General features: G+C 58.5%; 105 protein-coding genes. 46 read left to right on the plus strand and 59 right to left on the minus strand.

Annotated features, from left to right (window positions below):
- Positions 1-79: 79 nt before the first annotated feature.
- A complete protein-coding gene (locus QP904_RS08965) occupies positions 80-1,393 on the minus strand; it encodes a short-chain fatty acyl-CoA regulator family protein (RefSeq protein ID WP_284835927.1) in 1,314 nt (437 codons plus the stop codon).
- A 167-nt stretch (positions 1,394-1,560) separates the two neighbouring features.
- Here QP904_RS08965 and prpD point away from each other — a divergent pair, with 167 nt between their 5' ends.
- The 3 genes from prpD to QP904_RS08980 are packed head-to-tail and all read left to right on the plus strand — an operon-like array spanning position 1,561 to position 5,176.
- Positions 1,561-3,072, plus strand: coding sequence for a 2-methylcitrate dehydratase PrpD (gene prpD / locus QP904_RS08970; RefSeq protein WP_284835928.1), 1,512 nt, complete (start codon positions 1,561-1,563; stop codon positions 3,070-3,072).
- Positions 3,072-4,004, plus strand: a complete 933-nt coding sequence (prpB, locus tag QP904_RS08975; RefSeq protein ID WP_284835929.1) for a methylisocitrate lyase — start codon at positions 3,072-3,074, stop codon at positions 4,002-4,004. Before prpD ends, prpB begins: the two co-directional genes overlap by 1 nt.
- 14 nt (positions 4,005-4,018) lie before the next feature.
- Entirely contained in the window at positions 4,019-5,176 is a 1,158-nt protein-coding gene (locus tag QP904_RS08980) for a bifunctional 2-methylcitrate synthase/citrate synthase (protein ID WP_284835930.1), read from the plus strand.
- Positions 5,177-5,264: 88 nt separating this feature from the next.
- Here the strand turns inward: QP904_RS08980 and QP904_RS08985 are convergent, their stop codons facing one another.
- Genes QP904_RS08985 through QP904_RS08995 form a run of 3 tightly spaced genes read right to left on the minus strand, consistent with a single transcriptional unit; the run spans position 5,265 to position 7,160 of the window.
- The gene (locus QP904_RS08985) at positions 5,265-5,948 is read right to left on the minus strand and encodes a transglycosylase (RefSeq protein ID WP_284835931.1); all 684 of its coding nucleotides are present in this window, start codon (positions 5,946-5,948) and stop codon (positions 5,265-5,267) included.
- A 2-nt stretch (positions 5,949-5,950) separates the two neighbouring features.
- Positions 5,951-6,805, minus strand: coding sequence for an ATP-binding cassette domain-containing protein (locus tag QP904_RS08990; protein WP_284835932.1), 855 nt, complete (start codon positions 6,803-6,805; stop codon positions 5,951-5,953).
- On the minus strand, positions 6,792-7,160 hold the full coding sequence (locus QP904_RS08995) for a GntR family transcriptional regulator (protein ID WP_200288180.1): 369 nt from the start codon (positions 7,158-7,160) through the stop codon (positions 6,792-6,794). Before QP904_RS08995 ends, QP904_RS08990 begins: the two co-directional genes overlap by 14 nt.
- Positions 7,161-7,537: 377 nt before the next feature.
- Here QP904_RS08995 and QP904_RS09000 point away from each other — a divergent pair, with 377 nt between their 5' ends.
- Complete coding sequence (locus tag QP904_RS09000) at positions 7,538-10,969, plus strand: pyruvate carboxylase (protein ID WP_284835933.1); 3,432 nt, start codon at positions 7,538-7,540, stop codon at positions 10,967-10,969.
- A 170-nt stretch (positions 10,970-11,139) separates the two neighbouring features.
- On the opposite strand, the gene QP904_RS09005 is transcribed toward QP904_RS09000, so the two are convergent.
- From QP904_RS09005 to QP904_RS09035, 7 genes are all read right to left on the minus strand, one after another.
- Entirely contained in the window at positions 11,140-12,246 is a 1,107-nt protein-coding gene (locus tag QP904_RS09005) for a DUF1648 domain-containing protein (RefSeq protein ID WP_284835934.1), read from the minus strand.
- Positions 12,247-12,260: 14 nt separating this feature from the next.
- Positions 12,261-12,638 (minus strand): GntR family transcriptional regulator, encoded by a 378-nt coding sequence (locus tag QP904_RS09010; protein WP_284835935.1) that lies wholly within the window; start codon positions 12,636-12,638, stop codon positions 12,261-12,263.
- Positions 12,639-12,779: 141 nt separating this feature from the next.
- Entirely contained in the window at positions 12,780-13,802 is a 1,023-nt protein-coding gene (locus QP904_RS09015; protein ID WP_284835936.1) for an ABC transporter permease, read from the minus strand.
- Complete coding sequence (locus tag QP904_RS09020; RefSeq protein ID WP_239208601.1) at positions 13,799-14,380, minus strand: ABC transporter ATP-binding protein; 582 nt, start codon at positions 14,378-14,380, stop codon at positions 13,799-13,801. Before QP904_RS09020 ends, QP904_RS09015 begins: the two co-directional genes overlap by 4 nt.
- A 40-nt stretch (positions 14,381-14,420) precedes the next feature.
- On the minus strand, positions 14,421-14,864 hold the full coding sequence (locus tag QP904_RS09025; protein ID WP_239208603.1) for a hypothetical protein: 444 nt from the start codon (positions 14,862-14,864) through the stop codon (positions 14,421-14,423).
- A 23-nt stretch (positions 14,865-14,887) separates the two neighbouring features.
- Complete coding sequence (locus QP904_RS09030) at positions 14,888-16,651, minus strand: acetyl/propionyl/methylcrotonyl-CoA carboxylase subunit alpha (RefSeq protein ID WP_239208605.1); 1,764 nt, start codon at positions 16,649-16,651, stop codon at positions 14,888-14,890.
- A 154-nt stretch (positions 16,652-16,805) separates the two neighbouring features.
- Complete coding sequence (locus tag QP904_RS09035) at positions 16,806-17,669, minus strand: sulfurtransferase (RefSeq protein ID WP_239208607.1); 864 nt, start codon at positions 17,667-17,669, stop codon at positions 16,806-16,808.
- A gap of 247 nt (positions 17,670-17,916) precedes the next feature.
- On the opposite strand from QP904_RS09035, the gene QP904_RS09040 reads away from it, so the two are divergent.
- Positions 17,917-18,978 carry a Cj0069 family protein gene (locus tag QP904_RS09040; RefSeq protein WP_023020693.1) on the plus strand — a complete coding sequence of 354 codons (1,062 nt, stop codon included), beginning with the start codon at positions 17,917-17,919 and terminating at the stop codon, positions 18,976-18,978.
- An 84-nt stretch (positions 18,979-19,062) separates the two neighbouring features.
- Positions 19,063-19,986, plus strand: a complete 924-nt coding sequence (locus QP904_RS09045; protein WP_284835937.1) for a DUF4282 domain-containing protein — start codon at positions 19,063-19,065, stop codon at positions 19,984-19,986.
- A gap of 123 nt (positions 19,987-20,109) precedes the next feature.
- On the opposite strand, the gene QP904_RS09050 is transcribed toward QP904_RS09045, so the two are convergent.
- The 5 genes from QP904_RS09050 to QP904_RS09070 are packed head-to-tail and all read right to left on the minus strand — an operon-like array spanning position 20,110 to position 23,579.
- Complete coding sequence (locus QP904_RS09050; protein ID WP_284835938.1) at positions 20,110-20,850, minus strand: hypothetical protein; 741 nt, start codon at positions 20,848-20,850, stop codon at positions 20,110-20,112.
- Positions 20,851-20,865: 15 nt separating this feature from the next.
- Positions 20,866-21,282 carry a DUF3151 domain-containing protein gene (locus tag QP904_RS09055; RefSeq protein WP_034655777.1) on the minus strand — a complete coding sequence of 139 codons (417 nt, stop codon included), beginning with the start codon at positions 21,280-21,282 and terminating at the stop codon, positions 20,866-20,868.
- A 31-nt stretch (positions 21,283-21,313) separates the two neighbouring features.
- Complete coding sequence (locus QP904_RS09060; protein ID WP_284835939.1) at positions 21,314-21,901, minus strand: Maf family protein; 588 nt, start codon at positions 21,899-21,901, stop codon at positions 21,314-21,316.
- Entirely contained in the window at positions 21,901-22,110 is a 210-nt protein-coding gene (locus tag QP904_RS09065; RefSeq protein WP_023020698.1) for an acyl-CoA carboxylase subunit epsilon, read from the minus strand. The genes QP904_RS09060 and QP904_RS09065 overlap by 1 nt, the downstream gene beginning before the upstream one ends.
- An 8-nt stretch (positions 22,111-22,118) precedes the next feature.
- Positions 22,119-23,579 (minus strand): acyl-CoA carboxylase subunit beta, encoded by a 1,461-nt coding sequence (locus QP904_RS09070; protein WP_023020699.1) that lies wholly within the window; start codon positions 23,577-23,579, stop codon positions 22,119-22,121.
- A 350-nt stretch (positions 23,580-23,929) separates the two neighbouring features.
- On the opposite strand from QP904_RS09070, the gene QP904_RS09075 reads away from it, so the two are divergent.
- The 3 genes from QP904_RS09075 to QP904_RS09085 are packed head-to-tail and all read left to right on the plus strand — an operon-like array spanning position 23,930 to position 26,384.
- Positions 23,930-25,198 (plus strand): hypothetical protein, encoded by a 1,269-nt coding sequence (locus QP904_RS09075; protein ID WP_049383650.1) that lies wholly within the window; start codon positions 23,930-23,932, stop codon positions 25,196-25,198.
- Between the two features lie 32 nt (positions 25,199-25,230).
- Positions 25,231-25,803 carry a hypothetical protein gene (locus tag QP904_RS09080; RefSeq protein WP_049383651.1) on the plus strand — a complete coding sequence of 191 codons (573 nt, stop codon included), beginning with the start codon at positions 25,231-25,233 and terminating at the stop codon, positions 25,801-25,803.
- Positions 25,804-25,805: 2 nt separating this feature from the next.
- A complete protein-coding gene (locus QP904_RS09085; protein ID WP_049383652.1) occupies positions 25,806-26,384 on the plus strand; it encodes a hypothetical protein in 579 nt (192 codons plus the stop codon).
- 98 nt (positions 26,385-26,482) lie between these two features.
- Here the strand turns inward: QP904_RS09085 and QP904_RS09090 are convergent, their stop codons facing one another.
- The 5 genes from QP904_RS09090 to QP904_RS09110 form a co-directional block, all read right to left on the minus strand.
- Complete coding sequence (locus tag QP904_RS09090; RefSeq protein WP_049383653.1) at positions 26,483-27,973, minus strand: alpha-amylase family protein; 1,491 nt, start codon at positions 27,971-27,973, stop codon at positions 26,483-26,485.
- A 181-nt stretch (positions 27,974-28,154) separates the two neighbouring features.
- Complete coding sequence (locus QP904_RS09095; protein WP_023020705.1) at positions 28,155-28,976, minus strand: carbohydrate ABC transporter permease; 822 nt, start codon at positions 28,974-28,976, stop codon at positions 28,155-28,157.
- Positions 28,976-29,980, minus strand: coding sequence for a carbohydrate ABC transporter permease (locus QP904_RS09100; protein ID WP_375545479.1), 1,005 nt, complete (start codon positions 29,978-29,980; stop codon positions 28,976-28,978). Before QP904_RS09100 ends, QP904_RS09095 begins: the two co-directional genes overlap by 1 nt.
- Positions 29,981-30,102: 122 nt before the next feature.
- Positions 30,103-31,353, minus strand: coding sequence for an ABC transporter substrate-binding protein (locus QP904_RS09105; RefSeq protein WP_023020707.1), 1,251 nt, complete (start codon positions 31,351-31,353; stop codon positions 30,103-30,105).
- Positions 31,354-31,514: 161 nt separating this feature from the next.
- A complete protein-coding gene (locus QP904_RS09110; protein WP_259824939.1) occupies positions 31,515-32,507 on the minus strand; it encodes an ABC transporter ATP-binding protein in 993 nt (330 codons plus the stop codon).
- Between the two features lie 44 nt (positions 32,508-32,551).
- Between QP904_RS09110 and QP904_RS09115 the strand changes: the two genes are divergently transcribed.
- Entirely contained in the window at positions 32,552-33,436 is an 885-nt protein-coding gene (locus tag QP904_RS09115; protein ID WP_023020709.1) for a biotin--[acetyl-CoA-carboxylase] ligase, read from the plus strand.
- A 36-nt stretch (positions 33,437-33,472) separates the two neighbouring features.
- Positions 33,473-33,913, plus strand: a complete 441-nt coding sequence (locus tag QP904_RS09120) for a hypothetical protein (RefSeq protein ID WP_023020710.1) — start codon at positions 33,473-33,475, stop codon at positions 33,911-33,913.
- Here QP904_RS09120 and budA read toward each other — a convergent pair.
- Positions 33,891-34,622, minus strand: coding sequence for an acetolactate decarboxylase (budA, locus tag QP904_RS09125; RefSeq protein ID WP_239208615.1), 732 nt, complete (start codon positions 34,620-34,622; stop codon positions 33,891-33,893). The genes QP904_RS09120 and budA overlap by 23 nt on opposite strands.
- Positions 34,623-34,701: 79 nt before the next feature.
- Here budA and QP904_RS09130 point away from each other — a divergent pair, with 79 nt between their 5' ends.
- On the plus strand, positions 34,702-35,817 hold the full coding sequence (locus tag QP904_RS09130) for a 5-(carboxyamino)imidazole ribonucleotide synthase (protein ID WP_259824998.1): 1,116 nt from the start codon (positions 34,702-34,704) through the stop codon (positions 35,815-35,817).
- A gap of 24 nt (positions 35,818-35,841) precedes the next feature.
- Positions 35,842-36,342, plus strand: coding sequence for a 5-(carboxyamino)imidazole ribonucleotide mutase (purE, locus tag QP904_RS09135; RefSeq protein ID WP_259824936.1), 501 nt, complete (start codon positions 35,842-35,844; stop codon positions 36,340-36,342).
- A 99-nt stretch (positions 36,343-36,441) separates the two neighbouring features.
- On the opposite strand, the gene rbsD is transcribed toward purE, so the two are convergent.
- From rbsD to QP904_RS09165, 6 genes are read right to left on the minus strand one after another with little or no spacing between them, the layout of a single operon-like run.
- Entirely contained in the window at positions 36,442-36,816 is a 375-nt protein-coding gene (rbsD, locus tag QP904_RS09140) for a D-ribose pyranase (RefSeq protein ID WP_284835940.1), read from the minus strand.
- Positions 36,809-37,717 (minus strand): ribokinase, encoded by a 909-nt coding sequence (locus QP904_RS09145; protein WP_259824933.1) that lies wholly within the window; start codon positions 37,715-37,717, stop codon positions 36,809-36,811. Before QP904_RS09145 ends, rbsD begins: the two co-directional genes overlap by 8 nt.
- Positions 37,714-38,628, minus strand: coding sequence for a substrate-binding domain-containing protein (locus QP904_RS09150; RefSeq protein WP_284835941.1), 915 nt, complete (start codon positions 38,626-38,628; stop codon positions 37,714-37,716). The genes QP904_RS09145 and QP904_RS09150 overlap by 4 nt, the downstream gene beginning before the upstream one ends.
- Positions 38,629-38,640: 12 nt before the next feature.
- Positions 38,641-39,582 carry an ABC transporter permease gene (locus QP904_RS09155; RefSeq protein ID WP_259824930.1) on the minus strand — a complete coding sequence of 314 codons (942 nt, stop codon included), beginning with the start codon at positions 39,580-39,582 and terminating at the stop codon, positions 38,641-38,643.
- On the minus strand, positions 39,579-41,123 hold the full coding sequence (locus QP904_RS09160; protein WP_284835942.1) for a sugar ABC transporter ATP-binding protein: 1,545 nt from the start codon (positions 41,121-41,123) through the stop codon (positions 39,579-39,581). The genes QP904_RS09155 and QP904_RS09160 overlap by 4 nt, the downstream gene beginning before the upstream one ends.
- On the minus strand, positions 41,120-42,109 hold the full coding sequence (locus tag QP904_RS09165) for a LacI family DNA-binding transcriptional regulator (RefSeq protein WP_284835943.1): 990 nt from the start codon (positions 42,107-42,109) through the stop codon (positions 41,120-41,122). Before QP904_RS09165 ends, QP904_RS09160 begins: the two co-directional genes overlap by 4 nt.
- Positions 42,110-42,242: 133 nt before the next feature.
- On the opposite strand from QP904_RS09165, the gene QP904_RS09170 reads away from it, so the two are divergent.
- The 6 genes from QP904_RS09170 to galK all read left to right on the plus strand — a co-directional run bounded on the left by QP904_RS09170 (position 42,243) and on the right by galK (position 47,982).
- A complete protein-coding gene (locus QP904_RS09170; RefSeq protein ID WP_284835944.1) occupies positions 42,243-42,686 on the plus strand; it encodes a YdcF family protein in 444 nt (147 codons plus the stop codon).
- A gap of 196 nt (positions 42,687-42,882) precedes the next feature.
- Positions 42,883-43,782 (plus strand): aldose 1-epimerase family protein, encoded by a 900-nt coding sequence (locus tag QP904_RS09175; RefSeq protein WP_284835945.1) that lies wholly within the window; start codon positions 42,883-42,885, stop codon positions 43,780-43,782.
- Between the two features lie 11 nt (positions 43,783-43,793).
- Positions 43,794-45,443, plus strand: a complete 1,650-nt coding sequence (locus QP904_RS09180) for a sodium:solute symporter family protein (protein ID WP_284835946.1) — start codon at positions 43,794-43,796, stop codon at positions 45,441-45,443.
- Between the two features lie 10 nt (positions 45,444-45,453).
- Positions 45,454-45,696: a hypothetical protein gene (locus QP904_RS09185; RefSeq protein WP_023020723.1), complete on the plus strand. Its 243-nt coding sequence runs from the start codon at positions 45,454-45,456 to the stop codon at positions 45,694-45,696.
- Positions 45,696-46,790 (plus strand): galactose-1-phosphate uridylyltransferase, encoded by a 1,095-nt coding sequence (gene galT, locus QP904_RS09190; protein WP_284835947.1) that lies wholly within the window; start codon positions 45,696-45,698, stop codon positions 46,788-46,790. The genes QP904_RS09185 and galT overlap by 1 nt, the downstream gene beginning before the upstream one ends.
- The gene (galK, locus tag QP904_RS09195; RefSeq protein ID WP_284835948.1) at positions 46,783-47,982 is read left to right on the plus strand and encodes a galactokinase; all 1,200 of its coding nucleotides are present in this window, start codon (positions 46,783-46,785) and stop codon (positions 47,980-47,982) included. Before galT ends, galK begins: the two co-directional genes overlap by 8 nt.
- A gap of 160 nt (positions 47,983-48,142) precedes the next feature.
- Here galK and QP904_RS09200 read toward each other — a convergent pair whose 3' ends face one another.
- Positions 48,143-49,186, minus strand: a complete 1,044-nt coding sequence (locus tag QP904_RS09200) for an RNase H family protein (protein WP_200288139.1) — start codon at positions 49,184-49,186, stop codon at positions 48,143-48,145.
- Between the two features lie 252 nt (positions 49,187-49,438).
- On the opposite strand from QP904_RS09200, the gene QP904_RS09205 reads away from it, so the two are divergent.
- The 3 genes from QP904_RS09205 to QP904_RS09215 all read left to right on the plus strand — a co-directional run bounded on the left by QP904_RS09205 (position 49,439) and on the right by QP904_RS09215 (position 52,463).
- Positions 49,439-50,341: an endonuclease domain-containing protein gene (locus QP904_RS09205; RefSeq protein ID WP_023020727.1), complete on the plus strand. Its 903-nt coding sequence runs from the start codon at positions 49,439-49,441 to the stop codon at positions 50,339-50,341.
- Between the two features lie 188 nt (positions 50,342-50,529).
- A complete protein-coding gene (locus tag QP904_RS09210) occupies positions 50,530-51,693 on the plus strand; it encodes an NRAMP family divalent metal transporter (protein ID WP_034656254.1) in 1,164 nt (387 codons plus the stop codon).
- Positions 51,684-52,463, plus strand: a complete 780-nt coding sequence (locus QP904_RS09215) for a putative hydro-lyase (RefSeq protein WP_374048524.1) — start codon at positions 51,684-51,686, stop codon at positions 52,461-52,463. The genes QP904_RS09210 and QP904_RS09215 overlap by 10 nt, the downstream gene beginning before the upstream one ends.
- Here the strand turns inward: QP904_RS09215 and QP904_RS09220 are convergent.
- From QP904_RS09220 to QP904_RS09245, 6 genes are all read right to left on the minus strand, one after another.
- The gene (locus tag QP904_RS09220) at positions 52,460-53,080 is read right to left on the minus strand and encodes a GntR family transcriptional regulator (RefSeq protein WP_239206261.1); all 621 of its coding nucleotides are present in this window, start codon (positions 53,078-53,080) and stop codon (positions 52,460-52,462) included. The two genes, QP904_RS09215 and QP904_RS09220, sit on opposite strands and share 4 nt — an antisense overlap.
- Positions 53,081-53,148: 68 nt before the next feature.
- Positions 53,149-54,930, minus strand: a complete 1,782-nt coding sequence (locus QP904_RS09225; RefSeq protein WP_248099724.1) for an acetyl/propionyl/methylcrotonyl-CoA carboxylase subunit alpha — start codon at positions 54,928-54,930, stop codon at positions 53,149-53,151.
- The gene (locus QP904_RS09230; RefSeq protein ID WP_284835949.1) at positions 54,920-56,494 is read right to left on the minus strand and encodes a 5-oxoprolinase subunit B/C family protein; all 1,575 of its coding nucleotides are present in this window, start codon (positions 56,492-56,494) and stop codon (positions 54,920-54,922) included. Before QP904_RS09230 ends, QP904_RS09225 begins: the two co-directional genes overlap by 11 nt.
- The gene (locus QP904_RS09235) at positions 56,494-57,255 is read right to left on the minus strand and encodes a LamB/YcsF family protein (RefSeq protein WP_284835950.1); all 762 of its coding nucleotides are present in this window, start codon (positions 57,253-57,255) and stop codon (positions 56,494-56,496) included. The genes QP904_RS09230 and QP904_RS09235 overlap by 1 nt, the downstream gene beginning before the upstream one ends.
- A gap of 210 nt (positions 57,256-57,465) precedes the next feature.
- On the minus strand, positions 57,466-58,029 hold the full coding sequence (locus QP904_RS09240; protein WP_284835951.1) for a CAP domain-containing protein: 564 nt from the start codon (positions 58,027-58,029) through the stop codon (positions 57,466-57,468).
- A 561-nt stretch (positions 58,030-58,590) separates the two neighbouring features.
- The gene (locus tag QP904_RS09245; protein ID WP_284835952.1) at positions 58,591-60,489 is read right to left on the minus strand and encodes a fructose-specific PTS transporter subunit EIIC; all 1,899 of its coding nucleotides are present in this window, start codon (positions 60,487-60,489) and stop codon (positions 58,591-58,593) included.
- Positions 60,490-60,592: 103 nt separating this feature from the next.
- Here QP904_RS09245 and QP904_RS09250 point away from each other — a divergent pair, with 103 nt between their 5' ends.
- On the plus strand, positions 60,593-61,102 hold the full coding sequence (locus tag QP904_RS09250) for a 2'-5' RNA ligase family protein (protein WP_200288129.1): 510 nt from the start codon (positions 60,593-60,595) through the stop codon (positions 61,100-61,102).
- Here QP904_RS09250 and QP904_RS09255 read toward each other — a convergent pair.
- The 4 genes from QP904_RS09255 to QP904_RS09270 form a co-directional block, all read right to left on the minus strand.
- Positions 61,099-62,292 carry an amidase gene (locus tag QP904_RS09255; protein WP_200288128.1) on the minus strand — a complete coding sequence of 398 codons (1,194 nt, stop codon included), beginning with the start codon at positions 62,290-62,292 and terminating at the stop codon, positions 61,099-61,101. The genes QP904_RS09250 and QP904_RS09255 overlap by 4 nt on opposite strands.
- A 135-nt stretch (positions 62,293-62,427) precedes the next feature.
- On the minus strand, positions 62,428-63,333 hold the full coding sequence (locus QP904_RS09260; RefSeq protein ID WP_200288127.1) for a polysaccharide lyase family protein: 906 nt from the start codon (positions 63,331-63,333) through the stop codon (positions 62,428-62,430).
- A gap of 21 nt (positions 63,334-63,354) precedes the next feature.
- The gene (locus QP904_RS09265; RefSeq protein ID WP_259824916.1) at positions 63,355-64,905 is read right to left on the minus strand and encodes an alkaline phosphatase D family protein; all 1,551 of its coding nucleotides are present in this window, start codon (positions 64,903-64,905) and stop codon (positions 63,355-63,357) included.
- An 81-nt stretch (positions 64,906-64,986) separates the two neighbouring features.
- A complete protein-coding gene (locus QP904_RS09270) occupies positions 64,987-65,595 on the minus strand; it encodes a hypothetical protein (protein ID WP_259824914.1) in 609 nt (202 codons plus the stop codon).
- Positions 65,596-65,661: 66 nt separating this feature from the next.
- Here QP904_RS09270 and uriT point away from each other — a divergent pair, with 66 nt between their 5' ends.
- From uriT to QP904_RS09290, 4 genes are all read left to right on the plus strand, one after another.
- On the plus strand, positions 65,662-67,086 hold the full coding sequence (uriT, locus tag QP904_RS09275) for a uridine transporter UriT (protein WP_259824913.1): 1,425 nt from the start codon (positions 65,662-65,664) through the stop codon (positions 67,084-67,086).
- Between the two features lie 9 nt (positions 67,087-67,095).
- Positions 67,096-68,037 (plus strand): uridine-preferring nucleoside hydrolase UriH, encoded by a 942-nt coding sequence (gene uriH / locus QP904_RS09280; protein ID WP_239205966.1) that lies wholly within the window; start codon positions 67,096-67,098, stop codon positions 68,035-68,037.
- Between the two features lie 307 nt (positions 68,038-68,344).
- Positions 68,345-70,099 carry a GmrSD restriction endonuclease domain-containing protein gene (locus QP904_RS09285; RefSeq protein ID WP_284835953.1) on the plus strand — a complete coding sequence of 585 codons (1,755 nt, stop codon included), beginning with the start codon at positions 68,345-68,347 and terminating at the stop codon, positions 70,097-70,099.
- A 133-nt stretch (positions 70,100-70,232) separates the two neighbouring features.
- Entirely contained in the window at positions 70,233-70,742 is a 510-nt protein-coding gene (locus tag QP904_RS09290) for a gluconokinase (protein ID WP_284835954.1), read from the plus strand.
- An 8-nt stretch (positions 70,743-70,750) separates the two neighbouring features.
- On the opposite strand, the gene QP904_RS09295 is transcribed toward QP904_RS09290, so the two are convergent.
- From QP904_RS09295 to QP904_RS09320, 6 genes are all read right to left on the minus strand, one after another.
- Entirely contained in the window at positions 70,751-72,145 is a 1,395-nt protein-coding gene (locus QP904_RS09295; protein WP_284835955.1) for a GntP family permease, read from the minus strand.
- Positions 72,146-72,317: 172 nt separating this feature from the next.
- Entirely contained in the window at positions 72,318-72,935 is a 618-nt protein-coding gene (locus tag QP904_RS09300; RefSeq protein ID WP_023020746.1) for a zinc metalloprotease, read from the minus strand.
- Between the two features lie 175 nt (positions 72,936-73,110).
- Positions 73,111-74,232 carry an ABC transporter ATP-binding protein gene (locus QP904_RS09305; RefSeq protein ID WP_023027821.1) on the minus strand — a complete coding sequence of 374 codons (1,122 nt, stop codon included), beginning with the start codon at positions 74,230-74,232 and terminating at the stop codon, positions 73,111-73,113.
- A gap of 47 nt (positions 74,233-74,279) precedes the next feature.
- Entirely contained in the window at positions 74,280-75,602 is a 1,323-nt protein-coding gene (locus QP904_RS09310) for an ABC transporter substrate-binding protein (RefSeq protein ID WP_284835956.1), read from the minus strand.
- 81 nt (positions 75,603-75,683) lie between these two features.
- Positions 75,684-76,529 (minus strand): carbohydrate ABC transporter permease, encoded by an 846-nt coding sequence (locus tag QP904_RS09315; protein WP_034656258.1) that lies wholly within the window; start codon positions 76,527-76,529, stop codon positions 75,684-75,686.
- A gap of 27 nt (positions 76,530-76,556) precedes the next feature.
- Positions 76,557-77,537 (minus strand): carbohydrate ABC transporter permease, encoded by a 981-nt coding sequence (locus QP904_RS09320; protein ID WP_239208891.1) that lies wholly within the window; start codon positions 77,535-77,537, stop codon positions 76,557-76,559.
- 262 nt (positions 77,538-77,799) lie between these two features.
- On the opposite strand from QP904_RS09320, the gene QP904_RS09325 reads away from it, so the two are divergent.
- From QP904_RS09325 to QP904_RS09335, 3 genes are all read left to right on the plus strand, one after another.
- Positions 77,800-79,017 carry an amidohydrolase gene (locus QP904_RS09325; RefSeq protein ID WP_239208893.1) on the plus strand — a complete coding sequence of 406 codons (1,218 nt, stop codon included), beginning with the start codon at positions 77,800-77,802 and terminating at the stop codon, positions 79,015-79,017.
- A 548-nt stretch (positions 79,018-79,565) separates the two neighbouring features.
- A complete protein-coding gene (locus QP904_RS09330) occupies positions 79,566-80,840 on the plus strand; it encodes a threonine/serine exporter family protein (protein WP_284835983.1) in 1,275 nt (424 codons plus the stop codon).
- Positions 80,841-81,240: 400 nt separating this feature from the next.
- Positions 81,241-82,560, plus strand: a complete 1,320-nt coding sequence (locus tag QP904_RS09335) for an MFS transporter (RefSeq protein ID WP_284835957.1) — start codon at positions 81,241-81,243, stop codon at positions 82,558-82,560.
- A gap of 260 nt (positions 82,561-82,820) precedes the next feature.
- Here QP904_RS09335 and QP904_RS09340 read toward each other — a convergent pair whose 3' ends face one another.
- The 10 genes from QP904_RS09340 to QP904_RS09385 all read right to left on the minus strand — a co-directional run bounded on the left by QP904_RS09340 (position 82,821) and on the right by QP904_RS09385 (position 93,394).
- Complete coding sequence (locus tag QP904_RS09340) at positions 82,821-83,111, minus strand: YrhK family protein (protein ID WP_234288124.1); 291 nt, start codon at positions 83,109-83,111, stop codon at positions 82,821-82,823.
- 57 nt (positions 83,112-83,168) lie between these two features.
- The gene (locus tag QP904_RS09345) at positions 83,169-84,488 is read right to left on the minus strand and encodes an amino acid permease (protein ID WP_200288108.1); all 1,320 of its coding nucleotides are present in this window, start codon (positions 84,486-84,488) and stop codon (positions 83,169-83,171) included.
- 161 nt (positions 84,489-84,649) lie between these two features.
- Positions 84,650-85,606 (minus strand): glycine betaine ABC transporter substrate-binding protein, encoded by a 957-nt coding sequence (locus tag QP904_RS09350; protein WP_200288106.1) that lies wholly within the window; start codon positions 85,604-85,606, stop codon positions 84,650-84,652.
- On the minus strand, positions 85,603-86,355 hold the full coding sequence (locus QP904_RS09355) for an ABC transporter permease (protein WP_284835958.1): 753 nt from the start codon (positions 86,353-86,355) through the stop codon (positions 85,603-85,605). The genes QP904_RS09350 and QP904_RS09355 overlap by 4 nt, the downstream gene beginning before the upstream one ends.
- The gene (locus QP904_RS09360) at positions 86,342-87,544 is read right to left on the minus strand and encodes an ABC transporter ATP-binding protein (protein WP_284835959.1); all 1,203 of its coding nucleotides are present in this window, start codon (positions 87,542-87,544) and stop codon (positions 86,342-86,344) included. The genes QP904_RS09355 and QP904_RS09360 overlap by 14 nt, the downstream gene beginning before the upstream one ends.
- Positions 87,541-88,182, minus strand: coding sequence for an ABC transporter permease (locus tag QP904_RS09365; protein ID WP_239208495.1), 642 nt, complete (start codon positions 88,180-88,182; stop codon positions 87,541-87,543). The genes QP904_RS09360 and QP904_RS09365 overlap by 4 nt, the downstream gene beginning before the upstream one ends.
- Positions 88,183-88,397: 215 nt before the next feature.
- The gene (locus QP904_RS09370) at positions 88,398-89,789 is read right to left on the minus strand and encodes a hypothetical protein (RefSeq protein ID WP_200288091.1); all 1,392 of its coding nucleotides are present in this window, start codon (positions 89,787-89,789) and stop codon (positions 88,398-88,400) included.
- A gap of 501 nt (positions 89,790-90,290) precedes the next feature.
- Positions 90,291-91,028: a sulfite exporter TauE/SafE family protein gene (locus QP904_RS09375; RefSeq protein WP_284835960.1), complete on the minus strand. Its 738-nt coding sequence runs from the start codon at positions 91,026-91,028 to the stop codon at positions 90,291-90,293.
- Between the two features lie 43 nt (positions 91,029-91,071).
- Positions 91,072-91,737 carry a TIGR03089 family protein gene (locus QP904_RS09380; RefSeq protein ID WP_284835961.1) on the minus strand — a complete coding sequence of 222 codons (666 nt, stop codon included), beginning with the start codon at positions 91,735-91,737 and terminating at the stop codon, positions 91,072-91,074.
- A gap of 25 nt (positions 91,738-91,762) precedes the next feature.
- Complete coding sequence (locus QP904_RS09385; RefSeq protein WP_284835962.1) at positions 91,763-93,394, minus strand: LCP family protein; 1,632 nt, start codon at positions 93,392-93,394, stop codon at positions 91,763-91,765.
- Between the two features lie 124 nt (positions 93,395-93,518).
- Between QP904_RS09385 and QP904_RS09390 the strand changes: the two genes are divergently transcribed.
- The 3 genes from QP904_RS09390 to QP904_RS09400 all read left to right on the plus strand — a co-directional run bounded on the left by QP904_RS09390 (position 93,519) and on the right by QP904_RS09400 (position 96,429).
- Positions 93,519-94,418 (plus strand): glycosyltransferase family 2 protein, encoded by a 900-nt coding sequence (locus QP904_RS09390; RefSeq protein ID WP_023020759.1) that lies wholly within the window; start codon positions 93,519-93,521, stop codon positions 94,416-94,418.
- 100 nt (positions 94,419-94,518) lie between these two features.
- Positions 94,519-95,613, plus strand: a complete 1,095-nt coding sequence (manB, locus tag QP904_RS09395) for a mannose-1-phosphate guanylyltransferase (RefSeq protein ID WP_023020760.1) — start codon at positions 94,519-94,521, stop codon at positions 95,611-95,613.
- A gap of 567 nt (positions 95,614-96,180) precedes the next feature.
- Complete coding sequence (locus QP904_RS09400) at positions 96,181-96,429, plus strand: WhiB family transcriptional regulator (RefSeq protein WP_005528147.1); 249 nt, start codon at positions 96,181-96,183, stop codon at positions 96,427-96,429.
- Between the two features lie 80 nt (positions 96,430-96,509).
- On the opposite strand, the gene QP904_RS09405 is transcribed toward QP904_RS09400, so the two are convergent.
- Complete coding sequence (locus QP904_RS09405; protein ID WP_248099705.1) at positions 96,510-96,980, minus strand: metallopeptidase family protein; 471 nt, start codon at positions 96,978-96,980, stop codon at positions 96,510-96,512.
- A gap of 95 nt (positions 96,981-97,075) precedes the next feature.
- On the opposite strand from QP904_RS09405, the gene QP904_RS09410 reads away from it, so the two are divergent.
- Both QP904_RS09410 and QP904_RS09415 read left to right on the plus strand, forming a co-directional pair.
- Positions 97,076-97,543, plus strand: coding sequence for a DUF3499 domain-containing protein (locus QP904_RS09410; RefSeq protein WP_284835963.1), 468 nt, complete (start codon positions 97,076-97,078; stop codon positions 97,541-97,543).
- Between the two features lie 54 nt (positions 97,544-97,597).
- Entirely contained in the window at positions 97,598-98,965 is a 1,368-nt protein-coding gene (locus QP904_RS09415; RefSeq protein ID WP_239208505.1) for a phosphomannomutase/phosphoglucomutase, read from the plus strand.
- Here the strand turns inward: QP904_RS09415 and QP904_RS09420 are convergent.
- Positions 98,962-100,317 (minus strand): FAD-dependent oxidoreductase, encoded by a 1,356-nt coding sequence (locus QP904_RS09420; protein WP_284835964.1) that lies wholly within the window; start codon positions 100,315-100,317, stop codon positions 98,962-98,964. The two genes, QP904_RS09415 and QP904_RS09420, sit on opposite strands and share 4 nt — an antisense overlap.
- Positions 100,318-100,569: 252 nt before the next feature.
- Here QP904_RS09420 and QP904_RS09425 point away from each other — a divergent pair, with 252 nt between their 5' ends.
- From QP904_RS09425 to QP904_RS09440, 4 genes are read left to right on the plus strand one after another with little or no spacing between them, the layout of a single operon-like run.
- Positions 100,570-102,246, plus strand: a complete 1,677-nt coding sequence (locus QP904_RS09425) for a nitrite/sulfite reductase (protein WP_284835965.1) — start codon at positions 100,570-100,572, stop codon at positions 102,244-102,246.
- Entirely contained in the window at positions 102,243-102,494 is a 252-nt protein-coding gene (locus tag QP904_RS09430) for a hypothetical protein (protein ID WP_023020766.1), read from the plus strand. The genes QP904_RS09425 and QP904_RS09430 overlap by 4 nt, the downstream gene beginning before the upstream one ends.
- 9 nt (positions 102,495-102,503) lie before the next feature.
- A complete protein-coding gene (locus QP904_RS09435; protein ID WP_284835966.1) occupies positions 102,504-103,190 on the plus strand; it encodes a sirohydrochlorin chelatase in 687 nt (228 codons plus the stop codon).
- Complete coding sequence (locus QP904_RS09440; protein WP_284835967.1) at positions 103,184-104,233, plus strand: sulfite exporter TauE/SafE family protein; 1,050 nt, start codon at positions 103,184-103,186, stop codon at positions 104,231-104,233. The genes QP904_RS09435 and QP904_RS09440 overlap by 7 nt, the downstream gene beginning before the upstream one ends.
- A 111-nt stretch (positions 104,234-104,344) precedes the next feature.
- On the opposite strand, the gene cobA is transcribed toward QP904_RS09440, so the two are convergent.
- Complete coding sequence (cobA, locus tag QP904_RS09445; protein WP_023020769.1) at positions 104,345-105,082, minus strand: uroporphyrinogen-III C-methyltransferase; 738 nt, start codon at positions 105,080-105,082, stop codon at positions 104,345-104,347.
- Positions 105,083-105,123: 41 nt separating this feature from the next.
- On the opposite strand from cobA, the gene QP904_RS09450 reads away from it, so the two are divergent.
- Both QP904_RS09450 and manA read left to right on the plus strand, forming a co-directional pair.
- Entirely contained in the window at positions 105,124-106,146 is a 1,023-nt protein-coding gene (locus QP904_RS09450) for an exopolyphosphatase (protein WP_239205936.1), read from the plus strand.
- Positions 106,147-106,152: 6 nt separating this feature from the next.
- Positions 106,153-107,382, plus strand: coding sequence for a mannose-6-phosphate isomerase, class I (manA, locus tag QP904_RS09455; RefSeq protein WP_284835968.1), 1,230 nt, complete (start codon positions 106,153-106,155; stop codon positions 107,380-107,382).
- 252 nt (positions 107,383-107,634) lie between these two features.
- On the opposite strand, the gene QP904_RS09460 is transcribed toward manA, so the two are convergent.
- Positions 107,635-108,432: a hypothetical protein gene (locus QP904_RS09460; protein ID WP_284835969.1), complete on the minus strand. Its 798-nt coding sequence runs from the start codon at positions 108,430-108,432 to the stop codon at positions 107,635-107,637.
- A gap of 248 nt (positions 108,433-108,680) precedes the next feature.
- Between QP904_RS09460 and QP904_RS09465 the strand changes: the two genes are divergently transcribed.
- The 5 genes from QP904_RS09465 to lpqB all read left to right on the plus strand — a co-directional run bounded on the left by QP904_RS09465 (position 108,681) and on the right by lpqB (position 114,007).
- On the plus strand, positions 108,681-109,034 hold the full coding sequence (locus QP904_RS09465; protein WP_023020773.1) for a DUF4259 domain-containing protein: 354 nt from the start codon (positions 108,681-108,683) through the stop codon (positions 109,032-109,034).
- 67 nt (positions 109,035-109,101) lie between these two features.
- Positions 109,102-109,716 (plus strand): dTMP kinase, encoded by a 615-nt coding sequence (locus QP904_RS09470; protein WP_023020774.1) that lies wholly within the window; start codon positions 109,102-109,104, stop codon positions 109,714-109,716.
- A 3-nt stretch (positions 109,717-109,719) separates the two neighbouring features.
- Positions 109,720-110,412, plus strand: a complete 693-nt coding sequence (mtrA, locus tag QP904_RS09475) for an MtrAB system response regulator MtrA (RefSeq protein ID WP_023027822.1) — start codon at positions 109,720-109,722, stop codon at positions 110,410-110,412.
- Positions 110,413-110,480: 68 nt separating this feature from the next.
- Complete coding sequence (gene mtrB, locus QP904_RS09480; RefSeq protein WP_275434412.1) at positions 110,481-112,271, plus strand: MtrAB system histidine kinase MtrB; 1,791 nt, start codon at positions 110,481-110,483, stop codon at positions 112,269-112,271.
- Positions 112,268-114,007 carry an MtrAB system accessory lipoprotein LpqB gene (gene lpqB, locus QP904_RS09485; RefSeq protein ID WP_284835970.1) on the plus strand — a complete coding sequence of 580 codons (1,740 nt, stop codon included), beginning with the start codon at positions 112,268-112,270 and terminating at the stop codon, positions 114,005-114,007. The genes mtrB and lpqB overlap by 4 nt, the downstream gene beginning before the upstream one ends.
- The last annotated feature ends 88 nt before the right edge of the window (positions 114,008-114,095 follow it).

Genomic DNA, 114,095 nt, shown 5'->3' on the forward strand with positions numbered 1-114,095 from the left:
GCATATACTTTCCGGAAACCTACAGGTCAATCCGTGAAAATCCGCGATTCCGGACACACTTTTTGACCCTTAACCCTTGCTAGAAGGTGGAGTAGGAATGCTCGGCGGTGCGATTGAGCGAAACCTGGATGGGGCGATCTGCTTGTGGAAGGGCACGCTGGGGACAATGTTCACGCGGGCACGCGGTGCAACCAGGGCCGATAGGGGTGGCGGCGGATACATCTAGATTAAGAGCATCGGCGTAGACGATGCGGTCGGCCTCAGAGATATCGCAGCCTAAGCCCACGGCGAATTCCTTGCGTGGGGTGCCCCAGGATTTTGCGGTTCCTTGCACAAAGCGGCCTATCCACAGGTAGGCATGGCCATCTGGCATGGCGGCTACCTGGCGAGTGATGCGGTTGGGCGTTTCAAAGGCGCGGTGGACTACCCACAGCGGGCAAGAGCCTCCTGAGCGGGCGAAGTGGAAGGCGGTGGAGGATTGGCGCTTGGAGATATTCCCAGCGCGGTCAGTGCGGATGAAGGAAAAGGGAACGCCGTTAAGGCCTGGGCGCTGGAGAGTAGCCAAGCGTTGCGCGGTGGTTTCGAAACCGGTGCCAAAGTAGTTGCACAAAAGGTCGATATCGTAGCGGGTTTCCTCAGCCATCGAGAGGAACGGTTGATAGGGCATGGTGACCGCAGCAGCGAAGTATTGCGCGAGACCTAAAGTAGCTAATTCTTGGGCTTCGCCTGCCGGAAGTTCGGAGACGAGGTTATCGCAGACATCGCGGTAGGCAAGCAGGCAATATTGGAGCGCCATTTCAAAGACTAGCTGGGCTTCGGAGAGGCCGTCGCGAAGCGCAAGCTCTCGGGTGTCAGGGTTGAAGCTGCGGCGTGGGCCCGGCCGGGAAAAGCGGACGGTAACGCCAAGGTCCTCGTGCATGCGGGAAGCTAGGCGGCCACGGCGTAGCACCCGGTCACCGAGCTGGCCGGCGAGCTCTTCTGCCAGCACATCGAGCTCGTGAATGTAGTTATGGGCGTCGTAGAAAAAATCTCGAACGAGCTCAAAGGGGGAGCGCTCGCGCGCCGGAGCGCGGGTGGCGACATCGACGAAGCGTGGCATGAGCTCCGGAAAGCGCGAGGCGAGGTCGGCCAAGGAGTCTTCGGTGGCCTCGGGGAAGATCCGGCGCAGGTCGGTAATGGTGCGTGCATCGCGGTCGTTCGCAAAATAGCCGGGGTCCAGGTTAAAACGCTGGGCTAATTGCATAAGCACGGTGACGGTAAGCGGGCGCTGGTCGTTTTCGAGCTGGTTGAGGTAGCTGGTGGACAGCCCCAATTGTTTGGCCATCGCTACCTGTGTGAGTCCCCGTTGCTTGCGCAGTGCATGGATTCGTGCCCCCGCATAATGCTTGGTCATCGGTTGCTATGCCGCCTTTCACCGCCATGAGCAGTTGAAACCACAAACTTTGCAGATTTCACTGACTCATTCCGCTAGATTACACACACCATACTTATAGTGCGTACCACATTCAAGCATTTAGTGTGATCTACAACGCATTTACAGAGTGGAGGAGGATCCATCTAGTGAAGAACCACGAGGTAAGAACCCATAAATCCGCTGAGGATTTCCCCTATGAGGAGCACCTGGCGTACAAGGTGGCAGAAGTAGCCGCGGATCCGGTAGAGGTTCCCGCCGAGACCACCGATATGATCATCAACCGCATTATTGATAATGCGGCCGTGGGCATGGCGTCCGTAGCGCGTGGCCCGGTAACCTCTGCCCGCGTCATGGCTCAGGCACACCCAGTAACTAAGGGAGGCTCCACGGTATTTGGTGTGGATGGTACTTACTCGGCCGAATGGGCCGCGCTTGCCAATGGCACTGCAGTCCGCGAGCTGGATTACCACGACACTTTCCTGGCTGCTGAATACTCGCACCCCGGGGATAATATCCCACCGCTGCTTGCTACCGCCCAGCATAAGGGGCTGAGCGGCCGAGACCTTATCCGGGGCATCGCTACCGGCTATGAAATCCAGGTCAACCTCGTGAAAGGCATGTGCCTGCACGAGCACAAGATTGACCACGTGGCACATCTTGGCCCTTCTGTAGCCGCCGGTATCGGCACCATGCTTGGACTAGATAAGGACACCATCTACCAGGCGGTGGGCCAGGCACTGCACACCACTACCGCCACCCGGCAATCCCGTAAGGGCTTGATTTCCTCTTGGAAAGCCTACGCCCCAGCCTTCGCGGGAAAGATGGCTATTGAAGCCGTTGACCGGGCGATGCGCGGAGAAGGTGCGCCGGCGCCCATCTGGGAAGGCGAGGATGGATTCATCGCGTGGATGCTGCATTCGCCGGAGCGCACCTACACGGTCCCCTTGCCAGAACCTGGCGAGGAAAAGCGCGCCATCTTGGATACCTATACCAAGGAACACTCGGCTGAATACCAGGCCCAAGCGCCCATCGATATGGCCTTTGCGCTAAAGAAAACCTTGGCAGAAAAGGGCCTGCAGACTGCGGACATCGAGTCCATTGTTCTGCACACCTCGCACCATACGCACTATGTCATCGGTACCGGTGCCAACGATCCACAAAAGATGGATCCCTCTGCTTCTCGCGAGACGCTGGATCACTCCATCATGTACATCTTTGCCGTAGCCCTCGAGGATGGCGAGTGGGACCACGAGGCTTCCTATGCGCCCGAGCGCGCCAACCGCCCAGAGACCATCGAGCTGTGGCACAAGATTTCCACTGTCGAAGACCCCGAGTGGACCCGCCGCTATCACTCCAACGACCTGTCTGAAAAGGCCTTTGGCGGCAAGGCGGTGATCACCTTCAAAGATGGCACCGTGGTAGAAGATGAGCGCGCAGTTGCTGATGCCCACCCGCTGGGCGCGCGTCCTTTTGCCCGCGAGCAGTACATAGAGAAATTCACCAAGCTGGCGGCCGGCATCGTGGAGGAGGCCGAACAAGAACGTTTCCTGAATGCCGTACAGAACTTGGAAAACCTCACTGACCTGACCGAACTCAACGTTCGGGTGACTGATGCTCATGTGGCCAGCGCGCCTAAGAAACCGGAAGGAATCTTCTAATGGCAGGACTATTTGGCTCTTTAAAAACTGCCGCGGAAAAACGCCAGGATTTCCGCGCTCACCTTGAATCCAGCACCATCACCCGCTTGCCGGGCGCGTTCAATCCGCTGACCGCGCGCCTAATCCAAGATATCGGTGGTTTCGGCGGCGTTTATGTCTCCGGTGCGGTGCTGGCTAATGATTTGGGTCTTCCCGATATTGGCCTGACCACCTTGACCGAGGTAGCGCAGCGCTCCGGGCAGATTTCTCGTGCGACGGATTTGCCCGTGCTTGTCGACGCCGACACTGGCTTCGGCGAACCCATGTCGGCCGCCCGCACCATCGCCGCACTCGAGGACGCTGGCCTTGCCGGCTGCCACCTTGAGGACCAAGTTAACCCGAAGCGCTGCGGGCATCTCGACGGCAAAGAAGTGGTGGACAAAGACATCATGGTCCGCCGCATTAGCGCCGCGGTCAACGAGCGGCGCGACCCGAATTTCATTATCTGCGCCCGCACCGACGCCGCAGGAGTAAACGGCATCGATGATGCCATCGACCGTGCCAAGGCTTACGCCGATGCCGGAGCAGACCTCATTTTCACCGAGGCTTTGTACCGTCCGGAAGACTTTGAGAAATTCCGCGCCGCGGTGGATACCCCACTGCTGGCAAATATGACCGAGTTCGGCAAAACCGAGCTGCTCTCGGCGCAACAGCTAGAAGACCTCGGCTACAACGCGGTTATTTGGCCCGTCTCCTCCTTCCGCGTGGCTATGGGGGCGACCGAAGACTTCCTGCGCGATATGCAAGAAACCGGGATTCAAACCGATTGGCTCGAGCGCATGCAACACCGCTCCCGCCTGTATGAACTGGTGCGCTACGAGGAATACAACGACTTCGATCAATCCGTATTCACCTACTCCAAAGACACCTACCAGCCCACTTTCGAAAGCTAAGGAGATTTCCCACCATGTCTGATAAGAACCACACCCCCGAAATCCGCAAGGGCCTATACGGCGTCGTCGTCGATGAGACTGCCGTTTCTAAGGTCGTTCCCGAAACCAACTCGTTGACCTATCGCGGCTATCCCGTCCAAGAGCTGGCTCGCTACTGCTCCTTTGAGGAAGTGGCCTACCTGCTGTGGAACGGCAAACTACCAGGCCAAGAATCGCTTATCCGATTCTCCGCCCGCGAGAAGGCCCTGCGCCACCTAGAACGCCACGTCATCGACCTCATCATGTCCATGCCGCTCTCGTGTCACCCGATGGATGTACTGCGTACCGCCATTTCCTATATCGGTTCCCAGGACCCAGAGGAATACACCAAGGATTCCGAACATATCCGCCGCACCGCGCTGGAGCTTATGGCCAAGATTCCCACCATCATCGCGCTTGATATCCGGCGCCGCCGCGGCGAAGGCTACATCCAACCCTCCCGCAAGAAGGGCTTTGCGGAGAACTTCCTCTGGATGGTCTTCGGTGATGAGGAAGGCTCCCCAGCTACCAACCGTGCCGATATCGAGGCCTTTGATAAGTCCCTCATCCTCTACGCCGAGCACTCTTTTAACGCTTCTACCTTCGCAGCCCGCGTGGTGACCTCGACGATGTCCGATACTTATTCCGCCATCGTTGCGGCTATCGGCGCGCTCAAGGGACCCCTACATGGCGGTGCCAACGAGGCCGTGATGAAAAACTTCCTGGAGGTTGCCGATCCTGCCAAGGCAGAAGAGTGGACCAAAAACAAGCTGGCTAACAAGGAATTGGTCATGGGATTTGGTCACCGCGTCTACAAAAACGGCGACTCCCGCGTGCCAACAATGGAGGCAGCGTTTAAGGAGCTGGCCGAACAACACGACCAAACTCAGTGGGTTGAGATGTATGACGTCATGGCCAAGACGATGGAGGAAAATACCTCCATCAAGATCAAGCCCAACCTCGACTTCCCGGCTGGACCTGCCTATCACATCCTGGGCTTTGACATTGAATTCTTCACACCAATCTTTGTCATGGCCCGCATTACCGGTTGGACCGCGCACATCGTAGAGCAGAACGAGAATAACTCGCTTATCCGTCCGCTTTCCGCTTATAACGGCGAGGAGCAGCGTTCAGTTCCACCGAAGTCCTTCTAAAACGTGTCAGCTCCCCCAGATTCCGGCACCGTCAAGTTGGCCGGAGCGGGGGAGCCGACATTTCTGTCGTGGTTTTTCTGCAGTCGGGCTATGGCTGGATACGCCGCGCCAGGAGGTGAATTGCTGCGGTGCAGATAAGGACAGCTAAACCAGCGAAGAAAAACATGCCGGGCCATGGGGCGCCGATTTCTACAGCTCCAAATGATTCAGCGAGAGTAATCACGATGCCATCCGCTAGGAATAAGCCGATGATGATGCCGGCGATTAGCAGGAGCCGAACGAATAGGGAGCTTTGGTTTGCGCTACTTACTACCACACCGATGAGTGCGCCAATGTATCCGGTTATGAGGTGACCACAGGCGAAGCTACCGAAGGTTGCCACGTAGCAAAACGGAAGGCTGGCTTCTACTGCGCCGGGGGTGATTGCCCACGAAGAATTCGCGTACGCACCCGATTGCAGCGCGATGTAGTAAGCGGTCCAGGCGACGGCTCCAAAAATGAGCGCGGCTAGCCACAGTGTCGCGTGCATGCTGCTAAGCCATTGCCGGGGTCGCATCCCTAGGCTGCGCAAGGAACGGTATTCGGTTGCGGCGAAGGCACAGTAGAGTCCCCACATAAAGACTGCGAAGATTCCCCAGCCGGTTGGATTGGCGCCGATGGCAGTGGGATCGCTGGGGACGGCATACGGGAGGACCCACAGCAAAATGACGATGATGCTAATAACGATGAGCGCTTTGGTGGCGCTGAGGTTGAAGGTCTTAAGTAGCTTCATGACTAGGACTCCTCTTGTTGGGGGCGGGCGGATTCAAGGGCGTGGGAAACAAGGGAATCAATGAGCTGGCCGTCGTCGAGGTAGGAAACGGTGACGTGGGCGGCAGCTGCGGTATCCACTGGAAATGGTACTGGGGACCAGGCATGAACCTTGGTGGTCGACCCTAGGGAGGATTGGTGGAGGGGGAGGGCGTCGGCAAGTGCGAGGGCTTGCTCAACGTTCTTTGCGCTGCCGGTGAGCACGGGGTAATGCGGCCGCTGAGATTCAAGATCTGTGGGCTTATTGACTGTGCCTTCCTGCACGGTAATGACCTGGTCAACCAAACCTACGAGGTCTTCCGCTCGGTGGGAAGAAAGTACGAGCAGCCAATCCGGGGTGGCCGCGGCATGGGCGATGATGAGCTCTCGCAGGCGCGTCCGCGTCGGTGCGTCTAGGCCATTGAAAGGCTCATCGAGGAGGGCAACCGGAGTGCGCGCTGCCAGGGCAGTGGCACAGGCAACTAGCTGGCGCTGACCGGTGCTTAAAGAACGGTTCTTGTAGCGCTTATCGACGCCCAGACTATCCAAAAGCTCCTCCGCATACCCCACGTCGAATCCCTCTCGTACGTGCGCTGCGGCCCGCAGGTGCTGGACCACAGTAGAACCGGAAAGCAAGATATCGGCGCCGGTGCGCGCGATCGCCACCGACGAGGCGTCGATGTTGCCTTTGACGGGCAGGAACCCCGCTACCGCACGCAAGAGAGTGGTCTTGCCTGCGCCATTGGGGCCGATCAATCCGTACATACCGGAGTTGAGATCGAGGTGCGGTACGTGCAGGCGGTGTTTGCAGGTGACGTTCTGCAACTTAAGGTGCGTCATGATGGTCTCCTTCGGCTTCGATGAGGTCAGCGATGTCGCTGGCGCTTAATCCCAATGCGGCCCCTTCTTTCAGAAGGGGAACGATGAAGTCTTCCCTGAGTGATTCTTGGCGTTGACGGCGAACCTTCTCGCGCGCGCCTTCGCGTACAAACATGCCCAAGCCGCGGCGTTTTTCCAGCAGCCCTTCCTCGAAGAGGACGGTGAGAGCCTTGGCAGAGGTGGTTGGGTTGACGGAATGGAACGCGGAAAGCTCGTTGGTGCTGGGGGCGCGTTCGCCCTCTGGCAGTTCGCCACTGATGATCATGTCCCTAATCCCTCCTGCCAGTTGCTGGTAAATAGGCCGGGTGTCACTCATGCTGCGGCCCCTCTGATTCGTGGCATATGATTCCCTTTCCGGTGTATGGGTTAACCACCTATGTGGGTAACCATATAACGAAAGGTGCCCGCGGTCAACGGTCAGCGTGGTGTGAGGCGGAGCTGCGGTGTAATTGTGGGTGTCCCCGTTGTGTAAGTTGTTGAAACAAAAATTTGCAACATTTACAGAATCGCTAACCTTGTTATTACTGGTCGACCTGTAGAAATATCCGCAAGGCGGCTCCGTGGCTGGTAAGTGTGGCGAATTCGGCGTTAAAAAGGGCAGACATTTGAGGGTTAGCCCTCTAAACTGAGATGCGGATCACCCAACAGGAGGCGTTGCATCGCGGCGTCTTCCGAGCTGAAAGGAACACAGAAGTGGCTAATCCCGCGCTTCCATCGTTCAAAAAGATTCTGGTAGCCAACCGCGGCGAAATCGCCGTGCGTGCATTCCGCGCTGCCTTTGAAACTGGGGCAAAGACCGTCGCGGTCTACCCTCGTGAAGACCGTAACTCCTTCCATCGTGCCTTTGCAGATGAAGCCGTCCGTATTGGTACCGAGGGGCAACCGGTAAAGGCTTATCTCGATATCGATGAAGTTATTCGCGCCGCGAAGAAGGCGGAAGCGGATGCTATTTACCCCGGCTACGGTTTTCTTTCGGAGCGTGCGGATCTCGCTCGTGCCTGTGAGGACAATGGAATTAAGTTCATTGGCCCGACCCCATCCACGCTGGATTTGACTGGTGATAAGGCTGCAGCGGTAAGCGCGGCGAAGGAAGCTGGACTGCCGACGTTGCAGGATTCGGAACCATCGACGGACGTCGATAAGCTGGTGGAATACTCCAAGGATTTCAATTTCCCCGTATTCGTTAAGGCCGTCGCCGGTGGCGGCGGGCGCGGCATGCGCTTCGTTGAAACTGAAGACCAACTGCGCGAGAAGGCAGCCGAGGCCTCCCGTGAGGCGGAGGCCGCGTTCGGCGATGGCAGCGTCTACCTCGAGACCGCGGTAATCAAGCCACAGCACATCGAGGTGCAGATTCTGGCTGATAGCCAAGGCAACGTTATTCACCTCTTTGAGCGTGACTGCTCCGTCCAGCGCCGCCACCAGAAGGTAGTGGAAATCGCCCCAGCGCCGACGTTAGACCCAGAGCTGCGTGACCGCATCTGCCAAGATGCGGTAAAGTTCTGCGAACACATCAACTATGAGGGTGCAGGTACCGTGGAATTCCTCGTGGATGAGCGCGGCAACCACGTCTTTATCGAGATGAACCCGCGTGTGCAGGTGGAGCACACCGTGACCGAGGAAATCACCGGCGTCGACATCGTGAAGGCCCAGATGAATATCGCGGCCGGTGCCTCGCTGGAGGATATTCACCTCGCCCAAGACAAGATTTCCATCACCGGGTCTGCCCTGCAGTGCCGCATTACCACTGAAGATCCGAATAATGGTTTCCGCCCGGATACCGGTACGCTGACCGCGTATCGTTCGCCGGGCGGCGCTGGCGTGCGTTTGGACGGTGCAACCTCTGTGGGTGCAGAGGTATCGCCGAACTTCGATTCCTTGCTGGTAAAGATGACCTGTCGCGGCGTCACTTTCGAGCAGGCCGTGCAGCGCGCCCAGCGCGCGCTCAACGAATTCCACGTCTCCGGTGTGGCCACCAATATCGGCTTTTTGCGCGCCCTGCTGCGCGAGCCGGACTTCACTCAGACCCGTGTGGACACCGGCTTCATCAACGCACACCCGCACCTCCTCAAGGCACCGCCCGCCGTCGATGAGTCTGGTCGAATCCTCGAGTACATTGCGGAGACCACCGTTAATAAACCCAACGGCGAGCGCCCGACGGCACTTCGTCCCTTTGACAAGCTCCCCGAGCTGGACTCTTCTGAGCCGCTACCGCGCGGTTCCCGCGACGATCTGCTCGAGTTTGGGCCACAGAAGTGGGCAGAAAAGATCCGTAAGCAGCACGCACTCATGGTTACGGATACCACCTTCCGCGATGCCCACCAGTCCCTGCTGGCCACCCGCGTGCGTAGTACTGCGCTGGTTTCCGCCGCCGAGGCTGTCGCTCGCATGACCCCGAATCTCTTCTCCGTGGAGGCTTGGGGTGGTGCGACTTATGACGTCGCCATGCGCTTCCTCCACGAGGACCCCTGGGTACGCCTAGACATGCTGCGCGAGGCTATGCCGAACCAAAATATCCAGATGCTCCTGCGCGGCCGCAATACCGTGGGCTATACCCCATACCCGGATTCGGTCTGCCGCGGCTTCGTCCAAGAAGCAGCCAAGTCGGGCGTCGATGTCTTCCGCATTTTCGATGCACTTAACGACGTCTCCCAGATGCGCCCCGCCATTGATGCCGTCCTCGAGACCAATACCACCGTTGCTGAGGTGGCCATGGCGTACTCCGGCGACCTTTCCTCGCCGAAGGAGAACCTGTACACGCTGGATTACTACCTCAAGCTGGCCGAGCAGATTGTGGAGTCCGGCGCCCATATCCTCGCCATCAAGGATATGGCGGGTCTGCTTCGCCCTGAGGCGGCTTCCAAGCTAGTCATGGCGTTGCGCAAGGAATTCGATCTGCCAGTGCACGTGCACACGCACGATACCGCCGGTGGACAGATGGCCACTTACTATGCGGCTGCGCTCTCTGGTGCCGACATCGTCGATGGCGCCTCTGCGCCGCTGGCAGGAACCACCTCGCAGCCATCGCTGTCCGCGCTTATTGCCGCCTTCTCCCAATCCAACCGCGATACCGGCATCGACCTGCAGGCGGTTTCCGATCTCGAACCGTACTGGGAGGCCGTGCGCCAGCTCTACGCTCCGTTTGAGAACGGCATCCCTGGCCCGACCGGTCGCGTGTACAAACACGAGATTCCAGGCGGTCAGCTCTCCAACCTGCGTGCCCAAGCCGTTGCCCTTGGACTGGCGGATCGCTTCGAGATCATCGAGGACACCTATGCAGCAGTTAACGAGATGCTGGGCCGTCCGACCAAGGTCACCCCGTCTTCCAAGGTTGTAGGTGACCTTGCCCTGCACCTTGTTGGCGCGGGCGTAGATCCTGCAGACTTCGCCGCTAACCCGACGAAGTTTGATATTCCGGACTCGGTTAACCAGTTCCTCCGCGGACAGCTCGGTACCCCTCCTGGTGGTTGGCCGGAACTGCGCGATAAGGTGCTCGACGGTCGCGAGGCGACCGGCGCCCAAATCAGCGAAGTTCCTGCTGAGGAGCAGCCGCACCTCGAGTCCGATAATTCGGATGAACGCCGTGCCAGCTTGAACCGCCTGCTCTTTCCCAAGCAGTTCGAGGAGTTCAACGAGTTCCGCCGTAAGTACGGCAATACCGAGGCGCTGACGGATACCACCTTCTTCTACGGTCTGACTGAAGGCGAAGAAAAGGTAGTCCACTACTTCCCAGAAGGCTCCACCGATCGCGCCGATCTCAAGCAGGTCGTGGTGCGTCTCGACGCCGTGGGTGAGCCGGACGAAAAGGGCATGCGTAACGTCGTGCTCAATGTCAATGGCCAGATTCGCCCGATGAAGGTTCGCGATGAGAACGCCGAGTCCACCGTCGCCACCGTAGAAAAGGCCGACCCCTCCAACGAGGGACATGTCGCCGCACCATTCGCGGGCGTGGTCAATCCCACCGCCAAGCCTGGCGACGAGGTGAAGTCCGGCGACCAAATTGCCGTCATTGAGGCAATGAAGATGGAAGCTTCCATCTCCGCCACTAAGGATGGCGTGGTCGAACGCGTGGCCATTGGCCAGGCCACCAAGGTTGAAGGCGGCGACCTCATTGCCGTAATCAACTAATCAGCACACTCAAACGCCCCGCTTCCCTCGAGTAATCTCCAGGGAGCGGGGCGTTGTGGTGTCTAGCTGTGGTGAAAATCAACGATTTCGCCCATCCAAATGACCACAACCGTCGACGAAATCGGTGATTTAGATGGACAAAAATCGTGAGCCGGGGAGAACTAGACCTTTCAGCTGAGTATAAAAGGCAGCGCTATTGAGCCGACCAGAATGACAAACGTAATGACGAGGAAAGCTTTAGCCTGCCATCGAGCGTAGTTGAACGACATTCCCGTACCGAAGCGTTTATCCACTAGTACCGCCGGATCATCAGGGTTGTAGTACATGACGCCCCATTTATAGAGGTGGTCATTGTCCGGTGATTCTTTGTCTTCATCGGAAAAGTGAATGCCGCGCAATTGCTCGGATAACCGGGATTGCTTGTAGAAAATAAATACAACTAGGCCGATGCTGCCACCGATGGTGAGAATCAACATTGTGATGATCGCGGCGCTGTTGAAGCGTTGATAGTGCGGGATAGGGCCGGTTACCTGCATGAAGGCCGTCCCGGCGCTGATGAGCAGAGTGAGGACTCCCATTCCGGTGTTCGTCACGGCGAGGTTTGCTTCGTTACGCAGCCGCGCTTTAACGCTGCGCTCAGAGCGTGGGGATACCTCACTATGCGCGATAAAAGAGCAGATGATGGTGAATAGGCAGAGCATGCCTAGAGCGGCGAAAGAGGAGAAAAACACGCTCCCAATTGATTTGTCGCTCCAATTGTCTGCCTCCATGGATTCATTCCAGTGCACGGGAACGGGGTCAGGAATGGCGGACCAGTGGGAAGCGACGATGATTGCACCGGCCGCGATGCACAAAAGGGAAGCGAGCATGGTTACCCACGGAAAAGTCGGCGTAGGGAAGCCGTCGAAGTTGGGCGTGCCTATGGATTTGCGGGAGACACGGACAGCGATGCTGGTTTCCACCTCATCGAACCAGCCGCCAGCCTTTTTAGCGGCGATGATGCGGCGACGTTGGGAGATGTAGGCCCACATGCCACCGAGTGTCACCACGAGTGAAGGTACGGCGGCTAATAGTGGCAGTTTCCAGACAAAGAGGGACAGGACCGTTGCCGCGATGCCGCAGGTCCACGTGCGTACCTTGAATCCGGCGAGGGCAGAGGTAACTGCAGGATCGGAAAGGTGGGCCTTTGGTACGCGGACGCCGAGCGGGGTGCCAGGTGAGGCTAGGGAGGGGGAGGCGGCCATAATCCAGGTGATAACGAGGGTTGTGGCGGCCATTATAAGTGTGAAAATCATGACGATACTTCCAGGTCATTAAGGGTGGAGCTGAGTCGAGCGTGTAGCTCATCTGGGCTAAAGCCCTGTGCGCGGGCGAGTGCGACTACGCGGCTTAATTGCTCTTCTAGTTGTTTTTCTTGCGCGGCGGTGCGAGCACCAGGCCTGACGATGGATCCGGAGCGGCCGGCGGTTTCTACGAGACCCTCGGAAACCAAGAGGTCGTATGCCTTTTTCACGGTGGCAGGGTTAATGCCTATATCCTTCGCCACACGGCGGACAGGATCGAGCTTGTCGCCATCGGAAAGCTGTCCGCGAGCGATAGACAAAACGATTTCATCGTGAATCTGTTGAAATACGGGGACGTCAGATTCGGGGTTAAGGGTAATGAACATCTGTCACCTCCAATCTTTTTCTGTATTGCCTATAGTAACACAATCTGTGTTGCTAGTTGTAATACAAAATAAGATCCCAAAGAAACCCCAGGTATGTTTGACTTAAAGCAGTGACATACCTGGGGTGTTGAGGCGGGGAGACTAGAGGAAAAGGGCTACTGCGATGGCAGCAATACCGTAGCTCCCGCGCATGAAGTAACCGAAGACCTCGGGAGAGAAGGAGGCGCCGAAGCCGCCGGTATCGATGATATTCATGGTGGTCACGCGTGCGGGACGGGAGCGCTTAAAAGCGGCGTAGCTAAGCCCCAAACAACATGCTGCGAGCGTGAACAGGGACAGCTTCCACACGGTGGCGATGAAGGCGGTGCCAAGAACGGCAGCACCTGCGGTGGCAGCCAGCGGCAGCCCCCAGTCGGGCCAGGCACCATCGATGATGCGGCCGAACGAGGCGGCGCGGCCGGTGGCGGCGCCGACAATGGTCCATGCGGCAGCGAATCCAATGAGCGAAAGGCTGCCGAGCTGTGGTGCTAGCGCTAGGGCCAGCCCTATGACGGCGACCGCACCGAGGGGGATGTACCACCGGCGATACAGGCGCCGAGCAAAGAGGAGACTGAGCGAAGCCGTGGTATGCGAGCGCGGACGCAGGCGCGCGGATTGGGAGGCGATGGCATCGGCAGAAACCTCAGAATCCAGTAGCCCAAAGGAGGACGAGCCGATGGCACGGGTACGGCCCGCGCGGAGGAGCGAGGCGAGTTCGAAGGACCGCCAGCCGATGACAAACCGCAGCAGGGGGAGGGCTATCGCCGCATAGAGCGGAAGGTGCAGTGACGTGCACAGGGCAAGGCCTAGAAGGCTGACTCCGGTGAGCTGGGCAATAGACAGCTTATCGACGCCTCGCATGCGCCCCCGCGGTCTATCCGCATAAACCCAACGCCCGAGCGAAAGGCTGCGCAGCGGGTAGAGCGCCTCGAGGAGAACCATGAGAGCGAGCGAGCCGATTCCGGCGCCAATGATTGCGGTTGCGGGCAGAGCAGCGGCTGGACGCTGTGCTAGCGAAGGTAGAAGTTCTGCAGCATTGTGCCAGGCGTAGACGCTGACGCTCGCGATAAGTGCCGCGATGAAGGCGTAATAGATGGCTGAGGAGGCTGTGGAAAGAAGTTTCATGAGATCTCCACCACCTCGTCGCAGGCATCGAAGATGGCCGGAGAATGGGAAGCGAGCACCACACAGCGGCCATTGGCTGCCAGGTGGCGTAGCTCCTCGGCCAAGAAGGCGGTCCAGGTGCGGTCGAGGTGGCGTTCGGGCTCGTCGATAAGCAGGGCTTTGGCCGGCTGATAGAGCTGGGCCGCGAGGTAGACGCGCTGGCGCTGGCCCGAAGAAAGATCGCTGACCGCAGAACTCAGGATGGCTTGGTCGAGGGCCCAGAGCTCATGGATCTCGGTAAAGTCCACGCCGGTCCGGCGGGATAGCAAACTAAAGTGCTCACCCACGGTGAGATCGGGGAGGAATACTGGGTCCCCGACGGAGATAATGGAACCGGCCGCCTCCGCGCTACCGGGTGCGGCACCGTCGATGAAAACGGTGCCATTTAGTGGGGCAATCTCGCCGCTCAACGTCTGCAGCAGCGTAGATTTACCCGCACCATTCGGGCCTTTTAGGCCGTATACGCGACCGACATCAAAGCTGCGATTTAGGTGCCCCAAGGCGGCGGAATGTCCGTAGTCTGCATCTATTGTCAACATTGTTGCCAGGTTAGCAGACAGGCGGCTGGACCCTGGGGGGCTAAAAGCGGCGGAAGAATTTACCTGGGGCAAGCTCCTCGAAACCAGGCAGGGGCGTGGCCGAAGAGATACCGGGGGCGGTCTGCTCGGCCGCGAGGTCGATGGCGTTGTTAATGAGCAGGGTGCGGGCGGCTGGATCGTCGGTGGCGACGACGAGCTCGGGGATTTCTTCGGGATCGAAGGGGGTGAGCCAGGCGGCATCGTCAAGCGGGTGGGCCGAAGGATCGCCCAAGAAAGCTGGGCCTTTGTCAGCGGCGGGGTAGTAGCGCAAAAGCGCGGCGCCGCGGGGAGCAATGGTGGGATCCTCGTTCGCGGACATGGGCAAGGCGAGGACACCGCCGTCCACGATGGGGGACCACTCAGAGATATAAGAAGGGAAGAGGCCCGCGAGATAGTCGCGGTCCTCTTCTTTGGCCAAGCGCACGCCGAGGGAAGAAGCAGTCATTCTTCCAAGGCTAGCGGGGTAGGCTACTTGATTTCCAGCAGCACGCTGCCCTTGGTGGTAGAAGCGCCTGCTTCTACTGCCAGACCGGTAACGGTGCCGGCCTTATGCGCCTTGACGGGATTTTCCATCTTCATGGCCTCGAGAACGAGGAGGACCTCGCCCTCGGCGATCTCTTGGCCTTCTTCCACGTTGACCTTGATGACCGTGCCCTGCATTGGGGAGGTAACCGCATCGCCGGAAACGGCAGCCTTGGCGCCGGAACCCTTGCGCTTTTTCTTTTTCCGTGGGGCGCCGTTGATACCGAAGGACGCGGGGAGGGCTACCTCGATACGGCGGCCGTCGATTTCTACGGTGTGTACCTGGGAAGGCTCTGCCTCGGCAGCCTCGGCATCAGTGGAATCATCGTGGGCGGGAAGCTGGTTATCCCATTCCTCCTCGATCCACTTGGTGTAGACACCGAAGTTGCCGTCTTCTGCGGTGAAAGCTGGGTCAGCAACGATAGCCTGGTCAAACGGGATAACGGTGGGCAGGCCCTCAACCGTGTACTCGGATAGGGCGCGGGCGGAGCGACGCAGTGCGGTCTCGCGGTCTGGCCCCCAGACGATGAGCTTGGCCAGCATGGAATCGAACTGGCCGCCAATGACGGAGCCCTGGACGACGCCGGAATCCACACGCACACCCGGACCGGCCGGCTCGGAGTATTTCACGATGGTGCCAGGAGCCGGCATGAAGTTTGCCGCGGCATCCTCACCATTGATGCGGAACTCGAAAGCATGGCCGCGCGGGGCGGGGTCTTCCTGCAGGGAAAGCTCGTGGCCCTCGGCGATGCGGAACTGCTCGCGTACGAGGTCGAGGCCGGTGGTTTCCTCGGATACGGGGTGCTCCACCTGCAGGCGAGTATTGACCTCGAGGAAGGAAATGAGGCCATCGGCGCCCACCAGGTACTCAACGGTGCCGGCGCCGTAGTAGCCGGCCTCGCGGCAGATGCGCTTGGCAGACTCGTGGATGGAGGTGCGTTGCTCATCGGTAAGGAAAGGCGCGGGGGCTTCCTCGACTAGCTTTTGGAAGCGGCGCTGCAGGGAGCAATCGCGCGTGCCGACGACGACCACATTGCCGTGCTTATCCGCCAGCACCTGAGCCTCGACGTGGCGGGCGCGGTCCAGATAGCGCTCCACGAAGCACTCGCCGCGACCGAAGGCGGAGGTAGCCTCGCGGGTAGCAGATTCAAAGAGCTCGGGGATTTCCTCTGCAGAGTAGGCCACCTTCATGCCGCGACCGCCGCCGCCAAAGGCCGCCTTGATGGCAACGGGAAGGCCGTATTCCATGGCGAAAGACTGCACCTCATCGGCACCGGCTACCGGATCCTTAGTACCCGGGGCCATGGGGGCCTCGGCGCGCTCGGCGATGTGTCGCGCGGTGACCTTATCGCCCAAGTTGCGGATGGACTCAGGAGAGGGGCCAATCCAGGTCAAACCGGCGTCAATGACGGCTTGGGCAAAGTCGGCGTTTTCGGATAGGAAACCGTAGCCGGGGTGAATGGCATCTGCGCCGGATTTTTCTGCGGCCTCCAGAATCTTGTCAAAGACGAGGTAGGACTCGGCAGAAGTGGTGCCCCCGAGTGCAAAGGCTTCGTCGGCAAGCGAGGCGAAAGGTGCCTGGGCGTCTGGCTCGGCGTAGACGGCGACGGAAGCAATGCCAGCGTCGCGGGCCGCGCGGATCACGCGAACGGCGATCTCACCGCGGTTCGCTACGAGAACCTTTGAGATCTTTTTGGTTTCTACTGCCACGGCAGCAACCTCCTGAACACATTAGGTTGAATACGCAATCTATTCTTGCACACAAAAGCATGAGTTAATTTTCACGCACGCAAGGGGGACATTTTTGAACAAAAATAAACCCACATCCAGTGTGGACATGGGCTTATACGGCTAAACCGAAAAACTAACGCTCAATCGGCATTTTCACCATATTGCCCCACTCAGACCACGAACCATCGTAGACCTGCGCCTTTGTGAATCCCAAAAGATGCGTGAGCACAAACCACGTATGCGCGGCTTGGGCGCCCACGTGGGAATAGAGGATTGTGGCAGATTCAGGCTCCAACATTCCGTAATTGACCTGAAGCTCTTCGGCCGAGCGGAAGCAGGAGTTGGGGTAGGTGGAACGATCCCACTCGAGGTTAATGGCGCCGGGGATATGGCCGTGGCGCATGGTGGTGCCGTAGGCGGAATCGCCATTGGGATCGTGTTCGGTGGCCTCGCCCGCAAACTCTTCTGGGCTGCGGGTGTCTACGAGCGTGCCTTCGGTCTCGCGCACCTGATCTACGAAGGCGCGCAGCATGGAGTCATCGCGGCTTACCTCGGGATATTCGGATGCTGGGAAGTCTGGAACCATGAAAGAGGTATCGCGTTCCTCGGCCATCCACGCATTGCGGCCGCCATCGAGCAGGCGAACGTCCTTGTGCCCGAAGAGGGTAAATACCCACAGGGCGTAGGCAGCCCACCAATTGGACTTGTCGCCGTAAAGAACAATCGTATCGTCGGCGTTAATGCCCTTCTCTCGCATTAGGGAAGTGAATTCTTCTCCGTCGATGAAATCACGGGTAAGTGGGCTAAGTAGTTCCGTGCGGAAGTTAATGCGGGTGGCAGTGGGGATATGGCCAATGTCATAGAGGAGCGAGTCTTCATCCACCTCAATAACGCGCAGGCCTTTGATGCCTAGGCGTGCGGACAGCCACGGTGCAGACACGAGGCGTTCGGGATGTGCGTATTCCTGGAATGGGGGATAGGGATCAACGTCAGCCACTGTCCGCCTGCCTTTCCTATAAGGGTTAATAATTCGCTCCCACCACTTTAACCCGATTTTTCCCGTGATGATCACTCGGGCATTATTCCTGTGGCCTGAGATACAGGTTTTAACCGGTGATTGGGGCTGCCGGCCGGCGGGGTTAAAGGGAGGGGGCAGTTGGGCGCGCGGAGGAAGAAGAGCTGGGATAAACTCGGGATATGGTGCGACAACGTGCTATGAACACCACCTATGAAGGGAACTGCAAGTGCACAAGGCAATTGTTGTATTTGAGGTAGAAGGCGGCTCGGATAAAGGCGCAGATGGCCACCGCAAGGACACCATGCCAATCGTCAATGCGATCAAGGAACAAGGCTGGGAGGCAGAGGTAATCTACTTCCATCCGGACAAGTCTGAAGAGATCTACACTCAGGTTTCTGAAAACTTTGATGCCTATATCTCCCGCGTCAACCCCGGCAATATCCCCGGCGGTGAGAAGGGCTACTTCGAATTGCTGAGCAAGCTGGCAGATGCCGGCCTGGTAGGTATGTCCACTCCGGCGGACATGATGGCCTATGGCGCCAAGGACGCACTGGTCAAGCTCAATGACACCCCGCTAGTGCCGGACGATACTGCGGCGTACTACGAGGTGGAAGAGCTGCATAATACCTTCCCCACCTCCTTGTCCTATGGCGAGCGCGTGCTCAAGCAAAACCGCGGTTCCACGGGTGAAGGCATCTGGCGCGTGCGCCTCGCGGACCAGGATCTTGCCCAGTCCGTTGAACCGGGGACCGCACTTCCGCTCGATACCGCTTTGAAGTGCACTGAGGCAGTGGATAACCAGACCCATGACTACAAGCTGGGCGCTTTCATGGACTTCTGTGACCAGTACATTGTGGGCGATAACGGCATGCTGGTGGATATGCGCTTTATGCCGCGCATTGTAGAGGGCGAAATCCGCATCCTGCTCGTGGGCAATGAGCCGGTATTTATCGTGCACAAGAAGCCGGCGGAGGGCGGCGATAACTTCTCCGCTACGCTCTTCTCCGGTGCCAAGTACACCTACGATAAGCCGGAATCGTGGCCGGAGCTGCTGGAGATGTTCGACAAAGCTCGCCCAGTTATCGCTGAAAAGCTCGGCGATACCAAGGATGTTCCGCTGATTTGGACCGCGGACTTCATGCTTGACGACGCCCCCGATGGCACCGACACCTACGTCCTCGGCGAGATCAACTGCTCCTGCGTTGGCTTCACTTCCGAGCTGGACATGGGAATCCAAGAAAAGGTTGCCGCCGAGGCGATTCGTCGCGTGCAGGACGCGAACGCCTAGCGCACGCTGTATCCTGCCAAGTAGCCCCACGGGAGACCGTGGGGCATTTTCCTACCATCCCTAAAACATTTTGAGGACCGCATAATGGCTGATAATGACTTCAATTCCGACGGTTTCCCGAAGGATTTTTCCCCGCGCGATTTTTCCGAAACTCCGCACCACCGCGCTGGGGATGTTGCGAAAAACGCTGAGGGAGCCAGCGCTGCCGAGGTGAATGAGACCAAGGAGTTTGGCTCTTTCGATGTAAATGAAACGAAGTCATTTGGTCACACTGATAAGTTTGGTGATTCTGGAAACTCGCGGGATCTTTCCTCTCAGAAGCCAGCCGAGGAGGACAGTTCGACTGCTTCTGCGGCATCTCCAAGTACCGGCAACTCCGATTTCTGGGCCATGCAGTCCTCCGCCGCAGGTCAGGGCGCTGCCTCCCGTGCGCATAACCCATTCACGGATTCGGCATCAACGGACGCTGCTGCGAACGGCAACCAATTCGGTTCCGTCCAGTCCACGAACGAGCAACCGGCTTTTGGCGGTTACGCTCAACAGCAGAGCACGGGCCAAGGATTCGGAGAGTTCCCTTCGGTTAGCGCTGCTCCTGCCGATTCTGGCCAAGATCTGGGTAATAAGAACAGTCGCATGAGCGGTGCTCTCAAGGGCTTGGCCAAAAAGGATGGGCTCTTGGGCGGACTTTTTGAATTCGAGTTCAAGCACTTCTTGACCATCACCCACGTGAAGGAGATCTATAAGGTCGCCATGATTCTTGGTGGAATCATGTGGATTCTGCACCTTCTCGGTGCCTTCTTATTCGCTACCGGCATGGGCATTTATGGCATCCAGGAGGACTCCGCGTCCGCCATCTTCGGAAGCATTTTTGCTTTCATCTTCCTAGCGGTCCTGAGCACCATCATCTTCTACGCTTTTATGGTGGCTATCAGGCTGTTTCTAGAAGCCATGGTGGCAAACGTGAGGATCGCCCAAAACACCGGCGATATCCTCGACAAAATGGACTAATCTTTTGTGATGAGTGGCTCGCTGAACAAAGCGAGTGGCAATGCGAGAAATGAGGAACGCCCCAGCAGATTGCGCTGGGGCGTTTGGCGTAGAGTCCTAGGCCTTTTGCGGGCTGGCTAAAGGCTAGTCGTAGGTTCCGAGCTGGTAACTGGGAAGATCAACCCACATCTTGTTGAATTCCTCGACTTCACCAGAAATTGGTTCAACGGTGTCGCCTTGTGCCTGTAGGCGCACGGTGTGGTGCGCGGTAATGCCCTCCGCGGTGGAGCGACTGCGCTCTCCCCAGGTGAAATCGACTTGGTTGTCGGAGACTGGGGTGACGCTTTCTACCCTGTCGAAGACGGACATGTCCTTGGCCGGGGCGCCGTTGACATAGAGGGCTAGCCCATCAGCAATCGAGGCACCGGTGCCTGTTGGGCCCTCCACATCGCCCATTGAGCCGCGGAAAATGATCCAGCTGATCGTGGCGCAGGGGTCGTAGGAGTTGTCGATATCGGCGATCCAGTAGTTGAAATCGCTGCCATCGTCAGCGGGCATGCGCCCAGGTGCGGTGCCAGAGGCATAGACCGTGAGCGGGTCGTTGGGCAGTTCTGTGCATGTGCGGTCTTTGCCTTTTTCCTGTTGCTGCGTGGTGGCCTTTTCACCTTTGTCGGTTGAGTCTGACGGGGATGACGCCTTAGTAGCAGCGGCCTCGTCTCCTGCGGATGCTTCAGTCTCGGCCGGTGCTTGGCTGGAAAAGACTGGCTGTTCGGAGGAAGAAGAATCTTCTTGGGAACTGCAGGCGCTAAGCGCTAGTGGCAGGGAGGTGGCAAGTAGTAGGGCGGCAGAGAATCGCCGTAAGCGGCGAGGAGGCACGGCAGGCATGGCGGCTCTCCAACTCTAGTCGAGGAGGGTGGCGACGCTGTCCGGGTCGGCGTCGGAAAGCATTTGGCGAATGCGGTCGTACTCATCGTCCTCGCCGATGGCCTTAGCGGCATGGCCGAGGGCGGCGATGGCGCGCAGCACGCCCTGGTTCGGTTCGTGGGAGAAGGGGACCGGGCCCCAGCCCTTCCACCCATTCCCGCGCAGGCGGTCCAGGCTACGGTGGTAGCCCGTGCGCGCGTAGGCGTAGGCGGTGATGAAAGCGGCTGGCTCAGCGCCCTCCTGCTGCTTAAGCTCTTGCTCAGCAAGCAAGGCCCACAGCAGCGGAGAATCCGGATGGGCAACGATGCCGGCGGCGAGATCCGAGGTGGAGTCCGCACCGGGATCGGCAGGCAGCTCAATGGGTTTCGGGGCAAGCATGTCTTTCATTTCCATGCCACCCCACTGTAGCGACGCCGGCGCGCAGCTACCAGAAATCGGAGACGTTAAGGTCAAATGAATACAGCGCGCGGCGCACCACCGGCAGGGAAAGCCCAATAACGGAGGAAGGATCGCCTTCGATGCGGTCAATGAACCAGCCGCCCATTGCCTCCAAAGTAAAAGCACCGGCGCACTGGAGTGGCTCACCGGATCGGGCATACGCTGCGATATCGGCTTCGCTGGCGTGGGCAAAGTGAACCGTGGTGGTAGATGTTTCCACATGGCGCCTATCGCCAAAGAGGAGGCAGTGGCCGGTAAGCAGCTCGGCCGTGCGGCCGGCTTGCTGGTGCCAGCGTTCGATGGTGGCTTCCTCGGTGTGCGGTTTGCCTTGTAACTCGCCGCCGAGCAACAGCATAGAATCGCCGCCGATGACGGGCTCGGTGGGGTAGCGCTCGGCCACCCTTTCGGCCTTGGCTGTCGCTAGGGCCGCCACGATATCGGCCGGTGGGCGGCCGGCGAGCGAGGCTTCAAGGGAGCGTTCATCAATGTCGGCCGGTTCCAAGACAGGTTCTACGCCCGCGCCGCGCAAGATGGACGCACGCGAGGGCGATTGGGAGGCGAGGATGAGCCGCATTAGAAGTACCGCACTGTATGGAAAGCGGAGGGATTATAAATGCGCTGCGACCCAAAGCGCTCGAAGCGCTCAGCCGGGTTGCCCCATTCATTGCGCTCGCCGGTAGCACCCGAGTGCTTTGCACTCATCTGCGCCAACACCGTGCGCAGGGCCGCGAGCTCGTCTTCAGTGGGATTGCCCTTTACTACCTTGATTTCAGGCGTAGACATCTCGCCTCCTAAACAGTTCCGTGCTTCTTGGGTACCTGCGCCACGGCCTTGCGCTCTAGCAGACGCAGGCCTTCCACCAGGTAGTGGCGGGTGGCGGAAGGCTCGATGACATTATCGGCCAGCCCGCGCTCCGCAGCGGCATACGGGTGCAAGAAGAGCTCGTCCATCTCTTCTTCCTTTTCCTCAGAGCCATAGATGGCCAGGGAAGCCTGGGAGGCTTGGGTGACGGCAATTTCTGCGGTGGGCCAGGCGTAGACCAGGTCCGCCCCCAGGTCTTTTGCACCCATAAATACGTAGGCCGGGCCAATAGCCTTGCGGGTAATTACAGTGAGCTTGCCGACGCTCGCTTCGGCCTGCGCATAGGCAAACTTCGACGCCCTGCGAAGCAGGCCTGCCTTTTCCTCTTCCGGGGTAGGCACAAAGCCTGGGGAGTCCACGAATTCCACGATGGGAGTATTGAAGGCATCGCACGTGCGCACGAAGCGCGCGGCTTTTTCTGCGGCGGCGGAATCCAGTGCACCGGCCAATGCTAGCGGCTGGTTGGCAACGATGCCGACGGTGCGGCCATCGATGTAGGCAAAGCCAGTGACGATATTTTGGGCCGCTTCTGCAGAGAGTTCGAAGAATGACCCCTCATCGACTACAGCCTTAATGACGTCGTTTATGTCATAGGCCTGCGCGGCGGTATCCGGGATGACGCTATTGAGATCAAAGTCCGCGACGCTACCGGCATCCACACGCGGCGCCTCTGCGCGGTTATTGGCGGGGAAGTAAGCCAAAACGTCTCGCACGAGGGACAAAGCCTGCTTGTCGTCGCTGGCCACCAGGTGAGCGGTGCCGGACTCTGCGTGGGCTGCGGCGCCGCCAAAGGTCTCTGGCTCCGCGCCGGCCACGTGGCTGGCAGCCTGGTGGAGGGCGGTGCCTTGGGTGACTATGAGGACATCAGCAAACGTCGGCGCGAACGCCGCAATGCCGCTGGTATTGCCCGCGATAACGGAGATCTGCGGAATGAGGCCCGAGGCTTGGGAGACACGCGCCATGAGGCGGGCGTATCCAGCCATGGTGACGATGCCTTCTTGTACACGCGGGCCGGTGGATTCATAAATGCCGATAACGGGAACACCGGTCTTGATGGCGAGGTCATAAATCTTGGTGAGCTTTTCGGCATAAACCTCACCCATCGTTCCATCGAAGATTTCTCCGTCCTGGCTAAAGACGCATACGCGGCGGCCATCGATGGTGCCGTAGCCGGTAACCACGCCATCTGTATAGGGGCGGTCATGCTCGCGGCCGAAGTCGGTGGAACGGTGGCGGGCCAGTGCGTCCGTTTCCACAAAGGAGCCCTCATCGAGCAGCTGCGTCACGCGGGTGCGGGCGGCCGGCTCGCCTTCTCCCAGCGGTGCGCGGGACTCGGCAAGCTTGGCGTCCAGGTCCTCGATCTTGCCGGCGGTGGTTTTCAGGTCAGTCATAGGCCCCCACACTACTAGCGCACCCCGGTCAATGCGGAATGAAAGGCAGCAAGAGCGAGGAGTGAAAATCGTTTATGTGGTACTTGCCACCGCACCGTGGACTAAGCATTAAACCTGGGAATTCCTTGAATGGCACCCCGCTCGCTTACCCTATTGTGGGGGTGGTGACCAGTGTAAACATTTTAGGGCGCTGGGCAGGTGAGCGCTAATTGTTGCACCTCAAGGGAGGTAAAAAGATTAGAAAAGTTTTCATTCAACTATTGATGTGAGTCTTGTAATCCCTTATTATTATCTGAGTCTTCATGAATGTTTCCCCTGTTTTTTAACGATCTATTAAGGACGGTCTTCTGGTGATTAAAAAGGGACTGCGCTTGCTCGCACCGCTCGCCGTAGCGGCTCTCTTCACGCCAGTGGCGCACGCGGGAGATATTCCCCCGATGCCGCAGGCATATCCCATTTCCAACCTCTATAAGAGCTGCAGTGCCGCTGGCGACAATGTCGAGCGCGAATGGCGCTTTGCAGAAACCGGCCGCCGCTACATGAGCGATGGCACCCTGCAGTTCAAAAACACCACCAATCAAGAAGTGCCCTACACCGCCGAGGTAGAAACCGGTACCAATCACGAGATTGATGCCAATTCTAAGGCCAAGCTGCCTTCTGGTTGGGACACCACCGCCAAGTCCGATATTGGTCTGAAGATGGCCAATGGTTGGCGCGATAAAGAAACTTTCGGCCCAGTGAAGCTGAAGCCGGGTGAGTCCTTCCGCGTCGAGTACGGGGTCATCGAAAAGGACTTCATCTCCATGTTCGTGGGCTGCAATGATGACCGCTTGGAAAACATCCCGGGTGCCAACGTCATCCGCGGTAAGGGCCCGGCCGAGCGTTACGCCTTTGCCTACATCATTAAGGCAGATGGCTCCGTGTCCGATCTGGCCATGGAAATTCCTTCCCGCTCTCCGGGGGCAAACTCCAAGCCGATCGAGGGTAACTACACCTCCGTATCCGGCCCGAGCCTAGAAAAGATTGCCGATCCTAAAAAGGATGAGATCATGCAGCCGGCCGCGGAACTGCAGCGCGATCCATCCTGGCCAAAGGAAGGCGATAAGTGTGAAGCTGGTGATACCTCCTGGTACCCGCTGGACATCACCGCTGTAAAGCCGACCTACCGCAAGGCCGGCTACTCCACCGACTTCCTCAACTGGTCCAAGGGCGATTATGAATTCGCCCCAGTGACTGACTTCGTCGTTGGCGCCGAGCACGCCCCGTACACCAACTGGCAGGGCAACCGCGGCGATATTCCGAAGGGCTGGCTGGAGTCCGTCGGTGCCGTAAAGCGCGCCTACATGCCGGTCGGCACCGAGCTCAAGCACGTTGACCTCAAGCCAGGCGAGCGCGTGCGCGTGGAGTATGGCACCACCATGACCCGCATCAACTACCGCGAGATTCACTGCGGCAAGAGCGGAAACTACGACCTCACCTCTAACTACAAGCAGACCTCCGCCCCGAGTGGGTTCTGGGCAGAGGCCAAGATCACCGATAAGGCCGGCAATACCCGTACTGAGGACGTCACTCCGGACGAATTCCGCGACCTGCCGGTTCCGACCCAGACCATCTACTAAACCCCACCACACCTACACAAGGAGAAAGTTCCATGTTCAAGTCCAAGATTGCTTCTACCACCGCGGCTCTCGCCGTTGCCTCCGGCCTGATCTTCGCTCCGGCCGCTAACGCCCTACCACAGCGCGACCTAGGCCCAGCTAACCCGACCACCATCGGCGAGCGCTGCTCCAACCCAGGTGACACCGGCCAGACCGTAAAGATCAAGCGCACCTATTTTGATGGCTCCGCCGGTTCCTGGACTGTGTCCAACTACAACGATGAGCCATTGCCTGTCACCCGTTCTATCAAGGAGACCAAGACAAAGACTTGGAACGTGTCTGCTGGCGTCGATTTCAAGCTGTTGGATCTCATTAATTTCACCTTCTCTTCCAGCTACACCGATAGCCAGTCCTACGAGGTAGGCGAGCAGGTTGGTCCGTACAACATTGCTCCGGGCAAGACTGCCGTGCTGCGCGCCGGTTGGGTTGTTTCTGATTTCGAAGGTCAGAAGACCGTGTGTGGCTCCGACCACAAGTGGCAGGCTAATGGCGGCACCTTCACGGCTTCTCTGCCGAAGGAACGCCACGTCGAGGTTTCCACTCGTGACAACAACGATTGGGGCTAATCGTGAGCAAGACGTCCATCGCTAGCGTCCTCGCGGCGCTGAGCCTGGTGGCCGCTCCTGTTGCCCACGCCGCTGATTTCGGTGGGGACTTCGAGCTGCCCCAGCGCTGGAACGAAGATTATAAGCCGGGCACACATTGCTCGACGCCGGGTGAAAACGGCACCTACGTCACGGCAAAGCGCCGCTGGTTCAAGCAGACCGACGCCACGAGCGTGGCTAATCGCAATGCCGAGGAAGTGCCGGTCAAGCACACCGTCACCAAGGCCCGCACCCAGACCATCGAGGTCTCCGGCTCCGTTGAGGGTACCGGTGATCTGGCCAAGGTGTTGACCAAGACCTACGGCTTCAACTACGTCAGTGAGCAGCACTGGAAGCTAAACCAGGTGGTTGGTCCGTACACCCTGCCAGCGAATTCGCAGGGCAAGCTGGTGTGGGGCTTTACCATGCTCGATACTGACGGTCAGGACGTTCGTTGCAACTCTGACCAGCAGTGGGAAGCCCAGGGCAAGCCGTACTCGGCCTCCGTGCCAGAAGCGCGCTACTCTGAGCTGCGCTTGGAAGACGCCCCTGAGTGGAACTAATACCCCATTAAGGAAGCGCCTCGCCAATCTGAAAGGAGTGGCGAGGCGCTTTTCTTTCGGCTAGGCGCTTTCGGAAGCTTGAGTCGAGAGGACAGGGGTTAGGCAGGTAGCCAAGCGTAGCCATAAGGGCCGAGCTCCACTGGGCCGAGATCGATGGAGCGATCGCTGAAATTGTGCAGGCACAGCAGATCGCCGCGTTGGTAACCAAGGACGGCCTCTTCGCCGGTCTCAACCGGCTCACACGGCGCGGTACCGAGATCAGAGTGGGCATGGCGCTCGGCGATCATGGAGCGGACGGTGTTGAGCAACGAGGCGGCGTCCTCAACTTGGGCGGCCACAGACGTTCCGCCTACAACCGGCAGCCGGGATGGTGCGTTGATGCTGAAACCGGAGTGTTCGGAATCGTCCCACTGCATTGGGGTGCGCACCGCATAGCGGTCCGGCAGCGAGGTGTCATCGAGCATGCCAATCTCATCGCCGTAGTAGATAAACGGTGCGCCCGGCAGGGTCATCAATAGGGAGAACATCAGCTCCACCTTGCGGCGGTCGCCGTTCATCAGCGGCATAAGCCTGCGGGCAATACCCACGTGCGCGCGCATACTGTCTTCTGGCAGGTACGCCTGGTACATCAGATCTCGCACGGTATCGTCCACCATTTCCAAGGTGAGCTCATCGTGGTTGCGCAAGAAGGTGCCCCACTGGCAGCCTTCCGGTAGGGAAGGCAGTTCGTCGAGGATGGAGTAGACCGGGGTGGCGTCGCCAAGCGCCAAAGCCTGATACAACCGCGGCATGACCGGGAAGTTGAAGACCATGTGGAAGCGCTCGCCCTGGCCGTAGAATTGCATGGTTTCGGCCGGCGGCTGGTTGGCCTCCGCTATGAGCACGGCTTCCGGGTAGTGCGCGTCCATGAAGGAGCGAATCTTTTCCACAAACTCGATGGTCTCCGGCAGGGATTCTCCGCCTACACCATCGCGCTCAAAGAGATAAGCAATAGCATCGAGGCGCAGGCCGTCTAGGCCCTTATCCATCCAGAAGGACAAGATTTTGAATACTTCCTCCTGCACGGCCGGGTTATCGTAGTTCAAATCCGGCTGGTGGGAGTAAAAGCGGTGGAAGTAGTACTGGCCGCGCTTTTCATCCCAGGTCCAATTGGAGGTTTCCACGTCAGTGAAAATGACGCGGATTTCGGGGTAGCGCTCGGGGTCATCGCCCCAGACGTAGAAATCGCCATAGGGGCCTGTGGGATCCGTGCGGGAGGCCTGGAACCATGGGTGATCGGAGCTGGTGTGGTTGAGCGCCAAGTCCGTCATGATGCGCATGTCACGGCGGTGCAGCTCCGCAATGAGCTCTTCAAAATCCTCCATCGTGCCATAATCTGGGTGGATGGAGTAGTAGTCCGCAATATCGTAGCCATCATCGCGCAAGGGGCTGGCATAAAACGGCGACAGCCACAGGCAGTCCACGCCGAGCCATTGAAGGTAGTCCAGCTTATCGATGACCCCGCGCAGCGTTCCTACCTCCTTATCACCATCGGCCTTAAACGAGCCGACGAGGGCCTGGTAGAAGACTGCATTGTGGTACCAGCTCATGAAAGGTCCTTTCTTTTGGCCCGCCAGGTTAGGTAGGTAAGAAGGCACAGTACTCCGGCCACGAGACCGGGCCAGATGGCGGGGGAGTCGTGAAAGATGTTGATGATGGCCTGAATAACCGCGAGGATGCTGAAGAAACCAAGGAAGCCCAGCGCGGTATCCCACAGCATGGCCCTGCGCATTAGGCCTTGACACCACCTGCGGTCAGGCCAGCGACGATGCGGTGCTGGAAGATGAGCACCATGATGACCAGTGGGATGGTAACCAGCGCGCCAGCGGCCATGGTCGCGGCATAGGGGTACTCAAAGGCCGAGGGGCCGGAGAAGCGTGCAATGGCCACGGTCACCGGCTCAGTATCGGTGGTGGAGAGCTGCTTGGCCAGCATGAACTCATTCCACGTGGTGATAAAGGCGATGATCGCGGTGGTAAACAGCGCTGGCGCTGCCAGTGGCAATAGCACCAAACGGAAAGCTTGAGAACGCGAGGCTCCATCTACCCGGGCTGCTTCTTCCAGTTCCCAGGGAAGTTGGCGGAAGAAGCTCAGCAGCGTATAGACCGTGAGAGGAAGCGCAAAGGAAATATTGGGGATGATCATTGCGCGGTAGGTACCAATCCACTCCAGGTTGCCAAAGAGCTGGAAGAGCGGGGTGACCAAGGCAATCGCCGGGAACATGGAGGCGGCCAGAATAATGCCGGTCACGATTCCCTTGCCAGGAAAGTCATAACGGGAGAGCGCATAGGCGGTAAAGACACCGATGAGCACGGCCACCGCGGTGGTAATCAGTGAGATGAGAAGCGAGTTACCGAGCGCGGCAAGGAAGTCATTTCCCTTATCGGTAGCCAAGGCATCGCGGAAATTATCCAGCGTGACATGGGTAGGCCATGGCGTGGTATCAAAGGTGAATCGCTGATCCCGCAGCGCGGTTACCAGCATCCAGTAGAAGGGAGCGAGGCCCCAGAACATGATGAAAATGATGCCGGCGAAGTGTCCGAATTTACGCATTATTTAGCTGCCTTCCTGCCGGAGACATCCGCACCAAGGAAGCGAATGAGGATAAAAGCGACGACGAAGATAAGAAGGAAAATGAGGGTGGAGAGCGCGGAGGCGGAATTGAAGTTGCCTTGGCGCATATCCTCCACCACCAGCTGCGAGATGGTCGCGGTAGGGGAGTTGGAGGAGCTAGAAATCATGATGACCGGCAGGTCATACATGCGCAGTGCGTCCAGGGTGCGGAAGAGTACGGCCACCATGAGCGCCGGGCGCACCAGCGGGAGGGTGATCCGGAAGAACGTCTGGATACGATTGGCGCCGTCCACGCGGGCGGCGTCGTAGACGTCCTTAGGAATCATCTGCAGGCCCGCCAGGATAAGCAGTGCCATAAACGGGGCGGTCTTCCACACATCCGCGATGATGACGGCCAGGCGGGCGTAGAACGGGTCCGTGGTCCAGGCGATCTGTGCACCAAGCAGCGAGTTGACGACGCCATCCGGGGCAAACATGAACTGCCATAGCTTGGCCGTGACGGCCGTTGGAATGGCCCAGGGGATAAGTACCGCCGCACGAACTAGGCCACGGCCGCGGTAATCACCGTTCATGATGAGCGCCATCAGCATACCCAGGATGGTCTCCAGCAGCACGGTAACGACGGTGAAAAAGAGCGTAATCTTGACTGCGGGCCAAAAATCCGTGGCAATAACGCCCGGTGGGCAGGTGGAAATCTGGCCGGTACCGGAAACGCATCGGTTATTGATCCAGTACAGGTAATTTTCCAGTCCGGCAAAACCGCCTTCCTCAAAAAGTCCCGTCTGCGGGTTGAGGTGCCTATTGCCTTGGAAGGACAGGAAGATGGCGCGGATGATGGGGTAGCCGATGATGACGGCGAGTACGATGAGCGCCGGAGCAATCAGCCCGGCCACGCGCCCGTAATTTTTGCGCTGGGGTTTCGGCGCTCTTGCCGACGCCCCTTTCGGCGTCCCCTTGGACGCAGTCGGCGAAGCTATAGCCACGCTGGTCCGCCTTTCTGTTAAAGAAATGCTGTCTATTGGCTAGATTCTATCCCCAATAGGGGAGTGAAAACCACAAAGGGTGAGGCGGCGGTATGCCCGCCTACCTCACCCGGATTGGGAATTTAACCCTGGGAAGCCGATTCGATGGCCGCCTTCATATCGGCGGTGGCATCATCGACCGACTTGTCATCCGTCAATGCAGCGTAGGCATTGTCCTGGATGGCCTTAGAAATCGCCGAGTAGAACGGGGAAACCGGGCGCGGTGCCGCGTTCTCCAAGGACTCCTTGAGCGCCGGCAGGTATGGGAACTCCTGCTGTAGCTGCGGGTCATCGTAGATGGAGGCCAAGACCGGTGGGAAGGACTGCTCCGCGAAGGACTTCTGGTTGTCTTCGTTGATGATGAACTTCATAAAGTCGAGCGCAGTGCCCTTATTCTTGGAGTTGATATTGATACCGTTGTTGTAGCCACCCAGCGTGGAAACGCCTACGCCGTCCTTGCCCAGTGGGGCCTGGACCTCGACGTCGACGCCGGCATCAACCGCATTGGAGTACATATATGGCCAGTTCACGGCGAAGGCGGTCTTGCCTTCGGTGAAGGCCATATTGGTTTCTTCCTCGGTGGCGGCGGTGGAGTCCTTGGAGATGGTCTCCTCCTTGTACGCATCCACCATGGCCTGCAGGCCGTCCTTGGCTTCCTTGGAATCCACGGTGACATTGCCGTCCTTATCCAAGACAGAGCCGCCCCAGCCTTCCATGAAGTCAGCGGTATTGAGCGCAAGGCCTTCATACTGCTTGAGCTGGGTGGTCAGACAGTTCTTGCCGTCTTCCAGCGCCTTACATGCAGATTTGAGATCTGCGAACTTCTCGGGAGCCTTATCCGCGAGCTTGGTATTGCGGAAAAGCAGCTGACCATTGGTGTTTTGCGGCAGCGCGTAGAGGACGTCGTTATAGGTGGCGGACTCTACGGTGGCCGGCAGTAGCTCATCCGTATTGGTTTCAAAATCACCATTGAGCGGCTGGAGCCACTGGTTGGCAGCGAACTCCGCGGTCCACACGACGTCCAGCGCCATGACATCGTAGTCATCGCTGCCCGCCTGCAGGGACTGCACGAGGGTCTCGCGCTGGGCGTCAGCCTCGCCGGCCAGCTCCTTGAGCGTGACCTTCTCGTCTGGGTGCTGCTCGTTCCACTTTTCGATGATGGGGGTCACCTTGTCCGTGTCATTTTTGCCCATGGCAAAAGTGATGGGGCCGTGCGCATCCGCCCCGCCTTCGGAGGAACCGCCCGCAGCGGAATCGGAGGAGGACGAAGAGCAGCCGGCCAGGGCCAGAACTGCAGTAGTCGCAACGGTGGTGCGAAGCAGGAATCTCTTCATGGAATTCACCTTTCGGAAAACTTTCGGTTCTTTAAACCTAAAATACGGAAATCGAAAGGTGGATAATTTTGACCTATTTAACTCTAAATGGGGGTAGTAAAGGGGCGGCGGGAGGTTGGACTACGTACCTGCGGCACTGTGGCCCAGTGTCCGCCGTGGGGCTAATCCTGTGAGATACGGCGCCCCGTTTCTGGGTCAAAGCGGAGTGCTTCGCGCGGGTTGAATGTCAGTACTACATCTTCGCCGCGCTGTGGTGGGGTACCTTCGGCGCGAGCAACAAAGCGGTTTTCGCCCACGGTGACGTAGACGTAGGACTCGGCGCCCAGCTCTTCCACAATGTCCACCACACCCTGAAAACCCACTGGACCCTTGTTGATAAACATCTTTTCTGGGCGTACACCTACGCGGCCGCCGTTGTAGTCAAAGATATTCATGGCTGGCGATCCGATGAAACCGGCGACGAATTCGTTTGCGGGGGCGTCATAAAGCTCGCGCGGCGGGGCAACTTGCTGCAGCTCGCCGTCCTTGAGCACCGCCACACGGTCACCCATGGTCATCGCCTCTACCTGGTCGTGGGTGACGTATATCGTCGTCGTACCCAGTCGCTGCTGCAGGCTGGCCAACTCGGCGCGGGTCTGGACGCGCAGCTTGGCATCCAGGTTGGATAGTGGCTCATCCATGAGGAAGGCCTTCGGCTCGCGCACAATGGCGCGGCCCATGGCCACGCGCTGGCGCTGGCCACCGGAAAGGTCCTTGGGCTTGCGCTTGAGGTAATCGGTCAGACCGAGTGTCTCCGCAGCTGCGTGTACCTTGGACTTGATGTCGGCCTTGGGCAACTTTGCCAGCTTCAAAGCAAAGCCCATGTTTTGTTCTACTGTCAGGTGTGGGTAAAGCGCATAATTCTGGAAGACCATGGCGATATCGCGATCGCCTGGCTCTAAGTTGGTCACGTCCTTGCCATCAATGGTGATGCGGCCGCTCGATGTCGGCTCTAATCCCGCCAGTGCGCGCAGCGTCGTGGATTTACCGCAGCCCGAAGGACCAACGAGCACCAGAAACTCGCCGTCCGCGATTTCGAGGTCCAAGTCCTTTACCGTGGGCGCGCTCGCGCCAGGGTAGGTGATATTGACCTTTTCAAAAGTGACCTTTGCCATGCGCAACACACTAGCACCATTGGTGGCCGGTATCCTTAAGGCTTATGACTGCACTTGATTTGGAACGCATTCGCACCGCATTGGCCGATGATTTCACCACCATCGATTTCGTGGAAAAGACCGGCTCCACCAATACCGACTTGATGCAGGCCACCAACGTTGCGGATGGCACCGTGCTGCTTGCCGACGAACAACTTTCCGGCAAGGGACGTCTTGGCCGCTCTTGGACCGCGCCGGCCGGTTCGCAAGTCATTTTCTCTGTGCTTTTGCTGCCGGAATCTCTCGATCACTTGGGCACCCTACCTCTGGCCGCGGGCTTGGCGGTCACCGATTCCATCGAGGGCACCGTGCTCAAGTGGCCGAATGATGTGCATATCGATGGCAATAAGCTGTGCGGCATCCTCGCTGAGGCTGGACCCGTGGGCCAGGCTTTCAAAGCCGCGCCAAAGACCGAGCTCACCAAGGTGGAAGTGGGCAAGGCTGAACTTAATAAGGCTGAGGTCAACAAGGCGGAAGTAAATAAAACCGAAGTCAATAAGGCGGAGCTCAATAAAGCCGTAGGCGGTGCCGCGCCCTCTGCGCGCGTCGTCGTAGGAATGGGCATCAATGTCACCTTGACCCGCGAGGACCTGCCGATTGAAAAGGCCACCTCGCTCGCGCTCGAAGGCCGCGATACCGACCGCACCGAGCTCGCCATTAACGTGCTGAAGAACCTGCGCCGTCGTATTGTGCAGTGGGAGAACCACGATCCGCAGCTCCTGCGCGATTACCGTGCGGTGTGTTCCTCACTGGGACAACAGGTGCGCCTAGAAACTCCATCCGGCGATGTTATTGGGCACGTGGATGAAATCGGCGAGGACGGCCGCATCATGGTCGCTGGTGAGTACTATTCCGCGGGCGATGTCACGCATCTGCGCCCACAGCAGTAGACCGCACAAGAGACACGGGAGGTAGCATCCATAGCTATGGGATTAATGAAGATGGGCCAAGGCGAGATCAAGCGCGCAGATGTCTCCGCGCCTTTTCGCGCATTGATTTTCCCTTTTCTCGAGCTCATCCTCATTACCGGTCTACTGTGGATTGCCATCGGTTGGTGCGATGTCCAAGCAGTAGACCCGATGCTGCGCAATGGACTGGTCGCGGTGTGGGCGCTGTTGGGAATCTGGCGCTTTGTCATCCCGCTTTATAAGGCCCGTCGCAAGCGCTTCATAGTGACCAATAGGCGCGTCATCGCGCGCGAGGGGCGCACTATCGATTCGATTCCGCTGCAGGATATTCGCGGTGCTCGAAAACGACGCGGCGGAGTGTCTCTAGCCATCCATGGTTGGGACCGCGCCATGTATTTCCCTAATGTTGCTAAGCCCAAGCGCGTGGCTGAGATTATTAATGATCGCCCTTGGTTTTAACCTCAGTGGTGTGCAGCTGGCTGTCCAAATCCTCGGGGGCCAGGTTGGCGCGGCTAAATTCCTGCGTCAGCGGCAGGCGCAGCTCTAAATCAGAGGCGGGGCAAAGCTCAACCGTTGCCTTATCTACTACGTAGTCCAAAACGTGCCCACCGGAGGTGCGGGCGGCGTCGATAAAGTGCACGTGACAGCCTGGCACCGAAATTCCTTTTTCATAAACGGGGGTGCGGAAGCCGCCGATGACTCCTTCGACGTTCTGAAAGTGCAGCTCTTTATCTCCGCCGACGGCCTCTGACATCGGTGGGTAGGGCTTTTCCTGCTTGACCACCGTGCGGGTGGTGACCTCCTTAAAAGTGCCCACGATGCGCACCGCATACATGTAGTTGGTGGAAGGCTCGAGCCTATCGATGAACTCGGAGAGCTGATCGCGGCGCAGGCCCGCGGGGGCGTCGGCAGTAATGCGCGGGACAAAATTGGTGGCTACCGCATAGGGGGTGCGCTGATCTAGGTCTGCAATTTGCGCGGAGCCGTCGCCCCGCAGTTGGTAGCAGGTGCCGTCCAAAATGATCATCTCACCGTCGAGGCCATCGAAGGTGCCCAAGCCGAAGTTTCCCTTACCTAGCAGCTCTGAAATGGTCATTTCGCCGTCATAAATGCCATCAAGCAAAGCGGTCATGAGTGAATTTTGGAAGATGGTATGACGAGTGAACATAGTATCCAGGCTAGTATTGGGGGACGTGAGTGACTTAAAGCCTATTGTAACTGTTTGTGGCGACGGCCAGCTGGCCCGCATGATGCAGCCGGCCGCCGCGGAGCTCGATATTCACCTGCGGTTTCTAGCCAGCAAGCCGGATTCTTCCGCGGCGCAGGTCACCCCGGACGTGGTGCTGGGGGACTATACCTCCCTGGAGGAGCTGCGCGGCGTGGCCGAGGGCGCGGATGCCATCACTTTCGAGCACGAGCACGTGCCCAATGAACACTCCACCGCGCTTATCGACGCCGGATTTAACGTCCAGCCCCAGCCCACCGCCCTCATTTACGCGCAGGACAAGCTAAAGATGCGCGAAAAGCTCGCCGCATTCGGAGCACCCGTGCCGCGCTTTGCTGCAATCGATTCGGTGGCCGATGCCCGCGCCTTCTTCGACGCCGTCGATGGTCGCGTCTGCCTCAAGGCCCGCCGCGGTGGCTACGACGGCAAGGGCGTGTGGTTCCCCACCGCCGATAATTGCTTTGAGCTGGTTTCCGAGCTGCTCGAGGCCGGTACCCCTCTCATGGCTGAGGAAAAGGTGGATCTGACCCGCGAGCTTTCCATCCTCGTTGCCCGCCGCCCCTCCGGTGAGGCCAAGGTGTGGCCGATTACCCAATCCCGCCAGGAAAACGGCATCTGTGCCGAGGCCATCGCGCCCGCCCCCGGCCTTACCCCGGAACTTTCCCAGCGCGCTTCCGAGCTGGGACTATCTATTGCCGAGTCCTTGGGCGTAACCGGCGTGCTCGCCGTAGAACTCTTCGCCTTTGACGGTCCCGACGGCGAGGATATCTCCGTTAACGAACTGGCCATGCGTCCGCATAACACCGGTCACTGGACTCAGGACGGCTGCGTTACTTCCCAGTTTGAGCAGCACCTGCGCGCCGTGCTTGACCTCCCGCTAGGTGCGGTCGATGCGCTTGCTCCCGTTACCGTCATGGCCAATGTCTTAGGCGCTGATGAGGATCCCACTATGCCAATGCCGGAGCGCGTTCGTGAAGTCATGGAGCGCTACCCACAAGCCAAGATTCACCTCTACGGCAAGGATCACCGTCCCGGCCGCAAGATTGGCCACGTCAACGTCACCGGTGAGGACACCGACGAGACCCTGACCATCGCCCGTCAGGCAGCGCACTTTCTCGTGCACGCCGAATGGGCATAAAACTCTGCTTGTAGAAAGGACAGCATGCAACCACACGTAGGCATCATCATGGGCTCTGATTCTGATTGGCCCACCGTTGAACCCGCCGCCCAGGTCCTCGCAGACTTTGGCATCCCCTTCGAAGTTGGCGTGGTCAGCGCTCACCGCACCCCAGAAAAGATGCTCGCATACGCAAAAGAAGCCCATACCCGCGGCCTGAAAGCGATTATCGCCTGTGCCGGTGGCGCCGCGCACTTGCCCGGCATGGTTGCAGCGGCCACGCCGCTGCCGGTTATCGGCATCCCGCGCGCTTTGAAGGAGCTCGATGGCCTCGATTCCCTTCTTTCCATCGTGCAGATGCCTAGCGGCGTGCCGGTCGCAACCGTTTCTATCGGCGGTGCAAAAAACGCCGGCCTGCTTGCTGCGCGCATTCTCGGCGCAGGTGACCCCGCCATCCAGGACAAGATGATGGATTACCAAAAGCGCATGGCAGAAGAGGTCGAGCAGAAGGATAAGAACCTGCGCGACAAGCTGCTGGGAGAGTAGCTCTTAGGAAAAGAAGTAAATAAAACAAGCACGTTTAGCCACAACCGCGGAGGTTTCGGCAAAGCGTGCTTGTCTTCTGTGAGGTGACGTCGACGAATGCTAGAAGGGCACGCCGGAGCGCAAGATGACATTGGCAAACGGCGTGGTGGAACCGGTGCGCACGACAAAGGAGGCGCGGGCGACTTCGCGTTTGAGGTTGTCATGGGAGACCTCGGTGAGGGGTACTGCGGGAAGCAAGGAACGCACCTCGGGCGGGGTGGAATCGGCGATGGTGGCGGCTTCGACTACGACTTCGTCGAGGAGGGCGGCCAGCGTATCGGCAAAGGTGGAGATGCCGAAGGTAAGCGTGAGGTCGATGACTGGAACATCGTGAGGAATGGGCAGGCCGCAATCAGCGATGACAAAGGTATCAGTGTGGCCAAGGCGCGCAACGGCACCGGCGAGCGCGGGATTAAGAAGACCGGACTTACGCATTGGTGACCTCCGGCAAAGCGGATGCGGTCGTGGGGTAGGAGGGCTGCGCGCCGTTACCGGTGGCGGCGAAGGCGCCGACGCGGGCGGCGAATGTAGCGGCATCGACAAGCGAGGCTCCAGCGAGGAGCTGGGCGCAAAAGGCACCTGCGAAGGCATCGCCGGCGCCGGTGGTATCCACGGCGGTCACGCGCGGGGTGGGGATATCCGCGCCGCTTTCCGGGCTAGCAACGTAGGCGCCGTGGGCGCCAAGGGTCAGCACGACGGAACGGAAACCGGCCTCTACTAGGCGGTGGGCGAGCTCGCGCGGGGCGCCTTCAGCTGGCAGGCCGAGCTGGTCCAAGATGAGCCCCGCTTCGTGTTCGTTGGCCAGCAGGGGATCGGCCTGCAGAAGCGAGTCACGGTCGACCTCGACTACCGGAGCGAGGTTAACCACCACGCGACCTTGCGCAGCGTCGACTGCCGCCTGGAAACCGGAGGCGGGGATTTCGCCCTGCAGGAGCACCACGTCGGCATCGGCGATGGTGGAGGCGCGGGCGGTGACAAAGGGGGCGTCGACAAGCGCATTGGCGCCGGGGGAGATGACGATGGTGTTCTCGCCATCCGCCGAGACGGTAATGACGGCGAGGCCGGTATTGGTATCGGCCTGCTCTACAGCACCCAGATCGATTCCGGAGGTGCGCATATAGTACATGGCGGGCTCAGCATAAGGATCGGAGCCCACCGCGCCCACAAAAGCCACGTTGGCGCCCAGCTGCGCCGCCGCAACTGCCTGATTGGCGCCCTTGCCTCCAGCTAAAATCTCGCCGCCGGAGCCCAGCAGGGTCTCGCCGGGCTGCGGGTGGCGCTCGGCGTGGACGATGAGATCGGCATTGATGGATCCGACGACGGTTAGCTTGCTCATTGGAAATCCTCTACATTGTCGCGGGTGACGGTGATGACCTCGACGGGGACGTTCTTCTCCGCCGTGCCACCGTGCAGGAGCGCTGCGGCTTGTTCGATGGCGCGGGCACCGAGCTCTGCGGGCTGCTGGGCGATGGTAGCTTCCAGCTTGCCATCTTTGACTGCCTTGAGGCCATCGAAGGTGCCGTCAAACGCCACCACCTTGACCTCAGTACCGGCGCGCGAGCCCAGGGCTTCGACCGCGCCGAGTGCCATTTCATCGTTCTCGGCAAAGATAGCCTTAATATTCGGATTGGCCTGCAATAGGTTGGTGGCAACGTTGAGGCCCTCTGTGCGGTCGAAATTCGCCGATTGCTTGCCGACGACCCGAATATCCCCGTACTTCGCAATCTGCTCTGCAAAGCCTTTGCCGCGCTCGCGCGAGGCGGAGGTACCGGCGGTGCCCTGCAAAATGAGGATGTCTCCCTTTTCCCCGATGGAGTGAGCGAGGGTATCTGCCGCCTGTGCGCCGCCGGCAACATTATCGGAGGCCACCATGGAGTCCAGTTCCACGCCGTTGACGTCGCGGTCCACGCCGATAACCGGCACGCCGTCATCCTTGATGCCGCGCACGGTCGGGGCGACGGCATCGGAATCGGTGGGATTGACCACGACGACCTTGGCTCCCATCGAGGTGGCGTTTCCTAATTGATTGACCTGCTGGGCGGGGTCATCGGAGGCGTCCTGGATATCCAGCGGAACGCCGAGCTCCTTGGCCTTATCTTGTGCGCCGTGGCGCAGCTCAACGAAGAAGGGGTTGGTCTGTGTCGACAGCGCTAGCGTGATGCGGTTGCGGTCTTCTTCCGAACGATTGCAGGAGGCAAGGCCAAGCGCAAGCGCAGGAACGAGAAGGGTGGCGATGAGCTTTTTCATGGTGGGTGCTCCTTAGTTGGCCGTCTTATTACGGATAACGTCGAAGCCGACGGCCAGCGCGATGACCAAACCAATGACGATCTGCTGCCAGAACGAGGAGACATTGAGCAGATTCAGACCGTTGCGGATAACGGCCAAAAGAATCGCGCCGATCAGTGTGCCGGTGGCCTTGCCCTGACCGCCGGAAAGCGAGGCCCCGCCGATGACGACGGCCGCGATGGCATCCAGCTCGTAGCCGGTGCCGGCCTGCGGCTGCGCAGATTCCAGGCGGCCGGCCATAACCATGCCGGCCCAGGCGGCAAAGAAACCGGAGAGCGCGAAGACGGCGATCTGGATGCGCTTGACCGGCAGACCCGAGAGACGCGCGGCCTCGAGGTTGCCGCCGATGGCGTACATGGAACGGCCGAGTACCGTGTGCTCTAGGATGAACCAGCACATGAGCCCGGCGATGACCATCATGATGATTGGCACTGGGAAGCCCGCGATATCGCCGCCAAAGGCGTTGACGGCTGGGGCGGTTTCAATGGGCGAGCCTTGAGAGATGACCAGGGTAAGCCCGCGGGCGATGGACATCATGGCCAGCGTTGCGATGAAGGACGGAATCTTGCCCCACGCGGTGGCCATGCCGCAGATGGCACCGGCCAGCGCGCCTACGATAAGGCCGATGAGCAACGTGAGCCAGCCAGGTAGGCCAGCGGTGGAGAACATATAGGCCGAGACCATGGCACCGAGCGCGGCGACCGAACCTACCGAAAGGTCGATGCCAGCGGTGACGATGACAAAGGTCATGCCGAAGGCCAAGATCGCCACCGTGGCGGCCTGGATGCCGATATTGAGCAGGTTCGCCACGGTAAGGAAGTACGGGGTAGCGATAAAAAGCGCGATGCACAGGGCAATGAGGCCAACGAGAGCGCCATTATTCATGGCCCAGTTAACTACTCTATTTTTGGTCATGCTTCATCCTTGGGGTCAGTTCCGGCAGGTGCGACAGCAGCGGCGGAAGTAGCGGAGGTCACATTGGATACGGCGAAGGCCATGACCTCGTCTTGGGTGGAGTCCTTGGGGAGTTGGCCGGCGAGTTGGCCACCGGACATGACGAGGATGCGATCGGACATGCCGAGCACCTCAGGTAAATCGGAGGAGGCCATGAGCACGGCGCCACCGGCTGCGGTGACCTCATTAATAATGTTGTAAATCTCCACCTTGGCGCCGACGTCGACGCCGCGGGTGGGCTCATCGAGCAGGAGGACTTTGGAGCCGGCGAGCACCCAGCGGCCGAAGACAGCCTTTTGTTGGTTGCCACCGGATAAGTTCCGGATGGGCTGCGAGAGATCGGCCATACGGATGCGCAGCTTTTCCGCTACCGCACCGGCGCGGCGGTGCTGGCCGCTGCGGTCTGCAAGCCCCGCCTTGGCGGTGGGATAGAGGGTCGCGAATCCGAGGTTATCGCCCACAGAGGCGTCTAGGACTAGAGCTTGGGACTTGCGGTCTTCAGGGATATGTCCCACACCGGCGCGGATGGCGGCGCGTATATCGCCGCTGCGCAGCTGCGTGCCGCCAACGCGGATGGAGCCGGAATCGTAAGGATCGGCGCCTGCGATGGCGCGAATGACCTCGGTACGGCCAGCACCCACGAGTCCGGCTAGGCCGACGACTTCACCGGCATGGACGGAGAAGGTGACGTCGTGAAAGGCTCCGTCGGAAGTCAGCTCGGAGACTTCTAGTAGGGCCTCGCCGTGTTCAGGGGGAACCTTGCGCGGGTATTGATTTTCAATCTCGCGGCCGACCATGAGCCGGACCAGCTCGTCTTCGTCCGTATCGGCAGGGACTTCGGCAATGAAAGAACCATCGCGCAGCACGCTAATGGTCTCTGCAATTCGCGCTAGTTCCTCCAAGTGATGGCTGATAAAAATCATGGCCACGCCCTTGGCCTTGAGCTCCTCAAGCACGGCAAAGAGGGCATCGACCTCCTTACCGGTGAGCGCGGCCGTGGGCTCATCCAGGATAAGAATTCGCGCGTTCATGGACAGCGCCTTGGCGATTTCTACGAGCTGCTGCTTGGCGACGCCGAGCTCACCCACCGGCATATCCAGGTCCACGTCCAAGCCGATGAGATGCAGCGCGGCTTGGGCCTGTGCCTTGAGGTGTTTGTGGTTGACCAACCCGAAGCGGCGCGGGGTGCGCCCGAGCATGATGTTCTCGGCCACCGACATGGTGGGAACGAGGTTGAGCTCTTGGTGGATGGTGGCGATGCCCAGCGCCTCGGAGGCCTTGGTGTCGGGGATTTTAACCTCTGCGCCATCCACCACAATGCGGCCGGAATCTGATTGGTGGACGCCGGCAATCATCTTGATGAGCGTGGATTTTCCGGCGCCGTTTTCACCCAGCAAGGCTTGAACCTGACCCCGGCGGACGGTGAGATCCACGCCTTTAATGACTTCTACCTGGCCAAAGGATTTGGTTACGCTTTCTAAGCGCAATACGTGGTCACTCATGGCGTGGCATCATTGAGGTGGTGGGCGGTGGACATGCGTGGGATGTAGCGGGTGTCTAGCACTTCGCCTTCTGGCTGGCGCTTTTCGTTAATGGCCGCGATGAGCTTAGCCGTGGCGGTCTCGCCCATCCGTGCAACATCCTGGTCCACTACCGAGATGGGGGAGGGCTGGAAGCGCAGGTAGATAAAATCATCGAAGCCCACGAGCGCGATCTCTTCTCCGATGCGCTTACCCGCATTATGGCAGGCCTCTAGTGCACCGGCAGTCATCATGGAATCGCCGGCAATAAGCGCGGTGACGCCCTCCTGCAGGAGCGCGATGGCTCCCTTATAACCTTCGCGGTGGCGGTAGCTGCCGTGGTGGATGTGGGTAGGCATCCCGCGCGTGGCGGCCTTAAATGCTTCGAGTCGCTGCCGGCCGGTGGAAGTTTCCTGCGGGCCGGACAGGTAGCCGATATGCGTGTGCCCTTTCTCCTTGAGCTGCTGCACGGCTTGTTCGATTCCTTTGCGTGGATCTGATAGTACTGCGGGAATCTGGCCCAGGGTGCGGTCAATGAGCACCAGTGGCCGGTAGGTACGTGCCTGCTCGAGCGCTTCTTCGGCGCCTTCGAGCGGTACGGCGATAATTCCGTCCACCTGGCGTTCCATGAGGGCATCGAGGGCCTTGACTAGCCGCTGTGGTTCCTCGCCGCAACTGGTAATCATTGTGGCTAGACCCTGTTTATCGGCGGCCTCTTCAACGGCTGCCGCCATCGCGGCGAAATAGGCATTATCCAGGCTGGGGATGACTAGACCGATGGCATTCGACCGGGAGCTACGCAAGGCGCGGGCCTGGGCGTTGGGCCTATAGTTCAGCTTGACGGCCGTGTCCTTGACACGTTGGCGCGTGGATTCAGAGATAGCAGGGTTGCCCGAGAGTGAGCGGGACGCGGTAGAAATGGATACTCCAGCAGCAGCGGCCACGTCTTTAAGGGTGGTTCCGGCCATGCTGACCTCCTTGGGTTTTAAGGCGTATGAGCCATCGTCTGGCCTTACGGGGTGCAATCGATTGCATGCTCGAGTTAAACCTAAGGCCTTTTCTATCTTTCTGTCAAGGTGTGGCGAGTCTATGCTGGTATCCATGTCTGACCCGCTCCTCGTGTTGGGTTCCCGCGTAACCCACGGCTATCCCGGCGCTATGTTGCGTTCGCGTCTGGATAAAGCGCTGGCCCTTTATCATGGCCAGCAGATTATTGTCTCTGGTCGCGGCGAGGCAGGTCCGATGGCCACTTATCTTATTGAGCGCGGTGTACCCGCCGAGCGAGTAGTGGTGGAGCCAGACGCCACGAGTACCAATGAGAACCTGGAAAATGCGCACCGCTTGGCCCCGCACGCCGTTGTGCAGGTGGTGACCAATGATTTTCATGTCCTGCGCACAACGCTGTGGGCCCGGCATCTAGGTATTACTGTGCGCGTGCATCCTGCGCGCACCCCGTGGCGGTTAATGCCGCGCAATTACCTGCGCGAAGTTCTAGCTACCCCACACTCCGCAGCGCGAATAGCGTGGCGGCGGATTCGCGGATAGCGCTTCTCTTTATAAGGTAGCCCCCTTTCTGTCCGCGGGCCTCCAGCCCCGAAAGAGGTTAACAAGCGGTTAACTCTAGGTCCGTAACCTGCTGAAACGGTGGGTATTCGCTGGTGGTTATGCAAACGATTGACCGGCGCTTTGCCGTGCTCCTAGGCTAAATCCAACGAAAGTTATAGCCAGAAAGGTCTTTGTTATGACCAGTGGAGGAGCGGCTGGCTCTGACGCTGAATACCCCAGCGTCGCCATTTCTCATGGCGATTACGCGGCCGAGATTGCCCTTTTCGGCGGTGCAGTAAAGGCGCTGACCTATCGCGGCGCACCCTTGGTAGAAAGCTATGAGGGCAAGCCACCACTGATGGCCGGTGTGGTGTTGGCGCCGTGGCCCAATCGCACCGAAGATGGCTGGTTTGAATGGCAGGGGACTGTCCACCAGCTAGAAATTACGGAGCCGGAGCGCAATAACGCCATCCACGGCTTCGCGGTGGACTGGTGGCGAGTAAAAGAGCACACCGAGAGCCGAGTGGTCCTCGCCTTTGACATTGAGCCGCGGCACGGTTGGCCATGGGCCATTCAGCTGGAGGCTACCTATGCTCTCGATGAGCAAGGATTGCACCACCAGCTCACCGCCCGCACCGCGGACCCCGGCGAGGTTCCTTTCGCCTATGGGCTCCACCTCTACCTCTCCCCGCAGGGAGCTGGGGCGGAGGAAGCGGTGCTGAGCGTGGACGTCGGCAAGCGCCACGTGCTAGACGCGCGCAACCTGCCTACGGGCAAGACGGAGCAGGTGCGCATTGTCCACCAACCCATCGCCGAAGTGGATTGGGACGATTGCTTCCACGGTGAGGGGCCGCTGACGGCCATATATACAGCCGGTGGAAAAGGCGTGCGGCTGGAGATGGGCGAGGGCCTGAACTGGGTGCAAATGTTCACCCCGGCCGATTTCCCGCGGGAACAAGGCCCAGGCAAGGCGCTTGCGGTAGAGCCCATGAGCGCGCCGCCGAATGCGCTGCGTAGCGGGGAAGATCTCGCGCGCTTGAGTGCTCAAAATCCACAGACTTATACGCTGCTGCTGGCAGCAGAAAATAATAACTAGAAAGGTCAGCCATGGAGACTGCTGAATCCGTATTGAGGCTCGATGCCTCTTGGGCGGATTACTTATTGGTAGCCATCTACTTCCTCTTCGTTCTAGGTATCGGCTGGGCCGCCAAGGCCAGGGTGTCTAGTTCCATCGACTTCTTCCTCTCCGGTCGAGGATTGCCCGCCTGGGTGACCGGACTGGCCTTCGTCTCGGCCAACCTAGGCGCGGTAGAAATCATCGGTATGTCCGCCAATGGTGTGGAGTATGGCTTCCAAACCATGCACTACTTCTGGATCGGTGCCATCCCCGCCATGGTCTTTTTGGGCATTGTGATGATGCCGTTCTACTACGGCTCCAAGGTCCGCTCGGTGCCGGAATTTATGCGCAAACGTTTTGGCAATGCCGCGCACTTGGTCAACGCGATTTCTTTTGCCGTAGCCCAGCTGCTCATTGCAGGTGTGAACCTGTACCTGCTGGCCACCATCGTAGAGGCCCTGCTGGGCTGGCAGATGTGGGTATCGCTCTTGGTCGCCGGGTTTATTGTGCTGTCCTATATCACCTTGGGTGGCCTTTCGGCCGCCATCTATAACGAGGTGCTGCAGTTCTTCGTTATCATCGCCGCGCTTGCCCCACTAACCATTATTGGGTTGAACCGCGTGGGCGGCTGGAGCGGGTTAAAAGACGCCGTGGCCAATGACTCTCACTTCCACACCTGGCCGGGCACGGACATCTCCGGCTTCGAAAACCCGGTGTGGTCTGTCATCGGCATCGTCCTAGGCCTAGGCTTCGTGCTCTCCTTCGGCTACTGGACCACCAACTTCGTAGAAGTCCAGCGCGCCATGGCCTCGGATTCTATTTCCGCGGCCCGCAAGACCCCGATTATCGGTGCCTTCCCCAAGATGTTCGTACCTTTCCTGGTGGTTATTCCGGGCATGGTTGCTTCCGTGTCCGTGGCTGACTTGATGGAGGAGCGCGCCGAGCCGAACGACGCCATCCTGCTGCTCATGCGCGACCTGCTACCCAATGGCCTATTGGGTGTGGCAATTGCCGGTCTCTTGGCGTCGTTCATGGCCGGCATGGCGGCAAATATCTCGGCTTTTAATACCGTCATTTCCTATGACATCTGGCAGACCTACGTGGTCAAGGACCGCGAGGATGACTACTACTTGAAGTTCGGCCGCATCGCTACGGTTATCGCCACCGCTATTGCCATCTTCACCGCGCTTTTGGCACAGAACTTTGGCAATATCATGGACTACCTGCAGACCCTGTTTGGCTTCTTTAATGCGCCGCTATTTGCCACCTTCATCTTGGGTATGTTCTGGAAGCGCATGACCCCGCACGCTGGTTGGTCCGGACTGGTGGCCGGTACTGGTTCCGCCATCGTTTTCTGGTACGTCGCTTCTTTCACGGACATGATTAACCTTCCAGGCCAGGGCACCGCCTTCGTCGCGGCCGGCGTGGCCTTCGCCGTGGATATCGTGGTCTCCATCGTGGTTACCTTGTTTACCCAGCCCAAGCCGGATGCCGAGCTGGTCGGCTTCGTTTCCTCCGTAACCCCCAAGGACCACTTTGAGGACTACACCGAAAAGTCCTTGCCGTGGTACCAACAGACCGTCCCGCTGGGCATTATCTGTCTAGTTATGGCCGTAGCACTCAACGTCATCTTTGCCTAAGGAGCCCAACATGTCTGAGAAAAAGCGCGCGGGCGCATTCGACCTGCGCAACGTCATCGCCGCACTCCTCGGCCTCTACGGCCTCATCTTGCTCGGCTGCTATTTCTTCCTTGACCCAGGCATTAACCCAGATACCGGGCAGGCTAAAAACGTCAGCGATAACCTATGGGCAAGCCTTGCTTTGCTGGCCGTGGCCGCCGCCTTTGTGCTGTGGGCACGCCTGAAGCCCATCACCATCCCAGGAGAAGACTAATGGTTGAGATTACCTCCGCCACGCTTGCCGACGGCCGCGAGATCCTCTACTTCGACGACCAGCCCCACCCTGACCGCGTGCTCGTTGATTCCCGCGATATCCCTACCGTCGCCCCTGCTTCCGAGATGCGCCGGGATCCCCTGACAGGAGACTGGGTGGCCTTTGCCGCCCACCGAATGAACCGAACCTTCCTGCCACCGGCCAATGAGAACCCGCTAGCGCCCACGCGCGAAGGCCAGCTGCCCACGGAGATCCCCAGCCCTAGCTATGACGTGGTGGTCTTTGAAAACCGCTTCCCGTCTTTTGCTACCGCGGCCGACATCGAGCACCCCGAGGAGGATAACCTGTTTGGCATGGTGCCGCGCCTTCCTGCGCGCGCCCGCTGTGAGGTGGTCTGTTTTACCGAGGATCCCGCCCTTTCTTTCAAGGATTTGCCCGAATCCCGCATTCTCACCGTTATTGAGGCGTGGGCTCATCGCACCGCCGCGTTGTCCCAGATTGACGGTGTGCAGCAGGTTTTCCCCTTCGAAAACCGTGGTGAAGAAATCGGCGTGACCCTCCAGCACCCGCACGGCCAGATTTATTCCTATCCATTCCTCTCGCCGCGCCTGCGCTCCATCGTGGATTCCGCCCGGGCCTACGACGGCGACCTCTTTCAGGATCTCCTCGATCGTGAGCGCGCCGCCGGCACCCGCATCATTGCTGAGACCGAGCACTTCACCGTCTTCGTCCCCGCCGCCGCCAAATGGCCGTTGGAAGCTATGGTCTTGCCCAATGAACAAGTCCCTGACTTCGCCGCGCTTAGCGACGCCCAACGTGCCGACCTCGCACCCTTGCTTAAGAAGCTGTACTCCGCAGTGGACCGCTTCTTTGATGGCGTGGACAAGACCCCCTATATCGCCGGCTGGACCCAGGCACCGGTGGATAAGGCACTGCGCCCCGGCATCCGCATGCACCTGCAGCTTTTCTCCCTCATGCGTTCGCCCGGCCGCATGAAGTATCTCGCTGGCTCCGAGTCTTCGCAGGCGGTGTGGATTAATGACACCACCCCGGAGCGCATTGCCGCCCGGTTCAAGGAGATCTGGGATGCTTAACTGGATTGAGACCCGTACCGATGAGGAGCTCGCTGCCGCTGCGCGCGCCCTCTTCGCCTCTGCCTTCCCGGATTCGCCCGAGCCCGCCGGCGTGTGGGCCGCTCCCGGCCGCGTGAACCTCATCGGCGAGCATATCGATTACGCTGGCGGCGCCTCCATTCCTTTCGCGCTGGAGCAAAATACCGCCGTTGCTGTCGCGCCTCGCAGCGATGGGCTTATCCGCATAGCTTCCGAGTTCGACGGCTCCATCGCCCATGCGGAGGTGCCGCTCGCCGATGTTCGTCCGGGCCACCCCGCCGATTGGTCCGGCTACGTTGCTGGCACCGGGTGGGCCGCTACCGCGGCGGGCACGCTGTCATGCACGGGCCTTGATATCGCCATCGTCTCCGATGTCCCCGTCGGCTCTGGCCTGTCTAGCTCTGCCGCCCTCGAGTGCTCCACGGCCGTGGCCGCGTATGAGCTCGCGCACGGGCATTCTCCCGATGATGCTGCCCGCAGCCAGCTGGCGCAAGCCTGCATTCGCGCCGAAAACGAGGTGGTCGGCGCCTCTACCGGTGGATTGGACCAAAACGCCAGTCTCTTTGGCCAGCGCGGCAAGGCCCTCTTTTTGGACTTTTCCACTGGCGCCGTCGAGCGCGTGCCTTTCAATATCGAGGCCCAAGACATGGTGCTGCTCATCGCGGACACCAATGCCCCGCACACGCTTTCCGACGGCCAATACGCCTCCCGCCGCGGCATCATCGACGCCGTCCAATCTGCCGCCGGTTGCTCCATCCGCGAGATCTCGAATGCCGTGGACTTTGCCGCCACCGTCAATCCCGCCGAAGCGGAACTCTATCGCCGCCGCGTGCACCACGTGGTGGAAGAAACCAACCGGACCCTAGATGCCGCTACCGCGCTGGCATCTTCCGATCTAGATACATTCCGGCGTCTTATGCGCGAGAGCCACATCTCTCTGCGCGACCTTTATGAGGTCACCACTCCGGAGCTCGACTCCGCTTTTACCGCGGCCGGCGAGCTGGGCGCTCGCATGACCGGTGGTGGTTTCGGCGGCGCGGTTATCGCGCTCATCCCGCACTCCTCCGTCGAGTCCACCGCCCAAGCCATTTATGATGCTGCGGTTTCGCGCGGCTTTCCGGAACCTACCTTCTTGGTTGCGCGTCCGGGTGAAGGCGCCAGGCGCTTGGTCTGACTCCGCGGCCCGGCTCGGCTTAGCCGCGACCCTCCCAGCGCGCCTCTTGTCGTTGGGTCCATACTGATCAGGCTGATCTGAAGGCCGGGCCGCCTCAGATCGGCCTTAATTCCCTCAATTCGGCTTGATCAGATCAGCCCCAAAGCCCTAAGCGTTCGGGTCACAACGCCAAGAGAGCTTTCTGGATCCCCTCGCGCAGAGTCTCGCGAGACTGCTTCATCGGATGCGCAATCGCGCGCAACCCCATGTACGCAATCTGGTCGGCCGCCCGATTCAGCGGATCACCCGCATGCCCAAGTACACGGCGAATGTCGACCTCGCATTGGCCTTGGATATCGCCCCAAGCTTGCTGGAATCGGGACCGCGCACCCGAAGACACCCCTCGCCACGTGCGCCCCGGCCGCGATGCTTTAGAGCCGCGCTTATGCACAATCTGCTCGACCGCCTCCAAAGCGGCTACGGAATCGGACTCAATAACCGCCTTGCGCGCACCCACCTTGAGCAGGTATTTCAGCGCGAGCGTCAGTGCTTCGAGCTCGAGCTCATCCGTGCTCGCCTTGGTTTCTCGAGTTCGTAACCGGTAGTCGCCGTTGCCCGCAACGAAGCACATCGACCCCTTGAATACGGTATCCGAGGAAGCGTCGGTGGCTATGCGAACCACGTCGCCCTTGGACCATGAGGAGGCGCGCGAGAAGTTCGGCCACCAGTGTGCTTTCGGCGTCTCTACCTGTGTCGCTTGCTTCTTTTTCGGTGCCTCACCCATCTTGCGCGCCTTCCGTGCAGTAAGGCCGGCTTGTTTTCGGCGCACGGAGCTCGCGCTCTTCGAAGCCCTATTTTCTTCCGCAAAGCTTCCCGTCACCGTGAAACCGTCTGCCGTGAGTGCCGCTCGCAACGCATTCTGCCTGCGACCAGTGACAATCCACACCCGTCCGTCGAGTCCCTTGAGTGCGCGTTTGACCTCCCGTACGGCGATATCGACGATATCGCCCTTCTTAGTCTGGCCGCGGCGCACAAAACGCGTCTGCTTAGTATTGACCGCGATGACCCAGCCTTCGATGGTGCCGTTGGGGGCGGAATCCCAACGCTCGTCCCAGAGCGCGACCGCAACATGGATTGGTGCCGAGACCATGTCCGAGGTGATCTTGCGGGTACCGTAGGTGCGCGATTGCGTACCGGTAAGTTCTGAGAGCTCGATGGGTTCCATTATCTCTAGTAAAGCACGGTTAACCGCGCTGCTGAATTATCCCCGCACACCACCGCATTGAACTACTTCCCCTTAGGTCGAATGTGATCGAGCCGATCTGAGCACAACCCGCCCTCAACTCAGCCTCAACGCTCTCAATTCGGCCCGATTACCTTGGACCTAAAGTTCCGCCTCTCACTGAAGGTTCTCGGAAGTTCACCTTCCTGAGCCCCATAACGCGTGCTCCGCCCCTCCAGCAGTGAAGATGAAACCATGATTACAGATCACTTCATCAACCTTCGTTACGCCGGAGCCGAAAGTCCGCACCACTTAGCCCTCCAGTGCGGTGAGCTCACCCAGATAGCGCCCTGGGTCGCCGTTCCCACGGCCACCTGGAGGCAATGGGTGCGCCATAAACAACAATTCGCCAAAGTAGTCGCTGCCGGGTGGAGCACCCACCGCGCCGTCCTCATCAGTAAATCGGCCGCGCGGCTGTGGGGAATGTGGGTAATTTCCAGGAAAGGGGAGGAGGTGGAGTTAGCGGTGCCTTCGGGAAGCGTTCCCCCACGCAGGCTCACCGCGAAGGGCTATCGGTACCGCCGGGTAAAGTCCCTCCAGGAATCCACGGTGACGGTAGCAGGTGTGCGCACCACGCATCCCGCCCGCACCTGCCTCGAAATCGCCCGGCTACACGGCTTCCCAGATGGCCTGGTAGCTACCGATTCTGCTCTCAGGCAACACGGCGTCACCACCTATGACTTGCGCGAAGAACTGGCAAGAATGCAGCGCACTAGGGGACAAGCAGCCATGCGTAAGGTTATCGAGCACGCGTATGGCGGATCGGAATCGCCCTATGAGTCCTATCTGCGAGCCCTCATTATCGAGCGTTTCCCGCAGGTGAAAATTGAGCCGCAGAAACCGCTGCTCGGGAAGTATCGGGCGGATCTCTGTCTCGATGGCTGGCTGGTGGTCGAGGTCGATGGCGATGCCAAATATGACGGTACCTACGGCAAGGAGCCCGTCCACGTGGTCAAGCAGCAGATAAAAAGGCAGCGAGCGCTAGAAAACCGCGGATACGTGGTGCTGCGCTTTGGTTCCAGCGAGGTGAAAGCGTCGGACGAGGCATTGCGGATAATTGCTAGCCACTTGGGAAAACGCGGCAGGAAAGTAGCCTAGATCACCCCCGCGCCACCCCACAAAGCATAAAAGTTGTTGAACAAAAGGCATAGCAACCCTTAAGATGATGCGCATCACAAATTTAATGCGACCTGCATCACGAAAGGTAAAATCTAGTGAGTGCTGAGACATCACACGCCACTCCGGCGCGGGCGGAGGACAAGACCCCGCCAAAGGGCCTCGGCGCCATGGCCGGTGCCATGTTCCTCATGGCCACCTCCGCTATCGGTCCGGGATTTTTGACCCAGACCTCGGTCTTTACCGTGCAGATGGGGGCTTCTTTCGCGTTTGCGATTATGCTGTCCATCCTCGTTGACATTGCCATCCAGCTCAATGTGTGGCGAGTGCTGTGTGTAAGCGGCATGCGCGCAAATACCTTGGGTAATACCGTTCTCCCCGGCCTGGGCTGGGTCCTCGCCGTATTCGTTTTTATCGGCGGCGCGGTCTTCAATATTGGCAATATCGCCGGTTCGGGCCTCGGTATCAACGCGATGCTGGGCATCGATGCGCGCATCGGCGGCGTCATCGCCGCAGCTATCGCCGTCTTTATCTTCCTCTCCCGCAAAGCCGGCATGGCACTTGACCGCCTTGTTGCCGTCCTCGGTGCGGTCATGATCCTGCTCATGCTCTACGTCGCGGTGGTCAGCCAACCACCGGTGGGCGAGGCACTAAAGAATACCGTCGCGCCAGGCGAGATTGACTTCTTCGTCATTACCACCATCATCGGTGGCACCGTGGGCGGCTATATCACTTTTGCCGGCGCGCACCGACTCATTGATTCTGGCCACACCGGCGTGGAAAACGTCAAGAACATTACCTATACCTCGGTCAGCGGCATCGTGGTAACCGGCATCATGCGCATGCTCCTCTTCTTGGCGGTGCTCGGCGTGGTAGCCACTGGGGTGGCGCTTTCCGATGACAACACCGCGGCCGATGCGTTCTACCATGCCGCTGGCGAGTTCGGCCTGCGTGCCTTCGGCGTAGTCCTCTTCGCTGCCGGTTTGTCCTCCGTTATCGGTGCGGCCTATACCTCGGTGTCCTTTGTGACCTCCCAGGAGACCTCGACGCGCACCCGTAATATCCTCACCATAGTCTTCATTGTGGTGTGCACGGTGGTCTTCGTGGCCATTAACTCCGCTCCGCAGAAGCTGCTCATCTTCGCTGGTGCCATCAACGGCCTTATCCTGCCCATTGGCTTTGCCCTCGTGATGTGGGTGGCCTGGCGCCGCCGCGACCTTTTGCATGGTTATAAGTACCCCAAGTGGCTTCTGGTCATTGGCGCCTTGGCGTGGGTACTGACCATCTTTATTGGTTTCAAGGCCTTTTCCGGCATCACCGAACTATGGGCTTAATGCGGACCCCGGAGCAGGTGCGCGAGTATGCGCGCACCCATGAAATGGCCACCACCGCTGGCCATGCCCGTGGCTTTATGCAGGCTAATCTGCTGGCGGTGCCGCAGGAATACGCCTTCGATTTCTTGCTTTTTGCCCAGCGCAACCCCAAGCCGTGCCCAATTGTGGGCGTGCTAGAGGCGGGGCAGTACACCTCCGAGCTACTTCCAGGTGGAGATATCCGCACCGATATCCCCGCCTACCGCGTCTTTGAAAACGGTGAGCACAGTGCCACGCTTGGCGACGCCACCTCGTACTACACCCCAGACATGGTCAGCTTCCTTATCGGCTGCTCCTTTACCTTTGAAACTGCCCTGCAGGATAACGGCATAGAGGTCGCGCACATTGCCCAGCAGCGCAATGTGCCGATGTTCAAGACCTCGATTCCTACCACCCCGGCCGGGGTCTTTTCCGGTCCCATGGTGGTGTCCATGCGGCCTATCCCGGCCGCACAAGTCTCCGATGCCGTGCGCATTACCTCCCGCTACCCCTCGGTTCATGGCGCCCCAGTGCACGTAGGTGACCCAGCGGCCATCGGCATTGCGGATCTCTCGTGTCCAGACTTTGGCGAGCCGGTAGAAGTAACAGACGGCTGCCTACCGGTCTTTTGGGCCTGTGGTGTCACCCCACAAGCCATCGTGATGGAATCCAAGCCGCGCCTGGCTATCACGCACGCGCCGGGGCAAATGTTAGTGACAAATGCCCGCGATCAAGATTTTCTCATTCCTTAATCCTCGAGCACGGCGAGGATCTTGCCGCACGTATTCATGAGGCTGTCATACGTAAGCGTGGCAGCCTCATCCCGTTTTCCATCTGCGATGAGCGTGGCCAAGGTGATATTTCCTTGAATATGGTCCGCATGTAGTTGCGGGTAGCGCGGGATGGCCAAGAGGAAGGTAAGCCGCATGCGGGCGAGTAGATTATCCATCTGCTCATTCAGGGTGGGGGAGCCTAGCGCGGCCACCAGCGTGCGGTGGAAGCGCTGATTGATGGCGGAGACTTCCTGGTGCTCGCCGCGCGCCGCGTAGTCGAAGGCAGAGGAAGTGAGGGTGACGAGTGAGGGGGCGTCGGCAAAAGCGCCCCAACGCACCGCCGCCGGTTCGATGGCTGCGCGGGCGGCGAAGAGATCACGGATATAGTCTGCATCTGGCATTGCGAGGAAGACACCCCGGTTGGGGATGCGCTCGACAATGCGCTCCGCGGCGAGCCTTGTGAAGGACTCACGCAGGGTATTGCGCGAGCAGTTGAAGCGTTCGGCTGCCTTGACCTCGCTGAGGCGCTCGCCGGGCTGGAATTCGCCTGCGGAAATGGCTTCGCGCAACGCGGAGGCGACAGACTGGGAAAGCATGCTCACAACTGTACTAAAAAGTTGTGCACCTCACATTGAATATGGGGTGCACAACCACTAGACGAGCATTAATCGATGGTCGCTATAACCTTCGAGGAATCCAGACGGTCTCCCTCAGCAGCCAAGAGCTTGATGGTGCCGCCGCGCGGCGCCTTAATAGCAGATTCCATCTTCATGGCCTCTACGGTGGCGATGGCGTCACCTTCGGCTACGGTATCGCCGTCTGCAACATTCCAAGCCACGAGGTTGGCCTCGAATGGGGAGGTGACCGCGTTGTCATCGGTGGACTGCGCACCAGCCGAAGATGGTGCTGTGGATGCAGAGCCGCCGGCCGAGGCGGCGCCCGGTGCGGCAAGGAAGTCTACTGGAACGCCAACGTTGACCAGCTTGCCATCGATCTCCACGGCAACATTGCGGCGCTGGGTGTAGATGGCTTCGACCTTTTCCACCTGGTTGGCGGCAGATGGGCGGTAGTTGTGGTCAACCCAGTCAGTAAAGACACCAATCTCGGAAGCCCCCGCTGCAGCGGCATCCTCTGCTGGGGCAGCGGTACCGATGAGCGCAGGCTCGTCCATCATGTCGCGGTGGAACGGCAGCACGGTGCGCACGCCGGTAACGGTGAATTCGCGCAGGGCAAAGCGGGCGCGGGCCAAGGCGATCTCGCGGGTCGGGCCCCATACCACCAGCTTGGCGATCAGGGAGTCATAATACGGCGGGATGATGGAGCCAGAGCGTACCGCGGAATCCACGCGGATGCCCGGGCCGGTCGGCGGCTCGAAGGAGACAATGGTGCCAGGGCACGGAGCGAAGCCATTGAGGATGTCTTCGGCGTTGATGCGGAACTCAAAAGCATGGCCGTGGGATTGTGGATCCTCATCGAAGGACAGCGGCTCGCCGGCCGCGATGCGGAATTGCTCAGCGATGATATCGGTACCGGTGACCGCCTCGGTAACGGGGTGCTCGACCTGGACGCGGGTATTGACCTCGAGGAAGGATATGGTGCCGTCTTCGGAGACGATGTACTCGACAGTGCCGGCACCGACATAGCCCACCTTGGCGCAAATGGAGCGGGCGCCTTCGATGATGCCGGTGCGCTGGGCGTCGGAAAGCGCGGGTGCTGGGGCTTCCTCAATGAGCTTTTGGAAGCGGCGCTGGGTGGAGCAATCGCGGGTGCCGAGCACGCGGACATTGCCGTGCGTATCGGCCAGCACCTGGGCCTCGACGTGGCGCGGGTGGGTGAGGAATTTTTCAACGTAGCACTCGGCGCGGCCGAAAGCCTCCATGGCCTCGCGGCCAGCGGAGTTGAACGCGCCCTCGATTTCTTCCATGTTGTCCACGACCTTCAAGCCACGTCCGCCGCCACCATAAGCGGCCTTGATGGCAATGGGCAGACCGTGCTCTTCGGCAAAGGTGCGGGCTTCTTGCCAATCATCGATGGGATCAGAAGTACCCGGCGCCAGTGGCGCGCCGACCTCTTCGGCCACGCGGCGGGCAGCAATCTTGTCACCGAGTAACTCAATATGCTCGGGCGAAGGGCCAATCCAAATCATTCCGGCTTCAGTCACCGTGCGGGCAAAGTCGGCGTTTTCGGACAAAAAGCCATAGCCTGGGTGAATAGCATCAGCGCCGGCACGCACCGCGATATCAAGCAGCGCGGGTACGTTCATGTAGGTATCGGCAGCCGTATTGCCCGGCAGCGCATAAGCTTCATCTGCTACCTGGGTATGCAAAGCACCCGCATCTGCTTCGGAGTAAATGGCGATGGACTTAATGCCTAGGTCGCGGGCGACGCGGGCGATACGCACGGCAATCTCGCCGCGGTTAGCAATGAGGACGGTTTTAATCTGCATTTTTATCTCCAGTGTTCAAGGCTTGAGGTGCTACGAGTTCAAAGTTCACGCGTGCGCCGGGTGGCAGCTGCGCGGCAATATCGATATCTTCTTCCAACACAGTGGCAATGACGGGGTAACCGCCGGTCACAGCGTGATCGCGCAGGAAGACTACGGGTTTGCCATTCGGTGGGATTTGGATGGAGCCGGCGACCATGCCCTCAGACGGAAGCTCGCCGTCTTTAACGCGCTCAATTGGCTCATCGCCATCGAGGCGCAGGCCCACGCGGTTGGAATCTGAGGTGACGGTCCACTCGGTATCCAGGAAGGCGGAGACATTATCGCCAAACCAGTCATCGCGGGGACCGAGCACGCAGCGCAAGGTAGCGCGAGTTTTGCCATCGGAGCTTTCGCGCACGCGCAGTGGGTTGGAAAGCTGGGCATCGGTCATGCCGGTAGAGCGCGGCAGCACGCCGATGACATCGCCGGTGGTGACCGGGTCCGGGCCAAGGCCAGAAAGGACGTCGGTGGCCGCGGAGCCGAGCTCGGACTCGGCGATGATGCCGCCGCGAATAGCCACGTAATTGCGCATGCCTACCGTTGCGGGGTCTACGGTGACGGTTTGCCCAGCCGTGACCAGCACGGGGCGGGCGAGGTGAACCGGCATCTCACCGAGGCGTACACGGGCGGTCGCGCCGGTGACGCAAATGACGGTATCGGTGAGCGCGTGGAGCTTGATTCCGCCGATATTTTCCAGCACCGTTGCCCCGCGCGGGTTGCCCACGGCCACATTGGCGGTAGCGGCGGCGGCGCGGTCCGCGGCGCCCGATGGGGTCACACCAAGGTCGCCCACGCCGGGGCGCCCCAAGTCTTGGTAGAGGGTGAGTAGGCCGGCATCGATAACTTCCATGCGCGGCAAGCGGGCAGGGGCGCGTTTCGAGCGGGCAGAGTGATCAACAAGCTCCGGCAGCTTATCCACGCTGCGGTAGCGCACGCGGTCACCCGGCTGTACCAAGGCTGGTGGGTTCGCATTGGAATCCCACATCGGCGTATTGGTAGTGCCCAGCAGCTGCCAGCCGCCTGGGGAGACGCGCGGGTACACCGCAGAAAACTCACCCGCGATACCCACAGCACCGGCCGGCACCGCGGTACGGGGATTGGAGCGGCGCGGCACCGCGCGGGCCTGGGACGGATCTGAAGGTGCGCAGTAGGTAAATCCCGGGGCAAAGCCACCAAAGGCCGCGGTCCACTCGGTGGAGGTATGCCAACTAATGAGTGCCTCGCGCGAAAGACCCAGCAGGTCCGCGGCCTCGTCGACATCCTCGCCGTCATAGAGCACATCGATTTCTACCGTGCGGGCCTCCGCAGCAGTCGCGGCGGCGGGGGAGAAGTCCTGCAGGAATTCGGCCGCATCACGCGCCGAATCCGGTGCTTCAAACGTCAGCAGTAGGGTGGTGGCGGCCGCGATGCAGTCCACCTGATTCTTCAATGGCTTGGCAGAAAGCGCCGCGTGCCAATCCATCACCTGGTTTAATCCATCCAGGTCAATGAGCAGCGCGCGCGTGCCCACAAAATTAATGTGCATTAGATAAAGCTCCGAATCTCGATGCCTTCTTCCCGCAGGCGCTCCACCACGCCGCGCAGCAGCTTCACCGCGCCGGGCGAATCGCCGTGGGTGCATACGGATTGCGCATCCACCTCTAACTTCGTGCCATCCACGGCCGTAATCGACCCGGTTTGTGCTACCTCCAGTACTCGCTGCACCACCTCATCGGCACTGCCTAGCACCGCATTGGCTTCCTTGCGCGAGACTAGCGTGCCATCGGGGTTGTAGTTGCGGTCCGCAAAGGCCTCACGGATGACGGTAAGCCCGCTGCGCTTGGCGACGTCCACCGCTACACCCCCTGGCAGCAACATCACCGGCAAGTCTCCAAAGGCCTTAATACCCTTGATGACGGCTTCTGCTTGCGCCTCATCTTTCACGATTGCGTTATACATCGCACCGTGCGGCTTCACATAGGAAACCTTGGTGCCATTGGCGCGGGCCAAAGCGTCGAGCGCGCCAATTTGGTAGGTCACCTCGTCTGCTAGCTCGTCCGGGTTGTAATCGATAAAACGCCGGCCGAAACCTGCGGCGTCGTTATAACCTACGTGCGCGCCTACGGTCACGCCTGCTTCTGCTGCCTCCTTGAGCGTGCCGGCAATCGAGTGCGGGTCGCCCGCATGGAAGCCGGTGGCCACGTTTGCGGAGGACACCATTTCCAGCATCGCCGCGTCATCTGCGACCGGATTGCCCGCAGTGGTTTCTCCCAAATCCGCATTGAGATCGATATGGAGCGAGGACATTCAACACCGTCCTTAAGATTGTTGAACAATTCGAATGTCATTAAGTGTAACCCTCGCCACTGACATTTGTGAAGGCGGTTACTTTTCATTTACCCGCGTGCGCACCCCCACCCATATACGGGAACCGCCCCGTCTCAGAGAAGGAAGCCGAGACGGGGCGGCATAGCTCGCTAGAGTCCAAGAGTCCCTAGGCTCTAGCTTTATAAATCTTTAGCGGCCGTAGTTCTGGACGGCGTAGAGCTTGCCTTCAGCGTTGATGGCAACGCCAACGCCGATGGTCTTGGCGCGTGGGTCCAGCATGATCTTGCGGTGGCCTGGGGACTCGTACCAGAGCTTTACTAGCTGCGCATCGGAGTAGTCGCTCCATGCCTGCAGCACGTTCTCACCGCCGGCCGGGATATTGGCCGGGTAGTAATTCCAGTGCTGCGGGCGGTGGCTGAGCTTATCGGCGCGAACCAGCTGATTGGCCCAATCCTGGGCTAGACCATTGAGCGCACCGTTGGCGCGAACCGGGCGCAAGCCGTGTGCCTTGCGGTGGTCGTTGGTGTAGTTGATGATGTTCTGGACGCGGCTGGAAGCTGGAGCGACCGGTTTTGCAGCGGCACCCGGAGCAACGGGAAGATTGGCGGAAGGTACCGGAAGGTTCACGCCACCGAAGCTGCTCAAGGAGCTCGATGCCTCTGCAGGAGCTACGCCAACGCCGAGGGCGACGGCTGCCGCAAGTGTAGGAGCGACGAACTTCTTGGCGCAGGAGTGAACTTTGGGGGTAAACATAAGCGGTGCCTTTCTGCTGGAACCTAGCGGGTATCACAAGGGTGGGAATCGCGGGGTGTTTACGGCGAATTTCCGTTCCTCTTCACTTAAAATTTAATCAATTACCACAGGGTAAAAGCCAACTGGCCAGCAATTATTAGGATTCCTAAAGATGATTTGCCGGAAAACTAATTACTTCTTAGTTATTTCTCGATTTGAGCTAGGAAACCCCTAAAATCCCTCAGTGACGGCGTTGAACGCCTCGCCTCACGGGGGTAATTTTCAATCCATATCTCAGGTTCCCGGAGAAATGAGGTTGATTTAAGGTATAAGGCCCTAGTTTTAAGCCAGCCACCGGCGAAACTGGCCGGTTTCTTGCTAGAGCCTATGAAGAACCTTGTGGTTTCTGGTTGTCATAAGATTTATGAGATTCCACCATGTCGGCACATAGTCTCGCCTGAGCCTTTTAGGCGCATTGCCCCGTTCGTGGGGGGCAGCAGAATCGCGGTATCTTCGCGCTGTTTAGACATAAAAAGAGCGCCCAGCGGAGAAATCGCTGAGCGCTCGCAAAAGTAAGGCTTTTTAAGCCTGGTTGGTCGCGGCCGCCTTGTTAGTAGAGGGGGCGGGCGAAAGGACCGAGGAAATGATGTCGGCGGCTTCCTTCCGGTTCCGTGCTCCGTGGAGTTGGGCGCGGAAGTCTTCCTTCATGATGTTGCGTGCGAGCTTGGATAATAGCTTGAGATGCTGCTTTCCGGCATCGTCGGGAACGGCGATAAGGAAGGCGAGGGTGGTTGGGTCCTCGCCCTCGGCCCACGTGACACCTTGGGGTAGGCGGGCGAAGGCAAGGGTGGGTACCTTTACCCCGGCAGACCGCGCGTGAGGAATGGCTACGCCGTGTCCCACACCGGTGGAACGGGTAGATTCGCGCTGCAATGCGGCGCTAGCGACCGCTTCCGCATCGGACATTCGCGGAGAGGTGAGCTTCACTAGGGAACGAATGACCTCTTCGCTGGAAGAGCCCAAGTCCTTATCCAGACTGATCGTGTCCACGGCTACCAGCGGTTTATCCTTGCGCTGCGTCAACCCCACTAGCAGAAGGATAAGGCCCGCGCAGACCGCGATGCCGGCGAGCATGGCGATAAAGAAACCTACGACATTGTCTACGGCGCCGAGCACCGCGACGATTGGCCCGCCGTGCATTACGTGGTCTTGCGCGCCAAATGCTCCGGCAAGTGCACCGGCTACGGCACCACCAGCAACATTGGCGGGAATAACTTGCAATGGGCGTGCGGCAGCGAGCGGAATAGCGCCCTCAGTAATGCCGAAGAATCCCATGAACAATGCCGCGATGCCGGCATCATTTTCCGCTTTGTTAAACCAGCGGCGACGCAGAAGCGTCGCTACGCCCACGGCAAGAGGTGGCACAGCAATGGCGCAGGCCGCCATGCCCATCGGCGCCGCGTTGCCAGCCGCGATCATGCCGCCGCCAAAGAGGAAGGCTGTCTTATTGAAGGGACCACCCATGTCGAAGGCAATCATGGCGCCAAGGATGAGGCCCAACACGATGACGGAGGATCCCTGCATGCCGGCGAGGTACTCAGTCATTGTTTCGAACGCAGCCGAGACCGGTGCGCCAATGAGCAAGATAAAGATAAGCCCCACGATGAGGGTGGTGAAAATCGGGATGACAATGATGGGCCAGATCGGTGCAATGAATTTGTGCACTGGAATCTTCTTAATGGCCAGGGCCACATAACCCGACAAGATACCGGTGACAATGCCGCCCAAGAAGCCGGCACCCGTTTCAGACCCATATAGTGATCCGGTGGTGGCGATGAGGCCAGTGATTAGGCCAGGCGCAAGGCCCGGTCGGTCCGCGATGCCCACAGCGATGTAACCGGAGAGAACTGGAACCATCAGTGAAAACGCCAGAGAGCCGAGTTCATTGACCGTGTTCCAGAAGCTATCTTCTGGAATCGCCATGCCCTCAGGCGTTGGGGTGCCACCGATAGAGAGGGCTACCGCAATGAGCAAACCGCCGGTAACCACGAACGGGATCATGTGCGAGACGCCGTTCATCAGCGCTTTGTACAAGGTCTGGCCAATACTCTTTTTGCGGGGCGCTTCTTCTTCCTTGTTGTCTGCGGAGCCTTCCCAGCGCGCAGCACTTAAGGACCTGCTTAATAGTTCCTTTGGGTGTTTGATGGCCTCGTCCACGCCGGTGGCCTCGAGGCGTTTGCCATGGAAGCGGTCTTTGGAAATTACAGTATCGGCACCAATGACAATGGCATCGGCGTCTTCGATATCTTGCTTGCTAAAGGTTCCTTCGACGCCGATAGAACCGTGAGTTTCAATCTTGATGCGGTAGCCCAGTTCTTGGGCTGCGGCCTCAAGGTTCTCGGCCGCCATATAGGTATGCGCGATGCCCGTCGGACACGCCGTGATGGCGAGGATGAGGGGCGATGATTCTGAAGTGCTCATGAGTCTTATTAAACGGCAAACGTTTGCGTTGGCACAATAGGGGATTGTCATCTAATGCGCCGGTACGCTGGAAGCACCCGACCGCAGAAAAGGACGCCACGCCGTGAGTAAAGCATCGCCGGATAATATCTTGCTCTACCTGCCGCAAAAGCAGGAAGACCAAGTACGCGAAATCTTTGCCGGCCTTGCCCAGCGCGGCTTTCCCGTCCAACATCAACGCCCGCACATTACTGTGACCTTTTCACCGCACATGCAGCCAGAGGTCGTGGATTTAGCGGCGCAGCTGCTGCCGCCTGTCATACCGGCAGATTTCCGGCGGGTAGGAAACGTCATTTTCGGCACCAAGCGCAAGCAGACGGTGGCTTGGCTACTAGAAACGACCGACGAGCTAGAAATTGCCGCGCGAAAAATCAGTGCCGCCAATCCGGACGGCCGCGGGCCGCGGTGGACCCCGCATCTGACCATGGGATTGCGCCTGCCGCGCGAGGAGGTTCCTGGCTATATCCACGCAATGGATGAGCTCACCTCAGCGCATTTCAAGGAGCTTAGCGCTGTAGAAGCCGCCTATTGGCGGCCGCGCACGCAGGAAAAGACAGTACTGGCCGAGGCCTAGAGCAGGGCTTGTAGAGCACGGGCAACGCGCAGCACGGTCAGGTCCTCGCCCGGCTTGCCGACGACCTGCACCGCATCACCCACGCCTTTTTCCTCTTCGCCGCGCAGCGGCACCGTAATCGCCGGCCATCCAAGCACATTGAAAGGCTCGGTCCAGCGTCGCAGGCTCGCGGCCGATTCCGCGGTATTCTCCGGGGTGATATCGGACCACTTGAGGGGGCCGGAATCGAGGGTAGGGGTAAGAATAATGGGGGCATCGCCAAGCAGGGCAAGAGCCTTTTCGCGCAGCTCTTTCACGCCCTGTGCGGCCGCGTCATAATCTTCTTGGCTGATATTTTCTCCGCCCAGCACTCGCTGCAAAATGACATCCTGGTACCTTTCGCGCTGGTCCAGCAACGGCCGGTGGACATCATAGACCTCTTTCAAGCGCATCGGCTCGTAGAGCTCGGCCGTGGCGGCGATGGTGTCTTCCAAGTCCACTCCCTCGGCGAGCTTAAAGTCCGAGTGCTCTAGCGCCGCCAAAAGATCTGCGAAGCGCTCTCCCTTGGCCTTGAGTGCCGTGACATCAAGAGCAGAAACATCCTGCGCCGCGGCCGGTTTCTCATCTGCGGTAGCAATAAAGGCCTGCTCAATGAGGTCAATTGAGCTGGCAAAGAATCCAATGCAATCAAAGCTCGGGGCGAAGGGGAAGACACCTTCTACTGGAATGAGCCCGAAGGTGGGTTTGAACCCCAGCACGCCCTGGCAAGCAGCAGGCACTCGCACCGAGCCGGCGCTATCAGAGCCCACCGTAAGCTGCAGCGCGCCGCAAGCCACCAAAGCGGCAGAACCAGAGCTCGAACCACCGCCGCAGATTTCGGGATCGCGTGGGTTGATAACGCGACCGTAGGCCGAGGCATCGCCCAAAATGCCATAGGAAAACTCCTGCAGGTTCGCCTTCGCTACCGGCAGCGCACCCTTCGCCGTCAAACGCTGCACCACTGGTGCATCCTTAACCGGTGCGCGCCCAACTTTGACCTTGGTGCCGCAGGTAGTAGCTACGCATGCCACATCCACGATGTCCTTGAACGCCACCGGTTGCCCCATGAGCGTGGGTGATTCATCCACCGCGTGCTCATCAAACGGGATGACGGTAATCACCGCGTTAAAATCCTGCTGGGCTCGGTGCAGGCGATCAGAAAGTGTAGCCATAACGGAAGCTAAGTCCTTTCAACGTCGGCGTCCTCTGCTGTTTACTATGTATTAGAAGAATGCAGATGTTACTACCGTACATCAGGAATCGGTGAACAATCTCCCGTTTCTAGGCAAAGCACCGCTTGCATGGTGTTACCCAGCAAAAATCCCCAGTGCATCCCATACCAGCCAGCCTCCTTCGCGGAGGGTGAAGACGAGCTGGTTCTCTCCTTCCTTCAGGGTATCTTCGGCGAGAGCAAACTCGATTGCTGCCGGTCGCAGCGGGGTCGGTTCCCCGCTGGCATCGCCTTGGCGCGAACCTTGCGTTGCGCCTTGCGGGAGCTCTATTTGTTTATGAAAGTCATTAATCGTGACGTCGAGAACACCGCCGAGCTTGGTGGTATCAATGAGCCACAGTGCCAGTGCCGCCTTTGAGGCAGGCTTATCCAATTTCACCGTCCACTTCAGCGTGTAGGATTTGCTGCCGGCCCATTTATCGCCGGGACCGGGGAGGAGATAAGGGACGTCGGCAGGCGTAGCATCCGGTCCAACGGTGATCGTCTGGTCTGGGTGCGCAGTGACGATCTTCTTGTAGTCCTTTGGCGAGTACTGGAACTCTGTGCCTTTTCGATCAAAGGAACCAATCGTGGCTAGCGCTTGGCCAGCAGTAACCGAAGGCAGGGAGGTAGACGTTGCCTTGCCAGAAGGAGCGGACTCGGTACCGGAAGCATCTACTACCTTGACGTAGTAGGACCACTTTTCACCGGCGACGTCGCGCCGGGAGTGGTGGAAAAAGGGGAAGATGGTCTTGCCCAACAGCACGTCTACACCATTGGGATCGGTGCCGATGACACGGTAGTGATCCAAGACGACGTCCCAGGAAACAGGCTCCCAAGTGACGTAATTTTCCATGAGCTGCGGTTCTGCCTGAATGTTAGCTACGGCCGGTGGAGCAGCACTCGCGGTAGGAGCTGGGGTAGAGGACCCTTGGTCAGAGGAATGTTTGCGGGAAGAACCGTGGCGAGAGGAAGAAGAGGAAAGCGAGCTAAAAAGTCCCATGATGAATTGTCCTTTCGGGGTTTAGAGGGAGCGCAGCGTGTGCTCGCCGGCATTGGTACGGAAGGAGAAAGCAGTCTCGCGCGGGGCGGTATCATCGCGCTCAATCCAGGGCACGACGACGAATTCGGAATCGAGGTGCTCGCGGGTAGCGTGCACTTTGATGTAGCCACGGCGCTTATCCATGGCCTTCACATATGGCTTTTCCAACCACTCGGTGCTCTTGGAACCGGCAAAGCCATCGCCATCGGAAGCAATGGAGGTGGCGACCAATTCCACGCCGACGGGCTGGCCCGATTCGGATTGAATCTCGGCAGCGCAGTGTTGGTGAATATCGCCGGTAAAGACAACGGGATCGCTTACCTTAGATAGGGACTCGATAAGGCGGCGGCGCGCTGTTGGGAAGCCGTCCCATTGGTCGGTGCTATCGGCGATTGGTACGACGACCACGCTATTGACCACCACGTTCCACTGTGCCGGGGAGGTGGCGAGCTTATCGTTGAGCCACTGCTCCTGTTCCGCGCCCAAGATGCTGGCATCCTCCGCGGATTCCTCGCGGTATTGGCGGGTATCGACCAGGTTGAAACGCATTAGCCTGCCCACGTCGAAGGAATCATAAATGCGGTTATTGGGGCCTTCGGGAAGCGCGGGCGGGGCGACCGGAAGATTCTCATAAAAGGCACGGTAGGCAGCTGCGCGCTGGTAGAGGAAGTGCTCGGCCTTGGTGCCAATCTCGGACCAATTGCCGGCGTAGTTATTTTCTACTTCATGGTCATCCCACACAATCGCCATCGCGGCGCGCGCATGCGCGGCCTGCAGGTGCTCATCAGATTTGAAGAGCGAGTAGCGCAGGCGATATTGCTCCAGAGTCTCCACCTTTGCCTTGAAAACATCGGGCACGCTTGCGCCCTGGCGCCACAAATTATCTCCTTCCACAATGCCGTATTCGTAGATATAGTCGCCCACGAAAATGGTCATATCCAGATCCGGCTCCTGCGCAATATGCTTCCACGGGGTGAAATAGCCGTGATACCACGCTTGACACGAAGCTACGGTGAAGGTGAAATCATCCACCTTCGCGCCGGGTGCGGGCAGAGTTTTAAACCGACCTACTGGGCTTACCTTGCCATCCACGCGGAAGCGATAAAAATACTCAGTTGCCGGCTCCAGTCCAGTGACCTGCGGATGTACCGAGTGTGCCAGCTCGCGTTGGGCTAAGGCCTCGCCCTGCTTGACGACGTCCCCAAACCCCTCATCCTTCGCAACTTCCCAACCCACGCGGACATCGCCACCGGTCATGCCGCCGTGACCATCCTCGGCCAGCGGTTCTGGGGCTAGGCGGGTCCACAAGATCATCGAATCGTGCCGCGGCGTACCCGCCGCTACGCCTAGGCCAAAAAGCTCCGAATCCTGCGGCAGATCACCACCTCGTGACGATCCCCATGAGCTCAGGCTCGACTGCGCACCCGCCTTTGCCGGTGCACTAATACCCGCAGCCACCGCCACGGCCGACACGCCTGCAATCTGCAGGAAGTTGCGACGATTGAAAGAAGAACGACTATTTGAATAAGGCATACAAAGCTCCACAAAAGGTTTAAAAGGAACTTTTCGAGCCTAAGTAGCCGTGGTGAATCGCTGGTTAAATCAGCATGAAATCTATGGACTCCAAGGATCGTTCTCGCGGCAGTACTCAGCCGAATGTTCTGCCTGGCAGTTAAACCACCACTTCTGGTTTTCAGCGCGCATCTGCTCAACCTCAGCGGAACGTGTCATATAAGCCGGGATGCTGGGATCATAATCCGAATCTGAGCCGCCAGTCCCGTTGCCTACCGGGGAGGAGCACTGAGACGGATCGGAGACGTAATGATCTGTTTGTGGGCACCGGTAGGGGTATTTTGCCATTTGCTCGTCGCGGAGGTTTTGGCATTCTTGCGCCCAGCGGATAGTTCCATCGCTGTACAAACCGTTGGTGGTCCAACTACCGCCGCCATAAACGCACTCGGTCAGGGTGGGTTCTGAGGTGGATTCGGTGGTGTTCGCTAGGGGAGCGTCGGCAAGCGAAGGCTCAGCTTCCGCTGTCGGTTGCGGCTCCGAAGAGGACGGCTCGGGCGCAGAGCTTGTGGAACTAGAGTTGATAGTTGAACTATTGGCCGTGCTGGAGGAACTAGTTGCGGTTGCTCCTGCCGGCTGCGAATCCGGAGAGGAACAGGAAGCCAAAGAAAGCATCACCGTTATGAAAGCGACGAAGTAGGAGAGAGTTTTCATAATCTATGGATAGTAGACAATGAGAAAATATCTGGAGCGCAGGATTCATCAACTACATTTAAAGCCATGACTTCCATCACCTCCGAGCCCCCAAAGCTCCAGCCCAGCTCCTATATCCCGTTGATGTTCGCACTGCTTACGGCGGTGTTTGCCTTCCAGCTCAATGCATCGATGCTTTCGCCAGCCTTGGCGACGATGGAAGACGAGCTAGGCGCCACCACCGCGCAGATCGGCCTGACACAAACGGCATTCTTTACGGCCGCGGCACTATTTTCGTTGTTTCTGCCGCGCTGGGGTGACCTCATCGGACGCAGGAAGATCCTCGTTGGCATGATGGCGGTAGCTGCGCTGGGGTGCGTGGTATCAGCTATTGCGCCGAACGTCGCTGTGTTGCTTATTGGCCGCATCATTCAAGGCGTGGCAGGTCCTACGGTCCCACTGTGCCTGATTATGCTGCGCCAGCAGGTACTCAATGAACAGCAGTACGCCCTGTTGCTGGGAATTGTGACCTCGGTAAACGGTGGTATTGCCGGCGTGGATGCGCTGGCCGGCGGCTGGCTGGCAGGCAACTTTGGCTACCGCTCGGTCTTTTGGACCATGGCAGTTCTGTGCGCCATTGCAGTAGTAGCGGTGCAGGTATTTACCAAGGAGTCCACGGCCGCCGAAACCCCGCGCATGGATTGGGCAGGAGTTCTACCTCTGGCGGTGGCGCTGGGTTGCGTTCTCACTGCGTTCAACGAAGCCGGCAAGCTTGCTGAGGCCAATTGGTTCCTCGTCATCATCCTTCTCCTCATCGGTGCCGCCGGCTTCTGGGCCTTCTGGAATGTGGAGAAGAAGGTCGCCGATCCGCTCGTACCGGTGGCCTACCTCAAACAACGCCGCACGTGGGCACTGCTTTCTACCACGCTGCTCACCATGACCGGTGTCTTTGCCGTGATGAATGGCCTTATCCCTAACCTTGGCCAGGATGCAGACGCCGGCGCCGGAATTTCTGCCAGCACCATTTCTTGGGTCACACTTACCCCGTACGCCCTCGCCGGCTTAGTCTTCGGCCCGATTGCCGGCTGGATGGCCTCCAAGTTGGGCTATAAGTACGTCCTGCAAACCGGCCTCGTAGGCACCGTCGTCGGCCTGATTATCTCTATTTTCGTAGTGGGTGCTCCGAACGCGTGGGCCCTGCTTCTCGTCTCTATTTTCCTGGGCGTGACCTACGCGGGCATTGCCAATATCATGCTCAATGGCTTAGGAATTGTGCTCTCGCCGGCCGATAACCAGGGCTATCTGCCCGGTATGAACGCCGGCGCCTTCAACCTGGGCGCGGGCCTGTCCTTTGCAGTGCTGTTCGCGGTTTCCGGGTCTTTCGAGCATGGTTACCGCGCGGGCATGATTGCCGGCGTCATCATTCTGCTTGCAGCCCTAGCTTTGTCCTTCCGCATTCCACGACCGGAGTCCATCGGTGACACCGTGGCGGCCGTCAACGCCCGAAAGTAGGCTCGTGGCATGACGCGAAAAATCATTCTGGACTGCGACCCCGGCCACGATGACGCGGTGGCCCTGCTTCTAGCCATGGGCAACCCCACCATCGAGCTGCTGGGAATTACCACCGTGGGCGGCAACCAGACCTTGGATAAGGTCTCCCATAATGCCCTGGTGGTCAAGGAAATCGCTGGTCACCCGGAGATTCCCGTTTATGCCGGCTGCGACCGCCCACTCGTGCGCCCCGTCGAGGTTGCCGAGGCTATCCACGGCTCCACCGGCATGGACGTGGAAGGCGTCCAACTTCCGGACCCAAGCACCGCGCTTGCCGACGCCCACGCCATCGACTTCATCATCGACACCATCATGTCTCACGAGCCCGGCACCATCACCCTCGTGCCTACTGGGCCGCTAACTAATATTGCGATGGCCGCGCGCAAGGAGCCGCGCATCGTCGAGCGCGTCAAGGAAGTAGTCCTCATGGGCGGCGGCTATCACGAAGGCAATTGGTCCCCAGTCGCCGAGTTCAATATCAAGATCGATCCTGAGGCCGCCCACATCGTCTTTGAAGAGCCTTGGCCCGTCACCATGGTTGGTCTCGACCTCACCCACCAGGCGCTTGCCACCCTGGAGGTCGAAGCAGAAATCAAGGCTTTGGAGACCCCAGTCTCGGAGTTCGTCGTCGGCCTTTTCGGCTTCTTCCGCAAGGCCTACCAGGCCAACCAAGGCTTTGATAACCCGCCGGTCCACGACCCGTGCACCATCGCCTATCTCATCGATCCGGACATCGTCCAGACCCGCAAGGCACCTGTCCACGTCGAGCTTGCCGGCGCCCTTACCACTGGCATGACTGTCACCGATCTCCGCGAGCCTGCCGACGCCTCCTGCCACACCCAAGTCGCCACCACCCTCGACCACGCCGGTTTCTGGCGCCTGGTTACCGACGCCCTCAAAAACCTCGCCTAGGCCACCTTCGCCCCTCAAGCCATTCAACTTTCAGCCACGTTATGGCCCCTGAACCTCCAGTTCCAGGCCATAACGTGGCTCTAATTTGCCTCTGCACGATACTCGAATATTTACCGGTACTCTCTGACGAAAGTTGAATCATATCGGGAGGCTTAAAAATTTTCTTAGGGCCACAGGTTATTCTTATACAGGTAAGTTCTCTGTCCCGATCCCGCGTTAATGCAGAGCTGTAGTGGCAGGCATCTCTGCCATTTGAAGCGGATTTTGGAGTTTTCTTTTGAACAAGTACACAGTAAACCAGCAAACGGTGAGTGTCATTCTTGGCTGGATTGAAAGCAACAACATTGCTATCCCTGAAATGCAAAGGCCATTTGTATGGACCAGTAAGAAAGTCAGAGACCTGATGGATTCCCTCTATCGAGGTTTTCCTGTCGGGTATCTTATTACCTGGCAGTCTCAAGCGGCTCCTGTGAAAGGTGGTGGCAATGCAGGCTACCAACAGATTCTTATTGATGGGCAACAGAGGACCACGGCATTGCGAGCAGCGGTAGCCGGTGAACCAGTTATCAACAAGAACTTTGAGAAAAAGCGAGTAATTATCAGCTTTAATCCTCAATCTGAGGAGTTCGCGACTGCAACACCATTCCTGTTGCGCTCACCTGAATGGATTTACGATATTCACGAGTTCCTCAGGGGTGACGATGTTTTTGAAGCCCTCGATGACTACTTGTTGAAGAACCCAGAAGCGGATCGGCGCATTGTAGGTAAGAACTTGCAGCAATTAATGGGGATCAAAAATGCCCAGATCGGCATTATTTCTCTTAGCGATGAGCTCGATATTGAAACTGTCACCGAAATCTTTGTGCGCATTAACTCCAAGGGCGTCCCGTTGAGCAGTTCGGACTTTGTTATGAGCAAGATCAGTGCGCAGGGGGAGCAGGGGCGGAACTTGCGCAAGACTATTGACTATTTTGCGCATCTGGCTGTCAGTCCACAGTCGTTTGAGGAACTCGAACGAGATACTGAGTTCGTGAAGACTAAATTTTGGTCCAAGATTTCTTGGCTCAAGAATGACTCAGAAGATTTGTACGATCCTACTTATGTCGATCTGATTCGTGTTGCATCAATGGTTGCCTTCCGGCGCGGACAAATTAGTTATGTGGTTCGTGAGCTCAGCGGCTTAGACCCAGAAACTCGTAAGTTCGACCCAGAACGTATCCCTGTGGCGTATGACAAATTCGAGGATGCGTTACTCCGCACAGTAAACGAATATAACTTCAAGAAGTTTCTTACGGTCGTTAAATCTGCGGGATTTGTGAGTAACAAGCTCTTTAGCTCCGTCAATGCAGTGAACTTCGCGTACGCTCTTTTCCTAATCATGAGGGAAGACAAGTGTTCTGACTCGGAAGTTAGCTCCGTAGTACGCCGGTGGCTGGTAATGATGCTTCTCACCGGACGAGCTTCTGGAAGTTTTGAGAGTGGGTTTGAACGAGATCTAGCTCGAATTGCTCGGCATGGCGCTAAGGTCGCTCTGCAAGAAATTGAGCAGAGCGACCTCACTGATGCGTTTTGGGACTTCGGCTTACCTCAACGTTTGGAAACCTCGAGTATCAATAACCCACAGTTCCGTTCATTTTTGGCAGCCCAGGTGAAGGCGAAGGCACAGGCTTTCTTGTCCAAGCACTTCAGTGTGCACGATATGATCGAAATTCAAGGAGACATTCATCATCTCGTTCCGAAGGACTACTTGCGGAAAAATGGTGTGAATGACAAACGTGAATACAACCAAGTTGCGAATTACGCGATGACGGAAACAGCCGTTAATATCCGCATCGGTAACCGTCTACCCGCGGAGTATTTGGGTGAGGTGAAGACTCAAATCGCTAATGGTGAGCCCACACTCGGAGAAATTGTTACAGAAGCTGAGCTTCGGAAGTCATTCGAAGAAAACGCAGTTCCCGAAAGCCTTTTTGAGGTGACAGTCGAGAACTTCGAAAGCTTCCTGGTAGAGCGTCGTAGATTGATGGCCAAGGCGTTGAAGGACTACTACTTTTCACTCTAATCCGATGTCTTAAGGAACATTGTTCTTCGGAAGACGGTCTTCACTAGCTCCATACAATGTGCCCTAGTGGTTTTAAATGCATTCGAGGTCACGCCTAGACTCGGAAGGGACACCACTAACCCAAGGAGCCACCATGAAGCAGCACCCTTTTCGCCACGTCGTTGTCATGGGAGTATCAGGCTCGGGCAAGACAACGGTGGGGGAAGCGCTCTCGCCGCTGGTTGGGCTGGAGTATCGCGATGGTGATGATATGCACCCGCAGGCCAATATCGACAAGATGGCGGCGGGGATACCGCTCAATGATGCGGACCGAGAGCCGTGGCTGAAACAGATTGGTCAGTGGTTGGCGGATAGGCCGGAAGGCGCGATGGTGGGTTGTAGCGCGTTGAAGCGGAAATACCGGGATTTGATTCGCGAGTATTGCCCGGGCGTGGTGTTTGTCCACGTGCACGGGGACTTTGATGTGCTGTATGAGCGCATGCAGCATCGGCCGGGACACTTTATGCCGGCATCGCTCTTGCAATCGCAGTTCGATACCTTGGAGCCGCTGGAAAATGACGAAACCGGCCGGGTCTTTGATGTGACACGGCCGGCGTCGGAAATTGCGGGCGATGCCGCAGCATGGATTAAGACGGGAGCTTAAAGTCGGCGCTAGAAAGCAGCTGCGGCGCCGTACATGACCAGTACTAGGGCGAAGCCGATAACAGAGATGAGCACCTGGTTGACAGTCCAGGTCTTAAGCGTGGTCATGGTGTCCATGCCCATGAGGCGGCCGACGAGCCAGAATCCGGAGTCATTGACATGGGAGCCAAAGACGGAACCGGCAGCGGTTGCAACAACGATTAGGGCGAGCTGTAGTTCGTTGAAGCCACCAGCTTCCACGGCTGGGACCATGAGGGCGGCGGCCGTAGTTAGCGCAACGGTCGCCGAGCCCTGGGCCAGGCGCAGTGCCACGGCGATGAGGTAGCACGCCAGGATGACGGGGATGCCGAGGCCGGAAAGAGAATCAGCAAGCGCATCGCCAATCCCGGAGGTACGCAACACGCCACCGAACATGCCGCCGGCACCGGTGATAAGCACGACCGAGCAGATGGGGCCGAGGGAGGAATCGACAAGCTTTTCCAACGCGGTCTTTTCTACGCCACGGCGCAGGCCCAAGACCACGAGCGCGACGAGGAGGGTAATCAGCAGGGCAATGGGGGTCTGGCCCAGCATGACAAAGAACCGTACCCACGCGGCGTCGGCGTCGATGGTGCCGTAGGACGCCAAAGCATTGAGACCGGTGTTAAAGAAGATGAGCACCATGGGGATGAGCAGGATGGAAATCACCGTGGCGGCAGAGGCGGGTTTGTGAGGTTGCTCGTCCTCCGCGAGGAGGGGACCGGCGATGGCATCGGTTACCGTGATGGGGAATTTCTTACCGGAGAGCAGGCCAAAGCGGTAGCCGGAGATATACCAGGTGGGCAGGGCAAGGATGAGGCCGACTAAAAGAACGAGACCCATATCGGCGCCGTAGAATTCGCTAGCTGCAACAGGACCCGGGTGCGGCGGCAGGTAGACGTGCATAACGGAGAATGCGCCAGCTGCCGGCAGACCGAAGGCAAGGACAGGGCCATTCAAGCGGCGAGCGACGGCGAAGATGACCGGCAGCATCACAATCAGACCGGCATCGAAGAAAATGGGAAAGCCCATAATGAGCGACGCTAGGCCGAGCGCAAGGGGTGCTTTGGATTCGCCGAAGCGGCGGACCATGGCGTCGGCAAGCGATTTAGCGCCACCGGAAGCCTCCACCAGTCGGCCGATCATGGCGCCCAAGCCGACGAGCAGTGCCACCGAACCTAGGGTGGAGCTAAAGCTCTCTGTCATGGTGGGCACGATTGCGTCGAGGGGAATGCCCGCAGCCAGCGCAGTGAGTGCCGAGACCACCAATAGTGTGAGGAAGGCGTGAAGCTTGAAATAGATGACCAACACCAAAATTACGGCGATGGCGGCCACCGCAATGCCCAGCAGTGGGCCGGTCGACAGGGTGGGTTCCCACGTATCCATGGGCGGACTCCTTTTCTAATGCAAACCTTTGAATAACGGCAACGTTAGCAGTAGGCCTGTGTGCCGCCTAAAACAATCGGTTGAATGCGACCTACCCAACACGTAGCCGGGTAAAGACAGAAAAATCCCCTAGGCACCGTGCTGGGCCTAGGGGAGAGGAGTCGTCGGGCGTTTAGTCGAACTGGCCCTGGATAATGGCCGCCGCATCCAGCGGGGTTACATGGTAGGAGATGGGGTTCTGGTTAGCACCTGCCATGAGCGCGCCGGCGCAGGAGTGACCGGCGCCCATCATGTGGCCCAGCTCGTGAGCGATGGTGCCCTGGACTGCCTCTGGGTACTGGGCATTAGGAATCTTGATGAATACCATCTTGTGATCCGGGTAAGCGGCACCCTGAACGTAGCCATTTGGGTCGGGCTTGAAGATGATGGCGATGGTGTCATCATCAGCCTCAGAAGGCTTAACTTCCTTCAAGGAAGCCTTGCCCTTGAGGGCCTTGTTCCACTCGGCAACCGCGGCATCCAGCTGCTTGCGGTACGGGAAGTTTTCAACCACCTTGTACTCCAGCACGCCATCTTTGAAGTACGGCTTTACGGAGTCTTCATCGTGAAGGATGGAAGGATCCGGAACAGGCTTGCCATCGTTGGCCAACTTGGTGATGGTCTTGCAGGTGCCTGGAGAAATGAGGGAGCGAACTGGGTCGCTCTTGGCGCTGGCGGCCGGTGCGGCGACGGTGCCGAGGATGGCTGTTGCAGCCAAAGTGGCGGCAGATAGCTTCTTGAAAGAAGGCATAGGCAGTGAATTACCTTTCGGTTGATTTTAAGGTTCGCTGAGTGCAATATTCCGGGCAATATCCGTGGTAAACGGCACTGCACGGGCGTCTTATGTGTGCGAGCATATATCAGTTTCTTATCTTCTGCAAAGGGAAAAATAAGAATCTAAGGTGTCAACTGCCTATTTGCTGCTTCTAGTTCAGGCGCTGCCCGGTGGTGGTGCTAAATAGATGCACTCGGTCCGGGTCGGGGGAAACGTAGAAAGTATCGCCCACCGCATAGCGGCCGCGGGCATTGACCAGGATGCCGGTCTGACCGCCCATGCGGGTAGAGGACTTAAGGATGCCATCGGCGGAGCTGCTGCCCGCGGCGTCGTTCAGGTCGCCATAAACGTAGGTCTGGTTACCCAGTTCCTCGATATGCGCGACAGTAAACTTTGCCCCACCGTTGCCGGTATCGCTTAACTGCCAGTCTTCAGGGCGGATGCCCACGGTGACAGTCTCAACGCCATCGAAGTTGTAATTGGCCAAGTTGATGGGGGTAGAGCCTATACGCAGCTCCGAGGAGTTATGGGATAGGTCGTAGATATTCATCGCCGGGGAGCCAATGAATCCGGCGACAAAGACGTTCTGCGGGCGGTCATAAATGGTACGGGTGGTATCCACCTGCTGTAGGACGCCGGCGTTGAGAACTGCGACGCGGTCACCCATGGTCATCGCCTCCGTCTGGTCATGGGTGACGTAGACGGTGGTGGTGCCAAGGCGGCGCTGCAGGTTAGAGATCTGCGCGCGGGTGGATACGCGCAGCTTGGCATCCAAGTTGGACAAGGGCTCGTCCATGCAGAATACGGCCGGCTCGCGCACGATGGCGCGTCCCATAGCTACGCGCTGGCGCTGGCCGCCGGAAAGATTGGCGGGCTTGCGGTCCAGCAAATCTTCCATCTGCAGGATCTTCGCAGCCTCTTGCACGCGAGACTTAATCTCGCTTTTAGGGACCTTGCGGTTTTCCAGTGCGAAAGACATATTCTGCGCTACGGACATATTGGGGTAGAGCGCATAGTTTTGAAAGACCATGGCCACGTCGCGGTCCGAGGGGCTCACCCCGGTGACGTCCTTACCACCGATACGAATGGAGCCGCGGTCGGTGGGCTCGAGGCCGGCGAGCATACGCAGGCTGGTGGACTTACCGCAGCCGGAGGGGCCGACAAGGACCAAGAATTCGCCGTCAGCAATATCGAGGTTGAGGCGGTCAACGGCGGGGCGCTTAGCATCCTTGGAGTAGATGCGGCTTGCGCCATCGAAGGTGACAGTAGCCATGGTTACCTTTCAGAATGTAGTGAGGGGAGGAGGGCGCCTGGGGGAGCCTACTTATTGATGACGGTCTTGACCTGGTTGTTATAAATGGACTGCAGGGTCTTTTGCAGGTCTGTAAGCACCTTGGTGACGTCATCGCGGTTGGTGACAATCTTTTCGAAAGCACCACCAATCTCCTGGTCCGCGCCGGGCAGGAAGACACGGGCATTATCCTGCGGGCGAGTCTCCGGAAGTTGCTTGATGGCGGTTTCGAAGTTCGGGTTTTCCTCCATGAACTTCTTCTGATCCTTGTTGTCTACCGCGGTGGAGCGCACCGGCATATAGCCCACGTTCTGGGACCAGTAGCAGGTGTTTTCCTCATTGGTGATGAAGTCGATGAGCTTAATTGCAGCCAACTGGCGGTTCTTGCTGATGCCAGCTGGGATGGCAAGGCCAGCACCACCGGTAGGGCAGGCGCCCTCGCCAGTCGGGTTAGGCAGGAAGGCGGTACCGAGCTCGAATTTGGCGGTATCGGTCAGGCCTGCCAGGTCACCGGTGGACAGCACAGTCGCGGCTGCACGGCCGGTGCCGAACTCCATGGCCATGTCATTGCCCACGTAGGAGTAGCCCTTCTTTTCATCGGTGATGTCTTTGAGCCACTCGACGGCCTTGATGGTCTTGTCATCGGTGAACTTCAAGTCCCACTCATCGGAGTAGGCACCGCCCTTGGACCACAGTGGGCCTTGGAAGATCCAGCCCAGGTAGTCCACGGCATCGCCCCAGCCAAATGGCTTCATCTTGGAATCGGCCGCGGCGAGCTTCTTGGACCACTCGTCCATCTCATCCCAGGACTTCGGGCCGCGGTCAGGCAGACCGGCCTTCTTCCACGCATCCTTGTTGTAATAGAACAACGGCGTGGAACGAGCGAAAGGAAGCGCAAAGTGGCCGCCGTCGTAGTTGTAATCCTCGTAGAGTGGCTGCACATAGGTAGACAGGTCGATGCCGGCTTCCTTCGCCAGGTCATCCACGTTGGCGATCTGGCCGTTGATGGCAAAGTTGTACCACCAGACGTCGGAAAGCACCACGATGTCCGGTAGATCTTGGCCGGTGAGCGCGGCGTTGAATTTCTGTGCAGCCTCTTCGTAGTTCTTGCCGGCATCAACGAGGTTGACCTTGATATCAGGATTCTCCTTTTCAAAGCGGGAGATGATTTCCTTCTCAATGTCCTTAGACGTGCCCGGGTGGTTGGACCACCAGGTCAGTTCGGTGACTTCACCATCGCCGCCTTTGTCTTTACCGCCTTGTGGGTTAGTAGAAGAGGTGCCGGCGCAAGCGGCGAGAGTGGTGGCAGATGCGGCTGTGGTAGCAAGGGCGAGGAATGTGCGGCGTAGCATGTAGTTCTCCTGAAAAATCCTGGTTAAGGGGGGGAAATAAAGTATGTGGAAACGGCGAGCGTGGGTGGGGTAGAAGTCCTTCTATCCCTTGACGGCGCCAGTGGTCAGGCCTTGAATCATGTACTTTTGCAAGGCTAGGAAGATGATCACCATCGGGATGATGGTGAGGATGGTGGCGGCCATAACCGGACCCCAGTTGGTCACGCCATCGTTGTTTTGCAGCATGGTCAGACCCACCTGCAGTGGGGCAACGTCCTCAGTATCGGCCATGAGGAATGGCCACAGGTAGGTATTCCATTCATTGACCATGGTGATGACGGAAAACGCGGTCAGCGTTGGCCAAGAGACCGGCAGGAGCACCTTGGTAAGCAGGCGGATGGGGCCGGCGCCGTCCATACGGGCGGCTTCCACCAGCTCATAGGGCAGGGATAAAAAGTGGTTGCGCATGAGGAAGGTGCCGAAAGCCACGCCGGCCAGCGGCACGATGATGCCCACGAAGGTATTGCGCCAGCCCAAGGAATTGACCAAGGCGTAGTTAGAAATGACGGTGATCTCGCTGGGCACCATGAGTGAGGAAATGACCAACAAGAACACCAGATGGCGGCCTGGGAAGCGCAGGATGGCCAGCGCATAGGCAGAGATGACACCAAGCACAATCTTGATGATGGACAGCACTGCGGTAATGACTACCGAGTTGCGCAGGTAGGTCCAGAAAGGCACGCGGGTGGTGGCATCGGAGTAATTCTCAGTCTCCCATACCGGCGGCAGCCAGTTGACCGGATCCGTATAAATATCGCCCTTGGCCTTGAAAGAGGTCATGAGGATCCAAAAGAGCGGGAGACCAATAAGGAGCAGTACCGCGAGGATACCCAAATAGCCGCCGACGAGCTTGGCGCGACGGGTGGTGGGGGATTCATCCGTGACCATGTGAAGGGTTGAAGTAGCCATAGTGGGTTAACCTCGCTTATCCATGATGCGTACCTGGATCAGGGTGATGATGAGCAGGATCAGGAACAAGATGGTGGCGGCAGTCGCACCGTAGCCGGCGCGGAAGTTGACGAAGGTCTCGTTATAAATCTGGAAGACCAGCGTCTGCGTGCCATTGCCCTGTGGGCCGCCACGGGTCATGACGTTGATGATGTCGAAGACCTGCACGGAGTTAAGAAGCACCGTGATGGAAAGGAAGAAGGTCGTATTGCGCAGCTGCGGCATGGTCACACGCCAGAATTTGCGCCAGCGTCCGGTGCCGTCGATAGCGGCGGCTTCATCCAGTTCCTTGTCTAGGCCTTGGAGCGCGGCTAGATAAATGACAAAGGTATATCCAAGGTTTTTCCACACGAAGGTGAACGTCACCATGAACATCGCCCAACCTGGCACGGCATAGAAATTCGGGGAGTCGATGCCGAACCAGCCCAGCATGTCCTGGATGAGGCCAAAGTTCGGGTCAAAGACGAATTGGAAGGCGATACCAATGGCCGCGCCAGAGATGGCATAGGGCGCGAAGACCACCGAGCGTGCAAAGTTGCGGCCCTTAATGTTCTGGTTGAGCAGCAATGCCAGTGCTAGACCAATGACCATGGAGCCAATGACCGCAAAGAATGTAAATACCACAGTGTTGAGCACGATGGTCTTCGTATCCTCGCGGCTAAACCACTCCACATAATTGTCCAAGCCTACAAAGGTGGAGGTAGGGCTGGAAATATTCCAATTGAAAAAGGATAGCCGGATATTATCCAGCAGCGGCCGGTAAGTAAATACAGCCAGCAGGATCAGGTTCGGCGCTAAAAGCGCTGCGGCCAGCAGCCATTCCTTGTGGCGATTGCGCGCTGCTTTGCGCACCAGCGCCGCAGAATCACTGGGGTTTTCCGTGTGGGCGGGACGGGCGATGGTAGTGCCTGAGTTGCCGCCACTGAGAGAGTCTTCCTGAAAGGTCACTCGGTCAATCTAGGGTGGACGGGTGAAGCCCAGATACATGAAAAACAAACAATCAGTGAATTATTAATGTCCGATGGGTTAAAAGTGGATGCGTCATCAAATTTTTTTAAAAACTCCAGCTCAGCGGGTCGTGGTGCCTGTCTCTTTGCCATAAAACTATGGCTGGCATTACAAAAAATGCCTTGCTTGCCGACGCCCACCTTCCTCCCCCCCTCTCTACACTGGCACCCATATTCCACCGCAATTCCACAAGGAGGAAGCAATGTCTGTCCGCACTGTCTGCAGCAACTATGACTCCGTCAAAATTTGGCAGGAGCCACTTTATAAGGACCTGCATCAGCACCCGGAGCTATCGATGCAGGAGGAGCGCACGCTTGGCATCATCAAGGGCAAGCTTGCTGACCTCGGGTTTGAACAAGTGGATGTAAGCGGTGGCGTGGTTGGCATCTTAGAAAATGGTGCCGGGCCAACTGTCATGCTGCGCGCGGATTTTGATGGCCTACCAGTCAAGGAAGACACTGGCCTGGATTATGCCTCCACCGATACCGCCCTTGACTCGGATGGAAACCCCATATCCGTCATGCACGCCTGCGGTCACGATTCGCACGTGGCCAGCCTGCTGGGCATGGGTGCGCTCATGGCGCAGGCCACCGACCAGTGGTCCGGCACCCTGCAACTAATTTTCCAACCGGGCGAGGAAATCGCCGCCGGTGCCCAGTCCATGGTGGATGACGGTCTGGTAGATAAGGTAGCAACTCCCGATGTTGTCCTAGGCCAACATGTTTTTGCTAGCCAATTTCCTGCTGGCACCGTTGCTCTTGCCGCAGGACCCTTCATGTCCACCGCGGTAAGTCTGGATGTCAAGGTTTATGGCCAAGGCTCGCACGGTTCCATGCCACACCTCAGCGTCGATCCAGTGGTGTTGGCCAGCTCCATTGTGATGCGCCTTCAGACAGTCATTTCCCGCGAACTAAGCCCTTCCGAGTTTGGCGTGTTGACCGTGGGTGCTATCAATGCCGGTTCGAAGGCAAATATCATTCCTTTTGAGGCTAACCTGAAGATCAACGTGCGTGCCTATAGCGAGCAAGTACGCGACAAAATCTCCGGCGCTATCGAGCGCATCGTCAACGCCGAGTGCCAGGCTGCCGGTAGCCCTCAGCCTGCTGAATTTAACTATCACGATGCCTACCCGCTTACCAGCAATGATGACGAGACCACGGCGCGGCTCCAGAAAGCCTTCACATCCTACTTCGGCGCCGACCGCGTTCTTACCGCAGAACCCCTCACAGCCAGTGAGGATTTCTCCACCATTGCGCGTGCCTTTGGGGTTCCCTATTGCTTCTGGGTATTTTCCGGCCGCGAAGAAGGAAAAGATGTTCCCAACCACAGCCCGCACTTCGCCCCACTGCTCCAACCCACATTGCGCACTGGCACCGAAGCACTTGCTGCCGCTGCATTGAGCTATCTGGGCAACGACTAAGCGGGAAACTGTACATGGCCGCACGGCTTTTAAAAGGTGTGTGGCCATTGCTGCTGGCATCCGGGCTGTGGGGGAGTAGTTCATAGCCGCCAGGTCTGGTGAGTTTTCTCTGTGCAAGGTTTTCCTGCGTCCACCGTTTCTTAGTGCATTTAACCGGCAGACCCCTAAAACAGCTCCAACGCCCGGGCCTCACTTGGGGCCGCAGGGCGCTGGAACTGGTTCTCTCTATCTCTCTTGCGTTCTCTCAAACGCATGAACTTAAGATAACTTTCTAGCCTGCTACAGGCCTGCGTTTTACCTGTGAGTATTGTGGTAATGGGGTGGAAATCGGCTAATAGACGCGCAAACCTGCCCACGGTGTAAAGGGCGGCGACCTCTAGGCCGATGAAGAACTATTCATAGGGGTGCGGTTCTGCGTAGGATTCTAGGTAAAACTAAAAGTGTGTTCTCGGGCTTCGGTTGGGGTCGAGAAGCCTTTAAATAGGCGCTAAAACCGTGTCAGAGGAGGAGATGTGTCGCAACAATTTGATCCAGAATTGCACCGGCAAATGGGCGTGGAAGCGGATGTTGTCTTGCGGGTGGGAATGCTCCTAATGGGTGCCGGCACTTCTGGTTACCGTGTTTTAAGGGGGATGAAACGCAGTGCGCGTGCTTTGGGGTTTGACCACTTAGATGCCACAGTGGGTTTGACGCAGATTACTTGTACGTTCCACCGCGGGGAATATTTCAGGACAGTGATTGCCCGGCAACATTCTCCTGCGGTTGATGCTTCGCGGATAGAAGCCTTAGAAGACCTGACCCATAATCGGCTCTATGCGGGGATTACTGCCCAAGAATTGGCGGCAAAGCTGGATGTTATTGAGTTTGGAGTCAAAAAACGCTGGAGCGGTTTAGTTCTTTCTTTTGCCGCCGCGATCGCGTGCGCGGCGTTTGCGTATCTTAACTTTTTCCCGCTAGAAGCGGTGGGGTTGGTGGCTCTAGCGGCGTTTGCAGGCCAGTTTGTGCGGTACACGGTTCTCCACCGGCACGTCCATCAAATCGGGGGAGTAATTGCTGGCGGGGCAACGGCAAGTATCGTTTTCTTCCTTTTAACGGAATTTTTTGGTGCGATAGGCTCAGTGGATCCGAGTGAATTGTCCTCGGGCGTGGTAGCAGCGGTTTTATTCTTGATCCCCGGGTTTCCTCTTTTCTCTGCTTTGATCGACATTGCGCGTTTTGATTTGGATGCAGGAATAGTCAGGTTAGGGTACGCCTTCACTGTTATATTTACAGCGACTTTCACTGTCTCGATGGTTAGCTGGTTGACACAACTTACCCCTGATCCACCCGCCCCTGCACAGGATATGAAGTGGTTTTTGTTGGCGCCGGTCGCAAGTTTTCTGGGAATTGCTGGCTTTGCCTTTCTATTCAACTCTTCCCGCCGCATGGTTTTGGTCGCAGCGTGTGTCGGAACAGTGGCAAACGAGCTCCGTTTGATCCTCATTCACGCAGGTACAACTATTTTCTTTGCGGCATTCGTGGGAGGACTATTGATTGGGCTGCTAGGTGCGGTCGCTTCTAAAAAGGCGCGCCTTCCTCGTATTACAACGACCGTTCCGGCTGCAGTAATCATGATTCCGGGGGTGACAATGTTCCGAGCAGTGTTTTATTTGAATGACGGTCAAATGGATCAAGCTTTGGCAAACGTTGCGACAGGAATGATGGTGGTTGGCTCCATTGGTGCCGGATTGGTGTTTTCTCGCCTGCTAACTGATAAGGATTGGGCATTGGGCCGACTTATTGATTTTGATAAAAAGATTCCGCAGAAGCCCTCTACAGCATGAAGTTAGGGTTTTAGTTGGAAAACGCCTGTGGCCCCCACTTCCTTTCGGAACTGGGGGCCACAGGCGTCTCTCTCACTGTTTCCATATATCGGCATGTGCCGCCCTGTGGAAACTGCAGGGGGTTCTCTCTATCTCTCTCTCGTATGCGCTCTCTCAAACGCACGATCTCAGTATGGGGCACTGTGCTGTAGTGTCCATGAGGCTCGGCTGTTGGGTGGCTGTTAATGGCTGGGAGGGGATGGATAAGGCACTGACAAGCGTAACAATTGTGGGGGAGTGCAATATTGGCGCATAAAAGTGACGTACACCATAAGTTGTTTCTGTAGGGTTGAGGGCATGCGCGCACCGGGCCTGCGCCGTTTTCAACTGCTTGTATAGCTACAGAATTGAGGTGAGGAGCATGTCTCCTCTCACTTCCCAACCCCCAGCCAATGATGCCGTGCCGGCACAGGTGGAAGATACAGAAGAAACAAAACGCCAGCATCGCTCGGCCATAAAGGCAGCGTTTATAGGCACCTTCATTGAGTGGTTCGATTACGCAGCCTATATCTATATGTCCGCGATTATCTCCCGAGTCTTTTTCCCGGAGATGGAAGGCCGCCGTGCCCTGATTATGACGTTTGCGCTCTTTGCGCTGTCATTCTTGGTGCGGCCTTTGGGTGGAATCGTATGGGGTCACTTCGGTGATAAACACGGACGCATCCAGACCCTAACGGTCTCCATTGTGATGATGTCCCTGGCTACCGCGTGCATCGGTTTCCTTCCTGGCTATGCCACCATCGGCTTCGCCGCGTCCCTTTTGCTGCTGCTGTGCCGCATGGTGCAGGGCTTTTCGGCAGCCGGTGAGTATGCAGGCGCGGCCACGCACTTGGCCGAGATCGCTCCGGCCGGCAAGCGCGGCATATATTCCGCGGTGGTACCGTCCGCTACGGCTTCCGGCTTGTTGCTGGGCTCGCTCATTGCGGCGTTGCTGACGGGCGTGCTCGACGATGCTGCCTTGGATTCCTGGGGCTGGCGTGTGCCTTTCTTGATTGCGCTGCCTTTGGGCATGTATGGCCTGTGGATTCGCCGTCATACGGAGGAGTCCTCCCACTTTGAGGATCAGGATGAACCGGAAGAATCCCCACTGCGTGAGGTGCTCAAATACCCCAAGTCCTTAGCCATTGCTTTTGCTGGTGCGGTGCTCAACGCCATTGGTTTCTACGTCATCTTGACCTACCTGCCCACCTACCTCTCAGAAGAGTTGGGTATGGCCGCAACCCCGGCGTTTATAGCGTCCTCTGTTGCCTCCGCATTTTATGTGGGCTTTGCCTTGCTCACCGGCATGCTTTCGGACCGCCTGGGCCGCCGCACAACCATGCTGTGCGCGGCAGCTTTTATGGGCGTGACTATCATTCCAGCCTTTATGCTTCTCAACGGCGCCGGAATCCTCCTCGTCATTATCATTCAGGTTTGCTTGGGTGGCGTGCTGGCGCTTAACGACGGCGTCCTGCCCTCCTTCCTTTCCGAGCAGTTCCCCACGCACGTGCGTCTATCCGGCTTCGCGCTGACATTTAATACGGCCAATGCTGTCTTTGGCGGTACCGCTCCGATGATTGCCACCTGGCTTATTGATGTCACAGGACTGCAGCTTGCCCCTGCTTTTTATTTGGTGGCTGCGGCGCTGGTGACTGGAACCGCGGTGCTATTCGCGTCGAAAAAGAATAAGCTGCACCAGTAGCGTTTCGCTATAACAGGATAAAACGCCTGCGGCCCTCGGAACCGGAAGGAACCGAGGGCCGCAGGCGTCTCTCTCTACAAGGTGTTTCCATGTATCGGCCTAAGCCGCCCTCTGGAAACTGAGGGGTTCTCTCTATCTCTCTCGTATGCGCTCTCTCAAACGCATGATTAAAGTATGGGGCACGGGGCTGCTACCACAATGGATTGTGCCTGATAGGTCCCTGCTAGTTGCTGAAAGTTTACTGCTAGCCCATTTGTGACTTAGTAGTCATAACTTTCGGCAGTATTTGCATCCGCGCCAATGCGTTGCAGGTGTGTGCGGCGCTTTAAGCGGATGGCCGGGCGGGCTGCCATGCCGAGGCTGCCCAGGAGGTAGAAGACGGTAGCGACCATCGACAAGCCGGCAAGCGTTAGCACCGAGCCGAGGATAAACACCACGGAGATGGCGATATCATTGGCGATGGAAAACGTCTCGTATTTGTTTTTAATTTTGATTTCGTTATTCTGCCCGAGCTTGATTTTTAGGTCGGGGTCCTTTTCCTGTTCTGACATGATGCCTCCCACCTTGCCAGACAGGAAAAGTGCTTGTCGAACCACGTTTTTGTGGGATTATTGGAACATTCCCCAGATAGTGGCAAAGAGCACGATAAAGCCCATGACCGCCACGAAATAGTTGGTCTTTTTGCCGCGGAAGCGGGCTAGGGCGTCCACTCGGTAAATGACCCAGATGGGAAGCAGGTAGGTCATGAAGGCGAAGAAGACGCCGCCCACGACAGAAATCATGTCCAGGATGGAGGGGTTGAAAATTCCTACCAGTGACGTGGCGATGAAGATGAAGAGGTAGGTCCATAGGTCGAGCGTGCGGGCAGACATCTTCTTTGTGGCTTTCGGGGCGGCCAGGTTGAAGAGGTACTGGGTGCCCTCGATGGTGCCAAGGGCATGGCCGAAATAGGAAGAAGCCACTGCACAAATAACCACGATGGGTGCCATGTAGGCCATAAATGGGGTGCCGGTCTCGTTGGCGAAGTAGGAAAGTACCGGCAGGTTCTTGTCATTTGCCTCCTGCATGCCGTCTGCACCCATGGCCAGCGCGCAGGACCAGACAAAGAACATGGTGAAGACGGTTAGCAAGATGGCGGAATTGCGGATAACCTTATCGGATTGTGCGTGGTGGTCCGCGCCGTATTCCTTTTCCATGCCCAGCGAGAATTGGGAGATCGCAGCAACGAAGGAGAAGGAGAACACCAAGACGGGAAGGATAAGGATAATGGCCTTGATAACGCCGCCAGCGGTGTGATCGCCGGCCTCCATGAAGGACCCGAGGTCCCATTGTGGAATGAGGTAGAGCGATACTGCTGCCAGCGCCACGATGAGCGGGTAAACCACGAACTGAGCAATCTTCAACATGATGGCATTGCCAAAGGCAAGTGCCAGCGTCATCAGACCTACGCACAGCGGTGCCAAGATGTAGCGGGAAATTTCCGGCCCGCCTAGCTGGTTGACGATGAAACTATCGACTGTATTGGTAATAGATACGCCGTAAATGAGCACCACCGGGAAGATGGTGAACCAGTAGATAATCGCGAGGATGATGCCGTTGCCCCGGCCAAAGAAGTGAGTGAGTACTGCAAGGACGTCTTCGCCATGCAGCGGCGAATAGCTAATGATCCAGGAGAAAGCACGGTGGGCCAGGTAGGTCATCGGGAAGATGAGCAGGGTGGCTACCAGTAGCGGGACGAAGCCGAAACTGCCGGCGGAAATCGGCAAGAAGAGGATACCTGCGCCCACGGCAGTGCCGAAGAGCGTGATGGTCCACTGGCTATTGACGGCCTTATTGGTAGCTACCTGGCTGCCGCTTGGGGTGTCTGCGCCGCCGGTAGTGGGTGAACTAGCCGGTGAAGCAGGCGCATTCGCAGTCGTGTGAGACATAGAATTTATCCTTCAGTACGTGTGAATGAGCTAACATAAACAATCTATATGAAGGTTTTGGCAAACGAAAGCAAATGTGTGATCTAGATTAAATAAAAGCTAAAGACCGCCGCACCGAGGGTGGTGCAACGGTCTTTGGGAATCTTGCTAAGGCTTGGCAGCTAGTCCGCGATCAGGTTTTCTTCCTTCAAAAAATCGAGTGCCACGGTGGTGTAGTCCTCACCGTCGACGTCGACGCGGGCATTGAGTTCCTGCATCTTTTCGTCGGTAAGCAGCTGTGACAGGGGAGCGAAGAGCTCTTTAATTTCTGGGTGTTCATCTAAAACCTCGGTGCGGATAACCGGGGCAAGGTTGTACTTAGGGAAGAACAGATCAGGGTCCGTCAACACCTGCAGTTGGAGGGCTTTAATGCGGCCATCGGTGGCGAAAACGGAGCCAAAGGTGCATTCTCCCTTGTCTAAGGCGGCATAGACCGCGCCGGAATCCATTTCCTTAATGCGGCTGCGTGGAGGCTCTTTCACCCCATAACTCTTGAGCATGGGAAGGAGTCCATCATTGCGGGCGAGGAATTCGGCATCGGTGCAGAAGGTTTGCTGCTCGGGAGGAAGCTCCTTAATATCCGCGAGCGTCTCTACGTCCGATTCTTGGTGCGTCTTCTCACTTGTAGCCAAGGCGTAGGTATTGTTCATTGGCGCTGGCGGCAGCCACGTTAAGCCATTTTCCTTATCAGCCTTTTCCACGGCTGCGTATTGTTCCCGTGAACCAGGAACGGGATCATCATGGCCCAAATAGGTAATCCATGCGGTACCGGTGTACTCAAACATCGTGTCCATATCGCCTACTTGGAGGGCTTGGCGGGCCGAAGTAGATCCCGGAATATTGGTGAGATCCTTGACGTTGGCACCCGCTGACTGCAGCAAAATGGCTCCAATTTTTCCCAAAATGATCTGCTCGGTGAAGTTCTTTGACCCGATGGAAATGGTCTCGCCTCTCAGATCAATGCCGGCGAGATCGCCTTGCAGTTCGCCGCGGGGAATCAAACCACCTGCAGTACCAAGGCCACAGCCCGCCAGAAAAAGGGTGCCTACCGCGGTGAGTGTTGCCATCAGGCGTTTCATTTGATCATCCCCTTCGGCGTAAAAGCGAGTTCCAATAGTCGGCCCACCCATTCCACGGTGAGCGCTAAGGCTGCGATAAGTACCGCGCCCGAAACAAGGATCGGCGTGCGATAAAGGTTGATTCCAGAGGTGATGAGTCCGCCAAGCCCACCGGCATCGATAAACGTGGCAAACGCACCTGCGCCTACGAGAAGCACCAAAGACGTGCGGACACCGGTCATGATGACCGGCAGCGCAAGCGGAAGCTCTACCTTGGCGAGAACCTGCATGGGGGACATGCTTAGCCCGTGCGCTGCCTCAATGAGCTGCTTGTCGACGCCCCTTAAACCTGCAATGACATTGGCCAGCACCGGCAAGAAGGCATAAAACCACAACCCGAGGATGGCAACCGGAGTGCCGAAGCCGAGCCAAATGGCCAGGAGTACAATGACGCCAACGACCGGAGCTGCCTGACCAATATTGGCGATACCCGTGACCACGGGGGCAAGAAATTGCGTGGACTGTCTCGTGAGCAGAATCCCTAAGGGGATTGCGGCAGCGATAACCAAGAGTGCGGAAATAAGCACGAGCACGAGGTGCTCCCACGCCAAAGCCGCGACGGAATTGAGCTCCAAGGTGCGAGCCTCAATTTCATCAAGATCCGCGATGGCGTGCCAAATGAGCCATCCGACAACTGCCGCGATGACTAGAACTGGAATACCGAAAATGAGGAGCCGGTTCTCTCCTCCGAGGCGTTTAAGCTTTTCCACTGCTACCTCCTTCACCGCGAGGAGAGTGGGCATCGGAGTTGATCTGACGGATGTAGTCATTGACCGTGTCATAAAGGAGCACGCCTTGGAATTTTCCGCGGCGGGTAACCATGGCGCCGCCGTGGGAGGAAGCAAGCATAGCCGACATGGCGTCGTTAAGCGTAGAACGAGCTTCCACCACAGAGGACAACTCTATAGTCGGATCAGGAATGAACTCAAAGCGGCTGAGCTGGCGTTTGGTGATCCATTCGCGCGGGTGATCGTGCTCGTCCAGGATAACGACAGTCCCTTCTCCGGCGGTATCTAAACGCTCGAGAACGTCTGCAGTCTTCTCGCCGATGCGCCCTATGGGTGGCGACCAAAGCTCAAGTTCATCCGCGCGCCGCAAATTTAGCTGCTTGAGGGCAGAGCCCGAACCGATGAAGTCTTCCACAAAATCATTCGCTGGTGCGGCCAGAATATTTTCCGGCGTATCGTACTGGCTAATCTGCGCGCCGGGTTCAAAAATGAGGATACGGTGGCCCAGCTTGATCGCTTCATCGATATCGTGCGTTACGCACACAACGGTCTTCTTTAGCTCCGATTGGATGTTTACCAGTTCATCCTGCAGGTGCGTGCGCGTAATCGGGTCCACTGCGCCGAAAGGCTCATCCATGAGCACCACTGGGGGATCGGCCGCGAGACCACGCGCTACACCCACGCGCTGCTGTTGTCCGCCCGAAAGTTCTCGGGGGAAGCGGTCCCGGTAGATCGAGGGATCCAAGCCCACCATGTCCAAGAGCTCATCGGTGCGCTGTGAGATTTTGTTGTTATTCCATTTCTTGAGCTTTGGCACGAGTGCAATATTGTCTGCGACGGACATGTGGGGAATGAGGCCGCCGCCTTGAATAACATATCCGATGTCTCGGCGCAGCTGGGTGGAATTCTTCTTGGTTACGTCTTCACCGTTAATCCGGATTTCGCCGCTGGTGGGTTCGACCAGGCGGTTAATCATTTTAAGCGAAGTGGTCTTACCACAGCCGGAAGGTCCCACAAATGCCACGAGCTCTCCGGCGGGGATGCGGAAAGACAACTCTTTTACCGCAGGTGATTTCTGTCCTGGGTAAGACTTGGTCACGTGGTCAAAGACGATTTCAGCACCGCTGGTCTCGCTAGCTGAAACCGGACTTGATTGCTTGTTTTGTGTCATGCGGAAATGCCTTTCGGGGTGGTCAGTTTCTGGATGCCGGCAAGAATTGCATCCACGATGAGAGCGATTACCACGACGCCGAGTGTGCCGACTAGCGTGTAATTCAGCGCGTTGGTGCCGCCAATTTGGCTAAGGCCGGAATAGATATAGCCGCCGAGGCCTGGTCCAAGTGCATAGGCCGCGATGGCGGCCACGCCCATAGACATCTGGGTTGCCACTCGGATGCCAGTCATGATGATGGGCCATGCCAGTGGCAAGCGGATGCGAAAAAGAATCGCCGCTTTGCTCATGCCTTGTCCGCGAGCAGATTCAATAATGCTGGGGTCCACCGTATGCAGCCCGACAATCGCGTTGCGCAGAATTGGCAAAACTGCATAAAAGACTACGAGAACTACGGAGGGCACTGTGCCGATTCCAAAGAGGGGAATGGCGAGGCCGAGAAGGGCGAGTGAGGGAAGCGTTAGGCCAATGGAGGATAGGGCATTGGCTAGGGCCGCTCCGCGTGGGCGTTGAGCCGCAAAAATAGCTATCACGAGAGCGATTATTAGTGCTACGGCCACGGATTGGATGACCAAGCTGGTGTGCTGATAGCTGCGGAAGAGGATGTCCTGCCAACGCGCAGCAATAAAATCTGTCATTTCATCACCTTAAAGAAAGAAGGAGAGGGTGGGATTGGTGTTTTAGTCTCTATAAAACTCCCTTCGAGAAGGCATGACGTACCGGTCAAGGATACAAAGTTGGAGGTGGGTCGGCCAATGGACAAGAAGAAGGCCGCCGCACCATGGGAGGTGCGGCGGCCTTCTGTTTGAGACGGGCTAGGAAACTATATTCCTAGGGCAGAAGTGAGGTGTTCTTAGAACAGGCCCTCAGCCTTCTTGCCAAAGTCATTCAAGGTGTGCTCGCGGGAATCAACGTTCTGGTCGTTGTACTTGGAGTCATCACCCTTGATGCGGGAGGTCTGGGTTACCTCGATGTTATTGATGAGGCGGCCTTCCTTGGTCTTGCCATCGCCGAAGTCCAGGTTCGCAATGCGAGCCTCCTCGCCAGCGTTAATCGGGTTAGCCAGGGTTACCTCGAAGGAGCGGGTGGAGGTCTTCTCGTTGAAGCCCAGGTCACGGATGTGAGCGCCTTTGGAGGAACGCGGAGTGATGAGGCGGTCAACGCCCTTCGGGCCCTTGGCGGTCTTCACATCAACGCGGAACTGGGTAGCTGGGAACTCGCCGTAGTAGCGCTCGGAGCCAACGTTCTTGGCGCGAACTGCAACGGTGCCTGCGAAGCCAGCGTGCTTAGCGCCGGAAACGGTCATGTAAGGCTCGAGGTCGAGCTTGTGCTTGGAGTCCTTCTTGTCCTCCTTGGCATCAACCTCTTCCTGCTTCTTCTTGTCAGCAGCCTCTTCGTTCTTGCCCTCTGCCTCAGAAACCTTCTCGGCATCTTCCTTGGCGGTGCCCTCGGTGTCCTTGATTACCTCTGCGTCAGCCTCGAGGTTCTTGTCCTCTTGCACAACCTTCGGGTCGTTGACGTCGGTGGTGTTCTGGGCATCCTTGTTAGGAGCGTAGGAATCAGACAGCTTGTCGTACAGCTTGACGCGAACTTCGTTCTTAACCGGCTGCATTGCATTCCAAGCGGTCGGGGTGGACCAGGTGCCGTTTGGCTTGCAGTACTGCTGGGTACCGGTCATGTTCAGCACGCGGAAGCCGTAGGTAGCTTCACCGGTGTGGTTTGGCGGAACGTCGTAAGGTCCGATGGACTGGCCAGCCTCCCAAGACAGGGAGTAGGAGGCGCTAGCACCAATCTTGGTTGCGATCTCGTGGGAGATGCCTGCGGAGCCTTCAGCATTCTTGCCGGAGCCCTTGCCGCCCAGGTTCATGGACGTGGTCTCGGTGCGGTCACCGTTGACGGAAACGGAGATGGACTGGGACTTGGACAGATCCTGCTGCAGCGGGATGTCCTTCTTGGTCTGGTTGGTGGTGGAGATGGTGCCGGCCGGCAGGAAGCGATCGGAAACCTTGTAGACCACGGTGCGGTGGTCCTCCCACGGGTTACATACCGGGCGAGGGTTCAGAACGTTCGCCTTCATGTGGTCGGAACCGTGGGTGGTGTGGATGATGGGCAGATCCGGGTTCAGCGCCGGGGTTTCCGGGTAGGACTCGGTCTGGGTGGTGGCGCCAGCCAGCGGTGCCGCGAATGCGGTGCCGGCGACGATGAGGCCGGCGGTCAAGCCGGTCATGCGACGACGAATCGACATCTAGAACTTCTCCTAATGCAGGTAGAAAATGAATGAACTTATGAATGAAATCCAGCAACTCTCGACGTTGCGCTAAGAAAACGCTAAAACACGCTTAAAGTTACGTCATCTCTTAGATGTCTATATATTTTGCCTCCAGAAGGAGCGATATACTTCATATAGACCAAGCTGTTTATTGGGTCTTGTTCCTGCTAAGTGGTCGATAGTGTGTCAAAAATTATTGATGGATAGATGTCTATACAATTCCTATTTGGAGCGAATTGGAATACCCCCGTGTGGGGGTATTCTGCCTCTCCCAAAAGTGACGTACGAGTCTTGTAGGGAAATTACGGGCGTGCCACTATATGCGTCGTACGCTGCATTTAAGCGGGTGAAAGGTGGTTATAAAATGCCTGCGCGTGAATGTTACATGTCATAAGTTATAGGCGTTTACATGGCAGAGGTTGGTGCTTTTCGCAACCGGAACTGTCCAGGATGTTCCGAAGAGGGTGGGGTGCAGGGCTAGAAGAGGGTGGATTCGACGATCAGCATGAGGGCTGCAGAGATGGCCACAATGATGACGATGCGGTTGAGCAGTTTCCTATCTATAAATCGGTTGAGGTAGTTCGCTGCGATAAGTCCAATGACAATAAGGGGGAAATAGGCCGCCGCAGCGGTTACTTGGGTGCTGCTGATCTGTCCATTGAGGGTCAAAATTATAAGAGAAATTAAGGTTCCGAGGACGAAGGTGCCCGCCAAAGTGCCGCGGGTACGGTTCGGATCAAAACGCTTCATAATCAACGCCATGGGCGGGCCGCCTATGGAAGTGGAGGTGCCCAGGATGCCGGAGGCTACGCCGGCGATGAGCGTATTGAGGGTGGTCGGCCGCGGGCTCCATCCCAAACTGGATAGGGTCATGGCAAAGAGTACGGCGCAACCGATGAAGATGGATAATCCATCAGGGGACAGACTCGCGATTGCCCAAGCGCCTATTAAGGAACCGGGGATGCGGGCAAGAGAAGAGATTCCCACCACGCGCCAAGAAGTCTCGCGGTAGGAGCGCGATAGCGTATAGCTAGAAATGCACAACGCGAGCAGCAGAATGAGCGTGGGTAGCAGCTCAGGTCGAATGAGCGCGATGATGGGCGTGGCAATGGTCCCTAAACCAAAACCGATGGCGCCCTGAGTGATGGTGCCGGCAAAGATGAGGAGGCCGATGAAGATATAGGACCATGCGTCCGCGGAGATTCCCAGAAACATAACGAGTGCTAAGTGTATCTGGGCTCAATCCTGCCGACTAAACCTAGGAAAGGCGAGCTGTCACTTTCTCATTGGAGGCGATTTCCTCCAACCGCTCTGCTGGGCACACGCCGGCAACGATGACGGCGGAACCTCCCGCGGCGAGGGGCTCGAGCACGGCGCGGGAAAAAGACTCATTATCAGACCAGCCGGTAGATAGCAGGCGCTCGGCGCTCGCAGGAGTATTGACGAGTTGCGGCAGTGGCTGGGTTTCACCAAAGTACTGATCGCCGTAGAAGCGCACGGTAGGGCCGAAATCAATAGCGCCAGTGGGTAGATCGCCGCCGGATTCTACGACGCCGCGGCCAAAGGGGTCCTCGCTGATGAGCACGATATCGGCTTGGGGTTGACGATCATGGGCGGCGGGGTAGCGGGAGGGGGAGGTAAAGACGACGTCGGCAAGCGCGGCAGGCTCGCCAAAGCTATAGGAAGGGCCGGAGGCGAGCGCACCCAAGGCCACAACGGCCGCTTGCCACGAGGAGGGCAGATCGATGGCAATGGTGGAATCTGCCTCTAGGTCGAGCTCTTCTTCCAGCATATTGGCGATCTTCGCTACCCAATTGTCGAGCGTTTGCCCGGAAAAATCCATGCGTGCGCCGGTGGTCTCGTTATATACGGTAAGGCGCGGAGAGGCGGCATCGGCATGCAAAAGATGGGCGAGTAGTTCCATACTCGCCCATCGTAGGGGAGAAGTGCTAGTTCACGCAGCGCGGGCCATCGCCACCGGCGTCGATTTCTGGGGAAACCTTGGCGGTACCGAAGTCATCGCCCGGGGTGCCTACCGGCTGGCTGGACTTGTCTTCCTCCGGCTCTTGGGCGCTGGCCTCCTTATCGGAGGGGCCCTGGTAGTCATCGGTAGCCACGACGATGAGGGTGTCATTATCGAGCTGCGGGTTCTCTGCCACCGGCAGGCCACCCAGTTTCTTGGCTAGGGCTTTCGCCTCCTTGCTCGTCGGATCAGCGGCTACCACTTGCGACTCACTGTAGATGCCCGGTTGCGCGTTAGCGGAGCGCTCTACCGTATAGCCCTTGCCCTCAAGCCAAGAGCCGATGCCGGAAGCTAGGCCGTCAATATTGCCGGCGTTGAGGACGTGGATATTGATATTAGGATCGACGTCCTTGTCCTTGTCCGCCTTTTTCTGCTTGTCCTTATCCTCGGCCTTGGCCTCATCGGTGGCTTCATCGTGGGACTTAGCCAAATCGTCCATGAAACGGTGAACCTCGGCGGCGTCGATAGTGACGATAGATTCGCCATAATCGCCCTGGCCGTCGATGGAGGTAACAGGGATGGTGGTGAAGGTGACATTGCCGCCTGCCAGGCCGGCAAGCTGGGTAACAAAGCCCATAATGTCCCAGCCCTCATCGATGACTACGGAGCGTTCCACCGCCTTGGCAATCTTGGAAAGCTTGGAGGGATTAGCCAGGGTGTCATTGTCCAAGATCTTATTGACCAGGGAAGCCATAAAAGCCTGCTGGCGCACGATGCGGTCGAGGTCGCCGCGCGGCAGGTTGTAGCGCTGGCGCACAAAGGCTAGGGCCTTGGCGCCATCGAGGGTCTGCTTGCCCTTGCTGAACTTAGCGCCAGACATATCGTCATTGACGTCATCATTGAGGCAGACTTCGACACCATCGACGGCGTCGGTAAGCAGGGTAAAGCCCAGCAGGCCCACCTCCGCGTAGTGGTCGATGGACACACCGGTCAAGGACCGCACCATGGCCAATAACCCTTCGCGGCCGGCCTCGACGCCCTGCTTTTCGATGTCCTTATCCGAGTGCGGCTTCTTTTTGCCCTTTGCTTCTTCCTCTGCGTTTTCCTGCTTGAGCTCGTCCACCTTGGCGTTCTTGTGAGAGGCGAAGACAGCATTCATCTTCATATTGCCGTACTCCGGATCCTTAACATAGGTATCGCGCGGAATGGACACGGCGGTAGCACGGGATCCATCCTCCGGCACGCGGATGAGCATCATGGTGTCGGTATTTTCCTCACCATCGGCCACGCCGGCGTGCAGGTCTGCTAGTTCCTTATCGGAGAGGGGATCGCCCTTAGCATCGGTGCGCGAATCCTTGCCCACCAGCAAGATATCCACCGCGCCATCGAGCGAGTCACCGGAAAGTCCCTTGCCGCCTAAGGACAAGTCCTTGGCAGAAGACATACCATTATCAAGCCGGCCGACGGTGGCATAACCCACGCCAGATACCACCAGGATCAGGGCGGATAGCAGGGCTACGATCGTCTTTATGGCCGTGGAACCTTTTTGCTTTACCGCACTAGCGGCAGAGGGCGCCGGCTGAATGGTGCGCGCCCGGCGAGTGTTCTCAGAAGTCACAAGTGGAGGCTTTCTAGATTGGTGGGGATCTGGAGACAGTTTAGGGCAGAACGTTAAAAAATTAGTGATCCGCGTCCGATTTCGCGTGTTCGGGCAGTGTCCCTGCCCAGCGCGAGGAGTGCTTGTGACTAAGCTCGTGGCCATTGTGACTACTCCAACTCAACTCCCACTGGCCGTGATCACCGTGACTTATAGTCCCGGACAATACCTCGGTAGTTTTTTAGACTCCCTGCCGAGTGCGTACGCCCGCGGCACCAAGGTGGTGCTTGCGGATAATGGCTCTACCGACGGTGTTCCCGAGGCTGCCGCCCGCGAGCGCGCCGGGGTAGATTTCCTCGATACCGGCGGGAATATCGGCTATGGCGCTGGCATGAACGCCGGTGCCCGCTTCGCCCGCGAGCGCGGCGGAGTAGATGAGGAATTTTTCCTGATTTCCAACCCGGACGTTGCCTTTAGACCGGGATCTATCGATCGGCTCATCGAGTGTGCCCGCAAATGGCCGGACGCTGCGGCCGTGGGCCCGCGCATAGTAGAGCCGGACGGCACCAATTACCCCTCTGCCCGTGCCGTGCCTACCGTCGCCACCGGCATTGGGCACGCCCTCTTTTCCTCGATCTGGCCCTCTAATCCGTGGTCGCGCGCTTATCGCAATGAAACCGATATGACTACGCAGCGGCCGGCTGGTTGGTTATCTGGTTCCTGCCTTCTTGTGCGTTGGGAGGCTTTTGAAGCCATCGGCGGATTTGATGAGCGTTACTTCATGTACCTCGAAGACGTAGATCTAGGCGATCGCTTCGCGCGTGCCGGCTACCAAAACATTTTCTGCCCAGAAGCAGTCATCAGTCACGCCAAGGGGCATTCCACACAAGCGCACGCCGGCGCCATGCTACGCGCTCACCATGACTCCGCCTACCGCTTCCAAGCAGACCGCCACCCCGCCTGGTGGCAGGCCCCATTGCGTGGTGCACTGTGGCTGGGGCTGCGGGTGCGTGGGTTAATTGCCTCGGCATCGGCAGGTTCTTAGGCCGCGGTGCGCGTGCCGTTGACCTAGATTGCGCTTTTAAGCTCTACACTGTCCCTCAGAAAATCACCGAATAAAACTGTCTGCATACATAAGGAAGACTATGACTGAAGCAGTCACCACCCACGGTGCCAGCACGGATGCAGTGATTCTCGTTGGCGGTCGCGGTACCCGCCTGCGTCCACTAACCATCGGTACACCGAAGCCGATGCTGCCGACGGCCAACTATCCGTTCCTGCAGCATCTTCTCGCCCGCATCAAGGCCGCCGGCATCGAGCACGTGGTCATGTCTACCTCATATAAGGCTGAGGTCTTTGAGGAGTACTTCGGCGACGGTTCGGACCTAGGCCTGGAGATCGAGTACGTGGTGGAAGAGACCGCACTCGGTACCGGCGGCGGTATCCGCAATGTCTACGACAAGCTGCGCAATGACACCGTCATGGTCTTCAACGGCGATGTGCTGTCCGGCATGGACCTGGAGGGAATCCTCACCACGCACCATGACAAGGACGCCGATGTCACCATGCATCTGCTCAACGTGGCTGATCCTCGTGCCTTCGGCTGCGTGCCTACCGATTCCAATGGTCGGGTAACCGCCTTCTTGGAAAAGACTGAGGACCCGCCGACCAACCAGATCAACGCCGGCTGCTACGTATTCAAGCGTTCGGTCATCGAGTCTATTCCGGCCGATCGTGTCGTCTCTGTCGAGCGCGAGACTTTCCCGGGACTGCTGGCAGAGGGTCGCCTCGTTGTCGGTCACGTGGACAACTCCTACTGGCGCGACATGGGCCGCCCAGATGACTTCACTCGCGGATCGTCGGACTTGGTGCGCGGCATTGCGCCTTCCCCGCTGATTGAAGGCAAGACCGGCGAGTCCTTGGTGGATCCTTCGGCCGGCATCGCTGGTGGCGTGCTGCTGCTGTCCGGTACTGCCGTGGGCCGTGGTTCCGAGGTAGGCGCCGGATCTCGCCTCGAGGGCACCGTCGTCTTCGATGGCGTGCGCATTGAGCCAGGTGCCATCATTCATAACTCCATTATTGCCTCCGGCGCACATATTGGCGCCAACGCGGTCATTGAAAACTGCGTCATTGGCGAGGGCGCCCACATTGGAGCACGCTGCGAGCTTCTCGACGGCATGCGTGTCTTCCCCGGCGTTTCCATCCCGGACGCTGGAGTGCGTTTTAGCTCCGATGCTTAACGCTCCTGCCGTGGGCTGGGCCATGCGATAAGTCCGACTGGGATAGGCCGAACTGAGGAAAATGAGTCCTCGGTTCGGCCTTTTCCATGCGGAATTACTCAGCCTGTCCTTCTAAAGCTGCCACCATAATGCGAAATCTGTGCAGCGTTGGTGAGTACGTAGATCCCTTCTTTGAGAGAGTGTGCGCGCGACACGCCGGAATTTTCTGAAAATTGTTGACAGAAAAACGGGGTGCCACTACATGTAGTACCCCCTACCTATACCCCCGGTGGGGAGTAGTTGTTACAGATGTGACGCGTGGGGATCGTGTGCTGCGTTTTTGCCGAAAAGTGCGAAGAAGCCGCTAATTCGGGTTGACGATATTTAGTGATCCGGTGTGAAATTACATCAGTGAAAGAAACAGCGGCCGACGCTGTTACTTCCACACCGGCCCAGCGGGGTTACCCAAAGGGAATGTGGTGTACGGTCGGTTGCACTGATTAGAATTACCCAACCTCGGAGAAAGGAAAAGGCGTGGACAAAATGGCTAATAACAACGCCATTCTCCGTGGCGGTGCTGCTGCAGAGATGTCACTCGATGAACTCTTCGGTGCCGTCGAGCAGGAGTGGCAGGACCAAGCGCTGTGCGCGCAGACGGACCCTGAAGCATTCTTCCCTGAAAAGGGAGGTTCTACCCGTGAGGCTAAGCGCATTTGCCAGGCCTGCGCGGTGCGTGATGAATGCTTGGAGTACGCGTTGGAGCACGACGAGCGCTTCGGTATTTGGGGCGGGCTATCGGACCGTGAGCGCCGCCGCCTCAAGCGCGAGATTGGATAATTAAGGTGTCCAGAAAGGCCCCGGGCAAGCACATGACGTGCGGCCCGGGGCCTTTCTGCTGGGTCATATCGTGAAGGTGGCTACCAGCTATAGCGTGGATCCACTTCCTCCGGGTCCAAGTTGAGATAATTCGCCACGAGCGCGGTAATAACCGTACCTAGAAGCTCGGAACGCTCGGACGGGGTGGAAGCGCGCTGCTCGATGGGCATGCGGAAAATGACCAACCGGGCGCGCGTGGGGTGGCCGGCGGAGTCTACGCCGGCAGGAACCACGCGCCCGAGGGGGACCGGCCCATCGGCGATAATCTCATCCGGGAGCACGGTCATATCGGGTGAGAGCCGCATGCGCGGAATGGTGTCTACGGCTAGGTCGAGGCCACGCAATTGCGGGACGAAGGAGTTTTGGATGGGGGCATAGGCCTCCAAGACGGCCATGTCGAAGTGCTCGCGCGCGCTGCGGTAGCGCGGAGTCTGCTGGGGGAGGAGGGGTCCGCGCATGCCGTGGCCGTGTCGGTCGCGGGCGGGGCGGATGTGCGGGCGAGCGGCGGTCATGCCCTGATTCTAAGGCGCAGGTGGTCTGGATTTAGCGGAGCCACGCCGGGGCGAAGACTATCTAAATCTCAACTAAGGGTTTAGACTTATGCGCTGTGACTATTTCTCGCCATTGCTCCCGCCCAGGCTGCGGCCGCCCCGCCGTGGCGACATTGACCTATGCGTACGCGGACCAGACGGCCGTGGTCGGCCCGCTGGCGGAAGAAGAGAACCCGCACAGTTGGGACCTGTGCGCCACGCACCGCGATCGCATCTCGGCTCCGGTGGGCTGGGAGCTGGTGCGCGTCGATCGCATCGAGCTGGATGAGGAAGACGATCTGATGGCCCTGGCAGAAGCGGTCAAGGAAGACGGCCGCGTGACCACCGGCTTGGTCGATGACGGTAGCGCCGGTTCGGGGGCAGACCCTATCGACTATTCCGCGACCTTTGATGGCGCTGACCCAGCTAATTCGAATCACCCGGTCTTTCGTACCCGTCGCGTGGCTTATGCCAAAAAGGCCCGCCGTGCCCACCTTTCGGTTGTACCCGATGAAACAACGTCGGCGGAATCGGAACTGGACTGACACGGACCCCGCAGTGCGATAGTTTCCCTGCGGGCGAGAGTACTATAGCTGGGTATGCGAACTCGTGAGCAGCTTGATGCAGTAATTAAGGCCTATGACGTCCGTGGCGTGGTGGGCGAAGACATCGATGAAAACTTCGTGCGCGATACGGGCGCTGCGTTTGCCGCCATCTTGCGTGAGGAAGGCGAAAATACCGTGGCCGTCGGCCACGATATGCGTCCTTCATCACCGTCCTTGGCGCGCGCCTTCGCTGAGGGTGTGACCTCGCAGGGCCTCAATGTGACCCTGTTGGGGCTGACCTCTACCGACGAGCTTTACTACGCCGCTGGTTCCCTGGAGTGCGCGGGCGCTATGTTTACCGCCTCCCACAACCCAGCCAAGTACAACGGAATTAAGCTCTGTCGTGCCGGCGCAGTGCCTGTGGGTCAGGAGACTGGTTTGGGGCAGATTAAGCAGATGCTTATTGAAGGCACCCCGGAGTACACCGGCACTGAAGGTGCGATTGCAGAGCAGGAGATTCTGGCTGGCTATGCGGACTTCCTACGCAAGCTGGTGCCGTTGGAGGATTCCAAGCCTCTCGTCGTGGCTGTAGATGCCGCCAATGGTATGGGTGGACACACCGTGCCGGCTGTCTTCGATGGCCTGCCTTTCGAGGTTCGTGATTTGTACTTCGAACTTGACGGTACCTTCCCGAACCACGAGGCTAATCCGCTGGACCCGAAGAACCTGGTGGATCTGCAGAAGTTCACCGTGGAGCAGAAAGCCGATATTGGCTTGGCTTTTGATGGTGATGCGGACCGCTGCTTCGTCGTGGATGAAAAAGGCCAGCCGGTTTCCCCGTCTGCCATTTGTGCGTTGGTGGCTGGGCGCTACTTGGATAAGTTCCCCGGCGCTACCATCATCCACAACTTGATTACCTCTAAGACCGTGCCGGAGCTCATCAAGGAAAAGGGCGGCACCCCTGTGCGCACCCGCGTGGGTCACTCCTTCATTAAGGCGCAGATGGCTGAGCACAAGGCCGCCTTCGGCGGTGAGCACTCCGCGCACTATTACTTCCAGGAGTTCTGGAATGCTGATTCCGGCATGCTTGCCGCTATGCACGTGCTGGCAGCGCTCGGACAGTCCGATAAGCCGCTAAGCGAGCTCATGGCAGAATACTCCCGCTATGAAGCCTCTGGTGAGATCAATTCCACCGTGGAGGATCAGAAAGCCGCTACCCAGGCAGTGCTGGATGAGCTGGCGGATAAAATTGAGTCCGTCGATGAGCTGGATGGTGTGACTGTCGAGCTCAAGGGAACCGAGGCATGGTTTAACGTACGTGCCTCCAATACGGAACCGCTGCTACGCCTCAACGTAGAGGCAAAGACCGCCGACGAAGTTCAGGCCATCGTCGACGAAGTCCTCGCCATCATCCGCCGTTAAACCTCGGCGCGCGAGTGGGAGACCATGTCCTCCCACTCCACGAACTTCTTGCGTTCGCGGCCCTCGCGTTCGCCCAGTGCGCGCTCGGCCGCGTCCAAACGTTGCCAGTCTTGCCACGTCAAGTATTCGATTCCCCGCTCGCTAAGGACCTCGGTGATGTCTGCGTCGCTGGAAGGGGAGGGGAGGGTGCCGGAGGCGGCGTCGGCAAGCAGCATGCCAATCGTCTCCGTGGCATCGGACTTGGTATTGCCAATGAGCCCCACTGGCCCGCGCTTAATCCATCCGGTGGTGTACAGGCCCGGAACTACCTTGCCGGCCGCATCGATGACATGGCCGCCATCGTTATTGATGACGTTTTTGTCCTGGTTGAAGGGCACGCCATCGACCGCATCGGAGCGGTAGCCGGTGGCGAAATAGACCGCCTGCACCGGCCATTCGGTGAACTTCCCGGTACCGTGCACGCTGCCATCCCCATTAAGGGCGGTGCGCTCGGTCTTAATTCCGCAGACTTTGCCGTCTTTCCCCAAAATCTCCACCGGCTGTTCAAAGAGGTGAATCTGCAGGGTGTGCGGTGCCTTTTTCGGATCTCGAATGGCGTACTGCTCGAGCACCTGGCACACCAAGTCAGTGGACTTGCTTTCTTGGCGCGCGGCCAGCGAAGCCTCGTCATAGTCAATGTCCTCCGGGGAGACCACGACATTAATGGACTCGGAATGGTCCAGCTCTTTGAGCTCCTGCGGGGTGAACTTGGCCTGCGCCGGGCCGCGGCGGCCGAAGACGCGCACGGTCTCGGCCTGGTTCTGGGCCAGGGAATCGTAGACATTATCGGGGATTTCGGTCACCTTGAGCTCGTCACCAGTCTTGGCCAGGATGCGGGAGACATCAAGGCCCACGTTACCCACGCCGATGACTGCGACCTCTGTGGCGGAAAGATCCCAATTGCGCTCGAAGCGCGGGTTGCCATCGTAGAAGCCCACGAACTCGCCGGCACCATGCACGCCGTCGAGGTCCGCGCCGGGGATATCGCGGTGGCGGTCGCCCACGGCGCCGGTGGCAAAGACCACGGCATCATAATGCTGCTGCAGCTCATCGACGGTGATATCCCGGCCGATGTGCACGTTGGTCAGCAGGCGAATCTGCTCCGTATCGAGTACGCGGTGGAGGGATTTAATGATGCCTTTAATGCGCGGATGGTCCGGTGCTACGCCGTAACGGATGAGGCCAAAGGGGGCGGGCATCTGCTCAATGAGGTCAATCTGTACCTCACCACCAGTCTTTTTTACCAAGATGTCGGAGGCATAGATGCCGGCTGGGCCGGCACCGATCACGGCTACTTTTAAGGGCTGATTCATGTTGTGCGAAGGCCTTTCTCTTTTTCGCGGGGCTAGACCGCTGGGTTCATTTTCCTAGCTTTATCTTTCTGGCAATTGAACCGTCTGGTCTAGGTTGCGGCAAGGCTAAGAATTAGTTTCTAAAATTATTCTGACCTTTGCGCAGGGTATGGCGATTTTTTACTTGAAAATAAAAAAGACCGCTTTGTCTGTCTGATTTAGACGGGTAGGTTGTCTTTCAATACTTAGGAAAGGCAGGTTGAGATCTACACCATGACCACCGCGACTAATACCAAGCGCACTCCCCGCGCCAAGAAGCCCGAAGGCCAATGGAAGATTGACGGTACCAAGCCCCTCAATAACGATGAGGTAATTAAGCAGGAGGATGGTGGGCTTTCTGCCAAGCAGCGCGTCATCGATATCTATTCCAAGCAAGGATTTTCCTCGATCCCTTCTGATGACCTAGCTCCTCGGTTCAAGTGGTTGGGCCTTTATACCCAGCGCAACCAAAACTTGGGCGGTGAGATGACCGCCAAGCTTTCTAACGCTGAGCTGCAGGATGAGTACTTCATGATGCGCGTGCGCTTCGATGGTGGCCGCGCCGATCCCGCCAAGCTGCGCGCTGTGGGTGAGATCTCGCGTGATTATGCCCGCTCTACCGCGGACTTCACGGACCGCCAAAATATCCAGCTGCATTGGATTCGTATCGAGGATGTGCCCACCATCTGGGACAAGCTTGAGTCGGTGGGGCTGAGCACGCTTATGGGGTGCGGCGACGTGCCCCGCGTTATCCTGGGCTCGCCTGTCGCGGGCGTGGCAGAAGATGAAATTATTGACGCCACCCCGGCCATTGAAGAGATCAAAAATAACTATCTGCCGCGTGAGGAGTTCCATAACCTACCGCGCAAATTCAAAACCGCCATCTCTGGCAACTCCCGTCAGGACGTCACGCACGAGATTCAAGACGTCGCCTTCGTAGGTGTGAATCATCCGGAGTACGGCCCCGGATTCGATTGCTTTGTTGGCGGGGGCCTTTCCACTAACCCGATGCTCTCGCAGTCCCTCGGCGCCTGGGTTCCCCTGGAGCGTGTGCCTGAGGTGTGGGCCGGTGTGGTCAGCATCTTCCGTGACTACGGCTTCCGCCGTAATCGAAACCGAGCCCGCCTGAAGTTCTTGGTGGCTAAGTGGGGCATTGAAAAGTTCCGCCAGGTGTTGGAAGAGGAATACCTAGATGAGCCGCTGCTGGATGGCGTCCCGTTGGAAGTCGAGCCCGGCTCCCGCGATCATCTTGGCGTGCACCGCCAAAAGGACGGCAAGTTCTACGTGGGCGTGAAGCCTACCGTGGGCCATGCCACCGGCGAACAGCTCATCGCTATCGCAGACGTGGCTGAGAAATTCGGGATTAGCCGTATTCGCACTACCCCGATGAAAGAGCTGCTTTTCCTCGACGTCGACGAAGAGGACATCCCGAGCCTATCCCGTGCGCTCGACGAGACCGGACTGTATTCCCAGCCATCCGAGTTTCGCCGTGGCGTCATTTCCTGCACCGGGCTGGAGTTTTGCAAGCTCGCGCACGTGACCACCAAGGCCCGCGCCATCGAGTTGGTGGACATCCTGGAAGACACCCTGGGCGATCTGGATGTGCCGATTTCGATCGCGCTTAATGGCTGCCCCAACGCCTGTGCGCGTTCGCAGGTATCAGACATTGGCCTGAAGGGGCAGATCGTCACTGATTCCGAGGGCAACCGCGTCGAGGGTTTCCAGGTCCATCTAGGCGGCGCCCTTGGCCTGTCTCCGGACTGGGGCCGCAAGCTGCGTGGCCACAAGGTCGTGGCCGATGAGGTGCCCGAGTACGTCATCCGCTTGGTCAACAAATACAAGGAGCAGCGTGAGGAAGGTGAGCAGTTCCGCCACTGGGTTTTGCGCGCAGCTGAGGAGGACTTGCAGTGAATTTTCGCCGCCAGCCCAATCCCAACCGCAACCATCCCAGCTTCTGCCCGTATTGCGCCGGAACCGACCTCTTTCCGGACGAGGAAGACGATTTTGCCTGGAAATGCCAGGAATGCTTGCGGATTTTCTCCGTGCGTTTCCACGGCCAGGACGATGCCCCGGTAGCCCCTGCACCGGCCGTGTCCTCCAACGAAGCACTGAAGCGCTCGCTTGCCCGCCGCGGCCACACCACGGCGCCAAAGGCTTAAGGATGCCCCATGCCCGCACTCATTACCCTGTCTCACGGTTCACGGCATCCGGGTGCTGCGGCCGGAATTGAGCGTTTGACCCAGGCCACGGGCCTGCGTCCAGCTCGCGCGGCGCACCTGGAATTCAACGAGCCCGACCTCACCGCGGCCGCGCTCGAGCTTGCCCAGATGGGGGAGACCGAGGCAATCGTGGTTCCCCTGCTTTTCACCCAGGGTTATCACCAGCGCGTTGATGTTCCGCGTGCGCTTGCCGCAGCCTCCCAGACCTCACACTTGTCCCTCCACCTCGCCGCAGGCCTCGGCACCGGCGAGGACCTCGCCCGTGTGCTCGCCTCTCGTACCCGGCCTTGCGACGCCCACGTGGTCATCTATTCCGTTGGTTCCTCCGATTCAGCGGCGAATGATGCCATACGTGAGCTCGCCCACCGCACCTTCGCGCTCACCGGCGTACCCGCGACGGTGGAATTTGCTACCCGCGGTGGCCGCGAGGGGATCGTGCGCCTGTGTCGCGAGCATGCGGACCCTAAGCGTGTGCGCGTCATACCGCTCTTTGTCACCGAGGGGCTGCTCCTAGACCGCTTGGCGGGTGTTCCCGCGACCGTTGAGCACCCGCTCGGCACTGATCTTTCAGGCCTCGTCACAGACCGTTTTAACCATGCACGCCGCGGCGCACAGGAGGTATTCGCGCCATGCTAACTCTCATTCTCATCGCCTTGGCCGGCGCGGCCGCCAACCTCGTGGACGGTGGCATCGGCATGGGGTTCGGCGTCACGTCTACCACGATGCTGCTCCTTGCCGGCCTAGGTCCCGCGCAGGCCTCTGCCGTCGTGCACACCGCTGAGCTTGGCACCACTGCCATTTCCGGTTTGAGCCACGCACGCTTCGGCAACGTGGACTGGAAGACGGTGGTCCGCCTTGGCATCCCCGGCGGTATTGCCGCGTTTGTGGGGGCCACGTTGCTGTCGAATATTTCCACTGCCGCTGCTGCACCGGTGACCGCACTCATCCTGGTAGGCATTGGTGCTAACCTCATCTGGCGGTTCTCCCAACCGCGCCGCCGCGGTTCCGCCTACAAGCGCTCGCATTCCACTCCGTTTCTCGCCGGCCTTGGCCTGGTGGGCGGATTTGTCGATTCTACCGGTGGCGGTGGCTGGGGTCCCGTGTCGACCTCCACGCTTATGGCCATTGGTCGGGAGCAGCCGCGCCGCATTGTGGGCACGGTCAACGCCGCCGAATTCCTCGTGACCTTGGGTGCCACCGCGGGCTTTATCGTCGGCCTCTGGCACGACATCGTCGGCAACCTTGCCGCCGTTATCGCGCTTCTCATCGGCGGCGCCATCACTGCTCCGATCGCTGCGTGGCTCATCTCCCGTATCAACCCAGTCCTGCTTGGTGGATTGGTGGGCACGGCCATCGTAGGGCTTAATATCAGCAAGGTTATCGGTGGCGCCGAGACCTACTTTGGCTGGTCAGTGCCATCAGCAGTTACCTCGATAGTCATCGCCGTCGTGGTCGCTGCTGGTGCGGCCGCAACAGTTCGTGGCACGCTGCGCACTACGCGTGCCCGTGCAGCGGAATTGGAAGCAGAAAACGCTGAGGAAGCCGCCCACGCGGACTTTCATGCCCCGGATTACCCAGAGCGTGTCGCCGCCGCCCATCACTTCCACGGTTCGCGCAGGTCAGGTGTCACCATCGTGCAGGATAAGGCGCCCGAAAGCCCCGCCTCGGACCGAATGTAGCGCATCGACTGCGGCCTTTGGCCAGGCAATAAACCAAGGTTTGGCTGCAGTAGGCGGAACGCGGCCGAAAGTGGGGTTAGGGCTTATGCGAGTCTTGCTACCCTGAACCCGCTAGAGGCCGGCCACCTCGCCGATGACATAGACCGCCGGCGAGGAGATATCGTGCTCTGTTATCGTCTGCGCCAGTGTGGCCAAGGTGCAGCGGTAAGCGCGCTCGGTAGAAAGCGTGCCTTCTTGGATGATGGCGCAGGGGGTGGAAGGGGAGAGGGAGGCTGCAATAAGTGTGCTAGCAATTGCCGGTGCATTCTTAACCCCCATAATGACCGCCAGCGTGGCGCCAGAACGGGCGAGAGCTTCCCAGTCCACCAAGGATTTCTCGTGGCCGGGTGGTAGATGCCCGGAAACCACCGTGAAGCCGTGGACGATGCCGCGCTGAGTTACCGGAACGCCAACGGCTGCGGGAACGGAAATAGCTGAAGTTACGCCCGGTATGACCGTGGTGGGAATCGAAGCTTCTGCCAGCGCTTGAACTTCCTCAAATCCGCGCCCAAAGACGAAGGGATCGCCTCCCTTAAGGCGGGCTACCTTGCGGCCAGAGCGGGCATGAGTGATGAGTAACTCGTTGATCTTTTCCTGCGAGATTGACTTCTTATAGGGGAGTTTAGAGACGTCAATGAGCTCTTTGGAAGAAATATCACACAGCCTATCGAGCTGCGCTGTAGGTCCCAGGTGATCGGCGAGAATAACCTCTGCATCCTGCAAGGCGCGCATGCCGCGTACAGTAATGAGGTCCCACGCGCCGGGGCCGCCGCCAATGAGGGTCACGGGATGGATCTGTGCGGAAGTCATGGGACTCCATCTTAGTGGGTGCCCGACTATGCTTAAGCCACATGGATACCGGTAATTATGATGCCGAAACCGTGCGCTTTTTTGATGTCGCGCACGAAGGCGCTCAAATCCGCCTATTGGCCGGAGAAGTGGAGCTTTGGAGCGAGGCGCTCCGCGGGCTTAATCCTCGCTCGCTGGTCATAATCCCCACCGATGCGATTGCCAGGGAAGCCGCCCACTTGGGTGTCGGCCTTGCAGAGCCGCTGCGAATCCCGCTCGTCGTCACCGAATCGCTCCCGCGTTACGTGGGAGCATTGGACGTGGTTGTTGTCGTAGGCGAGACCGGCGAATGCGATTGGGCTTCGCGCGCATTAATTGCCGCCAGCCAGCGCGGCGCCACCACCGTTTTGATTGGCCCGGCCAAGGGCCCGCTCGTGGAGGACTGCCCGGACGATACCCTCATCGCCCCCTGCCTACCTACGGCAGAGGGCAGTTCGCCTGCCCGCAACATCGCCGCACTGCATGCTCTGTGCTGCCTGCTCTACCAGGACCCGACCGCGGTGAAAGAGATCCTGGAGGATCTTGCTGCAGCCGTGGACCGCGAACTCGCGCAGCTTTCCCCTGAGCGCGATGCCACTACCAATCCGGGCCGCCAACTGCGCGAATTTATCGAAGGCGCCCGCATCATCCACTCCTGCGTGCTCGACCCTTATTCCTTTTCTGAGCGGCGTGAGCACGTGCAGATCGACGCCCTCGTCGCTCGTATGGCTGCGACCATCTGGGCGGTGCATGGCCTGCCGAGCGCTTTCGTGGACCCTGCGGAATTGCGACGCGCACTCGACCGAGATTCCGATAGCTCCCGAGCAAATGATCTCTTCTTTGACCCCTTCATTGATGGCGATGGCACTACGGATGCTTTGGTACCCTTGAAGGTGATTTTCTGGGGGCAGGAAGAGGCGAACCTGCCCAACTCGCTTGCAGTCCGCAGCATTGACCCGGAACCGGGCCTCGGGCATCTTGCCCGCTCACTGCAGCTTATTACGCGGAGTTTCTCCGCGACCGCCTACGAGATTTCTAAAGGATAGAAACACATGCAGCTGTTGCACAGCGCCACCCGCAACTATTCCTGGGGCTCGCGTACCCTCATCCCACACCTGCAGGGTCAGCCCGATTCAGAAAAGCCCGTCGCAGAGCTGTGGTTCGGCGCCCACCCCGGAGACCCGTCTACGGTGGATGACCGCCTTCTCAATGAGGTCATTGCGGAGGATCCAGCAGGGCAGCTAGGCAGCCGCGTTTCCGCCGAGTACGGTGAGCGCCTGCCTTTCCTCCTCAAGGTGCTAGCGGCCGAGGAGCCGCTATCCCTACAGGCGCACCCGTCGAAGGAGCAGGCAGAGGAAGGTTTTGCCCGCGAGAATGCCGCTGGGATTGAACTCACCGCACCCAACCGCAACTACAAGGACGATAACCACAAGCCCGAGCTTATCGTTGCGCTCACGGATTTCTATGCCATGGCTGGCTTCCGCCCGCTGGCGCGCACTCGCGAGCTTTTTGCTGCCTTGGAGTGCCCCGAGCTGGATCATTACGTTGCCATGCTGGACGAGGACCCCTCGGTAACCACCGAGTCCGCCAACCTTCGCGTTCTCTTTACCACGTGGATTACCATCCCGTCCGCCAAGCGCAAGGAACTCATCGCCGCCATAGTCTCCGCTGGTGAGCGCCTTATTGCCGCGGACCCGGCCGATTGGAAGTCCCGTGTAATGTCCACGGTGCTGGAACTCAACCAGCGTTACCCGGGCGATATCGGTGTATTGGGTGCACTGTTGCTTAACCACATCGAACTTTCTCCCGGCGAGGCCGTCTACCTAGATGCGGGCCAGCTGCACGCCTATGTCTCCGGCCTTGGCGTAGAGATTATGGCCAACTCCGATAACGTTTTGCGCGGCGGCCTTACCCCCAAGTTCGTTGACGTTCCCGAACTAGTCAAGGTTCTCACCTACGCGGCTGCCGATGAACCGCGTGTTCAACAGCAGGATAAGTCCGCTCAGAATAATGTGCACGATGCCGCCGCATGGTCTTACCCGGTCCCGATTGAAGAATTCCTGCTAGACCGTGTAGAGCTTAGCGGAGCATCTTCTGTGGATTTTGATTACGATGGCCCGACCATCGCCCTGTGTACCACAGGCTCCGTTACCTTTACTGATGCCGCCGGCAAGACCCTCACCGTGACCCCCGGCCAAGCCGTCTGGTTGCCTGCCTCTGAGGGGCGAGTCACCGCCACTGCGGCATCCGACGCGGCCGACCTCTTCGTCGCCCGCGCTTAGCCCGCCTGCGCTTAGCTCGCCTGCGCACCAGCGCGCTTTGCCGAACCCCTCTCCGCCGGGGCTCAGGCGAGGCGTGGAGCTTCATTTCAGGCGCGCTGCCGCAGCTTTCGTCGCTGCGCGAGTGCCTCATATGGCTGTTTCTTTCACAGCTCTAATGGTCCGGCGCATACAAAAGCACGTTTCCTCGAAATTCACGTTCAGAATCGAGGAAACGTGCTTTTGTATTCAGCTAATTGCGCAGTGGGCTATGGATTAGTGCGAAGCGGCTGCTTTGCGCGGCGCCTGCTTGGTCGGCACGAAATCGGTCGGCTCTTGGTTCTGCTCGGCAGAAGGCTGCTCTGCGGCGGTTTGATCGTCGCGTGGTACTTCTGCCTCTGCGACCTCTTGCTGCTTGTTTTCGGTTAGTTGTCCCCGGTCCGGGTTGGGCTTGTTCTCACCAGTGGTTGTGCCCGTCCCATTTTGCTCCGAAGGCTGCGTCGGGGAAGGCTGCGGAGCGGACGGGGCAGTGGTGGTTTGCGGAGCGGTGCCGCCATTGCCGCCGTTGTTGCCCTGGTTGCCCTGTGGGGAACCGGTAGCCTGCGAGCCGTTTTGATTGCTTGGGTAATCAGGCGTCGGGCGCAGAACGCCTTGGCCGGTGTCTTGTCCACCCTGGATGCTGCCCATACCCTGCGAGGAGGTTCCTTGTGGGGAAATATTCTCCGGACGATAAACCTTGGTGGGCTGGGTAGCCGCCTGCGGGTGCATGACCGCATTGGGGGCTAGATACGGATCATTGTTATGCGGCTGGTGGTGCTTCGAATCGCCGGAGGAAGCTGTAGAGCTTGTCGCATGTGCAGAGCGCTTCTTTGAAGGCGAATGGTCCGTGGAAGAAGTGGTGGTCTCCTCGGCCGCAGTGTGCGTCGGGGAGACGGAGGTGGTCGCGGACTGATCCGCGGCATTGGAATAGTTAGCGCTCGGCGAGCTCATGCGCCAGACTGTGAATCCGACGACGGCCGCGGCTATCAGTCCGGCCACAATGAACACGTAGACGCGGCGCGAATCTGGCTTCATCGTGGCTGTCCTTTCTGTGAGGTGGGCTGATTTAACCCCATAGGAGGTGGCGGTATAGCACCGCGGTAACAAGTTGGTAACGAGACTATCATGTTTAGGAAACATTGCTACGGCGTTGCGATTCTGTGATACGCCAACAAAACGCCAGTTCGCGGATGTAGGATGCCCTGCAAACCTTTTCATTGCGTGCTTTCTTTAGCTGGGAAAGCGTGTATAAATGGCGCTGAAAGCACCGAAGGAGTCAAAAAGTGAGTACTTGGGACGAAGATATTTTCAGCACGGACCTCAACGTCGATTTCTTGGAAGAAATGGCAAACCTCGATGAAGAAGGGGTAATTCGCGCCGTTGAGGATGCCTGCGAAGTAGCACATAGCAAGCCGCAGCTCAGTGAAGAAGAGGAACAGAACGCGCAAGCAGCAGCCACCATCGCTGCCATTTGGGCTGGCGCGCCCTTCAGTGCGGGCGAGGTTGTTGAAGACTACCCCTATATTAGGGAGCTGGTGGGGTCTGGCAGTGAAACCTTGACGGAAAATGCCCTCGAGGTACTAGAAAATGTCGAGGAAGAATATGACCTCGAAGCGTTTATAGAGGCCCTGTCCTAAGCCATACCTACTGCCCGCAGCAGTGGCCTCATGCCAGACAAAATAGAAGGGAAGGTACCCCACACCTATGCTTATCAGCATCGAAGGCATCGACGGTGCCGGTAAGAATACGCTGGTCTCCACAATCAGGGAGTCGTTGGATCGACCCGTGGAGGTCATCGCCTTCCCGCGCTATGCAGAATCGATTCACGCCCAGCTCGCCCAAAAGGCGCTCTACGGAAAAATGGGTGACCTGACAGATTCGGCATATGCCATGGCAACTCTTTTTGCCTTGGATCGTTACGGCGTAAAAGACCAATTGCAGCGAGCCAAGGGTACGGACGCCGTGGTGCTATTGGATCGGTATGTGGCTTCCAATGCGGCATATTCGGCGGCGCGACTCGAAGACGATGCCGTCATGGACTGGGTGCACGATCTGGAATTTGGCACTTTAGGCCTGCCGCAAGCGGATCTGCAGGTTTATCTGGATACTGCGGTAGAAGTGGCGTCGGAAAGAGCGCAGGCAAGAGCCCAAGCAGATGCCAACCGGGAACGTGACCGCTACGAGCGCGATGGCGGATTGCAGGAACGCACCGCCGCGGCCTACCAGCGCCTAGCAGATGCGGGCTGGGGTGGACGCTGGATTGTCACCGCCGATGCGGATACTATAATTTCAGCGATAAAAGACCTTGTAGGAGAATAAAACGTGGCGCCCAAGATTTTGGTAGTCGATGACGATCCGGCTATCTCGGAGATGCTGACCATTGTGCTCGAGTCTGAGGGACTTAAGCCCATTCCGGTCATGGACGGCAATGACGCCGTGCCCGCCTTTGAGCAACACGAGCCGGACCTCATTCTGCTGGACCTTATGCTGCCGGGCATGAACGGCGTGGATATCTGCCGCGCCATTCGCCGTGAATCCTCCGTACCCATCGTTATGCTGACCGCCAAGACGGATACGGTCGATGTGGTGCTAGGCCTTGAATCCGGCGCGGATGATTACATCACCAAGCCATTTAAACCCAAGGAACTCATCGCCCGCATTCGCGCGCGCTTGCGCCGCACCGATTCCGCGGAGTCTGAAATCTTGGAGGTGGCGGACCTCATCATTGACGTGCCGGAGCATACCGTGCGCCGCACGGATGGTACCGAACTGAACTTGACTCCTTTGGAATTTGACCTGCTACTGGAGATGGCGCGCCGCCCTGGCCAAGTGCATACGCGTGAGTCGCTGCTGGAGTCCGTATGGGGCTACCGCAATGCCTCTGATACGCGCTTGGTTAACGTCCACGTGCAGCGCCTACGCGCCAAGATCGAGCATGATCCGGAGGATCCGCAGATTGTGCTGACCGTGCGTGGCGTGGGGTATAAGACCGGTAAGCCCGGCGCCGGGGAGTAAGAACCATCGGCATCATTGAACGTTTAAGGCGTATTCGAGACGCCTTCATTACAACGTGGCGTACCTCTTTGCAGGCGCGCGTCATTGGCATGATTTTGGTCGCCTCCTCGGTGGTCATGATCATCTTGGCCTACGCGTTGGTTTCTGTGCTGACTCAGCGCTTGGTTAGCCAAAAGGAAGACGTGGCGCAGCAGGAGCTGGAGCGTGCCCGCACGGCCGTGGAACAGCAGATTGATGCCACCAGTTCCGCCAATTCGGTGCAGGTACGCATCAATTCTGCACGTGCGGCACTGGGCCAGCTCTCTGCCCAGCAGGGCGATGCCCAGGCGGTTTATGAACCGGTCATCGTGGTGGAAAACCAGGATGGCTCGGTTATTACCTCGCCAGAAGGTTTCCCCGTGCCGGATCAGTTGCGGGAGATGGTGGATCAAGGTCAGATTGCGCAGCAGTATTTCCCGGCTCCGCGGGAAAACGGTGAGTATTACAACGCCCTGCTGGTAGGAACACCTACCGATACCGATATCCCGCATACTCAGGTCTACTTGGCACTGTCCATGGAGTCGGAAGAATCCACCATGGCATTGATGCGAGGCCTGCTTTCGGCGGCCGGTGTGGTCGTCGTGGTGCTGTTGGTGGGCATTGCCTGGCTGGCCACCCAGCAGGTTATTACGCCGATTCGTTCGGCTTCGCGCATTGCACAGCGCTTGGCGGCTGGTCATTTGAAGGAACGCATGGCCGTCGATAGTGACGATGAGATGGGCCGCCTGGCCGCGTCCTTCAATAACATGGCCGATAAGCTTTCTTCCCAGATTGCGCAGCTGGAGGAATACGGCGATTTGCAGCGGCAGTTTACTTCCGACGTCTCCCATGAGCTGCGTACCCCATTGACCACCGTGCGCATGGCCGCGGACATGATTGAGGCCGAAAGCGATAGCTTGCCGCACGGCGCCCAGCGAGCTTCCCGCCTGATGTCAAGCGAGCTCGATCGTTTCGAGGAATTGCTCGCGGACCTGCTAGAGATTTCTCGCCACGATGCCGGCGTGGCGGACCTGTCTACCGCCGCCATTGATCTGCGCTCCTGCGTGGAGTCCGCCTATGAGCAAGTCGAACATTTGGCTCGCGAGCTCAACGTAGAGGTCCAGCTCAACCTGCCGGATGAGCGCATCGCCGTCGAAGCCGATTCACGCCGCCTTGAGCGCATCTTGCGCAATCTTTTGGCCAATGCCATCGACCATTCGGAAGGCAATCCGGTAGCGGTGGATGTCGCCACCACGGAAACCGCGGTGGGCGTTACCGTTACAGACCATGGCGTGGGCTTGAAACCGGGCCAGGAAGAGCTGGTATTTAACCGCTTTTGGCGCGCGGATTCCTCCCGCAAGCGCCACTCCGGTGGCACCGGCCTGGGGCTGGCTATCGCCCGCGAGGACGCCGTCCTGCACGGCGGCACGCTGGATGCCACCGGCTACGAGGGCTTTGGCTCGCGCTTCCGCCTCATTATCCCGCGCACCCCGAATGCCGAGGTGGGAGAAGAACCCATCTCTGTGGAGATCCCTGGCGCACCCGTAAACAACCCTGCGGAAGGCGGCTCGTTGCCGGAATCGACCCCAGATGCCGGAGTTGAACTTCCAGAAGCGCAGGACTCTAGCACCGATAATCCGGGTGTCGAACCCGCCTCTGCTACGCCTGCCATTGCATCCGGGATGAGCTCACCGCGCGTCGAAAAGAGCGATAAGACTACCACTGGCCAGGCGGAGGGGGATGGCATCCTATGGCCCTCGGAACGAGAGCTCAACCGTGGTGCGGCCGCCCCAGATAGGCGCGCCTATAAGGCCCCGGACTTTGAGGGGAGGAGGAAGTGAGCGTGTTCAGCAGCAACTATTGCAAAACCGCGGTCTTTAGTACCGCAGCGGTCGTGCTTTTTGTCAGCGGTTGTTCCACTCTGCCGAGTGACACCGGGCCGCAGGTGGTAGGGACCTACCAGCGACAGGAAGACAGTCCTGGGGAAGTTATTGCACCGCAACCGGGCGATGACCCGGATCTGACGTTGCGAGATTTCTATCAGGCTTCGGCCGTGCCCGGAAATGATCACGAAGTCGCCCGTGGTTTTCTTACGGATACTGCCCGTGGTGCATGGGACGCCAGCGGCGATGTGATGGTGGTCGATAGCCTGGATATCGTTACTGCGCCCGCCAATAAACAAAGCTCGAAAGATAATGAACGCGCCTTTACAGTACGTGGCACTATTATCGGCCGCCTGAAATCCGGTGGCGCGTATGTCCCGGAAAATGAGGGCTATGAGGCAGTCATCTACATGAAGATGCAAGACGATAGGTGGCGCGTCGATGGCCTGCCGGCCGGAGTGGTGATGGAGCGCAATGAAATGCGCAACCACTACGCCCCGCAATCGCTGTACTTCTATAAGCAGAGTAACGATGCGCTGGTTCCGGATCGTCGCTGGTTGTATAAGGGGGGCGAAGAATCGGAGTCGACGCTTATCACGTTGTTGATGGAGGGGCCTTCGGCCAGCATTGCCCCTGCCACCCGCCGTGCGGCGGGGGAGAATGTTACCTATGCCGGCTATGACCGCGAGCAAGGCTACCAATTCGAAGGCCTAGTGGACTTGGACGCCCACGACCGCACTCTCTTTGCCGCCCAACTGGTGTGGACGCTTAGCAAAGCCGGCCATACCGGTCCCTTTAAGGTCAAGGCCGATGGCGGTGACCTGGTGGAAGGTATGGATAGCTTGAGCGTGGATGACTTTGCGGACTATAACCCGGAAGAAAGCAGCACCGCGTTGTCTAAGCTCTACGCCCTTAATGAGGGCAACCTGCTGGAGGTAGACGATGGCGTGGCCGAGCCCGTTCAATCCACCTTGGGCAGTAGCGGAGACGTGCAGTCCGTGGATGTGGCCGATAGCGGCCTCGTTGCGGCCGTGCGCCGCAAATCCAATAATGATTTCTCCCTGCAGATAGGCGAGCTCGATGGCCAGCTGCAGGATGCGGTGGATGGTCCCACGCTGGCACGGCCGACCTTTGAATACAACGGGCAAGCCGCGTGGACTGTGGTTGACGGAGATCGCATCGTGCGCGTGGTGCGCTCCAAGACCACGGGCCGCATCTCCAAATCCGAGGTGGATGCCCGCAGCATTGACGATATTGAGGGCGAAATCTCCGTCATCCGCTTGTCCCATAGCGGTGCCCGCGTGGCCATGGTTATCGATGGGCACGTGTATATCGCGGCGGTTGCCCAATCCAGCAGTGGGGATAAGCGCATCGTCAACGCCCGCGAGGTCGGCCCAGAAGTTTCCGGTTCGGCGCTATCGTTGGACTGGAATATGGATGGCTCGCTCATCGTTGGTACCTCCTCGAGCCAGTCACCCGTCTGGCGCATCGAGCAGGATGGTTCCTCGGCTTCGACCATGCCTACCGGTAATATCACCGCCCCCGTGGTGGCTGTAGCTTCCTCGCCCACCAAGCTTTTCATCACTGATTCTCACGCCATGCTTGAGCTACCTTCCACCGTGATGGATGAGACCAACTGGCGTGAGGTCTCTGGGCTGCAGGGCCGGCGTTCTTCCCCTATCGTTTCTAACTAGCCGTCGGAAGGCTTGTGCGGCTAGGGGGGAGGCAACACGATGAGCTTGGGGGAGCTTATTTTTCCGCGCGCGTGTGCTGGATGCGGCG

The organism is Corynebacterium nasorum (assembly GCF_030229765.1).
Taxonomy (GTDB): Bacteria; Actinomycetota; Actinomycetes; order Mycobacteriales; family Mycobacteriaceae; genus Corynebacterium; species Corynebacterium kefirresidentii.

What these genes read in the sequence shown, in the direction of transcription:
- QP904_RS08965 (WP_284835927.1), bottom strand. Translation starts at nt 1,393, where the DNA reads ATGACCAAGCATTATGCGGGGGCACGAATCCATGCACTGCGCAAGCAA.
- prpB (WP_284835929.1), top strand. Translation starts at nt 3,072, where the DNA reads ATGGCAGGACTATTTGGCTCTTTAAAAACTGCCGCGGAAAAACGCCAG.
- QP904_RS08980 (WP_284835930.1), top strand. Translation starts at nt 4,019, where the DNA reads ATGTCTGATAAGAACCACACCCCCGAAATCCGCAAGGGCCTATACGGC.
- QP904_RS08985 (WP_284835931.1), bottom strand. Translation starts at nt 5,948, where the DNA reads ATGAAGCTACTTAAGACCTTCAACCTCAGCGCCACCAAAGCGCTCATC.
- QP904_RS08990 (WP_284835932.1), bottom strand. Translation starts at nt 6,805, where the DNA reads ATGACGCACCTTAAGTTGCAGAACGTCACCTGCAAACACCGCCTGCAC.
- QP904_RS08995 (WP_200288180.1), bottom strand. Translation starts at nt 7,160, where the DNA reads ATGAGTGACACCCGGCCTATTTACCAGCAACTGGCAGGAGGGATTAGG.
- QP904_RS09005 (WP_284835934.1), bottom strand. Translation starts at nt 12,246, where the DNA reads ATGGCCGCCACAACCCTCGTTATCACCTGGATTATGGCCGCCTCCCCC.
- QP904_RS09010 (WP_284835935.1), bottom strand. Translation starts at nt 12,638, where the DNA reads ATGTTCATTACCCTTAACCCCGAATCTGACGTCCCCGTATTTCAACAG.
- QP904_RS09015 (WP_284835936.1), bottom strand. Translation starts at nt 13,802, where the DNA reads ATGAAACTTCTTTCCACAGCCTCCTCAGCCATCTATTACGCCTTCATC.
- QP904_RS09020 (WP_239208601.1), bottom strand. Translation starts at nt 14,380, where the DNA reads ATGTTGACAATAGATGCAGACTACGGACATTCCGCCGCCTTGGGGCAC.
- QP904_RS09025 (WP_239208603.1), bottom strand. Translation starts at nt 14,864, where the DNA reads ATGACTGCTTCTTCCCTCGGCGTGCGCTTGGCCAAAGAAGAGGACCGC.
- QP904_RS09045 (WP_284835937.1), top strand. Translation starts at nt 19,063, where the DNA reads ATGGCTGATAATGACTTCAATTCCGACGGTTTCCCGAAGGATTTTTCC.
- QP904_RS09050 (WP_284835938.1), bottom strand. Translation starts at nt 20,850, where the DNA reads ATGCCTGCCGTGCCTCCTCGCCGCTTACGGCGATTCTCTGCCGCCCTA.
- QP904_RS09055 (WP_034655777.1), bottom strand. Translation starts at nt 21,282, where the DNA reads ATGGAAATGAAAGACATGCTTGCCCCGAAACCCATTGAGCTGCCTGCC.
- QP904_RS09060 (WP_284835939.1), bottom strand. Translation starts at nt 21,901, where the DNA reads ATGCGGCTCATCCTCGCCTCCCAATCGCCCTCGCGTGCGTCCATCTTG.
- QP904_RS09065 (WP_023020698.1), bottom strand. Translation starts at nt 22,110, where the DNA reads ATGTCTACGCCTGAAATCAAGGTAGTAAAGGGCAATCCCACTGAAGAC.
- QP904_RS09070 (WP_023020699.1), bottom strand. Translation starts at nt 23,579, where the DNA reads ATGACTGACCTGAAAACCACCGCCGGCAAGATCGAGGACCTGGACGCC.
- QP904_RS09080 (WP_049383651.1), top strand. Translation starts at nt 25,231, where the DNA reads ATGTTCAAGTCCAAGATTGCTTCTACCACCGCGGCTCTCGCCGTTGCC.
- QP904_RS09090 (WP_049383653.1), bottom strand. Translation starts at nt 27,973, where the DNA reads ATGAGCTGGTACCACAATGCAGTCTTCTACCAGGCCCTCGTCGGCTCG.
- QP904_RS09095 (WP_023020705.1), bottom strand. Translation starts at nt 28,976, where the DNA reads ATGCGTAAATTCGGACACTTCGCCGGCATCATTTTCATCATGTTCTGG.
- QP904_RS09105 (WP_023020707.1), bottom strand. Translation starts at nt 31,353, where the DNA reads ATGAAGAGATTCCTGCTTCGCACCACCGTTGCGACTACTGCAGTTCTG.
- QP904_RS09110 (WP_259824939.1), bottom strand. Translation starts at nt 32,507, where the DNA reads ATGGCAAAGGTCACTTTTGAAAAGGTCAATATCACCTACCCTGGCGCG.
- QP904_RS09115 (WP_023020709.1), top strand. Translation starts at nt 32,552, where the DNA reads ATGACTGCACTTGATTTGGAACGCATTCGCACCGCATTGGCCGATGAT.
- QP904_RS09120 (WP_023020710.1), top strand. Translation starts at nt 33,473, where the DNA reads ATGGGATTAATGAAGATGGGCCAAGGCGAGATCAAGCGCGCAGATGTC.
- budA (WP_239208615.1), bottom strand. Translation starts at nt 34,622, where the DNA reads ATGTTCACTCGTCATACCATCTTCCAAAATTCACTCATGACCGCTTTG.
- QP904_RS09130 (WP_259824998.1), top strand. Translation starts at nt 34,702, where the DNA reads ATGATGCAGCCGGCCGCCGCGGAGCTCGATATTCACCTGCGGTTTCTA.
- purE (WP_259824936.1), top strand. Translation starts at nt 35,842, where the DNA reads ATGCAACCACACGTAGGCATCATCATGGGCTCTGATTCTGATTGGCCC.
- rbsD (WP_284835940.1), bottom strand. Translation starts at nt 36,816, where the DNA reads ATGCGTAAGTCCGGTCTTCTTAATCCCGCGCTCGCCGGTGCCGTTGCG.
- QP904_RS09145 (WP_259824933.1), bottom strand. Translation starts at nt 37,717, where the DNA reads ATGAGCAAGCTAACCGTCGTCGGATCCATCAATGCCGATCTCATCGTC.
- QP904_RS09150 (WP_284835941.1), bottom strand. Translation starts at nt 38,628, where the DNA reads ATGAAAAAGCTCATCGCCACCCTTCTCGTTCCTGCGCTTGCGCTTGGC.
- QP904_RS09155 (WP_259824930.1), bottom strand. Translation starts at nt 39,582, where the DNA reads ATGACCAAAAATAGAGTAGTTAACTGGGCCATGAATAATGGCGCTCTC.
- QP904_RS09160 (WP_284835942.1), bottom strand. Translation starts at nt 41,123, where the DNA reads ATGAGTGACCACGTATTGCGCTTAGAAAGCGTAACCAAATCCTTTGGC.
- QP904_RS09165 (WP_284835943.1), bottom strand. Translation starts at nt 42,109, where the DNA reads ATGGCCGGAACCACCCTTAAAGACGTGGCCGCTGCTGCTGGAGTATCC.
- QP904_RS09170 (WP_284835944.1), top strand. Translation starts at nt 42,243, where the DNA reads ATGTCTGACCCGCTCCTCGTGTTGGGTTCCCGCGTAACCCACGGCTAT.
- QP904_RS09175 (WP_284835945.1), top strand. Translation starts at nt 42,883, where the DNA reads ATGACCAGTGGAGGAGCGGCTGGCTCTGACGCTGAATACCCCAGCGTC.
- QP904_RS09180 (WP_284835946.1), top strand. Translation starts at nt 43,794, where the DNA reads ATGGAGACTGCTGAATCCGTATTGAGGCTCGATGCCTCTTGGGCGGAT.
- QP904_RS09185 (WP_023020723.1), top strand. Translation starts at nt 45,454, where the DNA reads ATGTCTGAGAAAAAGCGCGCGGGCGCATTCGACCTGCGCAACGTCATC.
- galT (WP_284835947.1), top strand. Translation starts at nt 45,696, where the DNA reads ATGGTTGAGATTACCTCCGCCACGCTTGCCGACGGCCGCGAGATCCTC.
- galK (WP_284835948.1), top strand. Translation starts at nt 46,783, where the DNA reads ATGCTTAACTGGATTGAGACCCGTACCGATGAGGAGCTCGCTGCCGCT.
- QP904_RS09200 (WP_200288139.1), bottom strand. Translation starts at nt 49,186, where the DNA reads ATGGAACCCATCGAGCTCTCAGAACTTACCGGTACGCAATCGCGCACC.
- QP904_RS09205 (WP_023020727.1), top strand. Translation starts at nt 49,439, where the DNA reads ATGATTACAGATCACTTCATCAACCTTCGTTACGCCGGAGCCGAAAGT.
- QP904_RS09210 (WP_034656254.1), top strand. Translation starts at nt 50,530, where the DNA reads ATGGCCGGTGCCATGTTCCTCATGGCCACCTCCGCTATCGGTCCGGGA.
- QP904_RS09215 (WP_374048524.1), top strand. Translation starts at nt 51,684, where the DNA reads ATGGGCTTAATGCGGACCCCGGAGCAGGTGCGCGAGTATGCGCGCACC.
- QP904_RS09220 (WP_239206261.1), bottom strand. Translation starts at nt 53,080, where the DNA reads ATGCTTTCCCAGTCTGTCGCCTCCGCGTTGCGCGAAGCCATTTCCGCA.
- QP904_RS09225 (WP_248099724.1), bottom strand. Translation starts at nt 54,930, where the DNA reads ATGCAGATTAAAACCGTCCTCATTGCTAACCGCGGCGAGATTGCCGTG.
- QP904_RS09230 (WP_284835949.1), bottom strand. Translation starts at nt 56,494, where the DNA reads ATGCACATTAATTTTGTGGGCACGCGCGCGCTGCTCATTGACCTGGAT.
- QP904_RS09235 (WP_284835950.1), bottom strand. Translation starts at nt 57,255, where the DNA reads ATGTCCTCGCTCCATATCGATCTCAATGCGGATTTGGGAGAAACCACT.
- QP904_RS09240 (WP_284835951.1), bottom strand. Translation starts at nt 58,029, where the DNA reads ATGTTTACCCCCAAAGTTCACTCCTGCGCCAAGAAGTTCGTCGCTCCT.
- QP904_RS09245 (WP_284835952.1), bottom strand. Translation starts at nt 60,489, where the DNA reads ATGAGCACTTCAGAATCATCGCCCCTCATCCTCGCCATCACGGCGTGT.
- QP904_RS09255 (WP_200288128.1), bottom strand. Translation starts at nt 62,292, where the DNA reads ATGGCTACACTTTCTGATCGCCTGCACCGAGCCCAGCAGGATTTTAAC.
- QP904_RS09260 (WP_200288127.1), bottom strand. Translation starts at nt 63,333, where the DNA reads ATGGGACTTTTTAGCTCGCTTTCCTCTTCTTCCTCTCGCCACGGTTCT.
- QP904_RS09265 (WP_259824916.1), bottom strand. Translation starts at nt 64,905, where the DNA reads ATGCCTTATTCAAATAGTCGTTCTTCTTTCAATCGTCGCAACTTCCTG.
- QP904_RS09270 (WP_259824914.1), bottom strand. Translation starts at nt 65,595, where the DNA reads ATGAAAACTCTCTCCTACTTCGTCGCTTTCATAACGGTGATGCTTTCT.
- uriT (WP_259824913.1), top strand. Translation starts at nt 65,662, where the DNA reads ATGACTTCCATCACCTCCGAGCCCCCAAAGCTCCAGCCCAGCTCCTAT.
- uriH (WP_239205966.1), top strand. Translation starts at nt 67,096, where the DNA reads ATGACGCGAAAAATCATTCTGGACTGCGACCCCGGCCACGATGACGCG.
- QP904_RS09290 (WP_284835954.1), top strand. Translation starts at nt 70,233, where the DNA reads ATGAAGCAGCACCCTTTTCGCCACGTCGTTGTCATGGGAGTATCAGGC.
- QP904_RS09295 (WP_284835955.1), bottom strand. Translation starts at nt 72,145, where the DNA reads ATGGATACGTGGGAACCCACCCTGTCGACCGGCCCACTGCTGGGCATT.
- QP904_RS09300 (WP_023020746.1), bottom strand. Translation starts at nt 72,935, where the DNA reads ATGCCTTCTTTCAAGAAGCTATCTGCCGCCACTTTGGCTGCAACAGCC.
- QP904_RS09305 (WP_023027821.1), bottom strand. Translation starts at nt 74,232, where the DNA reads ATGGCTACTGTCACCTTCGATGGCGCAAGCCGCATCTACTCCAAGGAT.
- QP904_RS09310 (WP_284835956.1), bottom strand. Translation starts at nt 75,602, where the DNA reads ATGCTACGCCGCACATTCCTCGCCCTTGCTACCACAGCCGCATCTGCC.
- QP904_RS09315 (WP_034656258.1), bottom strand. Translation starts at nt 76,529, where the DNA reads ATGGTCACGGATGAATCCCCCACCACCCGTCGCGCCAAGCTCGTCGGC.
- QP904_RS09325 (WP_239208893.1), top strand. Translation starts at nt 77,800, where the DNA reads ATGTCTGTCCGCACTGTCTGCAGCAACTATGACTCCGTCAAAATTTGG.
- QP904_RS09330 (WP_284835983.1), top strand. Translation starts at nt 79,566, where the DNA reads ATGGGCGTGGAAGCGGATGTTGTCTTGCGGGTGGGAATGCTCCTAATG.
- QP904_RS09335 (WP_284835957.1), top strand. Translation starts at nt 81,241, where the DNA reads ATGTCTCCTCTCACTTCCCAACCCCCAGCCAATGATGCCGTGCCGGCA.
- QP904_RS09340 (WP_234288124.1), bottom strand. Translation starts at nt 83,111, where the DNA reads ATGTCAGAACAGGAAAAGGACCCCGACCTAAAAATCAAGCTCGGGCAG.
- QP904_RS09345 (WP_200288108.1), bottom strand. Translation starts at nt 84,488, where the DNA reads ATGTCTCACACGACTGCGAATGCGCCTGCTTCACCGGCTAGTTCACCC.
- QP904_RS09350 (WP_200288106.1), bottom strand. Translation starts at nt 85,606, where the DNA reads ATGAAACGCCTGATGGCAACACTCACCGCGGTAGGCACCCTTTTTCTG.
- QP904_RS09360 (WP_284835959.1), bottom strand. Translation starts at nt 87,544, where the DNA reads ATGACACAAAACAAGCAATCAAGTCCGGTTTCAGCTAGCGAGACCAGC.
- QP904_RS09365 (WP_239208495.1), bottom strand. Translation starts at nt 88,182, where the DNA reads ATGACAGATTTTATTGCTGCGCGTTGGCAGGACATCCTCTTCCGCAGC.
- QP904_RS09370 (WP_200288091.1), bottom strand. Translation starts at nt 89,789, where the DNA reads ATGTCGATTCGTCGTCGCATGACCGGCTTGACCGCCGGCCTCATCGTC.
- QP904_RS09375 (WP_284835960.1), bottom strand. Translation starts at nt 91,028, where the DNA reads ATGTTTCTGGGAATCTCCGCGGACGCATGGTCCTATATCTTCATCGGC.
- QP904_RS09380 (WP_284835961.1), bottom strand. Translation starts at nt 91,737, where the DNA reads ATGGAACTACTCGCCCATCTTTTGCATGCCGATGCCGCCTCTCCGCGC.
- manB (WP_023020760.1), top strand. Translation starts at nt 94,519, where the DNA reads ATGACTGAAGCAGTCACCACCCACGGTGCCAGCACGGATGCAGTGATT.
- QP904_RS09400 (WP_005528147.1), top strand. Translation starts at nt 96,181, where the DNA reads ATGTCACTCGATGAACTCTTCGGTGCCGTCGAGCAGGAGTGGCAGGAC.
- QP904_RS09405 (WP_248099705.1), bottom strand. Translation starts at nt 96,980, where the DNA reads ATGACCGCCGCTCGCCCGCACATCCGCCCCGCCCGCGACCGACACGGC.
- QP904_RS09415 (WP_239208505.1), top strand. Translation starts at nt 97,598, where the DNA reads ATGCGAACTCGTGAGCAGCTTGATGCAGTAATTAAGGCCTATGACGTC.
- QP904_RS09420 (WP_284835964.1), bottom strand. Translation starts at nt 100,317, where the DNA reads ATGAATCAGCCCTTAAAAGTAGCCGTGATCGGTGCCGGCCCAGCCGGC.
- QP904_RS09425 (WP_284835965.1), top strand. Translation starts at nt 100,570, where the DNA reads ATGACCACCGCGACTAATACCAAGCGCACTCCCCGCGCCAAGAAGCCC.
- QP904_RS09435 (WP_284835966.1), top strand. Translation starts at nt 102,504, where the DNA reads ATGCCCGCACTCATTACCCTGTCTCACGGTTCACGGCATCCGGGTGCT.
- QP904_RS09440 (WP_284835967.1), top strand. Translation starts at nt 103,184, where the DNA reads ATGCTAACTCTCATTCTCATCGCCTTGGCCGGCGCGGCCGCCAACCTC.
- cobA (WP_023020769.1), bottom strand. Translation starts at nt 105,082, where the DNA reads ATGACTTCCGCACAGATCCATCCCGTGACCCTCATTGGCGGCGGCCCC.
- QP904_RS09450 (WP_239205936.1), top strand. Translation starts at nt 105,124, where the DNA reads ATGGATACCGGTAATTATGATGCCGAAACCGTGCGCTTTTTTGATGTC.
- manA (WP_284835968.1), top strand. Translation starts at nt 106,153, where the DNA reads ATGCAGCTGTTGCACAGCGCCACCCGCAACTATTCCTGGGGCTCGCGT.
- QP904_RS09460 (WP_284835969.1), bottom strand. Translation starts at nt 108,432, where the DNA reads ATGAAGCCAGATTCGCGCCGCGTCTACGTGTTCATTGTGGCCGGACTG.
- QP904_RS09470 (WP_023020774.1), top strand. Translation starts at nt 109,102, where the DNA reads ATGCTTATCAGCATCGAAGGCATCGACGGTGCCGGTAAGAATACGCTG.